The sequence below is a fragment of the Klebsiella sp. JN_Kp122 genome (assembly GCF_040062085.1).
GTDB lineage: Bacteria > Pseudomonadota > Gammaproteobacteria > Enterobacterales > Enterobacteriaceae > Klebsiella > Klebsiella aerogenes.
Window position 1 is genome coordinate 57,672 of sequence record NZ_JBEAHW010000019.1, and the last position, 114,326, is coordinate 171,997.

105 protein-coding genes and 1 riboswitch (1 of these 106 only partly in view) are annotated in these 114,326 nt (G+C 57.4%); of the genes, 51 read left to right on the forward strand and 54 right to left on the reverse strand.

What is annotated here, in order from left to right:
* The first annotated feature begins 79 nt into the window (after positions 1-79).
* Positions 80-568: an N-acetyltransferase gene (yhhY, locus tag ABLU78_RS07630; protein ID WP_048229966.1), complete on the forward strand. Its 489-nt coding sequence runs from the start codon at positions 80-82 to the stop codon at positions 566-568.
* 466 nt (positions 569-1,034) lie between these two features.
* On the opposite strand, the gene ggt is transcribed toward yhhY, so the two are convergent.
* Positions 1,035-2,780, reverse strand: coding sequence for a gamma-glutamyltransferase (gene ggt / locus ABLU78_RS07635; RefSeq protein WP_048229964.1), 1,746 nt, complete (start codon positions 2,778-2,780; stop codon positions 1,035-1,037).
* 124 nt (positions 2,781-2,904) lie between these two features.
* Between ggt and ABLU78_RS07640 the strand changes: the two genes are divergently transcribed.
* Positions 2,905-3,225, forward strand: a complete 321-nt coding sequence (locus ABLU78_RS07640) for a DUF2756 family protein (protein ID WP_015703699.1) — start codon at positions 2,905-2,907, stop codon at positions 3,223-3,225.
* A 23-nt stretch (positions 3,226-3,248) separates the two neighbouring features.
* On the opposite strand, the gene ugpQ is transcribed toward ABLU78_RS07640, so the two are convergent.
* The 10 genes from ugpQ to livK all read right to left on the reverse strand — a co-directional run bounded on the left by ugpQ (position 3,249) and on the right by livK (position 13,340).
* Positions 3,249-3,989, reverse strand: coding sequence for a glycerophosphodiester phosphodiesterase (ugpQ, locus tag ABLU78_RS07645; protein WP_015703700.1), 741 nt, complete (start codon positions 3,987-3,989; stop codon positions 3,249-3,251).
* Positions 3,986-5,056, reverse strand: coding sequence for a sn-glycerol-3-phosphate import ATP-binding protein UgpC (locus ABLU78_RS07650; RefSeq protein ID WP_015369330.1), 1,071 nt, complete (start codon positions 5,054-5,056; stop codon positions 3,986-3,988). Before ABLU78_RS07650 ends, ugpQ begins: the two co-directional genes overlap by 4 nt.
* A 1-nt stretch (position 5,057) precedes the next feature.
* Entirely contained in the window at positions 5,058-5,903 is an 846-nt protein-coding gene (gene ugpE, locus ABLU78_RS07655; protein ID WP_015369329.1) for a sn-glycerol-3-phosphate ABC transporter permease UgpE, read from the reverse strand.
* Positions 5,900-6,787, reverse strand: coding sequence for a sn-glycerol-3-phosphate ABC transporter permease UgpA (gene ugpA, locus ABLU78_RS07660; protein ID WP_015369328.1), 888 nt, complete (start codon positions 6,785-6,787; stop codon positions 5,900-5,902). The genes ugpE and ugpA overlap by 4 nt, the downstream gene beginning before the upstream one ends.
* A 106-nt stretch (positions 6,788-6,893) precedes the next feature.
* A complete protein-coding gene (gene ugpB, locus ABLU78_RS07665; RefSeq protein ID WP_015703703.1) occupies positions 6,894-8,210 on the reverse strand; it encodes a sn-glycerol-3-phosphate ABC transporter substrate-binding protein UgpB in 1,317 nt (438 codons plus the stop codon).
* A 271-nt stretch (positions 8,211-8,481) separates the two neighbouring features.
* On the reverse strand, positions 8,482-9,195 hold the full coding sequence (gene livF / locus ABLU78_RS07670) for a high-affinity branched-chain amino acid ABC transporter ATP-binding protein LivF (protein ID WP_086538103.1): 714 nt from the start codon (positions 9,193-9,195) through the stop codon (positions 8,482-8,484).
* Between the two features lie 17 nt (positions 9,196-9,212).
* Entirely contained in the window at positions 9,213-9,980 is a 768-nt protein-coding gene (livG, locus tag ABLU78_RS07675; protein WP_015369325.1) for a high-affinity branched-chain amino acid ABC transporter ATP-binding protein LivG, read from the reverse strand.
* Positions 9,977-11,254, reverse strand: a complete 1,278-nt coding sequence (gene livM, locus ABLU78_RS07680; RefSeq protein ID WP_015369324.1) for a branched chain amino acid ABC transporter permease LivM — start codon at positions 11,252-11,254, stop codon at positions 9,977-9,979. The genes livG and livM overlap by 4 nt, the downstream gene beginning before the upstream one ends.
* A complete protein-coding gene (gene livH / locus ABLU78_RS07685) occupies positions 11,251-12,177 on the reverse strand; it encodes a high-affinity branched-chain amino acid ABC transporter permease LivH (protein WP_015369323.1) in 927 nt (308 codons plus the stop codon). The genes livM and livH overlap by 4 nt, the downstream gene beginning before the upstream one ends.
* Positions 12,178-12,230: 53 nt before the next feature.
* Positions 12,231-13,340 (reverse strand): high-affinity branched-chain amino acid ABC transporter substrate-binding protein LivK, encoded by a 1,110-nt coding sequence (gene livK / locus ABLU78_RS07690; protein WP_015369322.1) that lies wholly within the window; start codon positions 13,338-13,340, stop codon positions 12,231-12,233.
* Between the two features lie 422 nt (positions 13,341-13,762).
* On the opposite strand from livK, the gene panM reads away from it, so the two are divergent.
* A complete protein-coding gene (gene panM, locus ABLU78_RS07695) occupies positions 13,763-14,146 on the forward strand; it encodes an aspartate 1-decarboxylase autocleavage activator PanM (protein ID WP_045375774.1) in 384 nt (127 codons plus the stop codon).
* A gap of 270 nt (positions 14,147-14,416) precedes the next feature.
* Here panM and livJ read toward each other — a convergent pair whose 3' ends face one another.
* From livJ to ftsY, 5 genes are all read right to left on the reverse strand, one after another.
* Positions 14,417-15,520, reverse strand: coding sequence for a branched chain amino acid ABC transporter substrate-binding protein LivJ (gene livJ / locus ABLU78_RS07700; protein WP_015369319.1), 1,104 nt, complete (start codon positions 15,518-15,520; stop codon positions 14,417-14,419).
* Between the two features lie 324 nt (positions 15,521-15,844).
* Positions 15,845-16,699 carry an RNA polymerase sigma factor RpoH gene (rpoH, locus tag ABLU78_RS07705; protein WP_002920815.1) on the reverse strand — a complete coding sequence of 285 codons (855 nt, stop codon included), beginning with the start codon at positions 16,697-16,699 and terminating at the stop codon, positions 15,845-15,847.
* A gap of 255 nt (positions 16,700-16,954) precedes the next feature.
* The gene (gene ftsX, locus ABLU78_RS07710) at positions 16,955-18,010 is read right to left on the reverse strand and encodes a permease-like cell division protein FtsX (RefSeq protein ID WP_032710034.1); all 1,056 of its coding nucleotides are present in this window, start codon (positions 18,008-18,010) and stop codon (positions 16,955-16,957) included.
* The gene (ftsE, locus tag ABLU78_RS07715) at positions 18,003-18,671 is read right to left on the reverse strand and encodes a cell division ATP-binding protein FtsE (RefSeq protein ID WP_015369317.1); all 669 of its coding nucleotides are present in this window, start codon (positions 18,669-18,671) and stop codon (positions 18,003-18,005) included. The genes ftsX and ftsE overlap by 8 nt, the downstream gene beginning before the upstream one ends.
* Positions 18,672-18,673: 2 nt before the next feature.
* Positions 18,674-20,167 carry a signal recognition particle-docking protein FtsY gene (ftsY, locus tag ABLU78_RS07720; protein ID WP_048229962.1) on the reverse strand — a complete coding sequence of 498 codons (1,494 nt, stop codon included), beginning with the start codon at positions 20,165-20,167 and terminating at the stop codon, positions 18,674-18,676.
* Between the two features lie 193 nt (positions 20,168-20,360).
* Here ftsY and rsmD point away from each other — a divergent pair, with 193 nt between their 5' ends.
* Both rsmD and ABLU78_RS07730 read left to right on the forward strand, forming a co-directional pair.
* Positions 20,361-20,957, forward strand: a complete 597-nt coding sequence (gene rsmD, locus ABLU78_RS07725; protein WP_032713201.1) for a 16S rRNA (guanine(966)-N(2))-methyltransferase — start codon at positions 20,361-20,363, stop codon at positions 20,955-20,957.
* Entirely contained in the window at positions 20,947-21,225 is a 279-nt protein-coding gene (locus ABLU78_RS07730; protein WP_015369314.1) for a DUF1145 family protein, read from the forward strand. The genes rsmD and ABLU78_RS07730 overlap by 11 nt, the downstream gene beginning before the upstream one ends.
* 15 nt (positions 21,226-21,240) lie before the next feature.
* On the opposite strand, the gene ABLU78_RS07735 is transcribed toward ABLU78_RS07730, so the two are convergent.
* Positions 21,241-21,600, reverse strand: coding sequence for a DUF2500 domain-containing protein (locus ABLU78_RS07735; RefSeq protein WP_020077761.1), 360 nt, complete (start codon positions 21,598-21,600; stop codon positions 21,241-21,243).
* Between the two features lie 141 nt (positions 21,601-21,741).
* Between ABLU78_RS07735 and ABLU78_RS07740 the strand changes: the two genes are divergently transcribed.
* Entirely contained in the window at positions 21,742-22,368 is a 627-nt protein-coding gene (locus ABLU78_RS07740) for a lysoplasmalogenase (RefSeq protein ID WP_015369312.1), read from the forward strand.
* Positions 22,369-22,446: 78 nt separating this feature from the next.
* Complete coding sequence (gene zntA / locus ABLU78_RS07745) at positions 22,447-24,654, forward strand: Zn(II)/Cd(II)/Pb(II) translocating P-type ATPase ZntA (RefSeq protein ID WP_048229960.1); 2,208 nt, start codon at positions 22,447-22,449, stop codon at positions 24,652-24,654.
* A 243-nt stretch (positions 24,655-24,897) separates the two neighbouring features.
* Here zntA and tusA read toward each other — a convergent pair whose 3' ends face one another.
* Positions 24,898-25,143 (reverse strand): sulfurtransferase TusA, encoded by a 246-nt coding sequence (gene tusA / locus ABLU78_RS07750; protein WP_015703711.1) that lies wholly within the window; start codon positions 25,141-25,143, stop codon positions 24,898-24,900.
* A 207-nt stretch (positions 25,144-25,350) separates the two neighbouring features.
* Between tusA and ABLU78_RS07755 the strand changes: the two genes are divergently transcribed.
* Positions 25,351-26,016, forward strand: a complete 666-nt coding sequence (locus ABLU78_RS07755; RefSeq protein WP_032709333.1) for a 7-cyano-7-deazaguanine/7-aminomethyl-7-deazaguanine transporter — start codon at positions 25,351-25,353, stop codon at positions 26,014-26,016.
* Between the two features lie 73 nt (positions 26,017-26,089).
* Entirely contained in the window at positions 26,090-26,647 is a 558-nt protein-coding gene (locus ABLU78_RS07760) for a DcrB family lipoprotein (protein ID WP_015369308.1), read from the forward strand.
* Between the two features lie 2 nt (positions 26,648-26,649).
* Here ABLU78_RS07760 and ABLU78_RS07765 read toward each other — a convergent pair whose 3' ends face one another.
* The gene (locus ABLU78_RS07765; protein WP_323806277.1) at positions 26,650-27,870 is read right to left on the reverse strand and encodes an MFS transporter; all 1,221 of its coding nucleotides are present in this window, start codon (positions 27,868-27,870) and stop codon (positions 26,650-26,652) included.
* A gap of 338 nt (positions 27,871-28,208) precedes the next feature.
* Between ABLU78_RS07765 and ABLU78_RS07770 the strand changes: the two genes are divergently transcribed.
* From ABLU78_RS07770 to acpT, 17 genes are read left to right on the forward strand one after another with little or no spacing between them, the layout of a single operon-like run.
* Positions 28,209-28,931, forward strand: coding sequence for a beta-ketoacyl synthase chain length factor (locus ABLU78_RS07770; protein WP_048229957.1), 723 nt, complete (start codon positions 28,209-28,211; stop codon positions 28,929-28,931).
* A complete protein-coding gene (locus ABLU78_RS07775) occupies positions 28,928-29,743 on the forward strand; it encodes a lysophospholipid acyltransferase family protein (RefSeq protein ID WP_048229955.1) in 816 nt (271 codons plus the stop codon). The genes ABLU78_RS07770 and ABLU78_RS07775 overlap by 4 nt, the downstream gene beginning before the upstream one ends.
* A complete protein-coding gene (locus tag ABLU78_RS07780) occupies positions 29,724-29,981 on the forward strand; it encodes a phosphopantetheine-binding protein (RefSeq protein ID WP_015369304.1) in 258 nt (85 codons plus the stop codon). The genes ABLU78_RS07775 and ABLU78_RS07780 overlap by 20 nt, the downstream gene beginning before the upstream one ends.
* Before the next feature lie 11 nt (positions 29,982-29,992).
* A complete protein-coding gene (locus ABLU78_RS07785) occupies positions 29,993-30,244 on the forward strand; it encodes an acyl carrier protein (RefSeq protein ID WP_015369303.1) in 252 nt (83 codons plus the stop codon).
* Between the two features lie 6 nt (positions 30,245-30,250).
* Complete coding sequence (locus ABLU78_RS07790) at positions 30,251-30,832, forward strand: hypothetical protein (protein ID WP_048229953.1); 582 nt, start codon at positions 30,251-30,253, stop codon at positions 30,830-30,832.
* Positions 30,829-32,178, forward strand: coding sequence for an AMP-binding protein (locus ABLU78_RS07795; protein ID WP_116328461.1), 1,350 nt, complete (start codon positions 30,829-30,831; stop codon positions 32,176-32,178). The genes ABLU78_RS07790 and ABLU78_RS07795 overlap by 4 nt, the downstream gene beginning before the upstream one ends.
* Entirely contained in the window at positions 32,165-32,518 is a 354-nt protein-coding gene (locus ABLU78_RS07800) for a beta-hydroxyacyl-ACP dehydratase (RefSeq protein WP_048229948.1), read from the forward strand. The genes ABLU78_RS07795 and ABLU78_RS07800 overlap by 14 nt, the downstream gene beginning before the upstream one ends.
* Positions 32,509-34,200 (forward strand): glycosyltransferase family 2 protein, encoded by a 1,692-nt coding sequence (locus ABLU78_RS07805; protein ID WP_048229946.1) that lies wholly within the window; start codon positions 32,509-32,511, stop codon positions 34,198-34,200. Before ABLU78_RS07800 ends, ABLU78_RS07805 begins: the two co-directional genes overlap by 10 nt.
* Before the next feature lie 3 nt (positions 34,201-34,203).
* The gene (locus ABLU78_RS07810) at positions 34,204-34,626 is read left to right on the forward strand and encodes a thioesterase family protein (RefSeq protein WP_015369298.1); all 423 of its coding nucleotides are present in this window, start codon (positions 34,204-34,206) and stop codon (positions 34,624-34,626) included.
* Positions 34,623-35,228 carry an outer membrane lipoprotein carrier protein LolA gene (locus ABLU78_RS07815; RefSeq protein WP_020077756.1) on the forward strand — a complete coding sequence of 202 codons (606 nt, stop codon included), beginning with the start codon at positions 34,623-34,625 and terminating at the stop codon, positions 35,226-35,228. Before ABLU78_RS07810 ends, ABLU78_RS07815 begins: the two co-directional genes overlap by 4 nt.
* Positions 35,197-37,515 (forward strand): MMPL family transporter, encoded by a 2,319-nt coding sequence (locus tag ABLU78_RS07820; RefSeq protein ID WP_048229944.1) that lies wholly within the window; start codon positions 35,197-35,199, stop codon positions 37,513-37,515. The genes ABLU78_RS07815 and ABLU78_RS07820 overlap by 32 nt, the downstream gene beginning before the upstream one ends.
* A complete protein-coding gene (locus ABLU78_RS07825; protein ID WP_015703722.1) occupies positions 37,512-38,096 on the forward strand; it encodes a DUF3261 domain-containing protein in 585 nt (194 codons plus the stop codon). The genes ABLU78_RS07820 and ABLU78_RS07825 overlap by 4 nt, the downstream gene beginning before the upstream one ends.
* A gap of 1 nt (position 38,097) precedes the next feature.
* Positions 38,098-39,267: a beta-ketoacyl-[acyl-carrier-protein] synthase family protein gene (locus ABLU78_RS07830; RefSeq protein WP_048229943.1), complete on the forward strand. Its 1,170-nt coding sequence runs from the start codon at positions 38,098-38,100 to the stop codon at positions 39,265-39,267.
* Complete coding sequence (locus tag ABLU78_RS07835; protein WP_015369293.1) at positions 39,264-39,740, forward strand: 3-hydroxy-fatty acyl-ACP dehydratase; 477 nt, start codon at positions 39,264-39,266, stop codon at positions 39,738-39,740. Before ABLU78_RS07830 ends, ABLU78_RS07835 begins: the two co-directional genes overlap by 4 nt.
* Positions 39,737-40,468, forward strand: a complete 732-nt coding sequence (locus ABLU78_RS07840) for a 3-ketoacyl-ACP reductase FabG2 (RefSeq protein WP_048229940.1) — start codon at positions 39,737-39,739, stop codon at positions 40,466-40,468. The genes ABLU78_RS07835 and ABLU78_RS07840 overlap by 4 nt, the downstream gene beginning before the upstream one ends.
* Positions 40,465-41,694 (forward strand): beta-ketoacyl-ACP synthase, encoded by a 1,230-nt coding sequence (locus tag ABLU78_RS07845; protein ID WP_015703725.1) that lies wholly within the window; start codon positions 40,465-40,467, stop codon positions 41,692-41,694. The genes ABLU78_RS07840 and ABLU78_RS07845 overlap by 4 nt, the downstream gene beginning before the upstream one ends.
* A 1-nt stretch (position 41,695) precedes the next feature.
* Complete coding sequence (gene acpT, locus ABLU78_RS07850; RefSeq protein ID WP_048229938.1) at positions 41,696-42,283, forward strand: 4'-phosphopantetheinyl transferase AcpT; 588 nt, start codon at positions 41,696-41,698, stop codon at positions 42,281-42,283.
* On the opposite strand, the gene arnF is transcribed toward acpT, so the two are convergent.
* The 8 genes from arnF to ABLU78_RS07890 all read right to left on the reverse strand — a co-directional run bounded on the left by arnF (position 42,267) and on the right by ABLU78_RS07890 (position 50,540).
* Positions 42,267-42,650, reverse strand: a complete 384-nt coding sequence (gene arnF, locus ABLU78_RS07855) for a 4-amino-4-deoxy-L-arabinose-phosphoundecaprenol flippase subunit ArnF (protein ID WP_032713142.1) — start codon at positions 42,648-42,650, stop codon at positions 42,267-42,269. The genes acpT and arnF overlap by 17 nt on opposite strands.
* Positions 42,650-42,988 carry a 4-amino-4-deoxy-L-arabinose-phosphoundecaprenol flippase subunit ArnE gene (gene arnE / locus ABLU78_RS07860; protein ID WP_048229937.1) on the reverse strand — a complete coding sequence of 113 codons (339 nt, stop codon included), beginning with the start codon at positions 42,986-42,988 and terminating at the stop codon, positions 42,650-42,652. The genes arnF and arnE overlap by 1 nt, the downstream gene beginning before the upstream one ends.
* The gene (gene arnT / locus ABLU78_RS07865) at positions 42,985-44,640 is read right to left on the reverse strand and encodes a lipid IV(A) 4-amino-4-deoxy-L-arabinosyltransferase (protein ID WP_048229935.1); all 1,656 of its coding nucleotides are present in this window, start codon (positions 44,638-44,640) and stop codon (positions 42,985-42,987) included. Before arnT ends, arnE begins: the two co-directional genes overlap by 4 nt.
* Positions 44,637-45,539 carry a 4-deoxy-4-formamido-L-arabinose-phosphoundecaprenol deformylase gene (gene arnD, locus ABLU78_RS07870; protein ID WP_047076083.1) on the reverse strand — a complete coding sequence of 301 codons (903 nt, stop codon included), beginning with the start codon at positions 45,537-45,539 and terminating at the stop codon, positions 44,637-44,639. The genes arnT and arnD overlap by 4 nt, the downstream gene beginning before the upstream one ends.
* The gene (gene arnA / locus ABLU78_RS07875; RefSeq protein WP_048229933.1) at positions 45,536-47,521 is read right to left on the reverse strand and encodes a bifunctional UDP-4-amino-4-deoxy-L-arabinose formyltransferase/UDP-glucuronic acid oxidase ArnA; all 1,986 of its coding nucleotides are present in this window, start codon (positions 47,519-47,521) and stop codon (positions 45,536-45,538) included. Before arnA ends, arnD begins: the two co-directional genes overlap by 4 nt.
* Entirely contained in the window at positions 47,518-48,501 is a 984-nt protein-coding gene (arnC, locus tag ABLU78_RS07880; protein WP_045397114.1) for an undecaprenyl-phosphate 4-deoxy-4-formamido-L-arabinose transferase, read from the reverse strand. The genes arnA and arnC overlap by 4 nt, the downstream gene beginning before the upstream one ends.
* A 1-nt stretch (position 48,502) precedes the next feature.
* Positions 48,503-49,642, reverse strand: coding sequence for a UDP-4-amino-4-deoxy-L-arabinose aminotransferase (arnB, locus tag ABLU78_RS07885; protein ID WP_048229931.1), 1,140 nt, complete (start codon positions 49,640-49,642; stop codon positions 48,503-48,505).
* Between the two features lie 391 nt (positions 49,643-50,033).
* Positions 50,034-50,540 (reverse strand): phenolic acid decarboxylase, encoded by a 507-nt coding sequence (locus ABLU78_RS07890; RefSeq protein ID WP_161799875.1) that lies wholly within the window; start codon positions 50,538-50,540, stop codon positions 50,034-50,036.
* Between the two features lie 97 nt (positions 50,541-50,637).
* On the opposite strand from ABLU78_RS07890, the gene ABLU78_RS07895 reads away from it, so the two are divergent.
* From ABLU78_RS07895 to ABLU78_RS07930, 8 genes are all read left to right on the forward strand, one after another.
* Positions 50,638-51,498 (forward strand): LysR family transcriptional regulator, encoded by an 861-nt coding sequence (locus tag ABLU78_RS07895; RefSeq protein WP_032713133.1) that lies wholly within the window; start codon positions 50,638-50,640, stop codon positions 51,496-51,498.
* 117 nt (positions 51,499-51,615) lie between these two features.
* Positions 51,616-53,184, forward strand: coding sequence for a nickel ABC transporter substrate-binding protein (gene nikA, locus ABLU78_RS07900; RefSeq protein WP_048229930.1), 1,569 nt, complete (start codon positions 51,616-51,618; stop codon positions 53,182-53,184).
* A complete protein-coding gene (gene nikB, locus ABLU78_RS07905) occupies positions 53,184-54,128 on the forward strand; it encodes a nickel ABC transporter permease subunit NikB (protein ID WP_048230039.1) in 945 nt (314 codons plus the stop codon). The genes nikA and nikB overlap by 1 nt, the downstream gene beginning before the upstream one ends.
* Entirely contained in the window at positions 54,125-54,958 is an 834-nt protein-coding gene (gene nikC / locus ABLU78_RS07910; protein WP_048229928.1) for a nickel ABC transporter permease subunit NikC, read from the forward strand. The genes nikB and nikC overlap by 4 nt, the downstream gene beginning before the upstream one ends.
* Complete coding sequence (locus ABLU78_RS07915) at positions 54,958-55,722, forward strand: nickel import ATP-binding protein NikD (protein ID WP_045365077.1); 765 nt, start codon at positions 54,958-54,960, stop codon at positions 55,720-55,722. The genes nikC and ABLU78_RS07915 overlap by 1 nt, the downstream gene beginning before the upstream one ends.
* On the forward strand, positions 55,719-56,510 hold the full coding sequence (nikE, locus tag ABLU78_RS07920; RefSeq protein WP_045365080.1) for a nickel import ATP-binding protein NikE: 792 nt from the start codon (positions 55,719-55,721) through the stop codon (positions 56,508-56,510). The genes ABLU78_RS07915 and nikE overlap by 4 nt, the downstream gene beginning before the upstream one ends.
* Positions 56,498-56,911: a nickel-responsive transcriptional regulator NikR gene (nikR, locus tag ABLU78_RS07925; RefSeq protein ID WP_348820375.1), complete on the forward strand. Its 414-nt coding sequence runs from the start codon at positions 56,498-56,500 to the stop codon at positions 56,909-56,911. Before nikE ends, nikR begins: the two co-directional genes overlap by 13 nt.
* A 115-nt stretch (positions 56,912-57,026) precedes the next feature.
* Positions 57,027-57,208, forward strand: a riboswitch (M-box (ykoK) riboswitch).
* Positions 57,209-57,264: 56 nt separating this feature from the next.
* Entirely contained in the window at positions 57,265-58,278 is a 1,014-nt protein-coding gene (locus ABLU78_RS07930) for a magnesium transporter (RefSeq protein WP_048229924.1), read from the forward strand.
* Positions 58,279-58,318: 40 nt separating this feature from the next.
* Here ABLU78_RS07930 and ABLU78_RS07935 read toward each other — a convergent pair whose 3' ends face one another.
* Complete coding sequence (locus tag ABLU78_RS07935) at positions 58,319-59,512, reverse strand: NAD(P)/FAD-dependent oxidoreductase (protein WP_048229922.1); 1,194 nt, start codon at positions 59,510-59,512, stop codon at positions 58,319-58,321.
* A gap of 230 nt (positions 59,513-59,742) precedes the next feature.
* Between ABLU78_RS07935 and pitA the strand changes: the two genes are divergently transcribed.
* Positions 59,743-61,239 carry an inorganic phosphate transporter PitA gene (gene pitA / locus ABLU78_RS07940; RefSeq protein ID WP_015369272.1) on the forward strand — a complete coding sequence of 499 codons (1,497 nt, stop codon included), beginning with the start codon at positions 59,743-59,745 and terminating at the stop codon, positions 61,237-61,239.
* Between the two features lie 65 nt (positions 61,240-61,304).
* Here pitA and uspB read toward each other — a convergent pair whose 3' ends face one another.
* Complete coding sequence (uspB, locus tag ABLU78_RS07945; protein ID WP_015703743.1) at positions 61,305-61,640, reverse strand: universal stress protein UspB; 336 nt, start codon at positions 61,638-61,640, stop codon at positions 61,305-61,307.
* 383 nt (positions 61,641-62,023) lie between these two features.
* On the opposite strand from uspB, the gene uspA reads away from it, so the two are divergent.
* On the forward strand, positions 62,024-62,461 hold the full coding sequence (uspA, locus tag ABLU78_RS07950; RefSeq protein WP_004145166.1) for a universal stress protein UspA: 438 nt from the start codon (positions 62,024-62,026) through the stop codon (positions 62,459-62,461).
* A 266-nt stretch (positions 62,462-62,727) separates the two neighbouring features.
* Positions 62,728-64,200, forward strand: a complete 1,473-nt coding sequence (gene dtpB / locus ABLU78_RS07955; RefSeq protein WP_048229920.1) for a dipeptide/tripeptide permease DtpB — start codon at positions 62,728-62,730, stop codon at positions 64,198-64,200.
* Positions 64,201-64,328: 128 nt separating this feature from the next.
* Here the strand turns inward: dtpB and rsmJ are convergent, their stop codons facing one another.
* Both rsmJ and prlC read right to left on the reverse strand, forming a co-directional pair.
* Complete coding sequence (gene rsmJ / locus ABLU78_RS07960; RefSeq protein ID WP_015369267.1) at positions 64,329-65,081, reverse strand: 16S rRNA (guanine(1516)-N(2))-methyltransferase RsmJ; 753 nt, start codon at positions 65,079-65,081, stop codon at positions 64,329-64,331.
* Between the two features lie 7 nt (positions 65,082-65,088).
* Complete coding sequence (gene prlC, locus ABLU78_RS07965) at positions 65,089-67,131, reverse strand: oligopeptidase A (protein ID WP_048229919.1); 2,043 nt, start codon at positions 67,129-67,131, stop codon at positions 65,089-65,091.
* 175 nt (positions 67,132-67,306) lie between these two features.
* Here prlC and ABLU78_RS07970 point away from each other — a divergent pair, with 175 nt between their 5' ends.
* Positions 67,307-68,149, forward strand: coding sequence for a 23S rRNA (adenine(2030)-N(6))-methyltransferase RlmJ (locus ABLU78_RS07970; protein ID WP_015703746.1), 843 nt, complete (start codon positions 67,307-67,309; stop codon positions 68,147-68,149).
* A gap of 72 nt (positions 68,150-68,221) precedes the next feature.
* Positions 68,222-69,574 carry a glutathione-disulfide reductase gene (gorA, locus tag ABLU78_RS07975; RefSeq protein WP_045359206.1) on the forward strand — a complete coding sequence of 451 codons (1,353 nt, stop codon included), beginning with the start codon at positions 68,222-68,224 and terminating at the stop codon, positions 69,572-69,574.
* A 29-nt stretch (positions 69,575-69,603) separates the two neighbouring features.
* On the opposite strand, the gene ABLU78_RS07980 is transcribed toward gorA, so the two are convergent.
* The 3 genes from ABLU78_RS07980 to hisD all read right to left on the reverse strand — a co-directional run bounded on the left by ABLU78_RS07980 (position 69,604) and on the right by hisD (position 73,711).
* Positions 69,604-70,701, reverse strand: a complete 1,098-nt coding sequence (locus tag ABLU78_RS07980) for a serine hydrolase domain-containing protein (RefSeq protein ID WP_047079927.1) — start codon at positions 70,699-70,701, stop codon at positions 69,604-69,606.
* Positions 70,702-70,911: 210 nt separating this feature from the next.
* The gene (locus ABLU78_RS07985) at positions 70,912-72,303 is read right to left on the reverse strand and encodes a GntP family permease (RefSeq protein WP_032713200.1); all 1,392 of its coding nucleotides are present in this window, start codon (positions 72,301-72,303) and stop codon (positions 70,912-70,914) included.
* Positions 72,304-72,403: 100 nt separating this feature from the next.
* Positions 72,404-73,711, reverse strand: coding sequence for a histidinol dehydrogenase (hisD, locus tag ABLU78_RS07990; RefSeq protein WP_032713122.1), 1,308 nt, complete (start codon positions 73,709-73,711; stop codon positions 72,404-72,406).
* Between the two features lie 179 nt (positions 73,712-73,890).
* Between hisD and ABLU78_RS07995 the strand changes: the two genes are divergently transcribed.
* Entirely contained in the window at positions 73,891-74,907 is a 1,017-nt protein-coding gene (locus tag ABLU78_RS07995) for a LacI family DNA-binding transcriptional regulator (protein WP_032713121.1), read from the forward strand.
* Positions 74,908-74,915: 8 nt separating this feature from the next.
* On the opposite strand, the gene ABLU78_RS08000 is transcribed toward ABLU78_RS07995, so the two are convergent.
* Complete coding sequence (locus tag ABLU78_RS08000; protein WP_032713119.1) at positions 74,916-75,539, reverse strand: glutathione S-transferase; 624 nt, start codon at positions 75,537-75,539, stop codon at positions 74,916-74,918.
* A 99-nt stretch (positions 75,540-75,638) separates the two neighbouring features.
* Between ABLU78_RS08000 and ABLU78_RS08005 the strand changes: the two genes are divergently transcribed.
* The 4 genes from ABLU78_RS08005 (at position 75,639) to ABLU78_RS08020 (ending at position 79,805) form a co-directional block, all read left to right on the forward strand.
* Positions 75,639-76,787: an iron-containing alcohol dehydrogenase gene (locus ABLU78_RS08005; protein WP_020077738.1), complete on the forward strand. Its 1,149-nt coding sequence runs from the start codon at positions 75,639-75,641 to the stop codon at positions 76,785-76,787.
* A gap of 270 nt (positions 76,788-77,057) precedes the next feature.
* Positions 77,058-78,716 (forward strand): alpha,alpha-trehalase, encoded by a 1,659-nt coding sequence (locus tag ABLU78_RS08010; RefSeq protein WP_015369256.1) that lies wholly within the window; start codon positions 77,058-77,060, stop codon positions 78,714-78,716.
* Positions 78,717-78,779: 63 nt separating this feature from the next.
* Positions 78,780-79,307, forward strand: coding sequence for a GNAT family protein (locus tag ABLU78_RS08015; protein WP_032713117.1), 528 nt, complete (start codon positions 78,780-78,782; stop codon positions 79,305-79,307).
* A gap of 75 nt (positions 79,308-79,382) precedes the next feature.
* Positions 79,383-79,805 (forward strand): muraminidase, encoded by a 423-nt coding sequence (locus tag ABLU78_RS08020; RefSeq protein ID WP_047057677.1) that lies wholly within the window; start codon positions 79,383-79,385, stop codon positions 79,803-79,805.
* On the opposite strand, the gene ABLU78_RS08025 is transcribed toward ABLU78_RS08020, so the two are convergent.
* Together ABLU78_RS08025 and ABLU78_RS08030 are read right to left on the reverse strand one after the other, a co-directional pair.
* The gene (locus ABLU78_RS08025) at positions 79,802-80,410 is read right to left on the reverse strand and encodes a response regulator transcription factor (protein WP_032713115.1); all 609 of its coding nucleotides are present in this window, start codon (positions 80,408-80,410) and stop codon (positions 79,802-79,804) included. The genes ABLU78_RS08020 and ABLU78_RS08025 overlap by 4 nt on opposite strands.
* 358 nt (positions 80,411-80,768) lie before the next feature.
* Positions 80,769-81,527, reverse strand: coding sequence for an SDR family oxidoreductase (locus ABLU78_RS08030; protein ID WP_045386498.1), 759 nt, complete (start codon positions 81,525-81,527; stop codon positions 80,769-80,771).
* Positions 81,528-81,645: 118 nt separating this feature from the next.
* On the opposite strand from ABLU78_RS08030, the gene ABLU78_RS08035 reads away from it, so the two are divergent.
* The 3 genes from ABLU78_RS08035 (at position 81,646) to ABLU78_RS08045 (ending at position 85,278) form a co-directional block, all read left to right on the forward strand.
* Positions 81,646-82,545, forward strand: coding sequence for a LysR family transcriptional regulator (locus tag ABLU78_RS08035; RefSeq protein WP_047065933.1), 900 nt, complete (start codon positions 81,646-81,648; stop codon positions 82,543-82,545).
* A gap of 107 nt (positions 82,546-82,652) precedes the next feature.
* Entirely contained in the window at positions 82,653-83,684 is a 1,032-nt protein-coding gene (gene yhjD, locus ABLU78_RS08040; protein ID WP_020077734.1) for an inner membrane protein YhjD, read from the forward strand.
* A gap of 271 nt (positions 83,685-83,955) precedes the next feature.
* Positions 83,956-85,278 (forward strand): MFS transporter, encoded by a 1,323-nt coding sequence (locus ABLU78_RS08045; protein WP_032713111.1) that lies wholly within the window; start codon positions 83,956-83,958, stop codon positions 85,276-85,278.
* Positions 85,279-85,327: 49 nt separating this feature from the next.
* On the opposite strand, the gene ABLU78_RS08050 is transcribed toward ABLU78_RS08045, so the two are convergent.
* Positions 85,328-87,379, reverse strand: coding sequence for an AsmA family protein (locus ABLU78_RS08050; protein WP_032713110.1), 2,052 nt, complete (start codon positions 87,377-87,379; stop codon positions 85,328-85,330).
* Positions 87,380-87,573: 194 nt separating this feature from the next.
* On the opposite strand from ABLU78_RS08050, the gene ABLU78_RS08055 reads away from it, so the two are divergent.
* Positions 87,574-88,503: a sugar kinase gene (locus tag ABLU78_RS08055; RefSeq protein WP_032713198.1), complete on the forward strand. Its 930-nt coding sequence runs from the start codon at positions 87,574-87,576 to the stop codon at positions 88,501-88,503.
* Between the two features lie 202 nt (positions 88,504-88,705).
* On the opposite strand, the gene ABLU78_RS08060 is transcribed toward ABLU78_RS08055, so the two are convergent.
* The 9 genes from ABLU78_RS08060 to bcsR all read right to left on the reverse strand — a co-directional run bounded on the left by ABLU78_RS08060 (position 88,706) and on the right by bcsR (position 104,561).
* On the reverse strand, positions 88,706-90,205 hold the full coding sequence (locus tag ABLU78_RS08060) for a pitrilysin family protein (protein WP_015369245.1): 1,500 nt from the start codon (positions 90,203-90,205) through the stop codon (positions 88,706-88,708).
* Positions 90,206-90,415: 210 nt separating this feature from the next.
* Positions 90,416-91,702, reverse strand: a complete 1,287-nt coding sequence (locus ABLU78_RS08065; protein WP_015369244.1) for a dicarboxylate/amino acid:cation symporter — start codon at positions 91,700-91,702, stop codon at positions 90,416-90,418.
* A 155-nt stretch (positions 91,703-91,857) separates the two neighbouring features.
* Positions 91,858-93,864 (reverse strand): biofilm formation regulator HmsP, encoded by a 2,007-nt coding sequence (hmsP, locus tag ABLU78_RS08070; protein ID WP_032713109.1) that lies wholly within the window; start codon positions 93,862-93,864, stop codon positions 91,858-91,860.
* Positions 93,865-94,060: 196 nt separating this feature from the next.
* Positions 94,061-97,546, reverse strand: a complete 3,486-nt coding sequence (bcsC, locus tag ABLU78_RS08075; RefSeq protein WP_048229913.1) for a cellulose synthase complex outer membrane protein BcsC — start codon at positions 97,544-97,546, stop codon at positions 94,061-94,063.
* A complete protein-coding gene (gene bcsZ, locus ABLU78_RS08080) occupies positions 97,528-98,634 on the reverse strand; it encodes a cellulose synthase complex periplasmic endoglucanase BcsZ (RefSeq protein ID WP_045386603.1) in 1,107 nt (368 codons plus the stop codon). The genes bcsC and bcsZ overlap by 19 nt, the downstream gene beginning before the upstream one ends.
* Before the next feature lie 6 nt (positions 98,635-98,640).
* Complete coding sequence (gene bcsB, locus ABLU78_RS08085) at positions 98,641-100,998, reverse strand: cellulose biosynthesis cyclic di-GMP-binding regulatory protein BcsB (protein WP_348820385.1); 2,358 nt, start codon at positions 100,996-100,998, stop codon at positions 98,641-98,643.
* A 10-nt stretch (positions 100,999-101,008) separates the two neighbouring features.
* Positions 101,009-103,627: a UDP-forming cellulose synthase catalytic subunit gene (gene bcsA / locus ABLU78_RS08090; RefSeq protein ID WP_042893589.1), complete on the reverse strand. Its 2,619-nt coding sequence runs from the start codon at positions 103,625-103,627 to the stop codon at positions 101,009-101,011.
* Positions 103,624-104,361: a cellulose biosynthesis protein BcsQ gene (bcsQ, locus tag ABLU78_RS08095; RefSeq protein ID WP_048229909.1), complete on the reverse strand. Its 738-nt coding sequence runs from the start codon at positions 104,359-104,361 to the stop codon at positions 103,624-103,626. The genes bcsA and bcsQ overlap by 4 nt, the downstream gene beginning before the upstream one ends.
* An 11-nt stretch (positions 104,362-104,372) precedes the next feature.
* Positions 104,373-104,561, reverse strand: a complete 189-nt coding sequence (bcsR, locus tag ABLU78_RS08100; RefSeq protein WP_015369237.1) for a cellulose biosynthesis protein BcsR — start codon at positions 104,559-104,561, stop codon at positions 104,373-104,375.
* A 168-nt stretch (positions 104,562-104,729) separates the two neighbouring features.
* Here bcsR and bcsE point away from each other — a divergent pair, with 168 nt between their 5' ends.
* The 3 genes from bcsE to bcsG are packed head-to-tail and all read left to right on the forward strand — an operon-like array spanning position 104,730 to position 108,156.
* On the forward strand, positions 104,730-106,286 hold the full coding sequence (gene bcsE, locus ABLU78_RS08105; protein WP_015703761.1) for a cellulose biosynthesis protein BcsE: 1,557 nt from the start codon (positions 104,730-104,732) through the stop codon (positions 106,284-106,286).
* Entirely contained in the window at positions 106,283-106,480 is a 198-nt protein-coding gene (gene bcsF, locus ABLU78_RS08110) for a cellulose biosynthesis protein BcsF (RefSeq protein ID WP_015369235.1), read from the forward strand. Before bcsE ends, bcsF begins: the two co-directional genes overlap by 4 nt.
* The gene (gene bcsG, locus ABLU78_RS08115) at positions 106,477-108,156 is read left to right on the forward strand and encodes a cellulose biosynthesis protein BcsG (protein ID WP_015369234.1); all 1,680 of its coding nucleotides are present in this window, start codon (positions 106,477-106,479) and stop codon (positions 108,154-108,156) included. The genes bcsF and bcsG overlap by 4 nt, the downstream gene beginning before the upstream one ends.
* 82 nt (positions 108,157-108,238) lie before the next feature.
* Here bcsG and ABLU78_RS08120 read toward each other — a convergent pair whose 3' ends face one another.
* The 7 genes from ABLU78_RS08120 to dppA form a co-directional block, all read right to left on the reverse strand.
* Positions 108,239-108,346 (reverse strand): type I toxin-antitoxin system toxin Ldr family protein, encoded by a 108-nt coding sequence (locus ABLU78_RS08120; protein ID WP_015703763.1) that lies wholly within the window; start codon positions 108,344-108,346, stop codon positions 108,239-108,241.
* 371 nt (positions 108,347-108,717) lie between these two features.
* The gene (locus tag ABLU78_RS08125) at positions 108,718-108,825 is read right to left on the reverse strand and encodes a type I toxin-antitoxin system toxin Ldr family protein (RefSeq protein ID WP_015703763.1); all 108 of its coding nucleotides are present in this window, start codon (positions 108,823-108,825) and stop codon (positions 108,718-108,720) included.
* Positions 108,826-109,124: 299 nt separating this feature from the next.
* Positions 109,125-110,138 (reverse strand): dipeptide ABC transporter ATP-binding subunit DppF, encoded by a 1,014-nt coding sequence (gene dppF / locus ABLU78_RS08130; RefSeq protein ID WP_015369233.1) that lies wholly within the window; start codon positions 110,136-110,138, stop codon positions 109,125-109,127.
* Positions 110,135-111,118, reverse strand: a complete 984-nt coding sequence (gene dppD, locus ABLU78_RS08135; protein ID WP_015703765.1) for a dipeptide ABC transporter ATP-binding protein — start codon at positions 111,116-111,118, stop codon at positions 110,135-110,137. Before dppD ends, dppF begins: the two co-directional genes overlap by 4 nt.
* A 10-nt stretch (positions 111,119-111,128) precedes the next feature.
* Positions 111,129-112,031, reverse strand: a complete 903-nt coding sequence (dppC, locus tag ABLU78_RS08140; protein WP_032713101.1) for a dipeptide ABC transporter permease DppC — start codon at positions 112,029-112,031, stop codon at positions 111,129-111,131.
* Positions 112,032-112,040: 9 nt separating this feature from the next.
* On the reverse strand, positions 112,041-113,060 hold the full coding sequence (dppB, locus tag ABLU78_RS08145) for a dipeptide ABC transporter permease DppB (protein WP_002921786.1): 1,020 nt from the start codon (positions 113,058-113,060) through the stop codon (positions 112,041-112,043).
* Between the two features lie 133 nt (positions 113,061-113,193).
* On the reverse strand, positions 113,194-114,326 hold the 3' portion of the coding sequence (gene dppA / locus ABLU78_RS08150; protein WP_015369230.1) for a dipeptide ABC transporter periplasmic-binding protein DppA. 475 nt of this gene lie beyond the right edge of the window; 1,133 of the gene's 1,608 nt are visible here — the last part of the coding sequence; its start codon lies beyond the right edge, outside the window; it ends in the stop codon at positions 113,194-113,196.

Below are 114,326 nucleotides of genomic sequence, written 5' to 3' on the forward strand. Positions count from 1 at the left end.
TTGCAATTAATGCGTGTTGACTCGAACGCCGGAGTCAGTGATGTTTAAAGGGTCTTTTCAACCAAATGAGGAACAAGGAATGAGTGACATCGTGATACGCCATGCTGAACCGAAAGATGTTGACGCGATTCGTCAAATTCACGCCCAGCCGGAGGTGTATCACAACACGCTACAGGTCCCTCATCCATCCGAGCATATGTGGCAGGAGCGGCTAACCGATACGCCCGGCGTGAAGCAGCTGGTGGCCTGTATCGATGGGCAAGTCGTGGGGCATTTATGCATTGCTGTCGCCCAACGTCCTCGCCGTAGCCACGTCGCCGATTTTGGTATCAGCGTGAATTCGCGCTGGCATAACCGCGGCGTCGCCAGCGCCCTGATGCGTACCATGATTGATATGTGCGACAACTGGCTGCGCGTCGAGCGCATTGAGCTGACGGTGTTCGCCGATAACGCCCCGGCGGTCGCGGTGTATAAGAAGTACGGCTTTGAGATCGAAGGCACCGCCAAGGGTTACGCATTGCGCAACGGCGAGTATGTGGATGCGTATTATATGGCGAGAATAAAGTAGCGTGTTGCCGGGTGGCGGCTTCGCCTTACCCGGCCTACCGTTCGTGCGGCCTGCCTTTAATTTATTCACCATGCTGGTGAAACTGCCGGTGTCGATGGGCCTCAAAATCGCTGAGACGTTCCCGGAAGGCCGGGGCAGCCCGCATGGATGCGGGCTGAGGGCCGTGATTTGCAGGGACGCTGCCTCGGCCCGACCCGAAGCCTGCCGGGATAAGTCGAAGGAACCACGAAGTGGCGATTTTGGCGGCCAGAGCCCGGGAGTACAGAGGGCGGCGGCGACTGGCCGCCCTCTGTGCGCTCCCTGCGCCACGGAAAACATATTGCAGCAAAATTAACCGGGAGCGCAATGTGTTCAGAATTAACACAAAGCACATGTTTTTCCCGGACCAAAACAGTTGTAAACCGATAACAGTATCTACTTTCATACAGTTGTCGGCCCGGTAAGCGCAGCGCCACCGGGCAACACATCAATACCCCGCGGTCAAATCACCGGGCGAACGCGGATCGGAAGCGCCATACAGTGTGCCGTCCGGCCCCACCATAATGCTCTGGGTACTGCCCATCGCCTCTTTCAGCGCGACTTTCTGCCCTTTCGCTTCCAGCAATTTCACGGTATCCGGGCTAAAACCTTTCTCCACCCGCAGTTCATCCGGCAGCCACTGGTGGTGGAAGCGCGGCGCGTTAGTGGCTTCCGCGACGTTCATCCCAAAATCAATGGTGTTGACCACCATTTGCAGCACGGTGGTGATAATTCGGCTACCGCCCGGGCTACCGGTCACCAGCCAGGTCTTCCCGTCTTTTACCACGATAGTTGGCGACATCGACGACAGCGGACGCTTTTTCGGCCCTACCGCGTTGGCGTCGCCGCCGACTAAACCATAAACGTTAGGCACACCGGGTTTCGCCGAGAAATCATCCATCTGGTTGTTGAGTATAATGCCGGAGTCGCCGGCCACGATGCCGGTGCCAAAGGTGGTATTCAACGTATAGGTGACCGCCACCGCATTGCCGTCTTTATCGACCACCGAGAAGTGGGTGGTTTGGTTGCTTTCATACGGCGCCAGCTTGCCCGGACGGATCTGGCTGGAAGGCTTCGCCTTATTCACATCAATCTCGGCGGCTATCGCTTTAGCGTAAGCTTTGCTGGTCAACGCCTGCCACGGCACTTTGACGAAGTCAGGGTCGCCGAGATATTCCGAACGGTCGGCATAGGCATGTTTCTCCGCCTCCGCCATCACCTGCATGGCGTCGGCGCTGCCAAAGCCATATTTCTGCATATCGAAGTTTTCGAGGATATTGAGGATCTGCACGATGTGGATCCCGCCAGAGGACGGCGGCGGCATGGAGTAAACCTCATAGCCGCGATATTCACCGCTAATCGGCGTACGCTCCACGGCCTTGTAGTTGGCGAGGTCGGCTTTGGTGATAAGCCCGCCGTGTTTTTTCATCTCACCGGCAATCTGGTCGGCGATAGCCCCTTTATAGAAGGCATCCGGGCCGTGCTCGGCAATCAGTTCCAGGCTTTTCCCCAGATTCTTTTGCACCAGCCGGTCGCCTTTTTTCAGCGGCTCGCCGTTCTTCCAGAAAATCGCTTTGCTGTTTTCATGCTGCGGGATCACTTCGCTGCCATAGGTTTTTAAATCGTCAGCCAGCGCATCGTTAACGATAAAGCCCTCTTCCGCCAGCTTAATCGCCGGGCGGATCACCTTATTCAGCGGCATGGTGCCGTATTTTTCCAGCGCGAGAGAGAAGCCCGCGACGCTGCCTGGCGTACCGGAAGCGAGATGTGAAGTCAGCGATTTTTTACTGTCCGGATTGCCATGTTCATCGAGGAACATATCGCGGGTGGCCTGTTCCGGGGCCATCTCGCGGAAATCGATCGCCGTGGTTTTACCGTCTTTAGTACGCAGCATCATAAACCCGCCGCCGCCGATATTACCGGCCTGCGGATGCGTGACCGCCAGCGCGTAGCCGACAGCCACCGCTGCATCGACGGCGTTGCCGCCCTGACGCAGAATATCTACGCCGACGCGGGTCGCCAGCGCATCCACCGAGGCCACCATCCCCTGCTGGGCGCGCACCGGGTGAAACACATCTTCCTCAACGCCATACGAGACCGGCGGCAGGGGCGGCGGATTGGCGGCGACGGTAAAGCTGCCCCCCGCCAGTAACGCTGCGATGACCACCTGACGCCATATTGTTGTTTTTATCATTGTCTTACTCCTGAAAGGTAGGTTTTATATCCCGGCTTAAGCCTGGTTGATAACTCCTAAAAAATCATTGTTATGGCGAATTCGAGGTACACTTAAGTGATCCCACGCACGGGAGGAGAAAACAATGAAAGCGATTTTATTCCTGGCGGCGCTGATGCCGCTCGGCGTTTTAGCACAGCCGATTAACATCGATAACAACCCTAACCAGCCGGGTTATGTGGTGCCCAGCCAGCAGCGAATGCAAAATGAGATGAAGGTGCAGCAACAGCAGCAGCAAAGCATGCTTAAGCAGAATCTGAATAATCAGACCCGTTCGCAGCAGCAGCATTTGCAGAGCCAGTTGCAAACCAATCAGCAGCGCGCGGCGCAGGGCGGCAATCTCAATTCGCAGCCGCAGGTACTGCCGAACAACAACGGCGGGATGCTGCGGCAGACTAACCCGTAAAGATCGTCCGCCGCAAATCAGTATTAAGGCTGGAAATTCGGCCCGATGACGTCAATAGCATCGGTGCAGATGCAATCTACGCCCCAGCGCAGCAGTTCGGCGGCGCGCTGGGGTTTATTGACCGTATACACCAGAATATGCAGGCCGGCCTGTTTCAGGCTCGCTACCCGAGCCGCATCCAGCAGCTTGTGGTTGAGATGAATGGATACGCAGCCCAGCCGGGCGGTCAATTCGCGCCAGTCATCGCGCCACTCATCCAGCAGCAGCCCGCGCGGCAGCTCGGGCGCGGCTTCCTGCGCCGCTTCCAGCGCGTCGATTTCAAAGGATGAGAGTAGCGGCGCGGTCATATCGGCCCACAGATCGCGCGCGGCCAGCGCCACCACTTTGCCGGTCTGCGGCCCCTGCCCGGTGGTCGGCTTAATTTCGATATTGGCCATCATGCCGTGACGGCGGCAGCGTTCCGCCACCTGGGAGAGCAGTGGCAGCGGTTCGCCCTTAAATTCACGGCTGTACCAGCTGCCGGCATCGACCTTCAGCAGATCGTCCCACGACAGCTCGCCCGCCACGCCCCAGCCGTTGCTGGTGCGTTCGAGATTATCGTCGTGCAGCAGAAAGATCTGCCCGTCCTTCGACAGCTTGGCGTCAAATTCAATCATCGTGTGCCCGTAGCGGGCGCCGACGTCGATAGCCGCCAGGGTGTTCTCCGGCGCCAGTTTACCGCCGCCGCGATGGGCGACGATGTGGGGATAAGGCCAGTTACTCATGCGCGTTGTCCTGTTTCACCATCAAAGAGGTGCAGATGTTCCAAAGGCAGATGCAGCCATAGCATGCTGCCGCCCGCCGGGCGCTGCTGATGCGGCAATCTGACCACCAGCTTCTGCTCGCCCCAGCGCCCGTGGGCGAGGTTATCGGCACCTAAAATTTCCAGCGTATCCATCAGCAGCGGAATGCCGCCTTGCGCCTGCGAGCTTAAAATAAAGTGCTCCGGGCGGATACCGAGAGTCATTTTACGCCCGGCGTAACGCCGATGCTCGTGATTCATCGGTAGCTGTATGCCGCCTTCCAGCTCAAAGCGGCCGCCATCATCGCTCACCCGCCCCTCCAGCAGGTTCATGGCCGGGCTGCCGATAAAGCTCGCCACAAAGCGGCTGGCGGGCTTTTCGTACACTTCGACCGGCGTGCCGATCTGCTCGGCAATCCCCTTATTCATTACCATCACCCGCTGGGCAAGGGTCATCGCTTCGACCTGATCGTGGGTGACATACAGCGAAGTCGTTTTCAAGCGCCGATGCAGCTGTTGCAGTTCCAGACGCATCTGCACGCGCAGCTTGGCGTCGAGGTTTGACAACGGTTCGTCGAACAGGAATACCGCCGGGTCACGCACGATAGCGCGGCCCATCGCCACGCGCTGGCGCTGACCGCCGGACAGTTCCCGCGGGCGGCGCTTGAGCAGGCCATCCAGCTCAAGAATACGCGCCGCCTCCTGTACGCGCTCGGCGATCAATCCCTTACCCATGCCGCGAATCTTCAGACCCCACGCCATGTTCTCTTCCACGCTCATATGTGGATAAAGCGCATAGTTCTGGAACACCATCGCGATACCGCGATCCTTCGGCTCCATCTCGGTCACCCGTTTACGATCAATCCAGATATCGCCGCTGGTCACCCGTTCAAGTCCGGCAACCATCCGCAGCAGCGTTGATTTCCCGCAGCCCGACGGGCCGACCATGACGATAAACTCCCCGTCCGCCACGTCCAGCGTTAGCGGTTGAATTACCTGGGTTTTGCCATCCCAGCTTTTGCTTACTGCTTGTAGTTTTAAACCAGCCATTTTATTTCTCACTATCGACCAGGCCGCGCACAAACGCGCGCTGCATGGCTAAAACGATGACGACCGGCGGGATCAGGGTCAACAGCATCGCCGCCATCACCTGATTCCACTGGGTAGTACCTTCACCGGTGGCGATCATGCCTTTAATACCGGCGACGGCGGTGCCAAGATTCACATCCTGAATAATCAGCAACGGCCATAGATACTGGTTCCAGCCGTAGATAAAGGTGATGACGAACAGCGCGGCGAGGTTGGTTTTCGACAGCGGCAACACGATGTCGCGGAAGAAGCGCATCGGCGAAGCGCCATCGATACGCGCCGCTTCAATCAGCTCGTCCGGCAGAGTCATAAAGAACTGGCGGAACAGGAAGGTGGCGGTAGCCGAAGCCATCAACGGCAGCGTTAACCCGGCATAACTGTCGAGCATTTTGAGGTTGGCGATCACTTCCACCGTCGGGAAAATACGCACCTCGACCGGCAGCATCAGAGTGATGAAGATCATCCAGAAGAACAGGTTACGCAGCGGAAAGCGGAACCAGACGATGGCGAAAGCCGAAAGCATCGACACCACGATTTTGCCTACCGTAATGGCGAACGCCATGATGAAGCTGTTGAGCATCATCAGCCAGAACGGCGCGCTGTTGACGCCGACGCCGTTCACCCAGATGGTCTTCATGTTCTCCAGCAGATGTCCGCCGGGGATCAGCGTCATCGGCGTTTCAAACACCGATTTGTTATCCAGCGTCGCCGCCACGAAGGCGACATACAGCGGGAATAAAATGACGGCAATACCCAGAATGAGCATGGTGTGGCTGAAAATCGTCAGCCCGCGACGGTTCTCAATCATTGGTAACGCACCTTACTTTCAACGTAACGGAACTGCACCACCGTCAGGATAATGACGAGGAACATCAGCACCACCGACTGCGCGGCGGAAGCGGAAAGATCGAGCCCGGCGAAACCTTCGCGATAAATTTTGTAGATTAGGGTGGTGGTCGCCTGCACCGGGCCGCCGGCGGTGGCGGCATCGATCACCGGGAAGGTATCGAAGAAGGCGTAAACCAGGTTGACCACCAGCAGGAAGAAACTCACCGGCGCAATCAGCGGCAGCGCCAGCTTGAAGAAGCGGCGAATCGGCCCGGCGCCGTCGATGGCGGCGGCCTCAACCAGCGAACGCGGGATCGACTGCAGCGCGGCGAAAAAGAACAGGAAGTTGTAGCTTATCTGCTTCCAGACCGAGGCGAAGACCACCAGGAACATCGCCTGGCCGCTGTTTTGCGCGTGGTTCCAGTCGTAACCCAATTCGCCGAGGAAATGAGTGATCAGCCCGCGTCCGGGATTGAAGAGGAAGATCCATAGCACCGCCGCGACAGCGGGAGCCACGGCATACGGCAGCAGCATCAGCGTTTGATAAAAGCGGCTGCCGCGCACCACATAGTCGACCAGCGCGGCAAAAAACAGCGAAATAAGCAGGCCGCTGACGGTTACCAGGGTGCTGAATTTTATGGTCGTCCAGAAAGAGTCCAGATAGTACGGGTCGTGGAACAGCGTGACGAAGTTATCCAGGCCGACAAACTGGCTGGAAAGGCCAAACGGATCGACGCTCTGCAGCGAGTACCACAGCGCTTCGCCCGCGGGCCAGATAAAGAAAATCAGTGTGATAATCAGCTGCGGCGCGACCAGCACATAGGGCAGCCAGCGCGAGCGGAATACCGGACGGGATGATGACATGAAGATTTTATTCCTGAACAATGCCGGGTGGCGGCTACGCCTTACCCGGCCTACATAGGGCACATCGTAGGCCCGGTAAGCACAGCGTCACCGGGCAAGTTACAGATTACGATTTGGTTGCTTGCTCGAAACGGCGCAGCAGTTGATTCCCGCGCTGAACGGCGGAATCCAGCGCCTGTTGCGGGGTTTTCTTGCCGGTCCACACGCTCTCCAGCTCTTCATCAACGATGGTGCGAATTTGCGGCATGTTGCCCAGGCGCAGGCCTTTGGTGAACGGCAACGGCGGCTTGTTCAGCATCTGGCGAGTGGCGATATCAGCGCCTGGGTTCTTATCATAGAAACCCTGCTGGCGCGTCAGATCGTAGGCCGCGGTGGTAATCGGCAGGTAACCGGTTTTCTGGTGCCACTCGGCGGCGTTTTCCGGTTTGGTCAGGAAGTCGAGGAACTTCGCCACGCCGGTGTAGGTCTCTTTGTCCTTGCCCTGCATCACCCACAGGCTGGCCCCGCCGATGATGGCGTTCTGCGGCGCGCCTTTCACATCAGCGTCGTAAGGCATCATGCCGACGCCGTAGTTGAATTTCGCGTACTGACGAATATCCGCCAGCGAACCGGATGAGGCGGTAGTCATCGCGCAGTCGCCGTTATAGAACTTCTCGGTAGATTCATCCTTACGCCCGAAATAGCTGAAATCGCCTTTCTTGTTCATCTCTTCGAGCAGCGCGATATGCTTCACCTGCTCCGGCTTGTTGAACTCAAGAACCGCGTCGGTACCGTCAAAGCCGTTATTTTTCGTGGCGACCGGCAGGCCGTTCCAGGCGCTGAAGTTCTCAATCTGGATCCAGCCCTGCCAACCGCTGGCGTAGCCGCACTTCATTCCGGCCGCTTTCAGTTTGGCGGTGTAAGCCGCCAGATCCTGCCAGGTTTTCGGCGGCTGCTCAGGGTCCAGACCCGCTTTCTTGAAGGCGTCTTTGTTGTAGTACAGCACCGGCGTGGAGCTGTTAAACGGCTGGGAGAGCAGATGGCCGGTTTTTGAATCGGTGTAATAACCGGACACCGTCGGTACGAACTGCGATTCATCGAACTTAATACCCGCATCGCTAAAGACCTGGTACACCGGCTTAATAGCTTTTGACGCCATCATAGTGGCGGTGCCGACTTCATACACCTGCAGAATCGCCGGCGCGTTGCCGGTACGGAAGGCGGCGATACCGGCGCTCAGGCTCTGCTCGTAGTTGCCTTTGTACATCGGAACAATTTTGTAATCAGGATTGGCCGCGTTGAAACGTTGCGCCAGAGAATCAACTTCTTTACCCAGTTCCCCTTCCATCGAGTGCCAGAAAGGGATGGTGGTTACTGCCAGTGCCTGGCCAGCAAATGCCAGGCTCAGCGCCAGTCCTAAAGCTGTATGTCGTAACGATATCATCGGTTATCTCTCTTGTTGTTCCGGATGCGCGATTTCACGCGTTTTATGTTCGCGGGGTAACATGACATGTTCGAATTACAGAAAAATAACTTTTTTATTACAAAAAAAAGATAGTAACGGGTCAGAGAGATGACAAGCCGATGAAAGGACGGGGGAAGTAAAGTGGGAGCTGAGACACGGATAATATTCGTGCGATCGGCTCCCGGGGTCGGCGCAAGCGCCTCGCCCGGGCTACAAACCGGCGAAATGAATGACGCCGGGTTACAATGTATTAACCGCCGAGATAGGCGCTGCGCACCGCCTCGTTGGCCAACAGCGCGTCGCCGGTATCCTCCAGCACCACGTGACCGTTTTCCAGTACGTAGCCGCGATCGGCCAGCTTCAGCGCCTGGTTGGCGTTCTGCTCAACCAGGAAGATCGTCATCCCCTGCTCACGCAGCTGTTCGATGGTATCGAAAATCTGCTGAATGATAATCGGCGCCAGCCCCAATGAGGGCTCATCAAGCAGCAGCAGGCGCGGCTGGCTCATCAGAGCGCGACCGATCGCCAGCATCTGCTGCTCGCCGCCGGACATGGTGCCGGCGCGCTGAATACGGCGTTCATGCAGACGCGGGAACAGCTCATACACCCATTTGATGCGGGTATGAAACTGGTCGCGGTCGGCAAAAAAACCGCCCATCGCCAGGTTCTCTTCCACCGTCATGCGCGAAAAGACGCGTCGCCCTTCCGGCACGATCGCCACCGCTTCACGCATGATTTTCGCCGTCTGCCAGTCGGTAATATCCTTACCGTCAAAGACAATGCGCCCGCTGGAAGCCCGCGGATCGCCGCACAGCGTACCAAGTAGGGTGGTTTTCCCTGCGCCGTTGGCGCCGATAAGCGTGACGATCTCACCCTGTTTGATATGCAGGCTGACGTTGTGCAGCGCCTGAATCTTGCCGTAGTGGGCGCTGACATTGTCAAAAGTTAACATCGCTTTTTCCATCTTATGCGTCACCACCATTATGCTTCACCTAAATAGGCGCGGATCACGTCCGGGTTATTACGAATCTCTTCCGGCGTCCCGTTGGCCAGCGGCGTCCCCTGGTTCACGACGTAGATGCGATCGGAAATGCCCATCACCAGCTTCATATCATGTTCGATAAGCAGGATGGTGGTGTTGTGATGGCTACGCAGCTCGGCGATAAGCTCATCCAGCTCTTTGGTCTCTTTCGGGTTAAGCCCCGCCGCCGGTTCATCAAGCATCAGGATCTCCGGCTGCGTCACCATACAGCGAGCAATCTCCAGCCGGCGCTGGTCGCCGTAGGCCAGGTTGCTGGCCTGACGGTTGGCATGCTCCAGCAGGCCGATACGCTCAAGCCAGGTGGCGGCCCGATCCAGCGCTTCGCTCTGTGCGCGACGGAAGGCCGGCGTTTTCAGCAGACCGGAGAAGACGCCGGTTTTCAGCTGTTGATGCTGCGCCACCAGCAGATTTTCAATCACCGTCATTTCGCGGAACAGACGCACGTGCTGGAAGGTTCGTACCACCCCCATCCGCGCAATCTGCTGCCCCGGCAGCCCTTCCAGATGCTGGTCGCGCAGCATAATGGTGCCGCCGGTAGGTTTATAGAAACCGGTCAGGCAGTTAAAAACGGTGGTTTTTCCCGCGCCGTTTGGGCCAATTAAGGAAACGATCTCCTGCGGGCGCAGCTCAAGGGAGACGTTATTGACCGCCAGCAGGCCGCCAAAACGCATCATCAGGCCGTTCACGGATAATATTGGCTGACTCATGCCTGCTCTCCTTTCGCCTGACCGTTTTTCAGCTTCAGCTGCGGGCGCGTCATCGGCAGCAGCCCCTGCGGACGCCAGATCATCATCAGCACCATCAACCCACCGAGCATTAACATGCTGTATTCGTTGAAATCACGCATCAGCTCGCGCGATACCACCAGCAGAATAGCCGCCAGGATCACTGCAAACTGCGAGCCCATACCACCCAGCACCACGATCGCCAGCACAAAGGCCGACTCGGCGAAGGTAAAGGACTCCGGGCTCACGAAGCCCTGGCGCGCGGCGAACAGCGTGCCGGCAAATCCGGCAAACGCGGCGCTGATAGTAAAGGCGGTCAGCTTGATGCGCGTCGGGCTCAGGCCCAGCGAACGACAGGCGATTTCATCTTCACGCAGCGCTTCCCACGCCCGCCCGAGCGGCATCCGCAGCAGACGGTTAATAACGAACAGGCTGAGCACCACCAGCAGCAACGCTACCAGATAGAGGAAAATCACCCTATCGCTGGGATCGTACTTCAGACCGAAGAAGTTGCTGAAGGTATCCCAGCCGCCTTCACGGGCGGTACGGCTAAATTCAAGACCAAAGAAAGTCGGTTTCGGGATCTGGCTGATACCGTTCGGTCCGCCGGTGATCTCGGTATTGTTGAGCAGCAGAATACGCACGATCTCGCCGAAGCCTAAGGTCACAATCGCCAGATAATCGCCGCGCAGACGCAGCACCGGGAAGCCCAGCAGGAAGCCGGCCGCCGCGGAAACCAGGCCGGCCAGCGGCAGGCAGGTCCAGAAGCCGAGACCGTAATAGTGGTTAAGCAGCGCAAAGGTATAGGCGCCGATGGCGTAAAACCCGCCGTAGCCCAATACCAGCAGGCCGGAAAGCCCAACCACCACGTTCAGTCCGAGACCAAGGATGATATAAATCATCGTCAAGGTGGCGATATCCACCGTACCGCGCGACACCATAAACGGCCAGGCCACGGCAATCACCAGCAGGGCTATCAGAAACAGCTTCTGCTTGACCGTCGACCCGTCAATCGCCGGCATAATAAATTTCGGCCCGGAAACGTTCTTAACCGCTTTCTGGAACAGCGGGCGCAGCAGTTGGAAGAAAAAGACCACCGCGGTGCCGATGAAAATCCACTGCCAACGAATATCGGCGGCGGTATCGACCACCAGTTTGGTGCCATTCAGCTCCAGCTGCACGCCCATAAAGACGCCCGCCAGAACAAAGAACATCGCGGCGGAAAGCAGCGCCATCGCAATTTGCATCGGTTTCATACTTTTTCTACCTCCGGGCGGCCCAGAATTCCGGTCGGCATTACTAACAGCACCAGAATCAGCAGCGCGAAGGAGACGACGTCCTTATATTCGGTGCTGAGATAGGCAGAAGAGAGCGCCTCGGCGATACCCAGAATCAGGCCGCCGATCATCGCGCCAGGGATACTGCCGATACCGCCGAGCACAGCTGCGGTAAAGGCCTTCATCCCGGCCATAAAGCCGATGTAGGGGTTAATTACGCCGTAGAACTGCCCCAGCAGGACGCCCGCGACCGCCGCCATCGCTGCGCCAATGACGAAGGTCAGCGCAATAACGCGGTCGGTATTGATGCCCAGCAGGCTCGCCATTTTCAGATCTTCCGCACAGGCGCGGCAGGCGCGGCCCATTCGCGAATAGCGAATAAACAGCGTCAGCGCCAGCATGGCGATAAAGGTAACGACCCAGATGACCAGCTGCATGGTAGTGATAGTGGCGGAGAAATTATCGCTGTGGCCGACAATCCACTGGCCGTTAAAGAGACTCGGCAGCGCGACATCGCGCGAGCCTTCGGTCAGGCTGACAAAGTTCTGCAGGAATATCGACATCCCGATGGCGGAAATCAGCGCGATCAGACGTTTGGAGCTGCGCACTGGCCGATAGGCCACGCGCTCGATACTCCAGCCGTAGGCGCTGGCGATAATGATGGCGCCAATAAAGCCTGCGGCGACCAGCAGCCAGCCGGTATCGATCCCCAGCATCATCAGGGCGGCGATAATCATGAACGAGACGTAGCTGCCGATCATGTAGACCTCGCCGTGGGCGAAGTTAATCATGCCGATAATGCCGTACACCATCGTATAGCCGATAGCGATCAGCGCATAGGTACTGCCCAGCGTGACGCCGTTAAACATCTGCTGCAGAAAATAGAGAAACTGCTCGGACATAAGGTAACCTTTTTCATGCCGCCCGCGCGGTGCGGGCGGTGGGATAACGCGTCTTACTTAGCGACGGTGGATGAACCATCCGCGTGCCACTGGAAGACACCAAATTCAAATCCCTTCAGATCGCCTTTTTCATCCCAATTCAGCGGCCCAATCACGGTCTTCGCGCCGTGAGCTTTCAAATCTTTAATTAAATCCAGCGGCTGCTGGCTGCCGGTTCTGTCCATCGCTTGCGCCAGCGACTGAACGGCGGCATAGGTGATCCAGACGTATGGACCACTCGGATCTTTTTTATCCGCTTTCAGCGCATCAACAATAGCGCTGTTGGACGGATCCTGGTCATAGCGTTTTGGCATCGTCACCAGCATACCTTCCGCCGCCGCGCCGGCGATGTTGGACAGCGAGGCGTTACCGACGCCTTCCGGCCCCATAAACTGCGTTTTCAGGCCGACGGAGCGCGCCTGGCGCAGCATCTGCCCCATTTCCGGGTAGTAGCCGCCGTAGTAGACGAAGTCGATATTCTCTTTCTTCAGGCGCGCCAGCAGCGCGGAGAAGTCTTTCTCGCCGGCGGTGATGCCATCAAAGAAGACGATATTGGCGCCGGCTTTCTTCAGGTTGTCCTGCACGGAACGCGCCAGCCCTTCGCCGTACTGCTGCTTGTCATGAATAATCGCAATACGCTGCGGCTTCACCTGTTCGAGGATATATTTCGCGGCGGTCGGCCCCTGGGAAGAGTCAAGACCTGCGGTACGCATAATGTACTGGTAGCCACGCTGGGTGAGTTCCGGGTTGGTCGCCCCGGGGGAGATCATCAGGATGCCTTCATCTTCATAGATGTCAGACGCCGGCTGGGTGGAGGAGGAACAGAGGTGGCCAATAACGTACTGAATGCCATCATTGACGATTTTGTTGGCGACCGCGACCGCTTGTTTCGGATCGCAGGCGTCGTCATATTCGACGCCAACCAGTTTGTCGCCTTTAATGCCGCCGCTGGCGTTAATGTCTTTAATCGCCTGGCGCGCGCCGTTGAATTCCATATCGCCCCACTGGGCAACCGGGCCAGACATCGCGCCGACGACGGCGACTTTAATATCCTTTGCCAACGCCGCGTGGGAAATCGCTAATGCAACGACTCCCGCGATGATCGTTTTCGCGTTCCTTTTCATGCTTCAGAACCCCGTTCGTGATGTGATGTAAATGTTTTGTATTTTTATGGTTAAAAAGCATTCTGTGCTTTTATTAAACAACGCCATTTTTACCATGAACTTTAATGGTTTAGCGCAGTTTTTTACCTGAATTATGATTAAAATCTCTATTTTTCAGGTGATTAAGAAAAGATAATATTCTGGTTTAAGGCGAAGATAAACAAAAAAAAGTCCAGTTCACAGCATAAAATAACGGCATATAAGGCGGAATAAAACGCTACATATCAGGTTAAAACTCTGCTTATTTTTCGATCCATGATGTATTGCGCTACCCCCGCGCAACTAGGAAAACGAATCCCCTGATGAATGAGTTGAAAACAGCGCCCCGCCGAACGAGAAATTTGAGTACACTGGCGCATCTGTTTTGACTGGAATTGCCGCGTATGAAGCTCACCATTATCCGTTTACAGCACTTCAGCGATCAGGATCGCATTGATTTAGGCAAAATCTGGCCGTCGCAGGATCCTGCGGCGCTGACGCTGGATGAAAACCATCGTATTTACGCCGCCCGCTTTAACGAACGCCTGCTCGGCGCCGTACGCGTTACCCTGCGCGGCGTTGAAGGCGAGCTCAGCGATCTGTGCGTGCGTGAAGTCACCCGCCGCCGCGGCGTTGGGCAATATTTAGTGGAAGAGACGTTAAGCGATAACCCGAATATCAATAGCTGGCGCGTTGCCGATAGCGGGGTGGAAGACCGCGGCGTGATGGCGGCATTTATGCAGGCGCTCGGTTTCAGCGCCCAGCAGAATGGTTGGGAAAAGCATTAGGCCGTAGCCCTAATAAACGCAGCGTGACCAGGGAAGAACCCGGCGGCGCTTCGCTTAGCCGGGCTACCTGGAAATTGTAGCCCCGGTAAGCGCAGCGCAACCGGGGTCAGACAACGCATCTGCGGCGTGAAAGGCGCCCTCACATTTAACCCAGCATTTCGCGTTGCAGGAAGGCGTCAAGACCCGAAATCCCCGGGAGCTTACATCAGTAAGTGACCGGGGTTGAGGGCCGCAGACAACGCATCTGCGGCGTGAAAGGCGCCGGTTAAATTATTTGGCGTCGGTTGCCGTACCGTTAGCATGCCAGGTAAACACGCCGAACTCGAACCCTTTCAGGTCGCCTTTCTCATCCCACGACAGCGGCCCCATGACGGTATCCACCTTCGCCCCTTTCAGGTATTTCGCGATTTCCGCCGGATCTTCAGACTGATTTAACCCCGCCTGCAGCGACTGCAGTGCCGCATAGGTGGTCCACACGAAGGCGCCGCTCGGATCCTGTTTCTTCGCTTTGATAGCATCCACAATTGGTTTGTTCGCCGGAACCTGATCGTAGTTCTTCGGTTTGGTGACCAGCAGGCCTTCTGCCGACTCGCCGGCGATATTAGACAGGGAAACGTTAGCCACGCCTTCCGGGCCCATAAACTGGGTTTTCAGACCGGCTGCGCGCGCCTGGCGCAGGATCTGCCCCATTTCCGGGTGATAACCGCCGTAGTAGACGAAGTCGATATTTTCTTTCTTCAGGCGCGCCACGAGGGTAGAGAAATCTTTCTCACCGGCGGTGATCCCGTCAAAGAACACCACGTTGGCGCCGCCTTTCTTCAGGTTTTCCTGAACTGAGCGCGCCAGCCCTTCGCCATATTGCTGTTTGTCATGAACCACAGCGATGCGCTGCGGCTTCACCGTGCCGAGAATATATTTCGCCGCCGTCGGGCCCTGATCGGAGTCGAGACCGGTGGTGCGCAGAATCAGCTTATAGCCGCGCGCCGTCAGCTCCGGCGCGGTTGCCGCCGGGGTAATCATCAGGATGCCTTCGTCTTCATAGATGTCAGACGCCGGCTGGGTGGATGAGGAACACAGGTGACCGATAACGTATTTAATGCCGTCATTCACCACTTTGTTCGCGACCGCCACCGCTTGTTTCGGGTCACAGGCATCGTCATATTTCACGATCTGCAGTTTGTTGCCCTTGATACCGCCCTTGGCGTTGATATCCGCTACCGCCTGCTCCGCGCCGGTAAATTCCTGGTCGCCATACTGGGCAACCGGGCCGGACATCGCTCCCACGACGGCAATTTTAATGTCTTCCGCCAGCGCGGAACCGCTCATAATTAAAGCAATACATCCTGCCAGTAACGCTTTACCCTTCATATTCATCCTGAGGCTCCCCATTATTATGGTTTTTGCATTTGTTGTGATGTTGTTTGTCAGCGCATTATTCTGATTTTTTAGTCATAATAAGTGTAGTATGACTGCATTTGGGTCTGCCGCCTGCGCTTTTGCAGCACACTATGCCAAAACATACCCCATTTTTCAGAATTTGAAACAACAATTTGCAAGAGATGTAAAAGTTATGTGACTGAAGCTAAAGGTCGCGGCAAATCGCGCGGAGAGGGGAAACGGGTATGACGGGGATATAAAACAAAAAGCCCCCGCTGAAACAGCAGAGGCTTAATTCATTACGGCGCAGAAAGTCGAAGATTAAGCTTCGATAGCGGCGCGCAGTTTTTTCATCGCGTTCTTTTCCAGCTGACGAACACGTTCAGCTGAGACGCCATAACGATCCGCCAGCTCCTGCAGCGTGGACTTGTTGTCCTCGTCCAGCCAGCGAGCGCGGATGATGTCCTGGCTACGCTCGTCCAGGCCCTGCATCGCATCAGTCAGTTTATTAGCAGCCTGCTCTTCCCAGTTATCGTCTTCGATGCCGTCGGCAAAGTTAGACGTTTTGTCCTGCAGATAGAGCACCGGCGCCATCGGCTGGCTATCGGATTCGTCATCGGACGACATATCAAAGGTCATGTCCTGCGCTGCCATACGTGATTCCATCTCACGTACGTCTTTGCTCGACACACCCAGCTCGCGGGCAACCATCTCTACTTCGTCCTGGTTAAACCAGCCCAGACGCTGCTTGGTTTTACGCAGGTTGAAGAACAGCTTACGCTGCGCTTTGGTGGTTGCGACTTTAACGATACGCCAGTTACGCAGCACGTATTCGTGGATTTCCGCTTTAATCCAGTGCACGGCGAAGGAAACCAGTCGCACACCCACTTCCGGGTTGAAACGACGTACGGCTTTCATCAGACCGATGTTACCTTCCTGAATCAGGTCCGCCTGCGGCAGGCCATAGCCCGAGTAGTTACGAGCAATATGAACAACAAAGCGCAGGTGAGACAGAATCAGCTTTTTCGCTGCTTCCAGATCGCCCTGGTAATGCAGCTTTTCAGCAAGCTCCCGCTCTTCATCAGCCGATAACATCGGCCAAGTGTTAGCAGCCCGGATGTACGATTCCAGGTTACCAACGGGGGCTAAAGCTAAAGTTTGCATTTCTTTGGTCATTCAAATCCTCTCAATCGATAGTGTCTGACATGATCTTGTCCCCATCAGGCAACAAACATGCCAGCATTTATGAGCAACGAGAATATCACCCACAGTAGTATCAGACAGTGATTTTATCCACAAGTTCCATGCAACGTTGTGAGTAAATTACGCACAAAATGTGACATGGAGATGAAAGATTAGGGAAGAGGCGAACAGGGACTCTTTCCCTGCAGAGAGATATTCAGTGCAGGGAAAGATTATACCAGAAAATTTTTAGTCGGGGGTAAAGTGACGTAAATGTTGCACCGTCGCCAGCCATGCCGCGACCCAGCCAATCATCGAGCAGACGATTAGCATCAGCAGGCATTCATCGAAGCCTAAGCCGCTGAGTTCAAATTTAGTACCAAACACTTTCGCCACTTCGGTCACCGCCGAGGAGAGGCGCATCACCAGAATCTCCGACAGAATCAGCGACAAAAACGCCCCGGCGAAGCCCAGCAGCGCGCCGCCGTAGAGGAACGGGCGCAGGATGAAACCGTCGGTAGCGCCGATCAGCTTCTGGACGTTAATGGTGTCGCGGCGGGCGAAGATGCTCAGGCGCACGCTGTTACCAATCACCAGGAACACCGCGGCAATCATCAGCACGCCGATCATCGCCGACACTCGGCCGACCAGCCCGGTCAGCGACGCCAGGCGCGCAAACCAGCTATCGTCCATGCGCACTTCGTCTACCCCCTGAATACGGGAGACGCGATCGCGCAGGGTGTTAAGCGAATCGGTATTCTGGAAATCGAGCTTCGGCACCACAATCGCTACCGCCGGCAACGGGTTCTCTTCCAGCATATCCAGCGCGCCGCCAAACCCGGACCAGTTGCGGAACTCGCCCAGCGCCTCATCGCGCGACAGATAATTTACCTTCTCAACGCCCTGCTCCGCCTGCAGTTGGCCAACCACCCGCGCCGCCGCATCGTCATCCAGCGTTTTTTCCAGATAGACGGTGATCTGCGGCGACGGATAATACTGCGACGCCGCGCTGTTGACGTTTTTGTAGACCATATAGCAGACGCTCGGCAGCGTCAGCGAAATAGCGATCACCATGATGGTGAGGAAGGTCGCCAGCGGCGTGCTTTTTAAATCCTGTAACGCGCCGTGCCAGGCGTAGCGCACCTGCTCGTTAAAGACGTTACTCTTCCGCGATGCCGGGTTCGGCGCCGCTTTTGACCGTTTTGGCGCATTGCGCCCGCCGTTGCCGCCGCCGGTGGCGTTACGGAGACGATCGAACTTGCTGCCGAACTGGCGAATCTGGTTCACTGCGTCGCGCTTATTCACCCCGATGGCCTCCATGCATATGACCGTCGCTTAGCGTCAGGACACGGTACGGACGGCTGGAAATAAGCCCCAGGTCGTGGGTCGCCATCAGTACCGTTACACCTACGCGGTTAAACTCTTCAAACAGACGTAAAATCCCTTCCGAGAGCGCCTCATCGAGGTTACCGGTCGGTTCATCCGCCAGCAGCACCGCCGGCTTGTTGACCACCGCGCGGGCAATGCCCACACGCTGTTGCTCACCGCCGGAGAGTTGGATGGGGAAATTTTTCGCTTTGTCCAGCAGCCCGACTTTATCCAGCGCTGCGGATACGCGGCGGCGAATATCATCGCCGCTGGCGCCGGCGATAATCAGCGGGATCGCCACATTATCGAACACGGTGCGATCCATCAGCAGGTGGTGGTCCTGGAAAATCATGCCGATTTGGCGGCGCAGGAACGGCACCTCGCGGCTCTTCAGGCGGCTGATATCATGGCCGCTGAACAGAATTTTCCCGGCGCTCGGCCGTTCGATACCACAGATAAGCTTCAGCAGGGTACTTTTCCCCGCGCCGGAATGGCCGGTCAGGAACGCCATCTCGCCCTGCTGCAGGTGGAACGTAACCCCCTGCAGCGCTTGTCTCCCACCGAGATAGGCTTTGCTGACTTGTTCAAAGCGAATCATTCTTAATCCTCTCGGGCAAAAAGTGCCTCAATAAAGTCGCCCGCATTAAACGGACGCAGATCTTCAATACGTTCGCCGACGCCAATATAGCGAATCGGAATACTGAACTGGTCAGCCACTGAGAAGATAACCCCGCCCTTCGCGGTTCCGTCAAGCTTAGTCAACGTAATGCCGGTCAGTCCCACCGCTTCGTGGAACAGTTTGGCCTGGCTAATCGCGTTCTGCCCGGTGCTGGCGTCGATGGTTAGCATGACTTCATGCGGCGCGTCGACATCCAGTTTCTTCATTACGCGGACAATCTTCTTCAGTTCTTCCATCAGATGCGATTTATTCTGCAGACGACCCGCGGTATCGGCAATCAGCACATCAATATTGCGCGCTTTCGCCGCCTGAATGGCGTCAAAAATAACCGAGGCTGAATCAGCGCCGGTATGCTGGGCAATCACCGGGATCTCGTTACGCTGGCCCCAGACCTGTAACTGTTCCACCGCCGCCGCGCGGAAGGTATCCCCCGCCGCCAGCATCACGGATTTACCCTGCTGCTCAAACTGACGCGCCAGCTTACCGATGGTGGTGGTTTTACCCACGCCGTTAACGCCGACCATCAGAATAACAAATGGCGTTTTCCCTTCAACATTCAGCGGTTCCTCAACTTTCGTCAGGATCTCGCTCATCTCTTCTTTCAGCAGACCGTATAACGCCTCGGCATCACGCAGCTGCTTACGGCTGGCCCCCTCGGTAAGATTGGTAATAATCTTACGCGTGGTTTCCACCCCAACGTCGGCAATCAGCAGCTGTTCTTCCAGCTCTTCAAACAGATCGTCGTCGATTTTTTTACCGCGGAACAGGCTGATAAATCCGGAACCCAGATTCTGTTTGGTTTTCACCAGGCTGCGTTTTAAGCGGGCGAAGAAACCTTCTTTGGTCGGTTTTTCCTGCTCCTGCGGCGCCGCTTCCTGAGTTTCCGCTTCTTCTTCTGGCGTCTCTTCAACGTCTTGCGCCGCCAGAGCTTGTGCTTCGAGCTCTTCATCGCTTAGTTCGGCTTCGGGCTCTTCCGGGAGGATCTCATCTTCGATGACCTCAGGCTCCGCGACGATAACCTCTTCCGGCGTCTGTTCAGCGACCGCTTCGGCGATAACCGGCTCGGCTATCACCTCTTCAACCAGCGGTTCAGCGACTTTTTCTTCTACCGCAGGAACAACCGGCGCTTCTTCAACTACGATTTCCGACGCCGCGGTCTCTTCCACCACCGGATGCGGCAGTTCACTCTCAACAACCTGTTCGGTAACTTCTACGACCTCGGCGGCAAAGGCCTCGGGGTCTTCTTTTACCGTTTCCGCCGCGGGTACGGCTTCCGCAGGCGTTTCCGCCGCCGGAGCCTTTTCCGCAACCTCTTGTTTTTCTTCTACTTTTTGTTCTGTTTCGCTTTCCTGAGCCTGCTCTTTTTGCCCAAAGCCCAGCCAGGAAAAGAAGCCACGTTTTTTCTCTTTTGCCATTTGCGACCACACTCCTCGCTGTTTATTCATGGCGCAGCTTCGACACAACCGCTTCAGAAGCTGAAAAAATGATGAAATTAGTTGGATAGTCTATCACTTAACTTAACTCGCATCACCGCCCCCGGATTAAGGTTTCGTCAATGGTCTTCGATCGTTAGAATAGCAGGCTGGAAGTTGAGACTTGAGCAAAGAGATGAAGAAACCAAATCACGCAGGCAGCGGCCAGATCCGCATTATCGGCGGACAGTGGCGGGGCCGTAAATTACCGGTGCCGGAGAGCCCGGGTCTGCGCCCGACCACCGACCGGGTTCGGGAAACGCTATTTAACTGGCTGGCGCCGTCGATGGTCGACGCCCACTGCCTTGACTGCTTCGCCGGCAGCGGCGCGCTGGGGCTGGAAGCGCTGTCACGCTATGCCGCCAGCACCACGCTACTGGAGATGGAGCGCAGCGTCGCGCAGCAGCTACAAAAAAATCTCGCGACGCTGAAAGCCAACAACGGCAAGGTGGTCAACACCAACACGCTGGCGTTTCTCAGCCAGCCGGGTACGCCGCACCACATTGTTTTCGTCGATCCTCCCTTCCGCAAAGGGCTACTGGAAGAAACGCTCAGCCTGCTGGAAAAAAACCACTGGCTCGCTGATGAAGCGCTGATTTATGTCGAGAGCGAAGTAGAAAACGGACTACCGCCGGTTCCGGCAAACTGGCAGCTGTATCGCGAAAAAGTCGCCGGACAGGTCGCCTACCGCCTGTATCAACGCGAGGCACAAGGAGAAAACCATGCTGATTAATTTAGGCCGCCTGCTGATGCTATGCGTTTGGGCGTTTTTGCTGTTGAACCTGTTTCAACCTTTCCCAAAACCGCTGAATATCTTCGTTAACGTGGCGCTGATTTTTATGATTCTGATGCATGGCCTGCAGCTGACGCTGTTGAAAGCGACGCAAACGAAAGATGCGCCGCCGCTGAGCCGTTTTGAGCAGATTCGTATTTTCATCTTCGGCGTATTTGAACTGGTGGCCTGGCAGAAAAAGCTGAAGGCCACGCTGAAGAAGAAGTAACGATTAATCCAGGGCTCAGTTATCGGCAACAAAGTCGACGAATTTTGAGCCCTTATAGCTCAGCATTCCCCGGTCGCCGACGCTCAGCGCGTGGTATTGCGGCGCATCAAGGCGGAACACCACTTCCAGACCGCCATTTTCCGGGCGGAAGCTCGCTTCATAACGCATCTCGCTGCCGGCTGGCGTCACCGTCTGCTGGCGCGAGCGGCGATCGTTAATCACCTTTTCCCGCTTATTGCTGACCACCACCCGCTTCTGCAGCAGCGGCGCGGCATCGTTATCCATTTTCTCCCGGCGCTGCTGCACGTAGCGAAACGAGGCCGCCACCACAATCACCGCGACCACCAGCACAAAAAATAGCGGAACTTTACTCATTTGCGTACCCATAAGAATTATCAGGAATAAGGATAACGCGCATTGAATAACGTTGTCATCTTCTGGCCCAAACCACTACACTGAGATCCGGTACCGTAAGCGTAATCGCTTATTTAATGATAACAGATACAGGGACTTACTATGCTTTGGTCGTTTATTGCTGTCTGTTTCTCCGCATGGCTTTACGTCGATGCGTCCTATCGTGGGCCGGCCTGGCAGCGCTGGGTCTTTAAACCGGTCACCCTGCTTCTGTTGCTGCTGTTAGCCTGGCAGGCGCCGATGTTCAACGCCATTAGCTACCTGGTGCTGGCGGGCCTGTGCGCTTCGCTGCTCGGCGATGCGTTAACCCTGCTGCCGCGCCAGCGGGTGATGTACGCGGTTGGCGCATTCTTCCTCTCTCATCTGCTGTATACGATCTGGTTCGCCAGCCAGATGACGCTTTCGTTCTTCTGGCCGCTGCCGCTGGTACTGCTGGTGCTCGGCGCGCTGCTGCTGGCGATTATCTGGACCCGGCTGGAAGAGATGCGCATGCCGGTGCTGACCTTTATCGGTATGACTCTGGTGATGGTGTGGCTGGCGGGCGAACTGTGGTTCGTGCGGCCGACCGATACCGCGCTCTCCGGCTTCCTTGGCGCCGCTTCGCTGCTGTTGGGTAACGCCGTCTGGCTGATTAGCCACTATCGCCGTCGCTTCCGCGCCGATAACGCCATTTCCGCGGCCTTCTACTTTGCCGGGCACTTCCTGATCGTTCGCGCACTGTATCTGTAATTTACTGCTTGACTCTGGAGTCGACTCCAGAGTGTATCCTGCGGGTAATGAGAAAATTATCATTACCCGGAGGGTGCCATGTCGACACCAGAATCTCAGGACAAAAAAGTCCCCCAGTTCTCGTCATTCAAATTTACCCCGGCGACAGCGCCCGCGGAAAGCTGCTGTACCGATCATAACTGCGCCGGAGAAACCGCCTCCGCTGAGCAGCCGCTCAATGGCGCCCGCTATAGCTGGCAGGTGGAAGGGATGGACTGCGCGGCCTGCGCCCGTAAGGTGGAGACCGCCGTGCGCCAAATCGACGGGGTCAGCCAGGTACAGGTGCTATTCGCCACCGAGAAACTGCTGGTCAATGCCGACAGCGATATCCGTTCGCAGGTTGAAAACGCGGTACGCGCCGCGGGTTATACCCTGCGCGATGCTGACGCGCCGCAGGAAGAGAAACCGCAAGGTTCATGGCTGCAGGAAAACCTGGCGTTATTGAGTCTGGTAGTGATGATGGCGCTCAGCTGGGGGCTGGAGCAGTTTAACCACCCATTCGGCAAACTGGCGTTTGTCGCCACTACCCTCGTCGGCCTGTGGCCGGTTGCCCGTCAGGCGCTGCGGTTAATTAAAAGCGGCAGCTGGTTTGCCATCGAAACGCTGATGAGCGTCGCCGCCATTGGCGCGCTGTTTATCGGCGCCACCGCCGAAGCGGCGATGGTGCTGCTGCTGTTCCTGATCGGCGAACGACTTGAAGGCTGGGCCGCCAGCCGCGCGCGTCAGGGCGTGAGCGCCCTGATGGCGCTCAAACCTGATACCGCTGTTCGCCTGCGCAACGGCGAGCGTGAGACCGTCTCCCAGCGCGACCTGCGTCCTGGCGACGTGATTGAAGTCGCCGCCGGCGGGCGCCTGCCGGCCGATGGCGAGCTGCTATCGCCGTTTGCCAGCTTTGACGAAAGCGCGCTGACCGGCGAATCGGTACCGGTGGAGCGTAAAGCCGGCGAGCGCGTAGCCGCCGGCGCCACCAGCGTCGATCGGCTGGTGCAATTGAGCGTTATCTCCGAACCGGGAGACAGCGCCATTGACCGGATCCTCAAACTAATTGAAGAAGCCGAGGAGCGCCGGGCGCCGATTGAGCGCTTCATCGATCGCTTCAGCCGAATCTACACTCCGGCCATTATGGTAGTTGCCCTGCTGGTTGCCATCGTACCGCCGCTATTCTTCGCCAGCGCCTGGCTGCCGTGGATCTATAAAGGCTTAACGCTGCTGCTGATCGGCTGCCCGTGCGCGCTGGTCATCTCTACCCCGGCGGCGATTACCTCCGGTCTGGCTGTCGCCGCACGGCGCGGAGCGCTGATTAAAGGCGGCGCGGCGCTGGAACAATTGGGCCAGGTGCGCCAGGTGGCGTTCGATAAAACCGGTACTCTGACCATCGGCCAACCGCAGGTCACCCACGTTATCACCACCGCCGACGTTGATGAAAACGGCCTGCTGGCGCTGGCGGCAGCGGTTGAACAAGGCTCCAGCCACCCGCTGGCGCAGGCTATCATCCGCGAAGCGCAGCAGCGTAAGCTGACTCTTCCCGTTGCGCGCAACCAGCGGGCGCTGGCCGGTTCCGGGATAGAAGCCGAGGTCAACGGCAGCCGCATCTTAATCTGCGCGGCCAGTAAGGCCGCCCCCGCTGAACATGAGGCGCAGATCCAGCAACTGGAGAGCGCCGGACAGACGGTGGTGCTGGTGATGCGCGATGATACCTTGCTCGGCATTCTGGCGCTGCGCGATACCCTGCGCGACGATGCGCGTCAGGCGGTGGAAGAGCTGCATCAATTGGGCGTACAAGGGGTGATCCTCACCGGGGATAACCCGCGCGCTGCGGCGGCTATCGCCAATGAACTGGGTCTGCAGTTCCGCGCCGGATTGCTGCCGGCGGACAAAGTGAACGCGGTGATGGCGCTTAACGCCAACGCGCCGCTGGCAATGGTCGGCGACGGTATCAACGATGCCCCGGCGATGAAAGCGGCGACCATCGGTATTGCGATGGGCAGCGGCACCGATGTAGCGCTGGAGACCGCCGACGCGGCGCTGACCCATAACCGCCTCACCGGCCTGGCGCAGATGATTTCGCTGGCGCGCGCCACCCATGCCAATATTCGCCAGAATATCGCCATCGCTTTAGGGTTGAAGGGGATTTTCCTCGTCACGACCCTTCTCGGCCTGACCGGGTTGTGGCTGGCGGTGCTGGCGGATACCGGCGCGACGGTACTGGTAACGGCTAACGCCCTGCGGTTATTGCGTAAAAAGTAAGGTTGAACAGATATTCCCTGCTCGCGCAGCACGGTTCCAGATCGTTAGGTAGCCCGGATAAGGCGCAACGCGCCGCCATCCGGGGGTATTCCCTGCCCGCGCTGCGCTTAGCAGGGCTACGGTTCTGAGCGTTAGGTAGCCCGGATAAGGCGCAACGCGCCGCCATCCGGGGGTATTCCCTGCTCGCGCTGCGCTTAGCAGGGCTGCGGTTCCGGGCCGTTAGATAGCCCGGATAACGCGGATTCAGTGGCTTTTGCGGATCAGGTAGCGGTACGGCAGGGCTTCGGTTTCCTGCGCCACCAGTTCATGCTCCATAAAGAGGCAAAAACCGGGAATATCGCGGGTGGTGGCCGGATCGTCGGCAATAATCAGCAGGGTCTCGCCCACCGGCATGGTACGCACGGTTTTACGCACCATCATCACCGGCTCCGGGCAGCGGAGCCCAAGGGCGTCCAGCGTATGGTCAGGACTGGAAAAAAGTTCGCTCATTTTTATCTCACTTCAACAAAACGGCCCTAGTTTACCCCCACTTCGCCAGTACGCAAGCCAGGTTAACGTTTGCGCGAAAAACAACCATTGCATTACGCTCGCAACGCAGTATCATGCAGCCGTTTTTAATTGGGTTCCCTCACCCCAACGTTCCGCTCCCGATTCCTTCATTGGTATGAAGCATGACGGACATAAAAAGGTCACAATATGAATCCCTTTACTACCGTACAGCGTAAGAAAGCGCTCGTCTGGCTTTCGCTATTTCATCTGCTGGTGATCACCTCCAGCAACTATCTGGTCCAGCTGCCGATCTCCATTTTTGGTTTCCATACCACCTGGGGGGCGTTCAGTTTTCCCTTTATTTTCCTCGCCACCGATCTGACGGTACGCATTTTCGGCGCCCCGCTGGCGCGACGCATCATCTTCGCGGTGATGATCCCGGCGCTGATTATTTCCTATGGCATTTCGGCGCTGTTTTATATGGGCGAATGGCAGGGCTTTGCCGCGCTGGGCACCTTTAATCTGTTCGTCGCCCGTATCGCCGCCGCCAGCTTTATGGCTTATGCGCTGGGGCAAATTCTCGACGTCCACGTTTTCAACCGCCTGCGTCAGAATCGTCGCTGGTGGCTGGCGCCGACGGCGTCGACCCTGTTCGGTAACGTCAGCGATACCCTGGCCTTCTTCTTCATCGCCTTCTGGCGCAGCCCGGATCCGTTTATGGCCGCCCACTGGGGAGAAATCGCCATGGTCGACTACTGCTTCAAAGTGCTTATCAGCATTGTCTTCTTCTTGCCGATGTACGGCGTGCTGTTAAATATGCTGTTGAAAAAACTGGCGGATAAATCTGATTTGTCGGCATTGCAGCCAGGTTAAAGGTACTCGCTAACGGTTGTGATAAGATAACCGGATGAGCCGTTAATGGCCGTTTATCGAAAGGAAGATGTCAATGCGCAATTTGGTTAAATATGTCGGTATTGGCCTGCTGGTTATGGGGCTTGCGGCCTGTGATAACAGCGATTCAAAAGCGCCGACCGTCGGGGCGGCAGCAGAGAGCAATACCAGCGGCCAGGCGATTAGCCTGCTGGATGGTAAACTGAGCTTCACTCTGCCCGCGGGCATGGCCGACCAGAGCGGTAAGCTCGGTACCCAGGCCAACAATATGCATGTCTATTCTGACGCCACCGGCCAGAAAGCGGTGATTGTGATTGTCGGCGACAACACTAATGAAGATCTGGCGGTGCTGTCCAAACGTCTGGAAGATCAGCAGCGCAGCCGCGACCCGCAGCTGCAGGTTGTGTCTAACAAATCGATTGAGATTAAAGGCCACACCTTACAGCAACTGGACAGCATCATCTCCGCCAAAGGTCAGACCGCATGGTCTTCCGTGCTGCTCGGTAAGATCGATGACAAATTGCTGACCCTGCAGGTCACTCTGCCAGCGGACAACCAGCAGCAGGCGCAGACCGAAGCGGAAAGCATCGTCAACACGCTGGTCATTAACTAATTTTATTGCCCTGATGCAGCGGCCTCCGGTTCAACCACCGGGGGCCGTTTTTTTAACCGCCAGCCCAGCAGTAGCGCGGCCATCACCAACCCTGCAGCCGCCAGATAAATCGTCGGTATCCCGGTCCACGCCATCAAAAGCCCGGCCAGCGGCCCGGTTATCCCCAACGACAAATCCATAAATACGGTATAGGTCGCCAGCGCCGAGCCCTGATTGTGCTGCGGCACGGCTTTTACCGCCACCACGCCCAGCGCCGGGAAGACCAGCGAGAAACCCGCGCCGGTGAGGAAAGTCCCGACTTTCGCCATCAGCGGCGTCTGTGCAAAGCCCACCAGCAGCAGGCCAATAACCTCCACGCTAAAACAGAGCATCGCCACGTTCAGGCCGCCGAGGCGGTTAATACCGTTGGGAAAAAGCAGCCGCGTGCCGACAAACGCGCAGCTGAACAGCGTTAACGCAAAGGCCGCGCCGTCCCAGCCTTTCGCGTCATAAAACAGGGTAATAAAGGTCGCGATAACCCCAAAGCCGGCAGAAGCCAACGCCAGCGCCATGCCGTAAGGCCAAACCCGGCCCAGCACCGCGCGAAATGACATCGCTTTCCCTTTCGTTGCCTTCACCGCCGTTCGCGGTAGCGCGCAAATGATAGCCACCAGAGCAACCGCCATAATGACCATCGCCAGGCCGCTGAGGCCAATGTATGAATAGCACAGCACGCCCAGCGGCGCGCCCATCGCCATCGCGCCGTAGGTCACAATGCCGTTCCACGAAATCACCCGCCCGATATGCAGCGAGCCGACAACGCCTACGCCCCATAGCGTCGACCCCGTGCCGGCAAAGCTCTGGCCAATGCCGAGGATCGCTCGTCCAAGGCATAACAGCAGCAGACTCAGCAGTGGCCAACTGCTGCTCCAGGCTGCAAGCAGGTAGCTCAAACCACTCAGGAAACAGCCGCACAGGCCGAAAACGACAATCTTTTTCGGCCCGAACAGATCGGCGTAGCGCCCGGCGTGCGGTCGGCTCAGCAGCGTGGCGAAATACTGCAGACTAATCGCCAGCCCGGCCCAGAAGGCGCTAAAACCCATCACATCGTGAACGTAGCCCGGCAGAACCGCCAACGGCAGGCCGATAGTGAGATAGCTGGCAAAGTTGAAAATAACGACGGAGACAATCCGCAGATTAAGGCGCAGTCCATTGAGTGCCGGTTCGGCGACGGGTTCGGGCATCAGGTTCCACCAGATATTGGCAACAGATATCTACTATTTACCATGTCCGGTCGGTAATTGCAGTTCCCGCTATTGGCGCCATCTATTCAGCGGAATTATCATCCTTTATGGGGAGATTAACGCAATAAATTGCACTAAGCGGTGAAAATACCGAAAATACAGCATTATCTCATCGCAAAGTTTTGCGCTGCGGATATGCTTGGCGTCACCCTTAGCTGGCGAGGCTGATTTTCGGTTGCAAAGCCCCCAATTAACGGCTTCGTGATGGTTATCGCCGGGTTTCGGGTTCTATAAACGTCGCGATCATAGAACTACAGGCTTACCGCGGACGCGCGTAGATGAATTTTACCCTGAACATAATCGACTGGCAGGCGAGAGCGCCTGGGCTTTGCGAAGCCGAACAGTGGCAGCAATGGTCACGGTATTCGCACACCATCGATCCGGCGGCCCCGGCGGCCAAACTCAACGAACTGCCAATGATGACCGCTCGCCGACTTAGCTCCGGCAGCAAGCTGGCGGTTGAATGCGGGCTGGCGATGCTGCGCCGCCATGAGATCGACGCCGTTCTCTATACCAGCCGTCACGGCGAACTAGAGCGCAACTATCGGATCCTCCACGCCCTGGCGATGGAGCAAGCAGTTTCGCCTACCGATTTCGCCTTATCGGTACATAATTCCGCCGTTGGTAATCTGACGATTGCGGCGAAAAAACCCATTGTATCATCATCGCTTTCTGCCGGGCGCGACACTTTCCAGCAGGGATTATATGAAGTCATAGGGCTTCTGCAGGCAGGTCATCAACGCGTGTTGATGGTTGATTTTGATGGTTTTCTGCCGGAGTTTTACCATTCGCAGCTGCCGACGGCTATGCCGACCTGGCCCTATGCGACGGCCTGGGTTATTGAGTCCGGCGGCGAATGGCAGTGCCAGGCTGAGCGCTATGATGCCGTTCCTGAAAGCCCCCTACCGCAAAGCCTGCTGTTTTTACGGCACTATCTGCAGAATTCCCATACGTTCACCCTGCCCGGCGAGCGCGTGCAGTGGCGCTGGAGCCGAGCATGACGCCGCTTTTCCAACGGTTAAATCGCCTGTGGCGCGCGGCGATGACCGGTTTTTGTTTCGCGCTGTTTGGCGTCGGTGGGCTGCTGCTCTCGCTGATCTGGTTCAATCTGCTGCTGATCGTAGTGCGCGATAGCACCCGCCGTCGTCGTCTCGCACGGCGCAGCATTTCCGCCAGCTTTCGCGTTTTTCTTAACGTCGTGAAAGCCGTCGGCGTACTGGACTACCAGATTAAAGGGCGCGAGATTTTACGTCAGGAGCGCGGTTGCCTGGTGGTCGCTAATCATCCCAGCCTCATCGACTACGTGATGCTGGCCTCGGTGATGCCGGAAACCGACTGCCTGGTGAAAAGCGCGTTGCTGAAAAACCCATTTGTCAGCGGCGTGATCCGCGCGGCGGATTATTTGACTAACGATCGCGCCGATACCCTGCTTCCGGCCAGTCGGCAGCGTTTACAGCAGGGCGATACTATTTTGATTTTCCCGGAAGGAACCCGAACGGTGCCGGGAGAAAAAATGCAGCTGCAGCGCGGCGCGGCCAATATCGCCGTGCGCTGCGGCAGCGATTTACGCGTCGTCGTTATCCGCTGTACCGAGCATATGCTGGGCAAACAGAGCAAATGGTACGACCCGCCGCGAACGAAGCCGTTATTTACCGTTGAAGTCGGAGAACGGCTACGAATAGACCAATTTTACGATGCCAACACACAAGAACCGGCGCTGGCCGCACGGCAGTTAAACCGGCATATTTTGCTTAAATTAGAATCAGGCGTTGCGCCTGAAACAGGAATTAATGATGGAAGCGCTCTATCTTGAAATTAAAAATCTGATTATCAGTACATTGAACCTGGACGAGTTGTCCGCTGATGATATCGACACCGATGCCGCGCTGTTTGGCGATGGTCTGGGTCTGGACTCCATCGATGCGCTGGAGTTGGGTCTGGCGGTGAAAAAACAGTACGGCGTGGTGCTGTCGGCAGAAAGCGAAGAGATGCGCCAGCACTTCTTTTCCGTCGCCACGCTGGCATCCTTTATTCAAGCGCAGCGTGCCTGAGGAGAACCGTTATGACCGAACAAAAAGCTATTTACGAAGAAGTCTCCGCGCTGCTGGTGAAGGTGTTTGAAATCGATCCGCAGGATATTAAACCTGAGGCCCGCCTGTACGAAGACCTCGAACTGGACAGCATCGACGCCATCGACATGATCGTCCATCTACAAAAGAAAATCGGCAAGAAAATCAAGCCAGAAGACTTTAAAACCGTACGCACCGTGCAGGACGTGGTCGATGCGGCGGATCGCCTGCTGAAAGAAGCGTAATTCACCGTGTCGGGCATCCGCTCGCTGCCGGTCGTTTCAATTATGACGGGGTTATTACTGCTGACTTGGCCATTTTTGATCTGGTTTGGCCTCGCGCATAACAGCCTGCCATGGCTGTTGCCGCTAATGGCGCTACTGCTGTTTTTACGCTTTCGCCAGACCCGGCGGCAGTCAGGGCCGTTGAGCGTGGTCACTCAGATCGTTGCGGTAGCCGGCATGACGCTGTGCATTGCCAGCTACCTGCTAAAGACCCATCAGCTACTGCTATTTTACCCGGTGGTGGTAAGCGGCGTAATGCTGGCGGTGTTTGGCGGTTCGCTGTGGTCAAGTATGCCTGTAGTCGAGCGCCTGGCGCGGTTGCGGGACCCGGTTCTTCCTGAGCGAGCCGTGCGCTACACCCGCCGGGTCACCCAAATCTGGTGCGCCTTTTTCATCGGCAACGGCGGTATAGCGCTGGTTACCGCGTTATACGGCGATATGTCGCTATGGACGGCGTGGAACGGCATGATTTCCTATCTGCTGATGGGCATGTTGATGGCCGGAGAGTGGCTGGTGCGCCAGCGGGTGAGTAAACGAGATAAACCATGATGCAGCCCCTCACGCTGGCCCAGTGGCTCAGCGCCCCGCGTCCGCCGCAAACGCTGATTGCGTGGCAGGAAGCGCACAGCTGGACGCTGGCGCATCTGCGCTATGATGTCGCTCACCTGCTTAACAACCTGCAACAACAGCCAGGCGAGCGTTGGGCGCTCTGTTTTAACAACAGCTATCTGTTTTTGGTCGCGCTGTTGGCCACGCTGCATGCGGGGAAAACGCCAGTGCTCCCTGGCCATAGCCGAGCGGCGCTATTACACGAACAGCGAGCGCTTTTCGACGGCATCCTGAGCGATAAGCCGCTGCCATGGCGCGGGCCGCTGCGGGTTATCCAGTCCGCCATGGCGACCGCATCCCACGAATACGCGTTCCCGGCGATCGGCGATAACGCCTGCATTGAGCTTTTTACCTCCGGTTCTACCGGTGAACCAAAGCGAATTAGTAAGCCCGTTAAGAGTCTCGACCGCGAGGCGGCGCTGATAGCCGCGCACTATGCCGGGCGCCTGGCAGGCAGTCGAGTAGTGGCATCAGTGGCGCCACAGCACTTGTACGGCCTGACGTTCCGTCTGTTCCTGCCAATGGCGCTGGGGTTGCCGCTGCACGCGGCGATGATTGAGTACGCCGAGCAGCTGGCGGCATTAAGCCATGATCATCATTATTTGTTTATCAGTAGCCCGGCTTTTCTCAAACGTCTCGACTATCGGCTTACCCCGCCACCGGTCGCGATGATTTTGTCCGCCGGCGGCAAGCTGCCCTGGCAGGATGCCGTGCACACCGCTAACTGGTTCAATACCTGGCCGGATGAAATCTACGGCAGCACGGAAAGCGGGGTTATCGCCTGCCGCCAGCGCCTGCAAGATAATGCACCGTGGCAGCCGTTCCCCGGCATCCGCTTTCAGCCGCAGGGCAACACAATTCGTCTATTTTCGCCGCTTATCGCCGACGATAACGGCCTGGTTATCGATGATATTTTGCATTTCAATGAAAGCGGTCAATTCCAGCTGGCAGGTCGTCGCGACCGGGTAGTGAAAATTGAAGAGAAGCGCATTTCGCTAAGCGAAGTGGAATACCGGTTACTGCAACTGGATGGCATTCTTGAGGCCGCCGTCCTGCCGATTACCCGCGGCAGCCGCCAGAGCGTTGGCGCGTTGTTAGTGCTCGATCATGACGCCCGTCGCCGCTGGGGGAAAAGCCAGGAATTACAATGGCGGAAAGCGCTGCGCGCCTCTCTGGAACCTGTGGCCATCCCTCGCTACTGGCGGGTGGTTGACGAGATCCCCGTTAATAGCATGAATAAGCGTGTCTACGCGCAATTACAGGAGTTATTTCATGAAGCCCCATGAAATTGAGCGCCGTCAGCCGCAAGCCGATCGGGTTGAAATCGTGCTCTCTCTCGACCCGGCGCTATTCTGGTTTCGCGGCCATTTTGCCGTGCAGCCGCTGCTACCCGGCGTCGCACAGATCGATTGGGCGATGCATTACGCCACCCGCCTGCTCGCGCCCGGCTGGCGCTTTCATGACATTCAGAACGTGAAATTTCAGTCGCCGCTGCTGCCGGGCGCGATCGTCACGCTCACCCTGACATGGCAAGAGGCGCGCCAGACCCTGACCTTTAACTATCAGCTCCATGACGGTGAAACCCGGCACACCGCCAGCAGCGGGAAAATTCGCTTATGCCGCTAGCTTTCTCTCCCTGCGTGCTGATCCCCTGCTATAACCACGGCGCCATGATGCCACGGGTGCTGGCGCGCCTGCAGCCCTTTGGCCTGCCTTGCATCGTGGTGGACGACGGCAGCGATAGCAGTACGCGGCAGCAGTTGGAGCGGCTGGCGGCGGAAACCGCTAATCTGACCTTAATCCGCTTACCACAGAACGCCGGCAAAGGCGCAGCGGTGATCCGTGGGCTACAGGCCGCAGCTCAAGCCGGGTTCAGCCACGCGGTGCAGGTCGATGCCGATGGTCAGCACGCCATCGAAGATATTCCGCAACTGTTGGCGCTGGCGCAGGCCCATCCCGAAGCGCTGATTTCCGGCCAACCGATTTACGACGACTCCATCCCGCGTTCCCGCCTCTACGGGCGCTGGATAACCCACGTCTGGGTATGGATTGAAACGCTGTCGCTGCAGTTGAAAGACAGCATGTGCGGTTTTCGCGTCTACCCGGTGACGCCAACGCTACAGCTGGCGCAGCGCGTGTCACTCGGCCAGCGAATGGATTTTGATACCGAAGTGATGGTGCGCCTCTACTGGCAGGGAAATACCAGCTATTTTGCGCCAACCCGCGTGACCTACCCGCCGGACGGTTTGTCGCATTTTGATGCCATCAAAGATAACTGCCGCATCTCGCTGATGCACACGCGTCTGTTCCTCGGCATGCTGCCGCGGATCCCCTCGCTGTTGTTTCGCCGCGCCTCGCCGCACTGGGCGCGTCAGCAGGAGGTAAAAGGATTATGGGGAATGCGCCTGATGCTACTGGTGTGGCGGCTGCTGGGGCGCAAGGCGTTCTCGCTGCTGCTTTATCCGGTGGTCGGCGTGTACTGGCTGATGGCCGCGACGGCCCGCCGTGCTTCGCAACAATGGATAACCCGCGTGCGCGAACAGCTCGCCGCGCGCCAGATGCCGATACCGCCAACGCTAACCAGCTATCGGCACTTCCAGCGCTTCGGCGAGGCGATGCTGGATAAAATCGCCAGCTGGCGCGGCGAATTGCAGTTCGGCCGCGACGTGGTTTTTACCGCAGGCGCCGAGGAGACGCTAAATATCAGCGATCCGCGGGGGAAGCTGCTGTTGGTTTCGCATCTCGGCGATGTCGAAGCCTGCCGCGCGCTGGCGCAACTACAGGGCGGCAAAACCATCAACGCTCTGGTATTCAGCGAAAATGCGCAACGTTTTAAACAGATTATGACGGAAATGGCCCCTCAGGCCGGGCTCAACCTGATGCCGGTGAACGATATCGGCCCGGATACCGCCATCCTGTTGCAAGAAAAGCTGGATCGCGGCGAGTGGATCGCGATTGTCGGCGACCGTATTGCGGTTAACCCGCAGCGTGGCGGCGAATGGCGTGTCTGCTGGAGCCGTTTTATGGGGCAAGCCGCCCCCTTCCCGCAGGGGCCATTTATCCTCGCCGCCATTTTGCGCTGCCCGGTTAATTTGCTTTTCGCTCTCCGCCAGCAGGGCAAACTGCGCATTTACTGCGAGCCGTTCGCCGACCCGCTGCTATTACCGCGCGCCGATCGCCAACAGGCATTGCAACACATCATCGACCGCTACGCCGAACGGCTGGAACACTACGCGCTGCAGTCGCCGCTCGACTGGTTTAACTTTTTCGATTTCTGGCGTTTGCCGGATCCCAAAGACAAGGAGTAAAGGGTGCTTAACGATCCCCGTTTTACTGCTGAAGTAGAGCTGACTATTCCGTTTCATGACATCGATATGATGGGCGTCGTGTGGCATGGCAACTATTTCCGCTACTTCGAAATTGCCCGTGAGGCGCTGCTTAACCAGTTCAACTACGGCTACCGGCAGATGAAAGCCTCAGGCTATTTGTGGCCGGTGGTCGATACCCGCGTAAAATACCGCGACGTTATCACCTTCGAGCAGCGCATTCGCGTGCGCGCGCGGATAGAAGAGTTTGAGAACCGCCTACGCATTGGCTACGAAATTTTTGATGTCGATAGCGGCAAGCGCACCACCACCGGCTACACCATCCAGGTTGCGGTGGATGAAAACAGCCGCGAGATGTGTTTCGTCAGCCCGGATATCCTGTTTGAACGCATGGGGGTTACGCCATGAGATTACTGCTGCTGTTAGGGCTGTTTATCAGCCCGCTGGTCAGCGCCCTCACGCTTGATGACCTGCAAAAACAATTTAGCGAACAGCCGGTGGTGCGCGCCCACTTCGATCAAGTTCGCACGATTAAGGATCTGCCGCAGCCGCTGCGATCCCAGGGGCAGATGTTGATCGCCCGCGATAAGGGGTTGCTGTGGGATCAAACCTCGCCGTTCCCGATGCAGCTGTTGCTGGATGACAAACGGATGGTGCAGGCGATCAACGGCCAGCCGCCGCAAACCATTACTGCCGAAAACAATCCGCAAATGTTCCAGTTCAACCATTTGCTGCGCGCGCTGTTCCAGGCGGATCGAAAAGTCCTGGAAGATAACTTCCGCGTGGAATTTGCCGATAAAGGCGAAGGCCAGTGGACGCTGCGCCTGACGCCCATAACTACGCCGCTGGATAAGATTTTTGCCCGCATCGATTTGGCCGGGAAAGACTATCTGGAACATATTCAGCTCAACGACAAGCAAGGCGATCGCACCGAGATCACCCTTTCCCAACACCAATTGACGCCTGCGCAACTGACCGATGACGAACGCCAACGCTTTGCCGCCCAGTAAACGCCCCGCGTTGTTATGGGCCGTCGCCTGCCTGCTCCTGGCGGGCGCGCTGCTGGCACTGCTGCCGCAGGCCCGGCTCAACAGCAGCGTACTGGCGATGCTGCCGAAGCAGACGCTTGGCGCAATCCCGCCCAGCCTGAACGACGGTTTTATGCAGCGCCTTGACCGCCAGCTGGTCTGGCTGGTCAGCCCCGGTAAACAGGCCGATCCGCAGGTGGCCGGCGACTGGCTGCGTCTGCTGCAAACCTCGAAAGCGCTGGCAGACGTCAAAGGCCCAATGAATGCCGATAATCAGCAGGCCTGGGGGACCTTTTTCTGGCAGCATCGTAACGGTTTAATTGACCCCGCTACCCGCGCGCGCCTGCAAAACGGCGGCGAAGCGCAGGCGCAATGGATCCTCTCACAGCTCTATTCGGCATTTTCCGGCGTCAGCGGCAAAGAACTGCAAAACGATCCGCTGATGTTGATGCGCGGCTCGCAGCTGGCGATGGCGAAAGGCGGCCAGCGGATGCAACTGCAGGATGGCTGGCTGGTGACCAAAGATGCCCAGGGCAACCTCTGGTATCTGTTGCATGGCGAACTGGCGGGTTCCTCATTCGATATGCAGAAGACGCACCGGCTGGTCACTACGCTCGGCGAGCTGGAGAAGCAGTGGAAAACGCAGCATCCGCAGGCGCAGCTGCTGTCGCGCGGCACCGTGTTCTATAGCGATTACGCCAGTCAGCAGGCGAAGCACGATATTTCTACACTCGGCGCGGCGACGCTGTTCGGCGTGATCCTGCTTATCGTCGCGACGTTTCGTTCGCTGCGCCCGCTGCTGCTGTGCCTGATTTCCATCGCCATCGGCGCGCTGGCCGGCACCGTCGTCACGCTGCTGCTATTTGGCGAGCTGCATCTGATGACCCTGGTGATGAGCATGAGCATCATCGGCATCTCCGCCGACTATACGCTCTATTATCTGACCGAACGGATGGTGCATGGCGCGGAATCAACCCCGTGGCAAAGCCTCGCCAAAGTGCGTCATGCGTTGCTGCTGGCGCTACTTACTACCGTGGCGGCTTATCTGATTATGATGCTGGCCCCCTTTCCGGCGATTCGCCAGATGGCGCTCTTCGCGGCGGTCGGCCTGAGCGCCTCGTGTCTAACGGTAATTTTCTGGCATCCATGGTTGTGCCGTGGACTTCCCGTGCGCCCGGTTCCGGCGATGGCATTGTTGTTACGCTGGCTTGCCGCCTGGCGACGCCATAAAAAGCTGTCCATCGGCCTCCCCGTCGCGCTGGCCCTGTTCTCATTGGCGGGTCTCGCGACGCTGCGGGTGGATGATGATATTTCGCAGCTCCAGGCGTTGCCGCAGGATATCCTGGCCCAGGAAAAAGCCATCACCGCGCTCACCGGGCAAAGCGTCGATCAAAAGTGGTTTGTGATTTACGGCAAAACGGCCCAGCAGACGCTGCAGCGCCTGGAGGCATTTATGCCCGCGCTGACGCAGGCGCAAAGCGACGGCCTGCTCGGCGGATATCGCGCTATCCCCCTGAATTCACTCGCTCGCCAACAGCAGGATCTTGCCCTGCTGCAACGCGCCGCGCCCACCGTCAGTAACGTACTGAACCACGCCGGACTGGCAACGATCAATCCCGATCTCAACCCGATGCCAGTGACCGTCGACGTCTGGCTTGCCAGCCCGGCCAGCGAAGGCTGGCGACTGCTGTGGCTGACGCTGCCGGATGGCGAAAGCGGCGTACTGGTCCCGGTGAGCGGCGTGAAAGACAGCGCGGCGCTAAAAACGCTTAGTACACAACAGGCTGGCGTTGCGTGGGTCGATCGCAAAAGCGATTTCGACCAGTTGTTCGCGCTCTACCGCCACATTCTAACCGGCCTGCTGGGCGTTGCGCTGGCGGTGATTGCCTGCGGCGCTATGCTCCGCCTTGGCTGGCGCAAAGGGCTGGTTAGCCTGGTGCCGTCGGTATTGTCGCTGGGATGCGGGCTGGCGGTGCTGGCATTTAGCGGCCACGCGGTTAACCTGTTCTCCTTGCTGGCGCTGGTGCTGGTACTGGGCATCGGCATTAACTACACGCTGTTTTTCAGCAACCCGCGCGGTACGCCGCTGACATCGCTGCTGGCGGTCACCCTGGCGATGATGACCACCTTATTGACGCTCGGCATGTTGGTGTTTAGCACCACGCAGGCCATTAGCAGTTTTGGTATTGTTTTGGTAAGCGGCATTTTCGCCGCCTTCCTGCTTTCGCCGTTAGCGATGCCGACCAAAAAAGAGAAAAAAAGACGATGAGAAGACCATCATTCTGGCGCGCCTTCGCGCTACTCGCCGCCTTATTGCTGGCCGGCTGCAGCCGTTCGCAGCCGGAGCCGCAAGGCCGCCCGCAGGCGTGGCTGGAACCGGGTACGCGCGTCACGTTGCCGCCGCCTGGTATCTCGCCGGACATCAGCTCGCAGCAGTTGCTCACCGGCAGCTTCAACGGCCAAACCCAGTCGCTGCTGGTCATGCTCAATGCCGATGATAAAAAGCTCACGCTGGCGGGTCTGTCGTCCGTCGGTATCCGCCTGTTCCTGGTGACCTATGATGAAAGAGGGCTGCGCGCTGAACAGTCGATGGTGGTTCCGCAACTGCCGCCAGCCAGCCAGGTGCTGGCCGATGTGATGCTCAGCCACTGGCCGGTTAGCGCATGGCTGCCGCAGTTGCCAAAAGGGTGGACGTTGACCGAGCGCGGCGACAAACGCGAACTACGTAACGCGCGCGGGAAGCTGGTCACCGAAATCACCTATATCAACCGCAAAGGCCAGCGCGTGCCGATCAGCATCGAACAGCACGTCTTTAAATACCACATCACCATTCAATACCTGGGTGACTGAGATGATCTACATTTCCGCCGTCGGCATGATTAACGCGCTGGGCCGCGATAACGATGAAATCGCCGCCAATCTGGCTCGCGGTATCGCGCCCGGCATGCGTCCGCGCGAGGGGTGGCTACAGGGGCATCCGCAGGCGGTTTTCGCGGGCGTGGACGGCGAATTGCCCGCCATTCCCGATACCTTTAGCGCCCATCGTTCGCGCAATAATCAGCTGCTGCTGGCGGTGCTGGCGCAAATTCAGCCGCAGGTGGATCGCGCCATCGCCCAATACGGACGAGAGCGCGTGGCCGTGGTGCTCGGCACCAGCACCTCGGGGCTGGATGAGGGTGACGCGCATGTCACCCTGACGCTTGGCGGCAAGGAAAGCGCGGCCTGGCAATATCCGCAACAGGAGCTGGGCGACCCATCGCGTTTTCTCAGCCACTGGCTGGCGCTGGATGGCCCGGCATTTACGCTGTCAACCGCCTGCTCCTCCAGCGCCAGAGCGATTATCAGCGGACGCCGACTAATTGAAGCCGGTCTGGCGGATGTGGCGATCGTCGGCGGCGCGGACACCCTCAGCCGAATGCCGATCAACGGCTTTCACAGTCTGGAATCGCTCTCCACGACGCAGTGCCAGCCGTTTGCCCGCGACCGTAACGGTATCACTATCGGCGAAGGGGCGGCGCTGATGCTGTTGACCCGCGAACCGCAGCCAGTCGCGCTACTGGGTATCGGCGAGTCCAGCGACGCCTGGCATATTTCCGCCCCGCATCCTGAAGGAGAGGGGGCGATCCGCGCCATCCAGCAGGCGCTGGGGGATGCGGGCATCGCCCCTGAACAAGTGGGTTATATCAACCTGCACGGCACCGCCACGCTGCTTAACGATAGAATAGAGTCTCACGTCATCAACGCGCTATTTGGCGTTCGGGTACCCTGTAGTTCAACGAAACACCTGACCGGACACACGCTGGGCGCCGCGGGGATCACCGAAGCCGCCATCGGCATGCTGATTCTGCAGCGAAACCTGCCGCTGCCAGCGCAGGATTTCAGCCAGTCGCCGCGCGATGAAACACTACCGCCATGCGGGATCATCGAACATCCCCAGCCGCTGCCGCGACCGATTATCCTGTCGAACTCTTTTGCTTTTGGCGGTAACAACGCCAGTATCCTGCTCGGGAGCATTCAATGAACCACTATTTATCGCCCGGCGACTATCTACCGCACGATGCACCGATGCTGCTGCTGGAAGAGGTCGTCAATGTGACCGACGAAACCGCGACCTGCCGGGTCACGGTCTCGCCCCATAGCGTCCTGGCGCCATTTCTCGATGCCGAGGGCAATCTCCCCGGTTGGTTCGCCCTTGAATTAATGGCGCAAACCGTCGGCGTCTGGTCCGGCTGGCACCGCCTGCAAAAAGGGCAAGCGTCCATCTCATTAGGTATGGTGCTTGGCGCGCGAGAATTAGTCTGCGCGGCCGGCTCCCTGCCGCGCGGCAAAGCACTGTCCATTACCGTTAAACTGCTCATGCAGGACGAGCGTTTCGCTAGCTTCGAAGGCGCCGTGATGGCGGACGATGACCTGCTGGCCAGCGGAAGGGTTAATACCTTCCAGCCAACGCCAACAGAACTTAACACCCTATTTCAACAAGGAGCGTCAGAATGAGTCGTTCAGTTTTGGTTACCGGCGCCAGCAAAGGTATCGGTCGCGCCATTGCCTGCCAGCTGGCGGCGGACGGTTTTATGGTAGGCGTCCACTATCATCGCGACACGTCAGGCGCGCAGCAGACGCTGGAGGCGATTACCGCCGCCGGCGGCGCGGGGCGTCTGCTGAGCTTTGACGTCGCCAATCGCACGCAGTGCCGCGAAGTCCTTGAGCAGGATATGGCCGAACACGGCGCGTGGTACGGCATTATCAGCAACGCCGGCATCGCCCGCGACGGCGCCTTCCCGGCGCTCGGCGAAAACGACTGGGACGCGGTGATCCATACCAACCTCGACAGCTTCTACAACGTCATTCACCCATGCATCATGCCGATGATTAGCGCACGCCAGGGCGGGCGCATCATCACGCTCTCTTCCGTTTCCGGCGTGATGGGCAACCGCGGTCAGGTCAACTATAGCGCCGCCAAGGCGGGGATCATCGGCGCCACCAAAGCGCTGGCGATTGAACTGGCGAAGCGCAAAATCACCGTGAACTGCATCGCCCCCGGGCTTATCGACACCGGGATGATCGAAATGGAAGAGGCCGCGTTGAAAGAGGCGATGTCGATGATCCCGATGAAACGCATGGGACAGGCGGAAGAAGTGGCGGGGCTGGCGAGTTATTTAATGTCGGATGTGGCGGGTTATGTCACCCGGCAGGTCATTTCTATCAATGGGGGGATGTTATGACACGCCGTGTGGTCATTACCGGGATGGGCGGCGTCACCGCATTTGGCGAAAAATGGCAGGATGTCTCGGCGGGGCTGAAGAGATATAAAAACGCCGTACGCGCCATGCCGGAGTGGCGTATTTACGACGGGCTGCATACGCTGCTGGGCGCGCCGATCGATGATTTCACTCTGCCCGACCACTATACCCGCAAGCGCATTCGCGCGATGGGGCGCGTATCGTTACTTTCCACCCGCGCCACTGAACTGGCGCTGGAGCAAGCCGGGCTTATCGACGATGCCATACTGAGTAACGGCGAAACCGGCATCGCCTACGGTTCATCAACCGGCAGTACCGCCCCGATGAGCGAATTCGCCACCATGTTGACGGAAAAGCATACCAATAATATTACTGCTACCACCTACGTGCAGATGATGCCGCATACCACCGCCGTCAATACGGGCCTGTTTTTTGGCCTGCGCGGCCGCGTGATCCCGACGTCCAGCGCCTGTACCTCCGGAAGCCAGGCGATTGGTTACGCCTGGGAAGCGATTCGCCACGGCTATCAAACGGTGATGGTCGCCGGCGGCGCGGAAGAGCTTTGCCCGTCGGAGGCCGCGGTATTCGATACTCTGTTTGCCACCAGCCAGCGCAATGAGCAGCCCGACATTACCCCCTCCCCCTTTGATGTGCTGCGTGATGGGCTGGTGATTGGCGAAGGGGCCGGTACTCTCATTCTGGAAGAACTGGAGCACGCCAAAGCACGCGGGGCGACCATTTACGGCGAAATCATCGGCTTCGCCACCAACTGCGATGCTGCGCATATCACTCAACCGCAGCGTGAAACCATGCAGATCTGCATGGAACAATCATTAAAAATAGCAGGCCTGAGCGCCCGGGATATCGGCTACATTTCGGCCCACGGCACCGCGACCGACCGCGGCGATATCGCCGAAAGCCAGGCGACGGCGGCGATTTACGGCGATAGCGTGCCGATCTCCTCGCTGAAAAGCTATTTCGGCCATACCCTTGGCGCCTGCGGGGCGCTGGAAGCGTGGATGAGTCTGCAGATGATGCGCGAGGGCTGGTTCGCGCCAACGCTGAATTTGCATAATCCGGACGCCAATTGCGGAGAACTGGATTACATCATGGGCGAAGCGCGCCAGATTGATTGTGAATTCCTGCAGAGTAACAACTTCGCCTTCGGCGGTATTAACACCTCAATGATTATTCAGCGCTGGTCCTGAAATGTATCAGCTTATCCTTGGCCAAATCTCAACGCTTAGCGCCCTGCCGTTACCGACTGGGTTAGCGGCCCAGGCCCCTGATGGCCCGCGGCGGGCAAGCTGGCTTGCCGGGCGCGCGCTGCTGGCGCATGCGGTGGCCCCGCTGGTGGATATTGCGTATGGCGAGCAGGGCAAACCGGCCTTCCCGCCCGGCTGCGGGCGGTGGTTTAACCTTAGCCACAGCGGCGACCAAATTGCCCTGCTGCTGAGCGATGAAGGCGAGGTTGGCTGCGATATCGAAGTCATTCGCCCGCGCAACGGCTGGCAGCGGTTGGCCAACGCCCTGTTTAGCGAGGGCGAGCATCAGGAACTGGAGCGCGAACCGCCGGAGGGGCAGCTAGCCGCCTTTTGGCGAATCTGGACGCGCAAAGAAGCGCTGGTAAAGCAACGCGGCGGCAGCGCCTGGCAGATGGCCTCTGTTGACAGCGCCTTTCGCGACGCGCTGTCATTAAGCCAGATTCAGTATCAAGGGTTAAGTATTGCGGTCTGTACGCCAACGCCGTTCTCGCTGACGGCGGCGCACATTCAATGTTTCAACGGCGCGGCTTGACCGGCCAGAAGATAGTCAGCACGCCGGCGATAATAATCAGCACGCCCAGCAGCGATTGCCAGTAAAACGGCTCGTGCCAGCCGGGCAGCCAGATGGCGGCGGCCCACACCAGAATGTAGCTCAGGCTGAGCAGCGCGTAAGCTTTGGCCAGCGGTAAGCGGTGTAGCGCGAAATACCAGCAGACCATCGACAGCAGATAGCCAACCAGGCCGAAACCCAGGCTGAAGGTACCGGTGCGCAAATGCAGTAGATGATTGAGAAAGGTCAGGATATCGGTCAATGGCGGCAGCTCGACCATCGCGCTGCGCAGTAACAGCTGCGCGCCGCTGACCAGCCCGACGCTCAATAACGCCCAGATTAACCCCATCAGACGCTACTCCCCAGAACGGCGATGCCGACGACGATCAGCCCGACGCCAAGCCAGTGGCGGCGCGCCACCGGCTCGCGCCAGATACCCCATGCCGCCAGCGTTACCCAGACAAAATTGAGGCTCAGCATCGGATAAGCGATACCGACCGGGATCGCCTGCAGCACCCCCAGCCACAGCAGCATACCGCCGCCGAGCGCCAGCAGGGCTAAGCCCAGCCACAGCAAAATATGCCGCCCGCGCCGCCCGCTACGGGACGGCCGGGTCGCCTGCTTCTGGCACAGCTGGCCGGCGCAGCTAAGCAGGCTGGCGAGTACCAGACAGAACCAGACACTCATTGCGGCAGATACTGAATAAATACCACGCGCCCCAGCACGTAGGAGTTATCAGGTTTCGGTAACGCCAGTTCGTTCATCGTTTCACCTTTATCCATCAGCAGCACCAGTGAGATCGGTCCCTGCTGGCGGTGCGCCGCCAGCCAATCAGCAAAAGCTTGAGTCGACACGAATTTGCTCTGCGCATCCGGCCAGCCGAGGCCATATTTTAGCTCCCCCTGCCTTTCATACAGGATGATGTCGTCACGCTTGAGCTCCCACGCCAGCCCCGCGCCGATACCGACGCTGTTGGTCAGTACATAGCGGCTTGGCGCCAGCGATTCGCTAACAATATCCACCAGAAACTGCGGCTGTTTACTGTCGATAACCCGATCCGGGATAGCGAAGCCCACCAGCAGCGCCAGTCCCAGCGGACAGATGGCGGCCAGAGTCCAGCGACGACCGTTGTCTTTTATCGCCAGCCAGCCCATCAGCGCCCATACAGCAAAGGCAATCGCCGCCAGCAGACATTTATACAACTCGATCTTCGTCCAGACCGGTTTATGCATGACGCCCCACGGCGAGACCACCAGCACGGCGACCAGGCCGATCAGACCAAAACCGAGGTTGATCATGCCGTTGATGCGCAGCGCTTTCGCCCCCGCCTTCGCGGCATCCAGCGCGTAGCGGGCCATCAAAATCGACAGCGGCATAAAGCACGGCAGAATGTAGGTCGGCAGTTTTCCCTTGGCGATGCTGAAGAACAGGAACGGCATCGCTATCCAGCCTAACAGATACAGCGCGCCTCGGGCATCATCGCGCTCGCTCCAGCCGCGCTTCAGCGCGCCCGGTAACAGCGCCAACCACGGCAGGCTGCCGGCAATCAGGAACGGAATGTAGTACCAGAACGGCGCTTTATGCTGCGCGTCTTTCTCAGCGAAACGCTGAATATGCTCGACCCAGAAGAAATAGCGCCAGAAATCGGGTTCGCGATTGGCAATAGCCAATCCCCACGGCAGCACCACCAACGTACAGACCGCCACCGCCAGCCAGCCGTAGGTCAGCACTTCGCGCCAGCGTTTACGCGCCATCACCCACGGCAGCACGCCAACCACCGGTACCGCCAGCGCCAGGAAGCCCTTGGTCATCACCCCCATACCGCAGGCGACTCCCAGCAGGACATAACCCAACATCTTCCCGCTGCGGCTCTGCGCCTGGGAGGCTCCCCAGAAGCTGCACATCGCCAGCGCCAGCCACATGGTGATCATCGGATCCAGCACCGCATAGGTTCCGATACCGTATACCAGCATCGCGGTCAGGAAGATAACCGGCGACAGGATCGCCACGCGTTTATCGCGGAAAATACGCCACGCCAGCCACGCCACCAGCAACGCGCTGACGGTAATGGCGAAGACCGAACCGAAACGCACGCCAAAGTTATTATGGCCGAATAGCCACTGGCCAATACTGTTAATCCAGTAACCGGCAATCGGCTTTTCAAAGTAACGCAGGCCCAGCAGATGCGGCACCACCCAGTCGCCGGAGGCCAGCATTTCACGACTGATCTCGGCATAGCGGGTTTCATCAGGCTGCCACAGCAAACGGAAATTTAACGGCAATAAGTAATACAGCGCAAAGAGTACAACCAGAGAGATGCCATAACGAATGCTTTTCATACACCCGAGCCCAGTAATTGTTCACGTCCAAGCCAACCTTCCCGGCCAGCCAGCTCACCACGGACCACTTTGCCTGACGGCAGCTCGCTAAAGTCAGCGGGCAGCAGCTGGCTCAGTGGGCAAAATTGTATTTCTTCTTCCTCCGCCATGGTCAGCAGCGCATCGAACTGATCGGCGTAGGCAATGCCTTCCACTTCGGCGTGGATGGTATAGACCGGCGTTCCCTTGTCACGATGAATGCAGTCCAGCAGATAGCGGTTGAAGCCAGCGGTATCGACGGCGCTACCGACGACTTCATCCCAGGTGGGAAGCGTCACCGGAATTTGTACGGTGCCGGAGGCCCCGCCGCCAATCTGCGGCAGGAATGGCCGCGTGCCGCGACAATCGCTGTTGTAGAGGAAATCGAAGGATTCTTTCGCTTTTACCACCCGCTGGTCGGCACGCCAGCCGGCGACGGCGGAGCAGGTCACCGGGCGGCCGATAATGCGTTCCAGTTCGAGCAGACCGCGTTCAATTTCCAGCGTCAGACGTTCCTGCGGCCAGACGCCGCTCCACGCTTGCCAGCTGTAGTGGTCCCAGGCGTGCAGGCCCACTTCATGGATCTGCGCGGCGGCGCGAATAACCTCTTCGTTACCCGCGCCAATCCTGCGCCCCGGCCACGCGGTGCCGGCCAGCAGAATATCCCAGCCATACAGCGAGGCCGCGTTGGAGCGCAGCATTTTCCACAGAAACTTCGGTTTTACCAGGCGCCATAAATGGCGCCCCATATTGTCCGGCCCGACGCTGAAAAAGAAGCTTGCCTGAATCCCGTGCTTGCCCAGCAGGGCCAGCAGCCGCGGTACGCCATCACGCGTCCCGCGAAAGGTATCGACATCTATGCGTAAGCCGACTTGTTTCATGAGTTTTTATCGTCCGTGAGCTCAACGGTGCGCAGGAAGAAGTCCAGAGTGTGTTCAACGGTCTCTTCCATCTCGACGGTCGGTTCCCAGTTCAGGCAGCGTTTCGCGTTGCGAATGCTCGGTTTACGATGCTCAACATCCTGGTAGCCTTTACCGTAGTAATCGCTGCTTTCCACTTCGCGGAAGCCGGCGAACGGCGGGAAGCGATCGCGCAGCGGATGGCGCTCGAAGCAGGCGAGCAGCATTTCCGCCAGCTCTTTGATGCTCGCTTCGTTTTCCGGGTTACCGATGTTGATGATCTGACCATCGCAGCGACCATCTTTGTTCTCAATGATGCGGAACAACGCTTCGATACCGTCGCTGATATCGGTGAAGCAGCGCTTCTGTTTGCCGCCTTCGATAAGCTTAATCGGCGAACCTTCCACCAGGTTGAGGATCAGCTGAGTGATGGCGCGGGAGCTACCGATACGTGCGGCATTAAGGTTATCCAGACGCGGCCCCATCCAGTTGAACGGACGGAACAGGGTGAACTTGAGGCCGTTCTTATCGCCATAGGCCCAGATCACGCGGTCCAGCAGCTGTTTAGAAACCGAGTAGATCCAACGCTGTTTGTTGATCGGCCCGACCACCAGATTGGAATTATCTTCGTCGAAGTTTTTGTCGGTGCACATGCCGTACACTTCCGAGGTCGACGGGAAGATAATGCGCTTATTATATTTCACGCAGTCACGGATGATCTTCAGGTTCTCTTCGAAATCCAGTTCGAACACGCGCAGCGGGTTACGGGTGTATTCGATAGGCGTCGCGATCGCGACCAGCGGCAGTACCACGTCGCATTTCTTAATATGGTATTCGATCCACTCGGAGTGAATGCTGATATCGCCTTCAACGAAGTGGAAACGCGGGCAGTCGAGGAAACGGCTGATGGCGTCGGAGCCGATATCCAGGCCGTAAATCTCATAGTTGTCGTCCTGCAACAGGCGCTCGGTCAGGTGGTTACCGATAAAGCCGTTAACGCCGAGGATCAGCACGCGGGTACGGCGCTTCACCGCCACCACCGGTTTGCTGCTCAGCACCGCGCTGGTCACCAGCCCCAGCGTCTGCGCCAGCTGGGCGCCCTGCATGTAAACGCCACGTTCGGTCTGGCCGGTGACGATTTCCAGCGCCCCCTGCTGACAGGCAACCACTAGCGGCGCGACGGAGATAACGGTGCCGGGCTTCGCCGCCGGCAGATCGGCGCGCACGCGGGATTTCCAGACGATAAATTTGTTCGCGCCGGCATAGGCGAAGGCGCCCGGCCACGGATCGGATACCGCGCGCACCAGGTTGTGCAGAGTCTGCGCCGGTTTGTCCCAATCGAGACGCCCGTCTTCCGGGGTACGACGGCCAACGTAGGTCGCCTGGCTGTGGTCCTGCGCCCGCTCCTCAGTCTTACTATCACGAATAGCCGGCAGCGCCTGGCCCAGCAGATCGGAGGCGGCGGCACACAGCTTACGGTGCAGCGCCAGCGCCGCGTCATCCGGGCCGATAGCCACAGCTTGTTGAGCGACGATATCGCCTGCGTCGGCGCGGTTAACCATCCGGTGCAGGGTCACACCGGTTTCGCTTTCGCCGTTGACCAGTACCCAATTCAGCGGCGCGCGACCGCGGTATTTCGGCAGCAGAGAACCATGCAGGTTGAAAGCCCCCTTCGGCGCGATATTGAGGATCTCATCGCACAGCAGGTTGCGGTAGTAGAAGGAGAACAGCACATCCGGCTTCATCTCGCGAATACGTTCAATCCACAGCGGATGGTTAACATCTTCCGGCGCCCATACCGGGATACCTTGCTCGGCGGCAATGCGGGCAACGGAACCAAAGAATTGGTTTTCGCCAGGGTTATCCGGATGGGTAAAAATAGCGGCGATGTCATACCCGGCATCCAGCAGTGACTGAATACCTGCGCAACCCATATCGTGATAAGCGAAGACTACTGCTTTCATGAACGATCTTCCTCTTGAGACGCCGTTTCCGGCTGGCGAACAACACGTTGAATAAAGTAACGGGGACGGGCGCGAACATCGTTATAGATGCGGCCGATATACTCCCCGAGCAGGCCCATACCGACAAACTGGGCGCCGATGAACATGAACAGCACGGCGAAGAGCATGAACACCCCTTCCGCCGCCCATTGCGGACCGAAAGCCAGACGCAGCACCACCAGCAGCAGGCCGAAGGCGAAGCCCAACAGGGCTATCACGCTGCCGAAAATACTCAGTAAACGCAGCGGGGTGGTGGTCAGACAGGTCACCAGGTCATACATCAGGTTAATCAGACGCATGAAGCTATATTTGGAGTCGCCGAATTCGCGCTCGGCGTGCATCACCGGGATTTCGACCGCCCGGCGGGCGAAGGTATTCGCCAGAATCGGGATAAAGGTGCTGCGCTCATGGCAGTTGAGCATGGCGTCGATGATATGGCGGCGATAGGCACGCAACATGCAGCCGTAATCGCCCATGGCTTTACCGGTGGTTCGCTGAATCAGGCGGTTAATCATCTTCGAGGCAGATTTACGGAAGATGCTGTCCTGCCGGTTCTGGCGCACGGTACCGACCACGTCATAGCCTTCATCGGCTTTTTCCACCAGCCGCGGGATCTCTTCCGGCGGGTTTTGCAAGTCGGCATCGAGGGTGATGATTAGATCGCCGGTGACATGGCTGAAACCGGCCATAATCGCCGAGTGCTGGCCGTAGTTGCGGTTCAACAGCACCGCCACCACGTGGCTGCCTTCGGCTTCGGCGGCCTCGGTCAGCATGCGCGCGGAATCGTCGCTGCTGCCGTCGTCGATCAGCAGAATTTCATATTGGCGCCCCAGCGTCGCACAGGCGGCGTCGGTGCGACGTAGCAGCTCCGGCAGACTATCCTGTTCGTTATAAACCGGGATAACCACCGAGACTTTTTTTACGGGAGGATAAGTAAGCATATCAACGTCCTGACAACTGATGCAGCGCGGTAATGACGCGGGTGACATCGTCGTCGGTCATATCCGGGAACAGCGGGATGGAACAAATGCGCGCGCTGTTCCATTCGGTATTCGGTAACGAAACTTCAGGAAAACGCTCGCGGTAATACTTTTGCGTATGGGCCGCGCGGAAGTGCAGACCGGTGCCTATACCCATGGCTTTGAGTTTTTCCATCAGGGCATCGCGGCTGATGCCGCAGGCCGCTTCATCAACGCGGATAATAAACAGGTGCCAGGCGTGCTGGTGATCCCATGCCGGAATGGTCAGCGGCTTAAAGGGGGTATCCGCCAGCTCGCGCAGGTAGCGTTGGGCGATTGCAGCGCGACGTTGATTCGCCTGCGCCAGCTTATCCAGCTGCACCAGCGCCAGCGCGGCGTTGATATCGGCCAGATTGTATTTGAAGCCGGGAGTAATCACTTCCGCCTGCGGCGCGCGGCCGTGGGTCTGACGGTCGTAGGCGTCTACGCCCAGGCCGTGGAATTTGAGGCTGCGGATGCGGGAAGCCAGCTCGTCATCATCGGTGACGATAAGCCCCCCTTCGGCGCAGGTCATATTTTTGATCGCGTGGAACGAGAAAATCGCGGTGCCGCGCCAGCCGACGTGGCGGCCTTTATAGTGCGTCCCCGCGGCATGCGCGGCATCTTCGATAACCGGAATACCGTGGCGCTCGCCAACGGCGCGGATCGCGTCGATATCCGCAGGCGCGCCCGCGTAGTGGACGGGTATAATCGCTTTCGTCCGCGAAGTGATCGCCGCTTCCACCGCCTCAGGGGTAATCATCAAATTGTCGTGGTCGACATCGATCATCACCGGCGTAGCGCCCAGCAGACTGATCATATTCAGCGTCGAGACCCAGGTTTGCGAAGGGGTGATCACTTCGTCGCCAGGGCCAATGCCCATCGCCATTAGCGTAACGTGCATACCGCCGGTAGCGGAGCTGACGGCGATGGCGTGGCGGTTGCCGGTCAGTTGGCAAAACGCCTCTTCCAGCGCCTGGTTTTTAGGACCGGTAGTGATCCATCCTGATTGCAAAACTTCACGCAGCGCAGCCAGCTCTGCGTCGCCCATCGACGGGCGCGAAAACGGCAGAAATTCGCTCATCTTTTTCCTGTTCTATTAATAGCCCACTAAAAAAGGGGGCCGGTAGAAAGAAATATCCTGCGCCAGCAGACTTAAACAAAATGAAAATGAAGTCGGTTCACCGCCACATTTCATTCCAGGGTATTTCGACGGTTTTAAATCTAGTCGCTGTTGCTTAGGATAATATTAAGAAATTAATATTTTTCGTGAGAATAGTAATATATCCATGAAAATCATATAGATATAATTCATTATAGCAGGAGATAACAGCAAGAAGCCCCAGTTTCATAGAGAAAACTGGGGCTTAACGGATGAAAGTAAACGAATCGTCAACCATCCCGTAATAAATATTTTTTTACGTTTTAATCTAGCGGAAAAATTAGCGTTAGATCACAGAATTATTTCTGCTGTATTACAAGTTTGCAGGAAAATCTGCGGGTAATTCATTAGCCGGGCAATTAATAACATCGTTATTATCCGGGCCACAATCACGAACAAAAGTGATAGTCGCGAATTCATCAATCACTTCGGTCGGGTAGGCCGGGCCGGCGTCACGATAAGCGTTCATTAACGGAATATGATCGTTCTGGAAGCAGACGGTTTTTTCCGGGTTATTCATGATCCAGCGGGGGAAGAAAATGGTGCCGTGGAACAGTTTGTCGCCCAGGTTGACGATCAGGCTGACGTCGGTACCGGTTGGTTCAGTCCAGGAAATTTTATAAATGCTTTCGCCTACCCGCACGATGTACGCATGCTGGTCTTTCACCCAACGATTAGCAACGATACCGCTGTGAATACGATAGTCCAGAGTGGTGCCATTTTTAACGTAAATTTCGTAGTTCCAGCCGTTGTCGTAGGTATAAACCAGATGTTTACCGATAAAGCCGCTGAGGTCATGTTTGTCAAAAGTGCTCATTATTTATTCTCCTCTGTTTCGTTGAGGTAAGAATACGGCTTTAAAAATTGAATGAATAACGCTATGTTTGGATGAAAATAATCTAATTTTTAGATGAATCATGCACAAGACCACGCTGGAACAATGGGCGCTATTGGAAAAGGTGATTGAGCTGGGCAGCTTTGCCAAAGCCGCGGAAGAGACCAACCGCAGCCAGTCTTCGGTGAGCTATAACCTGGCGCTGCTGCAGGAACGTTTAGGGGTGGCGCTGCTGGCGCCGTCTGGACGACGGGCGGTGCTGACGCCCGCTGGCGAACTGCTGCTTAATCAGGTGAAACCACTACTGAAGGCCTTTTCGTGGGTTGAGACCCACGCCGCGACGCTGCGCAACGGCGCGCGCACCCGCCTGGATCTGGTCGTCGACAGCATTTTTCCCCGCCAGCGGCTCTTCGCCATTCTGCGTCAGTTTCAGCAACGCTACCCGCAAACTCAGGTTCGGCTGACCGAAGTGCTGGAAAACGTCGATGAGGCAAGCGCCGCCCGCAGCGAGGCCGATGTGATGGTCTTAACGCGTCGCCAGGATATTACCGGACGCGGCGAATGGCTGATGAATATCGATTTTATTGCGGTCGCCCATCGCGACCATCCGCTGTCGCAATCGGAAGAACCGCTGGACGACAACGCGCTGGCCCCCTGGCCGCTGATCCGCATTGCCGACCGTAGCGGCGACGCCTCATCCACCCGCGATGCCTGGACCTTTTCTACCATTGATGCCGCCATTGATGCGGTACTGTATCAGGTGGGATTCGGCTGGTTGCCGGAAGAGCGGATACGCGCACACCTGGAACAGGGCGTTCTGAAAGCGCTGCCGCTGAGCCATGGCGCCCGCCGCGCCACGCCGCTGCATTTGATAGTGAAGCGGGACCTGGCGCCGCTCGATGAACAGGTCACCACCCTGCTGGATTTGTTAAGACAATCGTAATCTTACGCTACATATGATTTTGTTATGGTTTTCTCCCATCATATTGATCCAGGTTACTCCTTAAGTATGACAAATTATTAAAATCGTCATACTTTTCGTTCCTTCTGGATGTAAACCTTGTCTATTTTCCGCACCACCTTGCTGGCGCTCTGCGCCTGCATTCCTCTGCTCGCGCCCGCCGCCATGCATGAAATCGCCATCGCCTGGCCGGTTAACGTCGGTCCTCTCAATCCACATCTGTATACGCCGAACCAAATGTTCGCCCAAAGTATGGTGTATGAGCCGTTAGTCAAATATCAGGCCGATGGCCGGGTTACACCCTGGCTGGCTACCCGCTGGCTTCACTCAGCCGATGGTAAAATCTGGCGTTTCACCCTGCGCGATGATGTCTACTTCTCCAACGGCGAACCGTTTAACGCCCAGGCCGCAGTGGCCAATTTCCAGGCGGTGCTGGCCAACCGCCAGCGGCACGCCTGGCTGGAGTTGACCAATCAGATAACCGACGTTCAAGCGCTCAGCGATAACGAACTACAAATCACCCTGAAAAGCGCCTACTACCCGTTCCTGCAGGAACTCGCCCTTCCCCGCCCGTTTCGTTTTATCGCCCCCTCGCAGTTTGTTGACGGTAGTACGCAGCGAGGCATCAAAGCGCCCATCGGCACCGGTCCGTGGATGCTGTCCAGTTCGCAGCTTAATCAGCAGGATGTGCTGGTACGCAACCCGCGCTACTGGGGCAAAAAACCGGCGCTTGAGAAAGTCACCGTGAAAGTGATCCCCGACGCCACCAGCCGGGCGGTCGCCTTTGAAACCGGTGAAGTTGATCTGCTGTACGGTGATGAAGGGCTACTACCGCTGGATACGTTCGCCCGTTTTCGCCAGCAGGACGAGTATCGCACGCGTCTTTCCGCCCCGACGCAAACCGTGATGCTGGCGCTCAATACGCTGCAAGCGCCCACGAATGATTTAGCGGTACGCGAGGCGCTTAACTATGCCGTCAATAAACAGGCGCTTATTGACGGCGTGCTGTACGGCACCCAACAGGTTGCCGACACGCTTTTCGCGCCCTCGGTACCTTACGCGCCGGATGACCTGCCGCCGCGCCGCTTCAATCCGGATAAGGCCCGTACGCTGCTGGAAAATGCCGGCTGGACGCTAACGCCCGGTAAGGATATTCGTGAAAAAGACGGGCACCCGTTGCATCTTGAACTGGCGTTTATCGGCACCGATGCGCTGGCCAAATCGATGGCGGAAATCATCCAGGCCGATCTGCGCCAGGTAGGTATCGATGTTGGGCTGGTCGGCGAAGAGGAGAGCAGTATCTATGCCCGCCAGCACGATGGCCGCTTCACGATGATCTTCAACCATACCTGGGGCGCGCCGTTCGACCCGCACGCGTTTATGAGCTCAATGCGCGTCGCTTCGCACGCCGATTATCAGGCGCAGCGCGGACTGCCGGATAAAGCAGAGATTGATAACGAGATCGGCGAGGTCCTGACTACCACCGACGAGGGCCGCCGTCGCGAACTGTATCGCGATATCCTCACCCGTCTGCACAACGAAGCGGTCTATCTGCCGATAAGCTACGTCTCGCTGATGTCCGTCGCCCGCAAAACGCTGGGCGAAGTGCCCTTCGCGCCGGTGACCACCGATCTGCCGTTAGATCTCATTACGCCGGTGGCGCCATGATGTTGAAATATCTTCTTCGCCGCCTGCTACCGCTACCGCTGATGCTGCTTGCCGCCTCGGCGATCATCTTCCTGTTGTTACGTCTTGGCGCCGGCGACCCGGCACTGGACTATCTGCGCCTCTCTAACGTGCCGCCTACCAGCGAAATGATTGCCGCTACCCGCGAGCAGCTCGGGCTCAATCAGCCGCTGGCGCTGCAGTATCTACACTGGCTGTGGCGCGCGCTGCATCTCGATTTTGGCGTCTCCTACGCCAGCCAGCGCCCGGTGCTGGACGACCTGCTGCATTTTCTGCCCGCGACGCTGCAGCTCACCGGCGCGGCGCTGGTGATTATTCTGCTGACCTCGCTACCGCTGGGGATCTGGGCGGCGCGGCATCGCGACCGCTTGCCTGATTTCGCCGTACGATTGATTGCCTTCCTCGGCGTCTCAATGCCCAACTTCTGGCTGGCATTTTTGCTGGTAATGCTCTTTTCCGTCCATCTGCGCTGGCTACCGGCGATGGGCTACGGCGGCTGGCGACATCTGCTGCTACCGGCGTTTTCCATCGCCCTGATGTCGCTGGCGATCAATGCCCGTCTGCTGCGCGCCAGCATGCTGGAAGTGTCCAGCCAGCGCCACGTGGTCTGGGCGCGTCTGCGCGGGCTGAGCGAGGGTCAGGTGGAGCGGCGACACGTGCTGCGTAACGCGACGTTGCCGGTAGTGACGGCGCTGGGTATGCACATCGGCGAGCTGATCGGCGGGACGATGATCATCGAAAATATCTTCGCCTGGCCCGGCGTCGGTCGCTATGCGGTTTCCGCGATATTCAATCGCGACTACCCAGTGATCCAGTGCTTTACCCTGATGATGGTGGCGGTGTTCGTGCTGGCCAATCTGGCGGTCGACCTGCTTAACGCCGCACTCGATCCGCGCCTACGCCGCCATGAGGAGACCACCGTATGACGCTGTTCGCGACCTTCCGCTGGCCGGTAAAACTGGCGCTACTCACTATTGCGCTGCTGGCGGCAATCGCCATGAGCAGCGGCTGGTGGCTGCCCTATGACCCGGCGGCCATCGATCTCCATCAACGTCTGCTCTCTCCGGGCGACGCCCACTGGCTCGGCACCGATCATCTCGGGCGGGATATTTTCTCGCGCCTTCTCGCCGCCACCCGCGTCTCACTGGGCGCGGTGATGGCCTGCCTGCTGCTGGTGCTGCTGATCGGCCTTACGGTGGGCGGCGCCGCCGGGATGGTGGGCGGACGTGTCGATCGCGGCCTGATGCGCCAGGCCGAGCTGTTTATGACCTTCCCGACTTCAATACTGTCATTCTTTATGGTCGGTGTACTCGGTACCGGTCTTAGCAACGTGATTATCGCCATTGCGCTGTCGCACTGGGCCTGGTACGCAAGGATGGTGCGCAATCTGGTGGTCTCTCTGCGCCAGCGCGAGTTTATTCTCGCCGCGCGCCTGAGCGGCGCGGGACATTGGCCATTGTTTCGTGACCATCTGGCCGGCGCGGTGATCCCTTCGCTGCTGGTGCTCGCCTCGCTGGATATCGGTCATATGATGCTCCACGTAGCCGGGATGTCATTCCTCGGCCTCGGCGTCAGCGCGCCGACGGCGGAATGGGGAGTGATGATCAACGACGCCCGCCAGTACATCTGGACGCAGCCGCTGCAAATGGTCTGGCCCGGACTGGCGCTGTTTATCAGCGTGATGGCTTTTAATCTGGTGGGCGACGCGCTGCGCGATCGTCTCGATCCTCAGCTGATCGCGGAGCATAACCACTGATGCCGCAAAAGATCCAACTGGAACAACTTTCGCTCGTCGCCGACCGTCCGCTGGTCAGCGACGTTTCCCTAACCCTGCGTCGCGGTCAGGTGCTGGCGCTGCTCGGCAGTAGCGGCAGCGGTAAATCGCTGACCTGCGCCGCCACGCTCGGCATTTTACCGCCCGGCGTCAGACAAACCGCGGGCCGGGTGCTGCTCGACGGTATCCCGGTATACGGTGAACAGCTGCGCGGCGCGACCATCGCCACCATTATGCAAAACCCGCGCAGCGCCTTTAATCCGCTGCACACCATGGCGGCGCATGCGCGGGAAACCTGCCGGGCAGCGGGCCACGAGGCCAATAACGTCGCGCTGCTGGCGGCGATGGAAGAGGTGGGGCTGGAAAATCCGCTCTCGCTGCTCAAGCGCTATCCCTTCGAGATGAGCGGGGGCATGCTGCAAAGGATGATGGTGGCCCTGGCCCTGCTCAGCCGCGCGCCGTTTATCATCGCCGACGAACCGACCACCGACCTTGATGCCGTCGCCCAGGCGCGCATTCTCGACCTGCTGGCGGATATCGTCGCCAACCGCGGGCAGGGGCTGCTGCTGGTGACCCATGATATGAGCGTTGTCGCCCGGCTGGCGCATGACGTGGCGGTGATGGAAAACGGCCGTCTTGTTGAACGCTGCGACGTTAACACGCTATTTAGCGCCCCACAGCACCCGCTCAGCCAGCGCCTGCTGGCCGCCCATCTGGCGCTATATGGCCTGGAGAAAACACCATGAATTTACTCAGCGTGAACGCAGTGAGCCACGATTATCCCCACCACGGTGCGGTATTGCGCGATATCCAGTTCGACATCGCCCTCGGTGAAACTGTGGCGCTGCTCGGGCGCAGCGGCTGCGGCAAAAGTACCCTGGCGCGGATGCTGGTCGGTCTCGAAACGCCGCGGTATGGCGAGGTCGCCTGGCGCGGCGCATCGCTGACCTCCCTGAAGGGGGAGGCGATCGGCGCCTTTCGCCGCGATATTCAGCTGGTGTTTCAGGATGCCATTAGCGCGGTGAATCCGCGCAAAACGGTGCGCGAGATTATCAGCGAACCGCTGCGGCACCTGTTTAGTTTATCGCGGGAAGAGCGTATGCAGCGGGTGGAGGAGATGCTGCTGGCGGTTGACCTCGCCCCGGCACTGCTCGACAAGCGTCCGGCGCAGCTCAGCGGCGGACAGCTGCAGCGCGTGTGCCTGGCGCGGGCGCTGGTGGTCGGGCCGCAGCTATTAATTCTCGACGAAGCGGTATCGAATCTCGATCTGATGCTTCAGGCGGATATTATCGCCCTGCTCAAACGCCTGCAGGCGCAGTTCGCCACCGCCTGCCTGTTTATTACCCACGACCTGCGGCTGGTGGAGCGTTTTTGCCAGCGGGTACTGGTGATGGATAGCGGACGCATCGTCGAAACGGCCGCGGTTAGTCTGCCCCTGCGCCTTACATCCGCTGCCGGACAGGCGCTACAGCGTGCGGTACTCCCACCCTTTCCCCGCACTCTGCTTAACGAGGCCATGCCATGCAGCGCGTAACCCTGACTCTGGATGATGATCTGCTGGCCGCGCTCGACGCGCACAGCGCCCACCGCGGGTACCACAACCGCTCGGAAGCGGTGCGCGATATTCTGCGTGACGCGCTCCACCATAATCCGCTACAGCAGCCGGCGCAGCACGGCTATGCGGTCCTGTCGTACGTGTATGAGCATGAAAAACGCGAACTGGCGAGCCGGCTGGTCGCCTCTTCGCATCAGCATCACGATCTCTCGGTCGCCACGTTACATGTCCACATCAATCATGATGACTGTCTGGAGATCGCGGTGCTGAAAGGCAACATGGACGAAGTACAGCATTTTGCCGACGAGGTGATTGCCCAGCGCGGCGTGCGGCATGGGCATTTGCGGTGTTTAGGGGGTGATAAAAACCTTAAAAATTAAGCTGCTAAATCCATAAAAAATTGAGAATGATTTATGTGGTTTATCAACAGTTGATAAACCACATAAACTATACGCTTTGTTAATTATCCCTGTTCGCCAATAATGGCGCCTCATTTAACGATCTCGTTATGGCGAGGCTCCTGCATAAATACAAGTTACCGCCCTGTTGGTATCGAGAGAGACCACTCAGGGAAATACAGGCTTCCATCGAATCAAGGTGTTGCCAAGGTAACTTCTGGCGGTATTAACCGTTCAGATACGTTATGCAGTGCTAAAACCAGGACGTAGGGATCTGCCTGCGCTAACCCTGTCTTGTTCGCCCCTATGAGTGATTTTTTATAGGGATTTTAATCATGTCTTCCATTCAACTCTGCGCCGTGCATCAGGCGACCTCTGGCTTCGACGGCGATGCGATCGCCCAGTACATGCGTACCGACTTTATTACGCTGCAGGAACATTTCAGCGTCCATGAGGCGCGTGAACACTTTATCTCGCAGCTCGCCAGCGACGATATTCCCGGCCAGGTATTTGTCGTCGCCGGTAACAAGCTGCGCGGCAGCTTATCAGTCAAAAAACTTTTGCAGGAGGCAGAGGCAGGCCAGTCTATTCGCTACCTGATGGACAGCTGTCTGTTTCGCGTCAAACCCGACGATGAGCGCCCTCAGGTTATTGCCGAACTCACCGAGCGCGGCCTCGATCTGGTGCCGGTTGTCGATAAAGGCGAGCTGGTCGGCTGCCTGATGGAAAAAGAAATTGCCCATCTGCTGGAGGATGACGTCACCGAAGACGCCCAGCTGCAGGGGGCGACGCTACCGCTGGAAAAACCGTATCTGGAAATCAGTCCGTGGACGCTGTGGAAGAAACGCTCGGTCTGGCTGCTACTGTTATTTGTTGCCGAAGCCTACACCAGCAGCGTGCTGCAGCATTTTGAAGAGGCGCTGGAATCGGCCATCGCACTGGCCTTCTTCATCCCGTTACTGATCGGCACCGGCGGCAACAGCGGAACTCAGATCACCTCAACGCTGGTGCGTTCGATGGCGCTGGGTGAAGTCCGTTTACGTGACATGGGACGGGTTATCCGCAAAGAGGTGTCGACCTCGTTTCTGATTGCCCTGACCCTGGGTCTGGCGGGCTGCCTGCGCGCCTGGATGATGGGGATTGGCATGGAAATCACGCTGATCGTCAGCCTGACGCTGGTCTGCATTACTTTGTGGAGCGCGGTGGTGTCTTCGGTTATTCCGATGCTGCTTAAGCGGATCGGTATCGACCCGGCGGTGGTTTCCGCGCCGTTTATCGCCACGCTGATAGATGGCACCGGGCTGATTATCTATTTCAAAATCGCCCAGTATTTTCTTGGGTTGAACTGATCGAAACAGCCCGGGCGCCAGGGTGCCCCGGGCTCTCTGATTAAGCTTCCGCCAGCGCCTGCGCGCAGGCCCAGGCGCTTGACCACGCCCACTGGAAGTTATAGCCGCCAAGCCAGCCGGTGACGTCCATCACTTCACCGATAAAGTAAAGCCCCGGCGCTTTGCGCGCCTCCATGGTGCGTGACGAAAGCTCATTGGTATCCACGCCGCCGAGGGTCACTTCCGCGGTACGATAACCTTCAGTTCCGTTCGGCTGCACGCGCCACGCGGTTAGCGTCTCCACCAGCGCCTGCTGATCGCGAACGTTCAGTTGCTTCAGTGTCACATCAGGTATCTGCCCAAGCTGCTGTAAACATTCGACCAGCCGCTTCGGCAGCTGCATCGCGAGGGTGTTTTTCAGGCTTTGGTTGGGATGAGCGCCCCGCTGCTCGTTGAGGAACGCCTCAAGATCGCAGTCCGGCAGCAGGTTGACGGTGACAAACTCGCCGGGCTGCCAGTAGCTGGAAATCTGCAGCACCGCCGGGCCGGAAAGGCCACGATGGGTAAACAGCAGGTTTTCGCGAAACAGCGTACCGTTCTCGGCGGTAATCGTAGAGGGCACCGAAACGCCGGAAAGCACCTGCAGCTGCTCAAGCAGCGGTTTATGCAGGGTAAACGGCACCAGCCCGGCGCGGGTCGGCAGCACCTTCAGACCGAACTGTTCGGCCACCTTGTAACCAAACGGCGACGCGCCCAGTCCCGGCATCGACAGGCCGCCGGAAGCGATCACCAGCTTCTTCGCCGTCAGCATTTCGCCGTTCACCTGTAGCCGGTAGCCTTGTTCATCGCGTTCGACGCTGAGAATTTCGCTGCGCAGACGGATCTGTACGCCGCCTTTTTCACATTCCGACAGCAGCAGATTGACGATTTGCTCCGCGGAATCATCGCAAAACAGCTGACCTAAGGTCTTCTCATGCCAGGCAATACCATATTTGCCAACCAGTTCGATAAAGTCCCACTGGGTATAGCGCGCCAGCGCAGATTTGCAAAAATGCGGGTTTTGGCTGAGATATGCCGCGGGTTCGACATACATGTTAGTAAAGTTGCAGCGGCCGCCGCCGGACATCAGGATTTTGCGCCCCGGCTTTTTGCCATTATCGAGCAGCAGCACCCGGCAGCCCAACTGCCCCGCCTGCGCCGCACAAAACATTCCCGCCGCACCGGCGCCGATCACAATGGCATCAAACCTTTCCACTCAACTTTCCTCATTCCCCAATTGTCGGGAATTGTAAATATTTCACTCTGGTCACACCAGCACGAAAAAAACAACATTCAGTTACGTCTTTGAAAGATATAGGATTACTCCCAACCGGGTAGAAACCAAACAGGAAGAAAATCAAAAAAAGTCTATATTTCACTTTGCCCGCGCCGCTAAAGTCACTGATAATGCGCCGCGTTCATGTCCTCAAAATGGCGTAACGTCCTATGCTACATTTATTTGCCGGTCTGGATTTACATACCGGACTATTATTATTGCTTGCTTTAGCTTTTGTACTGTTTTACGAAGCGATTAACGGTTTTCATGATACCGCAAACGCAGTTGCAACGGTGATTTACACTCGCGCAATGCGGTCGCAGCTTGCTGTTGCGATGGCGGCACTCTTCAACTTTTTCGGCGTTCTGCTGGGCGGTCTCAGCGTAGCCTATGCCATCGTGCATATGCTGCCAACGGACCTGCTGCTTAACATGGGTTCCGCACATGGCCTCGCCATGGTGTTCTCTATGCTGCTGGCGGCAATCATCTGGAACCTCGGAACCTGGTATTTCGGCCTACCGGCCTCCAGTTCTCACACCCTGATTGGCGCTATCATCGGTATTGGTTTAACCAATGCGCTGATGACCGGTACTTCAGTGGTGGATGCGCTGAATATCCCGAAAGTCATCGGCATTTTTGCCTCACTTATCGTCTCGCCGATTGTTGGCCTGGTGGTAGCGGGCGGCCTGATTTTCATTCTGCGTCGTTACTGGAGCGGTACCAAAAAACGCGCTCGTATCCACCTGACCCCAGCGGAACGCGAAAAGAAAGACGGTAAGAAAAAACCGCCGTTCTGGACCCGTATCGCGCTGATCCTGTCCGCTATCGGCGTGTCGTTCTCGCACGGCGCCAACGATGGGCAGAAAGGCATTGGTCTGGTCATGCTGGTACTGATTGGCGTCGCGCCGGCGGGCTTCGTGGTCAACATGAACGCGTCTGGTTACGAAATCACTCGTACCCGCGATGCGGTCAACAACGTGGAAACCTTCTTCCAACAGCGCCCTGAGCTGCTGAAGAAAGCCACCGGCGTTGATCAACTGGTTCCTTCACCGGAAACCAATACCGCGGCCAACGGCGAGTTTCACTGCCATCCGGCGAACACCATCAACGCGCTTGACCGCGTGAAGACAATGCTCACCGGTACGGAAAGCTACGATACACTGTCAGTGGATCAGCGCGGCCAGCTGCGTCGCATTATGCTCTGCATCTCCGACACCACCGACAAAGTGGCCAAACTGCCGGATGTGAGCACTGACGACCAGCGCCTGCTGAAGAAACTGAAAACCGATATGCTAAGCACCATCGAGTACGCGCCAATCTGGATCATTATGGCGGTCGCGCTGGCGCTGGGTATTGGCACCATGATCGGCTGGCGCCGCGTGGCGACCACCATCGGCGAGAAGATTGGTAAGAAGGGTATGACCTACGCGCAAGGTATGTCCGCCCAGATGACCGCCGCGGTTTCTATCGGCCTTGCCAGCTACACCGGCATGCCGGTTTCCACCACCCACGTGCTCTCTTCCTCGGTTGCGGGGACGATGCTCGTTGATGGCGGTGGTCTGCAGAAGAAAACCGTCACCAGCATCCTGATGGCATGGGTACTCACCCTGCCGGCAGCCATTTTGCTGTCAGGCGTGCTGTACTGGCTGGCTCTGAAGCTTATCTAAGCAATAGCCATGCGAAAAATGGGTCAGGAAACTGGCCCATTTTTTTTGCACTCAATTCAGGCAGCTCAATGCCAGATAAGCAGTGCAATCATACTCACCAGCACCAGACCACACAGCGCGCTGGTCAGGATGAACTGCCGGCGAACACGCTCACAGCGACGAATAAACTCGTCATCATGATGATCGCGATATCGTTGGGCATAGATATACCAAACCAGCCGCATTTGTTTACTGGGCTGCCCATGCGAGGTGAAAAAACCTCCGCCATCAACATATTGATAGAGCAAGGGATCGCAACCACGTAGCACAACCAATAATGCACGCAACGATGAGAAGTAACGTGCCATATTCACCACACAAACGATACACAGGGCCCAAAACAGCGCAACAGTGCTGATCATACTTCCTCCCCGGCGACCCATCCACGGAGATCCCTCCGGGACTACCGCTCCCCAATATCATCCAACCCACCGTACAGTAAAAGAGTGCGATTCCGGTCACGTTTATTTATCCGACCGGCTCATTAAATAGTGTAGGAGATCAGTTAATTTTTTTACCACAAGGTTAATCGTTATCAATACGTAAGACGGAATAATTTGTTTAACTAACGGTGAACCAGGTGCATTGACGGAGTGCGAGGGGCGCTATATTGTAGAAATTATCTTCTACAATTAAGTCCTTAAAGGCTTACCCCCCGCGAATCTAGCTTGCAGGACGCGGGCGAATCGACAGCACAGGCTGTCTGGTCCAACGGTCATCGACAACTTATGGAAGGAGTAACACTATGGCTTACAAACACATTCTTATTGCAGTAGACCTATCACCGGAAAGCAAAGTGCTGGTAGAGAAAGCGGTTTCTATGGCGCGTCCCTACAATGCGAAAGTTTCCCTGATTCACGTGGATGTGAATTACTCCGACCTCTACACCGGTCTTATCGATGTCAATCTGGGCGACATGCAGAAACGCATCTCTGAAGAGACGCACCACGCGCTGACCGAGCTTTCCACCAACGCTGGCTACCCGATTACCGAAACCCTGAGCGGCAGCGGCGATCTTGGCCAGGTGCTGGTCGACGCGATTAAAAAATATGATATGGATCTGGTGGTCTGCGGTCACCATCAGGACTTCTGGAGCAAGCTGATGTCCTCCGCGCGTCAGCTGATCAACACCGTTCACGTTGATATGCTGATCGTACCGCTGCGCGACGAAGAAGACGAATAATCGCTTTTCCTCGCCAGCCAACGCCCGCGCCTGCGGGCGTTTTTGTTTTTATGCTACATCCCACCTGAATCCCATTGACCCCATCAGGATATCAATCCAGATAGTTAATATCGGTTAGTGTGATCAACCATTTATTAGAATTAATATCTATATAATAATCTATACATTCAGCCAATGGCCGCATCATCATGGGTCATCAGACTTTTTCGGCGCGTTTTGGCAGACGCGTTCATACTTTTTGGGATAGCACTAAAAGGCGAAGGAATATGAAAACAACTGCACCTACGGGTTTGCTACAGCAACCCCGTCCGTTCTTCATGATTTTTTTTGTAGAGTTATGGGAGCGTTTTGGCTATTACGGCGTCCAGGGCATCCTGGCGGTGTTCTTTGTTAAACAGCTTGGTTTCTCTCAGGAACAGGCATTTATCACCTTTGGCGCCTTTGCGGCGCTGGTCTACGGCCTCATTTCCATCGGCGGCTATGTCGGTGACCATCTGCTTGGAACCAAACGCACGCTGGTGCTCGGCGCCATCGTGCTGGCTATCGGCTACTTTATGACCGGTCTGTCGCTGCTCAAACCCGACCTTATCTTTATCGCGCTTGGCACTATCGCCGTCGGCAACGGGCTGTTTAAAGCCAATCCCGCGAGCCTGCTATCAAAATGCTATCCGCCTAAAGATGCCCGTCTCGACGGCGCCTTCACCCTGTTTTATATGTCGATTAACATCGGTTCGCTGCTGTCGCTGTCGCTGGCGCCGGTTATTGCCGATAAGTTCGGCTATGCGGTGACCTACAATCTGTGCGGCGCCGGGCTTATCGTCGCGCTGCTGGTCTACTTCGCCTGCCGCGGAATGGTGAAAGATATCGGTTCAACCCCGGATCATCAGCCGCTGAGTTTCCGTAATCTGCTGTATGTGCTGGTCGGCACCGTAGTGATGATTTTCCTCTGCGCCTGGCTGATGCATAACGTTAAAATCGCCAACCTGGTGCTGATTGTGCTGTCCATCGTGGTGACGATTTTCTTCTTCCGCGAAGCTTTCCGCCTCGATAAAACCGGCCGCAACAAGATGTTCGTCGCCTTCATCCTGATGCTCGAAGCGGTGGTGTTTTATATCCTGTACGCCCAGATGCCAACCTCGCTCAACTTCTTCGCCATCAATAACGTGCATCACAACATTCTCGGCATCGCGATTAACCCGGTGAGTTTCCAGGCGTTGAACCCGTTCTGGGTGGTGGTCGCCAGCCCGGTACTGGCGGCTATCTACACCCGTCTTGGCAACAAAGGTAAAGACCTGACCATGCCGATGAAATTCACTCTCGGCATGTTCCTCTGCGCGCTGGGCTTCCTGACCGCCGCGGCGGCCGGGATGTGGTTTGCTGACCCGCAGGGGCTCACTTCGCCATGGTTTATCGTGCTGGTTTATCTGTTCCAGAGTCTCGGCGAACTGCTGATTAGCGCCCTGGGCCTGGCGATGGTTGCCGCGCTGGTTCCGCAGCGGCTGATGGGCTTTATTCTGGGGATGTGGTTCCTGACTCAGGCCGCCGCGTTCCTGATGGGCGGCTATGTCGCGACCTTCACCGCGGTACCAGAAAATATAACCGACCCGCTGCAGACGCTGCCGATCTACACCAACGTGTTTAGTAAAATTGGCCTCGTGACCCTGGCGGTGACGGTGGTGATGGCCTTTATGGTGCCATGGCTGAACCGGATGATTAATACCCCGGCCAGCGCCGAGTAACCGTTTGAGATGGCCGATCCGCTGGCGCCGTTTGTTTAAATATTGCCGTTCCCGGCTCGCGCTACAATTTGGTAGCCCGGATAAGGCGCTTTGCGCCGCTATCCGGGTGATATCACAACGGCGAAAAATTACGCCGGCGTACCGGCGTAAATATCAAACCGATGTCCTTTGGTCACCACCGCGTTAGGCGTGGCGACATCCGCCAGCGGCGGCGCATAGTCCGGACGCTTCACCACCACTCGTTTGGTCGCCAGCTGTCGAGCCGGCGCCAACAGACCATCGGCGTCTAAATCCGGCCCCACCAGCGACTGAAATACCCGCATCTCTTTTTTGACCAGCGCGCTTTTCTGCTTATGGGGAAACATCGGATCCAGATACACCACCTGTGGGCGCGGGGTGATATCGGTCAACGCATTGAGGCTGGATGCATGAATCAACTGTAAGCGCTCCTGCAGCCAGCCGCCGATCTCCGCATCGGCATAGCCACGTTTCAAACCATCGTCGAGCAGCGCGGCGACCACCGGGTTACGCTCAAGCATCCGCACGCGGCAGCCGACCGACGCCAGCACGAAGGCATCGCGCCCCAGGCCGGCGGTGGCGTCAACCACATCCGGCAGATAATCGCCTTTAATACCTACCGCTTTGGCTACCGCTTCACCGCGGCCGCCGCCAAACTTGCGGCGATGAGCCATCGCGCCGCCGACGAAATCGACAAAGATGCCGCCAAGCTTTGGCTCATCGCGCTTACGCAGCTCCAGATGCTCGTCCGTCAGCACCAGCGCCATCGGATTCTCTGCATCATGCTCCAGCCCCCAACGGGCGGCCAAAACAGATAAGGCGCCGTCACCGGCGCCTGTTTCATCAATTAAGCAGATTTTCACGTAGCAATCAGCCTTTGATCCCGTAATGCTCAAGCATCGCGTCCAGCTGCGGCTCGCGCCCGCGGAAGCGTTTGAACAGCTCCATGGGCTCTTCGGAACCGCCGCGGCTCAGGATATTGTCGAGGAATGATTGACCGGTTTCACGGTTGAAAATTCCCTCTTCTTCGAAGCGCGAGAAGGCATCCGCCGCCAACACATCGGCCCACAGGTAGCTGTAGTAGCCCGCCGCGTAGCCACCCGCAAAGATGTGGCTGAACGCATGCGGGAAGCGGCCCCAGGTTGGGCCCGGCACCACGGCGACCTGCTTTTTAATCTCGGCCAGGGTCTCGAGGATTTTCGCCCCCTGCTCCGGCGAGTATTCCGCGTGTAGACGGAAATCGAACAGACCGAACTCCAGCTGGCGGAGAATAAACATCGCCGCCTGGTAGTTTTTCGCCGCCAGCATTTTCTCCAGCAGTTCCTGCGGCAGCGGTTCACCGGTTTCGTAATGCCCGGAGATAAACGCCAGCGCTTCCGGCTCCCAGCACCAGTTTTCCATAAACTGGCTCGGCAGCTCGACCGCATCCCACGGCACCCCGCTGATGCCGGAAACACCAGCAGTATCAATGCGGGTCAGCATGTGGTGCAGACCATGGCCAAACTCGTGGAACAGGGTAATCACTTCATCGTGCGTGAACAGCGCCGGTTTGCCGTTTACCGGGCGGTTGAAGTTACAGGTCAGATAAGCGACCGGTTTTTGCAGGGAACCATCCAGCTTACGCATCTGGCCGACGCAGTCGTCCATCCACGCCCCGCCGCGTTTATGTTCGCGGGCATACAGGTCAAGATAGAAGCTGCCGCGCAGCTCGCTATTTTCGTCATACAGCTCGAAGAAACGCACTTCCGGATGCCACACATCGACATCGGTACGCTCTTTGGCGGTAATGCCATAAATACGCTTAACCACTTCAAACAGGCCGTTAACGGCTTTGTTTTCCGGGAAATACGGGCGCAGTTGCTCATCGCTAATGCTGTAGAGATGCTGTTTCTGTTTTTCGCTGTAGTAAGCGATATCCCACGGCTGCAGTTCATCGACGCCAAACTCGGCTTTGGCGAAAGCACGCAGCTGAGCCAGCTCTTTTTCGCCCTGCGGACGCGCGCGTTTTGCCAGGTCGGTCAGGAAATCGAGAACCTGCTGCGGATTTTCAGCCATTTTGGTGGCCAGAGATTTAAAGGCGTAGCTGTCAAAGCCCAGCAGTTGCGCCAGCTCGTGACGCAGCGCGAGGATCTCCGCCATCACCGGGCTGTTATCCCATTTCCCGGCGTTCGGGCCCTGATCGGAGGCGCGGGTGGAATAAGCGCGATACATCTCTTCGCGCAGCGCCTGATTGTCGCAGTAGGTCATCACCGGCAGATAGCTCGGAATATCCAGCGTCAGCAGATATCCTTCCTGCTCTTTCGCCTGCGCCTGGGCCTGAGCGGCGGCCAGCGCGCTTTCCGGCATGCCTGCGAGATCGGCGACGTCGGTCACCAGCTTGTTCCAGCCCATGGTGGCATCAAGCACGTTGTTGCTGTACAGATTGCCAAGCTCAGAGAGGCGCGCGGCGATTTCACCGTAGCGTTTCTGCGCTTCTGCCGGCAGGCCAATCCCGGATAATTCAAAATCGCGCAGCGCGTTATCGACCGCCTTTTTCTGCGCGGTGTTCAACGTGGCGTAGTTATCGCCGTCGCGCAGGTCGCGGTAGGCTTTATACAGGCCTTCATGCTGGCCGACCCAGGTGCTGTACTCGGAGAGCAGCGGCAGCGTCTGTTCGTAGGCTTCACGCAGCTCCGGGCTGTTTTTTACCGAATTCAAATGGCTGATTGGCGAGAAGATGCGTCCCAGCACATCGTCCACTTCCGCCAGCGGCTGGCAAAGATTTTCCCAGCTATACGGCGCGCCGTGCGCCACCGCGCTTTCCACCGCGGCCCGGCAATCATCCAGCGCTTTGGTGACCGCAGGGACCACGTGCTCCGGTTTAATTGCAGAAAATGGCGGCAATGAAAAAGGCGTCAGTAATGGATTGGTCATATGCGCTGTCCTGTTGAAGAGGGTGAATGAAGCGCGCGTTCCGGCGCTTTTGCATGAGATCTAGAATGGGGGATAGTTGCGGGAATTTCAATGACAGGCGGTGCGACAGCGGCAATCCTGGGCGAACTGCGGTAAACTGTCGGTTAACTTGTTTATTTCCGGAATCTCTGCATCCATGCTCAGTTATCGCCACAGCTTTCACGCAGGCAACCACGCCGACGTCCTTAAACACACCGTTCAGAGTTTGATCATTGAATCGCTGAAAGAGAAAGAAAAACCGTTTCTCTACCTGGACACCCACGCCGGCGCGGGCCGCTATCAGCTGAGCGGCGAGCACGCCGAACGTACGGGCGAATACCTTGAAGGCATCGCCCGTATCTGGCAGCAGGACGATCTACCGACCGAACTGGAGCCGTATATTTCGGTCGTCGAGCACTTCAACCGCAGCGGTCAACTGCGCTACTACCCTGGTTCGCCGCTTATCGCGCGCCAGCTGCTGCGCGAGCAGGACAGCCTGCAGATGACAGAACTGCACCCGAGCGATTTCCCGCTGCTGCGCGCCGAGTTCCAGAAAGACAGCCGCGCGCGCGTCGATAAAGCCGATGGCTATCAGCAGCTGAAGGCCAAGCTGCCGCCGGTTTCCCGTCGCGGTCTGATTCTTATCGACCCGCCGTACGAAATTAAAACCGATTATCAGGCGGTGGTCACCGGGATCAACGAAGGTTATAAACGCTTCGCCACCGGCACCTACGCGCTGTGGTATCCGGTGGTGCTGCGCGCGCAAATCAAACGCATGATCAAAGATTTAGAAGCCACAGGTATCCGCAAAATTCTGCAAATCGAGCTGGCGGTGCGTCCGGACAGCGACCAGCGCGGCATGACCGCCTCCGGGATGATCGTCATCAACCCGCCGTGGAAGCTGGAACAGCAGATGAATAACGTGCTGCCGTGGCTGCACAGCAAACTGGTTCCAGCCGGTACCGGTCATGCGACCGTGAGTTGGATCGTACCGGAGTAATCGCAACCATCGGTGGAACCTTTTAAGCCTCGCGCTACAATCGCGGCAATTAACGATTAAGGACATATGGGCATGAGCAAACATTATGATTACCTCGCCATCGGCGGCGGCAGCGGCGGTATCGCCTCGATTAACCGTGCGGCGATGTACGGCCAGAAGTGCGCGCTGATTGAAGCCAAAGAGCTGGGCGGCACCTGCGTTAACGTCGGCTGCGTGCCGAAAAAAGTGATGTGGCATGCGGCGCAGATCCGCGAAGCAATCCACCTGTATGGCCCGGATTACGGTTTCGATACCACCATCAACCATTTCGACTGGGATAAGCTGGTTGCCAGCCGCAGCGCCTATATCGACCGTATTCATACCTCTTACGACAACGTGCTGGGTAAGAATAAAGTTGATGTTATCAAAGGTTTCGCGCGCTTTGTCGATGCCCATACCGTGGAAGTCAACGGCGAGACCATTACCGCCGATCATATCCTGATCGCCACCGGCGGCCGCCCGAGCCACCCGAACATTCCAGGTGTGGAATACGGTATTGATTCCGACGGTTTCTTCGAACTGCCGGCGCTGCCGAAGCGCGTAGCGGTAGTCGGCGCGGGCTATATTGCCGTTGAACTGGCCGGCGTGATTAACGGCCTGGGCGCCGAAACCCACCTGTTCGTGCGTAAACACGCGCCGCTGCGTAGCTTCGATCCGCTGATCGTTGAGACTCTGGTGGAAGTGATGAACGCCGAAGGCCCGCAGCTGCACACGAACGCTATTCCGAAAGCGGTAGTCAAGAATGCCGACGGCAGCCTGACTCTGGAGCTGGAAGATGGCCGCAGCCAGACCGTAGATTGCCTGATTTGGGCGATTGGCCGCGAACCGGCGACCGATAACTTCAACCTGGCGGCAACGGGCGTTAAAACCAACGATAAAGGCTACATCATCGTTGATAAGTTCCAGAACACCAATGTGCCGGGCATCTACGCGGTGGGCGATAATACCGGCGCCGTTGAGCTGACGCCGGTCGCCGTGGCCGCAGGCCGTCGTCTGTCCGAACGCCTGTTTAACAACAAGCCGGAAGAGCACCTCGACTACAGCAATATCCCGACCGTGGTCTTCAGCCATCCGCCAATCGGCACCGTTGGCTTAACCGAGCCGCAGGCGCGCGAGCAGTACGGCGACGACGCCGTGAAGGTGTACAAATCGTCCTTCACCGCAATGTATACCGCCGTGACCTCTCACCGCCAGCCGTGCCGCATGAAGCTGGTCTGCGTCGGTCCGGAAGAGAAGATTGTCGGTATTCACGGTATCGGCTTCGGAATGGATGAGATGCTGCAGGGCTTTGCGGTGGCGCTGAAAATGGGCGCCACCAAAAAAGACTTCGACAATACCGTCGCCATTCACCCGACGGCGGCGGAAGAGTTTGTCACCATGCGTTAATCCGCGCAGCCCCGTCTCAGGACGGGGCTTCATTTTGACTCCGTCACCAGATTACGTAGGATCTGATGGCCGATGTAGTTACTCCAGTTAAAGCTGTTTTGCAGCACCACCACCGCATTCTGATTCGCTTTATCGAAGCCGATATAGCTTGAATAGCCGCCGATGTAACCCACCTGATAAGTTAATCGCTGCCGACCAAATGTGTCGGTCACCCAGGCAATGTTCGCCGCTTCGACCCGCCGCGGATAATAATCGACGCTAACGTCTTTGAACGCCTGATCCAGTGCTGCCTGCCCCGTGGGGGCGAAATGAGCGCGGGCATAGTTAATCAGATCGCCGGCGTCGCTGTACAGACTCGCCGCGCCAACCATGTTATTCGTGAACTGCCAGTCCGGCGTCAGCGCGCCGCGCGGTTTAAACTTCGGCTGATCGCCTGCGTGTCCCAGCGCCCGCCACGGATATTCATGCAGCGTTTGCGGCAGGAAGCTGGTATTCCCCATCGCCAATGGCCGGAAGATCATCCGTGACGCCAGCGTATCAATCGATTCGCCGGTTTGGTATTTGAGAAGATACCCAAGTATCGCAAAACCCAGGTTGGAGTAACTCGGCTCGCGCTCCAGCGGCGCATTGAAGTTGCTCAGATAGCTCAGCACCCCGTCGGCATCGAGTTCGTGATAAAAATTTTCACCGTTGTTGAGATAGGCCAACAGATGCTCAAGCGACAGCATGTTCATCGGCTGACGCGGCAGCCCGGAGGTATGAGTGACCAGCTGCAGTAAGGTTATCTTGCGGGCATCTTCACTGAGCACGGTCCCCGGCGGCAGCAGGGTTTGCAGCGTATCGTTCCAGTGTAAACGCCCCTCGTTGACCAGCATCGTCACCACTTCAGCGGTAACACCTTTACTTAACGAACCGAGGGCAAAAAGCGTTTGCGGAGTTATCGGGTAGCGCTGCTTATCATCCGTCACGCCGAAGCAGTGAAACTCCGCCGGGCCGTTGTGATGAATAATCGCCACCACCACGCCGCTGACCTGCTTCTCGCGCATGTATTGGCTGACGAAAGTATCGACGGAAAGCCGCTGCCCGTTATGCCCCACCAGGCTGGTTTCATTGCTGGGAGGGCTCATTTGCGACAGCGTGCCGGCGCAGCCTGAAACCAACAGTAATGCCAATAGCACAAGGCCTAACCGCCTGTTCAAACTCCACCTACCTGCCGCGCGTTTTTGGGATGAGATAAAAAATAGACGCGGATCGTAGCGGCATTACTCCGCCGGCGCAAAGCGAATACGCTGAAAAATAAATAAGGCCGTCGGCACAGATAGCCGACGGCCCGGGCTTTATACCAGTCCGGTGGCGTAGTAAACGCCGATAATGAAAAAGGCACCGAGGATTTTAAACAACGTGATGCCGAGAATCGGTTTATAGGCCTGGCGATGCGTCAGTCCGGTCACCGCCAGCAAAGTGATGATCGCCCCATTGTGCGGCAATGTATCCATGCCGCCCGCCGCCATCGACGCCACACGGTGCATCACTTCCAGCGGGATCCCCGCAGCATGGGCCGACTCCACAAAGCGATCCGCCATCGCCGCCAGGGCAATACTCATTCCACCGGAGGATGAACCGGTGATCCCGGACAAAATATTGATCGTAATCGCCTGATTGAGTAAAGGATTTGGGATCGCTTTCAGCGCATCGGCCACCTGAACAAAGCCCGGTAGCGCGGCAATCACCCCGCCAAAACCATACTCTGATGCAGTATTCAACGCCGCCAGCATAGCGCCGCCAACGGCGACTTTGCTACCGTCGGCCAGCTTACCCTTCAGGCTACGCCCGGCAAACAGGAAGATAGTGATAATTCCGCACAACAAGGCCGCCATCACCGCCCAAATCGCCACCATCTTCTTCACGTCGCTTTCCATCGGCGCTTTCAGTCCCGGCAGGTCAATCAGGAAATGGCTACCGTACGCCTGAGGGATAAGCCAGGTAAACAGCAGGTTGGCGACGCCGACGATAATCAACGGCAGCAGCGCGATCACCGGGTGCGGCAAGTTAAGGTCTGCCGGGGTTTCTGGTTCATTTATCAACTCGCTTCCATAACCTTCTCCCCTGCGCTGCGCTTTACGCCGCATCGCCTCCAGATATAACCAGCCGCCAATAGCCACAAATGCGGAACCCAGCACCCCAAGCCAGGGCGCTGCCCAGGAGGTCGTACCGTAAAAAGTAGTCGGAATAATATTCTGAATCTGTGGCGAACCCGGTAGCGCATCCATCGTAAAAGTGAAGGCGCCCAGCGCGATAGTCGCAGGCATTAGCCGTTTCGGAATTTGGCTCTGGCGGAACATCTCAGCGGCGAAGGGATAGACCGCAAATACCACCACGAATAGCGAAACCCCGCCATAGGTTAACAACGCGCAGACCAGAATAATCACCGGCATCGCCTTGTTTTGCCCCATCAGCCGGGTAACAGCACTCACGATTGACCGGGAGAATCCGGAAAACTCAATTAATTTCCCGAAGACCGCGCCCAGTAAAAATACCGGGAAATAGAGTTTTACGAACCCGACCAGCTTATCCATGAAAATATCGCTGAATACCGGGGCAACGGCGGCTGGCTGGGTGAGTAATACGGCGCCGAGCGCAACCAAAGGGGCAAAAAGGATCACGCTATAGCCGCGATAGGCGGCGAGCATCAGCAATCCTAACGCCAGTAAGGCAATCAATACGTCCATAGGGTTATCCGTCAGCATGGCCGCCGCTTATTTCCTTGTTATCGGGCGGCCGATGTTAAGTTGGGGAGCGTATCCCGCTTCCCGTTTCAGACCTTACGGGTTATTCAGGAATCCCAGCGTAAGGAACGTCTTTATTGCCGTAGCGGCGCACGCGGACGTTGGCCTGTTCACCATGGCCGGAGAAACCTTCGAGGGCGCACAGACGCGAACAGTACTCGCCGATCTGCGCGGAGGCGCTATCGGTAAGAACCTTTTGATAGGTGCAGGTTTTGATGAACTTCCCAACCCACAGCCCCCCGGTATAACGCGCAGCTTTACGCGTCGGCAGGGTATGGTTGGTGCCGATGACTTTATCGCCGTAGGCCACGTTAGTACGAGGTCCCAGGAACAATGCGCCAAAGTTCTGCATATTTTCGAGGAACCAGTCCGGGTCGCGGGTCATTACCTGCACATGTTCGAACGCCAGATCATTGGCGATTTTCAGCATTTCTTCCCGGTCTTCAGCCACAATGATTTCGCCAAACTTCGCCCACGACTGGCGCGCGATTTCCGCGGTGGGCAGCACCGCCAGCAGACGATCGATTTCCGCCAGCGTTTCGCGCGCCAGCGTTTCCGAGGTCGTCAACAAAATCGCCGGGGAATCAGGACCATGCTCAGCCTGACCTAACAGGTCAGTGGCGCAGATTTCACCATCCACGCTTTCATCGGCAATGACCAGGGTCTCCGTCGGCCCGGCGAACAGATCGATACCGACGCGGCCAAACAGCTGACGTTTGGCTTCAGCGACAAAGGCGTTGCCCGGCCCCACCAGCATATCCACCGGTGCGATGCTCTCGGTACCGACGGCCATCGCCGCCACGGCCTGAATACCCCCCAGGCAGTAGATTTCGTCGGCCCCCGCCATATGCTGCGCCACCACAATCGCCGGCGCCGGTTTACCGTTAAACGGCGGCGCACAGGTGACAATGCGCGGCACACCTGCGACTTTCGCGGTGATAATCGACATATGCGCCGACGCCAGCAGCGGGTATTTCCCGCCCGGCACGTAGCAGCCCGCCGCGCTGACCGGAATATTTTTGTGTCCCAGAATGACGCCCGGCAGCGTTTCAACCTCGATATCTTTCAGGCTGTCGCGCTGGTGCTGAGCGAAGTTACGCACCTGCTCCTGCGCAAAGCGGATATCAGCAATATCGCGATCCGACAGCTGCGCATAGCAGTCATCGATTTCCTGCTGCGACAGGCGGAAGTTTGCGCGATCGAGCTTATCGAACTTAATCGACAGCTCGCGCACTGCTGCGTCACCGCGCGCTTCAATATCCGCCAGGATTTTCTCTACCGCTTCACGAACCGTACGGTCGTGAGATTTCACTGCTTCAGATTCCGCACCGCGCTTGAGCCAGATAGCCATAACTTGCCTCACTATGATGTTAATGAAATGCTAATGCATTCGAATTCACTTGCATCCTGGCGTGAATAAAATGTTATGTGAAGCAGCAATGCATTCGAATGCAACGGAGATCGCAAAATTAGTGACAGGGGGGAAGATTCACGCATAATGGCGGGGCATGGGTCAGGAGAGGCAACGGAATGGCAGGTCAAAACAAACGAGCAGTCACCAGTTACGATGTCGCGAAAGCGGCTGGCGTCTCGCAATCTGCGGTTTCCCGCGCCTTTACCGAAGGAGCGAAAATTTCGCCAGCCACCAAAGAAAAGGTGCGTAAGATCGCCGCCGAGCTGGGCTATCGTCCGAGCTTTATCGCCCAGTCGCTGATCACCCGCCGCTCAACGCTTATTGGTGTTGTCGTTCCGGGGTTGGTGAATCCCTTCTACGCCGCGGTTCTGGATGAACTGTCACAGGCGTTGAACCTGATGGGATACCGGGTACTGTTGTTTTCGATGTACCGCGATGATGACACTACCCCCATCATGGAAGAGATTCTGCGTCATCGTGTTGAAGCGCTAGTGCTGGTGTCCAGCAGCCTTTCTTCACACTTTGCTCATGAATGCCAGCAGCTCGGCCTGCCGGTGCTGCTGCTCAACCGCAAAAACGACAGCCGGTCGGTTTCCAGCGTCACCAGCGATAACCTGGCTGGCGGCGCCGCGATTGCCGATTTCCTGCTGGATCTTGGCCATCAGCAGCTGGCATTTGTTGCCGGTAGAGATACCTCCTCTACCAGCCGCGACCGTGAGACAGGCTTTCGACAGCGTCTGGAGGCCCGCGGCGCCCGCCCGATGCTGCGCGATAGCGGAATGTGGTCGATAGAAGAAGCGATGAACGCCACCCGCAGGCTGATGGCGCTACCAACGCCGCCGGACGCGCTATTTTGCGCCAACGATATGATGGCCATCGCCGCCCTCAATGTGGTTGTCGGCGAAATGGGCATGAAGGCGGGCGAAGATATCTCCATCGTCGGGTTCGATGATATCGCCATGGCCAGCTGGCCGCTGATAAATTTAACCACCTGGGTCCAGCCGCTATCGGAAATGGTGGATACCGCCATCGCCGTGCTGAAAACGCAGCTAGGCGCGGCTGAAACCAGCGCCGTTCAGCATGTCCTGCAAGGGAAGCTTATCGTCAGGGGCAGTACCCGCCCGCAACGCTAAATCAGCGGCTACGCTACGCCGTTATTGCCGTGGCGCATAAATGCCGGGCGCTGGTTAAGGGCCATATACCAGCGTTCGACGTTTGCCATCTCCGGATGGGCGAACGGCGTCATTTTCCAGCGATGAACCGAAAGCCCCAGCACGATATCCGCCAGCGTAAACGTCTCGCCGGTCAGCCACGCGCCGGTGCGCTGTAGCTGATTGTCGACAATCTGTACGCAGCGCGTCCACGCGGCAATACTCTCTTTAATTGCCGCCGGATCCTGAAAACGCGGATCTTTACGCACCAGCCCCGTGAACGCGTAGCGCCACGCGCTGTTAAACTCCGTCGCCTGCCAGTCCATCCAGTGTTCTACCTGCGCCGCGGCCCGCAACGCCGAGGGCAGTAAATCGTCACGTCCGACCTTACGCGCCAGATAGCGGCAGATGCTGTTCGACTCCCAAAGGACAAAATCGTCATCCACCAGCACCGGCACTAACGCATTTGGATTCAGCGCCAAAAATTCCGGCGTATCAAGCGGGCTATAGCCGCTGCCATAATCTTCCTGCTGATACTCGATACCCGCCTCTTCGCAGGTCCAGAGGACTTTACGCACGTTAATAGACGAGCGTTTACCCAAGATTCTTATCATCGTCAGCAACCCTTTTTCGTAATATGGCAGACATGAAGCTTGCCGGATAATGTGTATAGTGGATTGCAGAATAATTATCCACTACAGGTACCCTTACACATGGTCACGCCCTTCAACATTTTAACGCCCGGCAATATCCGCTTTGGCCGCGGGCAAGCCCGCAGCGCCGCGCCGTGGCTGGCGCAATATGATGCCCCGGTGCTGCTGGTTCACGGCGCGACCAAAAATCGCGCCCAATTTTTACTGAACGAACTGACCGCATTACATCTTCAGGTCAGCACTTTTGCTATCGCCAATGAACCCACGCTGGACGATATTGAACGCGGCGTACGGCTGGCGCGCGAGCGCGGCGTCGGCGCGGTGGTCAGCCTTGGCGGCGGCGCGGTCATTGATGCCGGTAAAGCCATTGCCGCGCTGGTCCCGGCAAGCGGGCCTGCCATCGACTATCTGGAAGTCGTCGGAACGGGGAGAATACTGGAAGCCAGCCCGCTACCGTTTGTCGCTATTCCCACAACGTCCGGCACCGGCGCGGAGGTCACTAAAAACGCGGTCATCAACGTCCCGCAGCAGCAGCGCAAAGTCAGCCTGCGCGACGATCGCATGCTGCCGCAGCTGGCGATTGTCGATCCAGCGTTAACGGATAACGCCCCCCGCGCCGTCACCCTCGGCTCCGGCCTTGATGCCTTAACCCAGGTTATCGAACCCTGGCTGTGCACCCGGGCGACGCCCTTCACCGATGCCCTGTGCAGGGAGGCGATCCCCCGCGGCATCGCCGCGTTAAAAACGCTGATGGAAAAAGAGTGTGCCGACAGCCGCGACGAACTGGCATGGGTCAGCCTGTGCGGCGGGCTGGCGCTCGCCAATGCCGGGCTGGGTGTGGTTCACGGTCTTGCGGGGCCGCTTGGCGGGCTAAGCGATGCCTCCCACGGCGCGCTCTGCGGCTGCCTGCTGCCCTTTGGGCTGGAACTCAATGAGTCGCAGGTAACCAATCCGGCGCTGCGCCAGCGTTTCCTCGACGTGCGCCAGTGGATCGCCGCCGGACTCGGCGTCTCGCCGGATGACGCCTGGCAAAGCCTGCGCGAATGGAGCCAGCGCTCAGGGCTCGGCAATTTACGCGACCTCGGCGTGCCGCGTGAAGCGCTGGAACCCGCCGCGCTGGCGGCCAGTAGTTCATCGTCGATGAAAGCCAATCCGGTCACGCTGGAGTCAGAGCAACTGCTGGAGATGCTGGAAGCCGCCTGGGAGTAAACGAGCCAACCGCCTGCGTTTACCCGGGGCGGTTCAAATTTTGTTGCATAATGAATGCTCCGAATTTCGTTTTCGCGCATCCACGACAACGGTAAATATTCACCCTTTAATTTCAAAGACCTGCTCGTCTTACCTGCCATTTTTATGCACTGAAAAGCGTGACCTGACGCACAGTTTATCTTCCGCAGACCGAAGCGAGTGTCTACGCTTATTAGAGAGCCCGGGCATGCCCGGCCCCTAAACTCACGCTATCCGGAGGCCTGTATCGCTATGTTCAGCCAGAAACTACGCAACGTTGATGACGACGAGTTGAGGATCGAAAACGATCCGTGCTACGAAGCCGATCCGTATGAGTTAAAACTGGATGAAATGTTCGACGCCGAACCGGAGCCGGAGATCATCGAAGGGCTACCGGCGTCTGACGCCCTGACCCCCGCCGACCGCTATCTCGAGTTGTTTACTAACGTACAAAAGTCGCGCATTTTTCTTGATAGCAAAACCTTTCCTGACTGCGCGCCAAAACACGATCCGCTGGATATCCTGATGCACTACCGGCGGGTTAAGCGTACGCCGGAGTTCGATTTGCGTCAGTTTGTGGAAGACAACTTCTGGCTACCGGATAGCCACGCCGATGATTACACCTCTGACCCGAAACTGACGCTAAAAGAGCATATTGATAAGCTGTGGCCGGTGCTCACCCGTGAACCGCAGGATCATATTCCGTGGTCATCGCTGCTGGCGCTACCGCAGTCGTACATCGTCCCCGGCGGGCGTTTTAGTGAGACCTACTACTGGGATTCCTACTTCACCATGCTGGGGCTGGCGGAAAGCGGCCGTGAAGATTTGCTCAAATGTATGGCCGACAACTTCGCCTGGATGATTGAAACCTACGGCCACATTCCCAACGGCAACCGCACCTATTATCTCAGCCGCTCCCAGCCGCCGGTATTCGCCCTGATGGTGGAGCTGTTTGAGGAAGATGGCGTTCGCGGCGCGCGACGCTATCTCGACCATCTCAAATTAGAGCACGCCTTCTGGATGGACGGCGCGGAATCGCTGATCCCTAACCAGGCCTACCGTCACGTGGTGCGTATGCCTGATGGTTCACTGCTTAACCGCTACTGGGACGACCGTGATACGCCGCGCGATGAATCCTGGCGAGAAGATGTCGAAACGGCGAAGCATTCCGGCCGGCCGCCAAACGAGGTCTATCGTGACCTGCGCGCCGGCGCGGCTTCCGGCTGGGACTACTCCAGCCGCTGGCTGCGCGATATCACCAGGCTGGCGAGTATCCGCACCACCCAGTTTATTCCCATCGACCTCAACGCTTTTCTGTTTAAGCTGGAAAATACTATCGCCAATCTTTCCGGCCTGAAGGGCGATCGCGAGGCTGAAGCCGAATTTCGCCGTAAAGCCAACGCGCGCCGGGAGGCGGTTACCCGCTACCTGTGGGATGAAGAGTGCGGCTGTTTTCGCGATTACGATTGGCGCCGTGAGCAGTTGGCCTTGTTCTCCGCCGCCAGCATCGTCACGCTTTATGTCGGGATGGCGACCCACGCCCAGGCCGAACGGCTGGCGGATGCCGTACGCGCGCGTCTGCTCACCCCTGGCGGCATCATGGCGACGGAATATGAAAGCGGCGAACAGTGGGATAAACCCAACGGCTGGGCGCCGCTGCAGTGGATGGCGGTACAGGGATTCAAAATGTACGGCCACGACCCGCTTGGCGATGAAATCGCCCAGAGCTGGCTGCAGACGGTGAATCAATTTTATCTCAAACACCACAAGCTGATTGAGAAATATCATATCGCCAGCGGCGTACCACATGAGGGCGGCGGCGGGGAATATCCGCTGCAGGATGGCTTCGGCTGGACCAACGGCGTGGTGCGGCGGCTTATCAGCCTGTACGGCGAGCCGAGGTCTTCGTAAGGCACTTTCCGTCGGCAGGCTGTGCTGCTAAGGTTTTATTTTCCCTTTGCCAGAGCCGACAACATGCCCGAACTGCTTACGCCGCGGCTGCGCTGCTCGCCGCTGCAGCTTGACGACTGGTCTTTTTTTCTCAGCCTGCAACAGGATCCGCAGGTGATGCTCTATGTCGCGGATAACCGGCCCATCGCCGATATCCGCGCCGCGTTTGATGCACGCCTGCCGCTCTGGTCGCCTAAGTCCTCGCACTGGCTATGCCTGGTGGTTCGCGATCGGCAAAGCCATACGCCCCTTGGCCTGACCGGCTATTGCCATCACGATGATGATATCGCCGAAGTGGGCTTTCTCTTCGCCCCACAGGCGCAGGGGCTAGGCTATGGATATGAATCACTGTGTGCGCTATGTGATTACGCATTTTCTACAGGCGGCATTCGTCGTCTTACCGCCAGCGTCACCGCCGGAAACCAGGCCTCAAAACAGCTGCTGCTAAAAACAGGATTTATACAGGAAGGAGAGCTACGCGAGAGCTACTGGCTACATGGCCGTTGGCACAATGACTGGCTGTTTGGCCTGATGCGCCACGATTACCAATAAGGCCCTGGGCCATCCGGCGAATGGGGGCGACCCCGCTTTTCCTCTACAATGCCGCCAACAATAGAGGAAAAGACCATGACTATCACCACGTTAAGCCTGGCGGGACTGCGAATTATTCAGCAAACGCAAGGGCTGGCGCTACTGCCATATCAGGACCAGTTTGGCCAATGGCGGGTCGGCTATGGCCACGCTATTGATGAAGATGAGAAAGAGACGCCCATCACCGCTGAACTGGCGATGATGCTATTGACGGTAGACCTGCTGCAGTGCCAACAGATTCTACAGCGCAGGTTGGTCGTGGAACTGACTCAGCCGCAGTACGATGCCCTGCTGGCGCTGGTATTCAGTTTAGATGGCAGCGCCCAGCCGCAGCTGGACGCTATTTTGCATTATCTTAACGGCCACAAGATGACGCAGGCGCTGACGATATGGCGGAAAATTGACCGCGATAACGCCTTCCGCCTGCAGGAGTGCGAGTGGTTTTGTCAGGCCAGTTAGTTTTCACCGACGTTGTTAAACGCCATCGCCGCCTGGGTCCTGTTTTTCACATCCAGCCGCCGATATAACGACTCAAGATGCGCTTTCACGGTCCCGGCGCTGATATTTAACGTACGGCTAATTTCCTTATTAGAGCTGCCTTCCGCCAGCAGTTTTAAAATTTCCTGCTGGCGACGACTTAAATGTACAGCGTGCTTTCCGCGCTCCGCCGAAGTCATTAACCAGGTGCCAGGCAGACACATCATGCCCAACATGATGCTATTAATGATCTGGGCAAACATATCGGCGCTATCCTCACGTTGGGCAATGGCGCGCACGTTCCACGCCAGCGCCCGTTGCAGCCAGCTTTTATTATCATCCGAAACCACTAATAATACTTTGGCATGCGGAAAACGCTGCTGCTTCTCCTGGAGCAACCAGCAACAAAATTCACTGTTCAGATCGCCATCAAGCATGAGGAGCGCTTGTGGATGAGCCGTGAGCAGTTGCCACAGCTGTTCTGCCTGACAGGTGCTATGAATATTAATTTCAGGAATACGTTGTTGTAAGCCGACCTTCATTCCATGAATAAATATTGACTGCCTGTCAAACATGATTACTTGCATGGACTGCTCTCCATCGAAAATACCCCTTTTAAAAGTGGGTGAAGGGTAATATCAGCCGACAAAAATAAGAACTCGCCGTATGACCTAAGCCATTTTACCGATGGAGGAGATGATATAAACATCATGATGATGAATAGTTACACGCCAGCGCGGAACGATTACTCATTCATAATATTTATTACATTTGATATGAGGAATTCCTTAATTAAGTGGATAGATAACAGGATAATAATATTATTTCTTCCAGTGTAATCGAGTCGCTGGAAATCAGCGATACGCATGATGCAAAAGAGTGTTACGGAATAATAAAAAGCACAATATGAAGGCGCCCTACGCTATTATGCGCAGGGCGTGATCATTATAAAAACATGCCGCCGGAAACCTCAACGCGCTGGGCGTTCATCCAGCCGAGCTCGTCACTCAGCAACGCGGCGATAGCATCGCCGATATCATCCGGCAGGCCGACGCGGCCTAGCGCCGTCTGGGCGGCAATATGCTGGTTAAGCGGGGCATTATCGCGCACCGCGCCGCCGCCAAAGTCGGTCTCAATCGCGCCGGGGGCAATGATATTAACCGATATTCCGCGAGCGCCGAGCTCCTTCGCCTGATAACGGGTTAACACTTCCATCGCCCCTTTCATCGCCGCATAAGCGGAATAGCCCGGTAGTGCAAAGCGTGCCAGCCCGCTGGAGACGTTCAGAATGCGCCCACCGTCTTTAAGCAAAGGCAGCAGCTGCTGAGTAAGGAAGAACGGTCCCTTAAAGTGGATGTTCATCAACTCGTCAAACTGCGCTTCGCTGGTCTCGCTAAACGGCGCGGTCAACCCGATGCCGGCATTGTTCAATAAATAATCGAAGCTGTCGCGCTGCCACTTCTCCTTCAGACATTGCGTCAGCTGTTGTACAAAGCCTGCAAAACTGGCGGTATCGCCGACGTTCAGCGGCAATGCTGCCGCTTTCGCTCCTGTTTGCTCAATTTCGCGCACCACTTCCCGCGCCGCCTGCTGGTTGCTGTGGTAAGTCAGAATAATATCGGTTCCCTTCGCCGCCAGCTTCAGCGCCGCGTTTTTTCCCAGACCGCGGCTGCCGCCGGTTACTAAAGCGATACGTTGTGTCATCAGAAACCCCTTCGTCATTACGTGTGTGTGAATAACGAGCTTATTAGCAGACGCAGTAACAATAAATGGGCTAAATTACGTTTTACTGTTTCAGTATTAACAACAATAGGCAGTAAGCATGGATAAAATTCACGCAATGCAACTCTTTATTCGTGTCGCGGAACTGGAGAGTTTCTCTCGCGCCGCCGATACCCTTGGGTTGCCCAAAGGTAGCGTATCGCGACAGATCCAGGCGCTGGAGAGCCATCTCGGCGCTCGCCTGCTGCACCGCACCACCCGCCGGGTGCAGCTGACTCAGGACGGCATGGTCTATTACGAACGCGCCAAAGACCTGTTAAGCAATCTCGAAGAGCTGGATGGTATGTTTCAGGGCGATCCGTCGAGCATCAGTGGCCGCCTGCGTGTCGATATGCCGATCAGCGTCGCCAAAAAACTGGTCATCCCGAAACTTCCCGCGTTTTTACAACAGTATCCCGGTATTGAAGTCGAACTGAGCAGTAGTGACCGGCTGGTCGATGTGGTGCGCGAAGGTTTCGACTGCGTGATCCGGGTGGGTACGCTTAAAGACTCGGGACTCATCGCCCGCCCGCTCGGCAAGCTCACGCAAATTAACTGCGCCAGTCCGCATTATCTGGCGCGCTTCGGCTACCCGGAAAGCCTCGACGATCTGGCGGATCATGCCCTGATCCACTATGCCAGCAACTTCGGCGCGCGGCAGTCAGGTTTTGAGGTCGTCAGCGACGGCGTCGTGCGCTGGGTCAAAATCGGCGGCGTGTTGACCGTCAATAGCACCGAAACCTACCAGGCCGCCTGTCAGGCCGGGCTCGGCATTATTCAGGTTCCGCGCATTGCGGTACGCGAACCGCTGCGTACCGGCGAGCTGGTTGAGATCCTGCCGCAGTACCGCGCCGAACCGATGCCGGTGTCGATTATCTATCCACATCGGCGTAATCTCTCCCGCCGCGTACATCTCTTTATGGAGTGGCTGGGCGGATTGATGAAAGGTTATGTCGATTAATCGGCGCGGGTCGTCAACACCCGTCGGGCCGATGGGCGCCTGCAAGATGCGTCGTTTAAGGTATACTTTTGGCTGAATATCGCTGTAAAGAAAGGAAGAAATCACTTATGACGCCGGAAAACGACGATCGCCAACCGCCACAGGAAACGGGCCAGCAGCCGGAGAAAAACAAAAGTACGCTCGCCGCCATCAACGATTCCGCCGTTGGGCAGAAAGCTAACCAGGCGCTGAAAACGGTCACCGGAACGGCGGCCAAAGTTCAGCGCAATCCGGTAATAGCCCACCTGCTGCGCGCCGCCGAGCGGTTCAATGACAGGCTTGGCAATCAGTTTGGCGCAGCCATCACCTACTTCTCATTTTTGTCGATGATCCCCATTCTGATGGTCTCATTTGCCGCCGCTGGTTTCGTACTGGCCTGGCATCCGACGCTGCTGCAGGACATCTTCGATAAAATTCTGCAAAACGTCAGCGACCCGACGCTGGCGGCAACGCTTAAAAACACCATCAACACCGCCGTACAGCAGCGTACCGCCGTCGGGCTGGTCGGCCTGTTGGTCGCGCTCTACTCCGGTATTAACTGGATGGGCAACCTGCGTGAAGCGATTCGCGCCCAGTCGCGCGACGTGTGGGAACGTACGCCGCAGGATCAGGAAAAAATCTGGGTAAAATACTTCCGCGATCTGATCTCGCTGATTGGCCTGCTGGTCGCGCTGGTTATCACGCTGTCGATTACCTCCGTTGCCGGATCCGCACAGCAGATGATCATCTCCGCGCTGTATCTCGATTATATAGAATGGCTGAAACCCGCATGGCGCCTGATTGGCCTGGCGATTTCCATCTTCGCGAACTATCTACTGTTTTTCTGGATCTTCTGGCGACTGCCGCGCCACCGTCCACGCCGCAAAGCGCTGTTCCGCGGTACGCTAATTGCGGCGATTGGCTTCGAGATTATTAAAATCGTGATGACCTGGACGCTGCCGGCGCTGGTGAAATCTCCATCCGGCGCCGCCTTTGGTTCCGTACTCGGGCTAATGGCCTTCTTCTACTTCTTCGCCCGTCTGACCCTCTTCTGCGCCGCATGGATTGCGACCGCGGAGTACAAAGACGATAAGCGGATGCCGGGCAAAGCCCACGATTAAAGTCATTATCGGGCTGAATAAAGACGCAAAATTCAGCCCGACCTATCATTTCAGCAGATAAATCCAGTGCGTAACTTTTATTTAACCTAAAACTGGTTTTATTCTCTAATATTTTAATTATGTGAAGCATTTCATAGAAGATATTTTCTCAGGGCGAAAATTATCCGCTTTTTGCCTGTTTTTTGCGCGATAGCGAGTTTTGTTACAGATTGAAATGTCTCTTTTGCTGTGGCTATATGGCTTTTCGTTCGCTCAAAAATAAGAAAGATCTATGCAAGCCACAGCCACTACTATCGACAACGCGCAAGACGCCACGCCGGTTAACTCACGTAATAAAGTCGTCGTCGCCTCACTCATCGGCACCGCCATTGAGTTCTTCGACTTCTATATTTACGCCACCGCCGCGGTTATCGTCTTCCCCCATATCTTTTTCCCACAGGGTGATGCCGCCGCCGCGACGCTCCAGTCGCTGGCGACGTTCGCCATCGCCTTTGTCGCGCGCCCGATTGGCTCAGCGCTATTCGGCCACTTTGGCGACCGCGTAGGCCGTAAAGTCACACTCGTCGCCTCGCTGCTGACTATGGGCATCTCCACCGTGGTCATCGGCCTGCTGCCGGGCTATGAAAGCATTGGCATCCTGGCACCGATGCTGCTGGCGCTGGCGCGCTTTGGTCAGGGTCTCGGCCTTGGTGGCGAATGGGGCGGGGCGGCGCTGCTGGCGACGGAAAACGCTCCGCCGCGCAAACGCGCGCTATATGGCTCCTTCCCGCAACTGGGGGCGCCAATCGGCTTCTTCTTCGCCAACGGCACCTTCCTGTTGCTGTCGTGGCTGTTGAGCGACCAGCAGTTCATGGAATGGGGCTGGCGCGTGCCGTTCATCTTCTCTGCGATACTGGTCATTATCGGTCTGTATGTTCGCGTGTCGCTGCATGAAACCCCGGTGTTCGCTAAGGTGGCGGCGGCGAAAAAACAGGTCAAAATCCCGCTTGGCACGCTGCTGACTAAGCACGTGCGCGTGACCGTGCTCGGCACCTTCATCATGCTGGCGACCTATACCCTGTTCTATATCATGACCGTTTACTCCATGACCTTCAGTACCGCTGCCGCGCCGATTGGCTTAGGTTTGCCGCGTAACGAAGTGCTGTGGATGCTGATGATGGCGGTCATTGGTTTTGGCGTGATGGTGCCGGTAGCGGGCCTGCTGGCGGATGCCTTTGGCCGTCGTAAAAGCATGATTATCATCACCACGATGATTATTCTGTTCGCGCTGTTCGCCTTTAAACCGCTGCTCGGTTCCGGCAACCCACTGCTGGTATTCGCCTTCCTGCTGCTTGGCCTTAGCCTGATGGGGCTGACCTTTGGCCCGATGGGCGCACTGCTGCCGGAGCTGTTCCCGACGGAAGTTCGTTATACCGGCGCCTCTTTCTCCTATAACGTGTCGTCGATCCTCGGCGCGTCGGTCGCACCATATATTGCCGCCTGGCTGCAGAGCAATTACGGCCTGCCGGCTGTCGGTATCTACCTGGCGGCGATGGCGGCGCTGACGCTGATCGCCCTGCTGTTGACCCACGAAACCCGCCATCAATCGCTGTAAGTTGCAGGCCCTGACGCTGTTGCCGTCAGGGCCATCGCTCATCTCATCCTTACTTTTTCATCTGCGACAAAATCGTCCGGCACTGATTCGCCTCGCCTTCCGCCGGCGAGATCAGCGCCAGTAAAGCGGCCGCCGGCGTGACCAGCGTCGCTAACGCTGCCGCCACCGCGCCGCGGGCAATCAGCGGCCCGGCTTTCACCCCGGCATCCGGCGATTTAAAGGTACCGCGCACGTACAGCGGAGAACGCAGAGTAATCACCCGCAGGCCCTTACTTTCCGGGTCAACGGTCAGATCCAGCTGTTCAGAGGCAAAGCTGGCGGTGCCGGTAATGTTAATCAGCGCGTTCTCGGTATCGAAGGCGAAAATTTGCGGTCGCGCCACGCCGTTGACCACATCAATATTGGCCGCCGCGCAGTTCACCCGAACCTCCTCATCGCCAAAAATCTGCCCGATGATAAAGTTACCGACGTTTAAGCCGAGGATTTCCATCAGGTTGCGGCTAATCAGACCATCATTCATCAGCAGCTTAAGGTTGCCGTTGCTGTTGCCGAGCAGCGCCGCCACCGAATTACCGCTGCCGCGCAGTTGTACATCGCCGCTCATCTCACCGAGCGTTTTCTGCATCATTTCAACGTTCGGCATCAGCGCCTTAAGCTTGAGCCGCCGCGCCTGCAAATTGGCTTCGCCCTGTAGCGGTTTTTTATCGCCCTGCAGATGCACGCTGCCGGCAATCGAACCGTTGGCCAGGCCAAAGCGCACCGGTTGCAGACGCAGGTCGCCGCGTTTAAGAATAATGTGGGTCGTCAGGTCGCTGATGGGCAGAGTACCTCCGTGTTCGATTCGCCGCCCCTTGAAGCGCACATCGGCGTCCATCACCTGCCATTTATCCGTCTCAAAGCGATCGGCCGGCAGGACTTTTCCCGCTGGCTGTACGGCATCTCCCGCTTTACGTGATGAGGATTTCTTCGCCCCGCCGCCGGAATCAACGCCAATCAGCGGGCCGAGGTCCGCCAGCCGCAGCTGTTTAGACTCCAGATCGCCGGTAAGCTTCGGTCGCGGTTTGCCGGTGGTATAGGTCAACGAACCGTGGATATCGCTGTCGCCAATCCGGCCGTTAAAATCGCGATAGTCAAAACGCATGCCGTTTTTATGTTTAAAGTCGGCGCGCAGGCGGCCATCGGTGGAAAAGGACGGCGTTTCCGGCAGCAGAACGCCGGTCAGGTCGTAGAGGTCGCGCAACGAGTCGCCGGCGAATTTCAGCCGCAGATCGAGCCCGCCGACATTAAGCGGATCGCTGACCGTGCCGCTAAACGCTATCCGGGTATTACCAGAGTGAAAATCGCCTTGTAGCGGGAACGGGGTGCTATCGCTACGTAGCGCCAGCATGCCGCCAATTTTGCCGCTGCCGCTCAGCGGCTGGCCTTTGTAGCGCCCCTTCACCGACAGGCCAAAGATATAATCGCCGGCTTTTGTCGCCTGCGCTTTGTTGCCCGCGCCGGTGACTTCGCTAAACGGCAGCGCTTTGCCAAGCGGATCGACCACGATCGCGATGTCGCTGCGGGTTACCTTATCGTCAATGCCGATGTTGCCGCGATCGAAGAGAATATTATCAAGGCGGAAAGACCAGGCCGAGGGCGGGTTGGCTTTTTCGGATGCCGGGTCAGAAGCTAATTTAAAGGTCCAGTTATTGCTGTTTTCCGTCAGCCTTATCAGCCGGACGTCGGGCTGTTCGAGCTTAATCCACGGCAAGTAGACCGTTTTGCTCAGCAACGCCAGCGGAGCCAGCGTCGCTTCCACGCGCGGCAGATGTACCATCGTCACTTGCGGAATCTCGGGCGGGTTGCCCAACACGATATCTTCGGCATGCACATGCGGCCACGGGATCCAGCTGCGCCAGCCGCGCTCCTCAGGCTGTCGCTCCCACACTACGCCCAGGTCGCCGCGAATGGCGAATGGCCGATTGAGCTCGGCGGAAACTTTCTGATTGATCGTCGGCTTGAGCCGGTTCCAGTCAAAGGTCGCCAACACGATGAAAAAAAGAACGATTAACAGCACAATCGTTCCCGAGATAATAGCAATCGTTTTACGGGTTCTGGTCATCCCCTCTCCGCTCCTTTTGCGTCTCGTCACTCCTCACTATAGTTGAAGAGCGCGGATTCATCCGCCAAATGCGCTTTTCGTCACATTTTGCGCGTCAGGTCAAAAAATAATGGAACGATGTTTTAATATGGTTGACCCTGCCGGGTGCCCAGCGCAAACTACCGTTAATTTCGATTCAATTTCAGGTCAGCACTATGTCTAAGAAAATTGCCGTGATTGGCGAATGCATGATTGAACTGTCAGAGAAAAACGCGGCGGTGAATCGCGGTTTCGGCGGCGATACCTTAAACACATCCGTCTACATCGCGCGCCAGACCAGCGCGGATGCCCTAAGCGTACACTACGTGACCGCGCTGGGCACCGACACCTTCAGCCAGCAGATGCTGGAGTCCTGGCGGGGCGAACAGGTAAAAACCGATCTGATTCAGCGCATGGCTGACCGGCTGCCTGGCCTTTACTACATTGAAACGGACGAGACCGGCGAGCGAACCTTCTACTATTGGCGCAACGAAGCGGCGGCCAAATTCTGGCTCGAAAGCGAGCGCGCAGGCGCCATCTGCGAAGAGCTGGCTACCTTTGATTACCTCTATCTGAGCGGCATCAGCCTCGCCATCCTCAGCCCGGCCAGCCGGGAAAAGTTGCTCACCCTGCTACGCGAATGCCGCGCCAACGGCGGGAAAGTGATTTTCGATAACAACTACCGTCCGCGCCTGTGGGCCAGCCAGCAAGAGACTCGCCAGGTGTACCAGCAAATGTTGGAATGTACCGATATCGCTTTTCTGACGCTGGATGATGAAGATGCGCTGTGGGGAGCGGTACCGGTTGCCGAGGTTATCGCCCGCACCCACGCCGCTGGCGTTGAAGAGGTGGTGGTGAAGCGCGGCGCCGACTCCTGCCTGGTGGCGATCGCCGGCCAGCCGCTGCTGGAGGTGCCCGCGGTGAAGCTGCCGAAAGAGAAAGTAGTGGATACCACGGCGGCGGGCGATTCGTTCAGCGCCGGCTATCTGGCGGTGCGCCTGACCGGCGGCGACGCGGAATCAGCGGCGAAACGCGGACATCTCACCGCCAGCACGGTTATCCAATATCGCGGGGCGATTATCCCGCGCGAAGCGATGCCGGACTAAGACCCTATTTCCCCCTGCTTGCGCTGCGCTTAGCAGGGCTACCAAATCGTACAGTGCTGTAGCCCCGGTAAGCGGTAGCGCCACCGGGGATTTTGAGGCCACCAACACCGGCTATAAATTAAAGGCAAGTCGTACGAACCGTAGGCCGGATAAGGCGTAGCCGCCATCCGGCGCAAAAACGGCTCCGCGCCCGCTGCCTGTGTTACTGCCCAGGGGGAATATCCGTCGCCTCGTTATGCGCATCAACCGTATCCGGCGTAGCGCTCACCGCCGCAGCGGGTGCTGGCGCCATCAGCTTTTCCCATGTCGCTTTCAGATCTTTCATGTTGTACTCCGGCTCGCCTTTCGGCTGCTGCAACACCAGCGCCATATCCTGCGACAGCTGCTGGCGCAGATATTGGTTCAACATGTCGACCGTCAGTGAGTTCAGGAACTCCTGGCGCAGTTTCTGATACTGCTCCGGCGCGATATCCACCACCTGATTTTGCAGCGAACGCATACGTTGGCTAATCAGGATATCGGTATCCGTGCGGGCATAGGTGGCGAACAGTTTTTGCAGTTCGAGATTCTTTTGCGCAATCAGTGCATCGAACTCTTCCTGCGGCAGACCATTGTCGCGTACCTTCGCCAGTTCGCGCGATACCGCGCTCAGGTTGGCGTTCAGGCGTTCGCCCGGCGAGTCGATATTGATCGCGCACTGAGCGCGCTGGTACAGCACGCGGCAATCAAAACCGAGACCGATGTCTTTTACGTTGCTTTTGCTCAGGTTCTGCTGCACGTGCCAGAACAGCGCTTCCCGAGCCAGGTCATCGCGCCAGTAGCGCTGCAGCGCGGCGGAATCGCGGATTGGCTGCCATGGAGAGTCCCACATGATCGACAGCTTATCCTGACGCACGGCATCGGTCATGATACTCACCGGTACAGCCGGCAGAGGTGATAGCGTTGGTACCGCCGCCGGGGTCTCGCGTTTACCTTTCAGTTCGCCGAAGATTTTGTTGATCTGCTCAGCGACGCTGCGGCTATCGACGTTACCGACAACAATCAACGTCATCGCATCCGGGGTGTACCATTTCTGATAAAATTCTTTCAGCTGTTTAATATCAATCGGTTGCTTCAACGGCGCCGCCGGATCGTGACCGAGCATCGTTGAGCCCTTCAGGCGATAGCGCCACCAGCCTTCCTGGGTATCCAGCGGCCAGGTCGCCACCATATCGCTGCCCTGCAGCGCATGATTGACGGCTTGTTGGGTAATACTCAACTTACCGTTAGCGTCCGCCAGCCAGTTCAACGCCTCTTTAAGCAGGTCGTTGCGGTTGTTCGGCAAACTCAGATTAAACAAGGTGAAATCGTACGAAACGATCGCCGGCGGCAGAGGACGCTTCGGGTCAATACTCTGCTGCCACAGCGAACGCGCCTGCATCGTCGGGAGGCTGCCGCTTTGGGTCAGCGCCAGGCGCGGAATGAAATGACTGAAGCCGCTCTGCTGAGTGCTTTCGCTCAGCGAGCCAATATTCACAGCCAGGCGGACTTCGACGCGATCGCTAGGGCGCTGCGGCGTGGAAAGTACCTGCCACGAAAAACCGTTCGCCAACGTCCCCTGTTGCCAGGCCGGGTCCGGCTGGAGCGCTTCTGCCTGCACAGAACCGGCCGTCGCTATCATCAGCAAACCACCGGTTAAGAGTCGAATTTTTGTGCCCTGCATGTGAACCCCTGATGAACATTCCTGGTTACATAGGCAACCCATCGCCGGGTTACCGAAAAAGGTGGTGAATCAAATACGTCGGTTAGACCACGCGTAGGCGAAAATGTCACATGAAGACGTAAAATAATCATGAGGTATCATTCCCCCCAGAAGGGGAATGATACCTAATTTTGCGCAGGAGCCCATAGTCCATGGGCATAACATGAGGAATTACGAGGATAATTCTTGCGATTTGTCCGCGGGAACGCGGTTATTCAACACATCATCGAGCTGTTTGGCATCGAGTTCTTTCACCCATTTCGCGACAACCACGGTCGCCACGCCGTTACCCACCAGGTTGGTCAACGCGCGCGCTTCGGACATAAAGCGGTCGATACCGAGAATCAGCGCCAGGCCCGCCACCGGCAGATGCCCTACCGCAGAGATGGTCGCCGCCAGTACGATAAATCCGCTCCCGGTGACGCCCGCGGCCCCTTTCGAAGAGAGCAGCAGTACCACCAGCAGGGTGATCTGATGGAAGATATCCATATGGCTATTGGTGGCCTGGGCGATGAACACCGCCGCCATCGTCAGGTAGATGGAGGTGCCATCGAGGTTAAAGGAGTAGCCGGTCGGTATCACCAGCCCCACCACTGATTTACGGCAACCCAACTTCTCCATCTTATCCAGCATTCGCGGCAGCGCGGATTCGGACGAAGAGGTCCCCAGTACAATCAGCAGCTCTTCGCGGATATAGCGAATGAACTTGAAGATGCTAAATCCAGTGGCCCGCGCGATAGAACCCAGTACCAGCACCACGAACAGGATACAGGTGATGTAGAAGCAGATGATCAGTTGGCCCAGCTGTACCAGGGTACCGACGCCGTATTTACCGATGGTGAAGGCCATGGCCCCGAAAGCGCCGATCGGCGCCAGGCGCATAATCATGTTAATGATGCCGAAAATGACCTGCGAGAAGCTCTCAATGACGTTGAAAATCAGCTGGCCTTTGCTGCCTAAACGATGCAGCGCAAAGCCAAACAGGACGGCAAACATCAGCACCTGCAGAATATTACCGCTGGCGAAAGCGCCAATCACGCTGCCCGGAATAATATCGAGTAAGAAGGCGACAACACCCTGATCTTTAGCCTGCTCGGCGTAGACTGCCACCGCGTGCGCGTCCAGCGTCGCGGGATCGACGTTCATGCCCGCGCCGGGTTGCACTACGTTGACGATGATAAGACCGATAATCAACGCAATGGTACTCACCACTTCAAAGTAGAGTAGCGCCACCGCACCGGTACGACCGACGGCCTTCATGCTTTCCATCCCGGCAATCCCTGTTACAACGGTACAGAAGATAACCGGAGCAATGACCATTTTAATCAGTTTTACGAAGGCGTCGCCGAACGGTTTCATCTGCGCGCCAAGTTCCGGGTAGAAATGGCCCAGCAAAATACCGATAGCTATGGCCGATAAAACCTGGACATAGAGGCTTTTGAAGAGAGAGAGTTTCATAGGGTGTCCTTTGGGAATAACCACAGACAATGAAAGGTTATCTGTGTCTGTGGCTTAAAAATAACACCCTGGAAACATTTCAGAAATAAGTAAGCGCGAAGTTGCAACGGAATTGTTAAAATATTTGAGCTGACTCGCACAAACAAATAAAAATGTTACAAACTTGCATCGTCCTTATCGGCCTGCAGGAAGCGCTGCATAAAGCTTTCCAGCGGCAAGGCGCAACCAAACAGGTAACCCTGAGCGACATCCACGCCAGCCGCTTGCAACCATGTCAGCTGTTCTTCTTTTTCAACGCCCTCAGCAACGATCCGCAGCTTGAGCCCGCGTGCGAGCTGAATTATCGCCGGGACCATACTGGTATCATCCGGCAACATATCAATAAACGCCTTGTCGATTTTCAGGATATCAACCGGCAGCGATTTCATATGTTGCAACTGGCGCAACCCGGCATAACCCATGCCGAAATCATCCAGCGCAATACGCGTGCCGGCGTCGCGCAGCGGGCGCAGCAGGTCAATCACCGCCTGCGGATCGTCGAGACGGCAGCTTTCCGTCACCTCCAGCACCAGGGTGCCCGGGGCGATACGATAGCGTTCAATGAGTGCCTGCAGCTCAACGCCGCGGTCAGGATGCAGCAACTGCAGTAACGAGACATTCACCGACAACGGCAGCATGATCCCCTGCTGCTGCCAGGCTGCCAGCTGGCGGCAGGCTTCTTCCATCACCCAATAGCCTACCGGCACCATCAGCCCGCAGTTTTCAATACGCTCAATCAGATCGCACGGCAGCGACCAACCGCCATCGGCCTGTCGCTGGCGCAGCAGAACTTCCGCACCGCAAATATCACCGCTGGCAATATCCACCTGCGGTTGAAACCAGATGGCGAACTGCTGATTCTCGAGCGCGGTGAGGATGTCGTGCTCTTCCATTAACCGACGCTGGGCTTTTTCCATCTGCTCGGGGTCAAAGAACTCGATCTGATTTTTGCCCTTGCGCCGCGCCGTCACCGCGGCGGAAACCGCCCGACGATAAAACTGTTCGGCGCTCAGTTCGCTATTAAACATCGCGATACCGACACTGGCGCAGGGCCGCAGCTGGACACCGTGCAGCGGCAATCGCTCGCTAATGGAAGTAAGCACTTGCTTACTTAACGACACCGCTTCCCACGGCTTGCTGAGTCCGGGGGCAAAAATAGCGAAATCGTAACCGCTCACCTGCGTCAGCACCATATTGGGTGGGATAACCGCTTTCAGCTTCTCAACCAGCGTCAGGAGCAGCATCTCGCGCTGGCTCTCTTTCAGGACGCCTGCGGCATCTTGCAAGGTCTCACAGGCTACCACCAGCAGCGCCGAGGGTTGCGGACGGGTTGTGGTCTGCTCCAGCATCGCCATCAAAAAGGCTTTGTTGGGGAGCTCAGACACCGGGAAACGGGTCGATTGCAACGATAGCTCATCATGCTGACGCAGCAAAGACTGCTGGTTGCGATTGTAGCAACGCACCAGCATGCCGATTTCATCATCCTGGTGCAGTCGCGGCAGGCTCAGCTGATGTCCGAGCCGTTCCTGCGGCGGAATATCGTTAAGCTCGCGGGCGATGGCGCGCAGCGGGCGAACAATCAGCCGGTTAATGCACCAGGTTAGCGCCACCGTCAAAATAAGCACCAAAAGTAAGTAAGTAGTCACTAACGTCGCAAGCGCGCTCATGACGAATTTATACATGCGATAGGAATCCGCCTGCAACACCAGATAGGCCAGCGGCTGCGGGTTAGCCGGACGCTCGAGTGAGTAAATCGGCAGGGATATCTGTACCGGCAGTTCAAACAGGCGAGTGATCATCACCGGCACCGGTCGTTCGGGAATAAAGCGCATTCGCAGCGCCTGAAATTGATTCGGTAGTACCACATCCGCCCGGCTGACGATGCCAGCAGGCTGAATGCGGCCCAGAATAGCTTCCGCTTCGGGAATGTCGGCTTTCAAAATTGCCGCCGACAGGGGCTCGCGAACGGAACGGGCGATACTTTCTAATTGCGTGGCCGTGGTATAGCGACTCTGTTGCACAAAGTGAAACAGCAAAATGGAACAAAAGACCAGGACAAACGCCATGGACACGCTCGCGACCATCGCCATCTGTTTAATTGTAAGTGAGCGGCTGACGCGCAACTGTGTTCTCCACTGAAACTGAACAACTATCCGGCGAGATCCATCAATACCGGTCGTTTTCAGGCTGATTATATACGCAAATTGTTCGCTCTCGCCCGCAAGACAGGTTCTTCCCGAAAGCGGCGGGCGAGGTACGGCGAGTATACGCGAACAGCGAGGTGGATTGGCGATTAGCCGTAGAAATCAGGCTAATCTGCTACCAATCCGCATAAGGCACCAACGGCTGCGGCGGCATATCCATGTCGCCCTGCCAACCGGCAGCTGAATAGCGCACGTACAGCAGCGCGTGGCTCGGGGTGTAATCTTTCGCCTGCTGAATATCCACAGCCGCGCCGACAAACCAGTTGCCGGTGACTCGCCGTTCCACCAGCGCCCGTGCGGTATAACCGAAGCCCTGGCTGCTGCCGCCCTCTTCTTTTAGCTGGCTGGCTTCGTAGCGATACTGCGACGGAATCAAATTCAGCAACGGATAGCGCGCCTGAGTTTGCGTGCGCGAATGGGACCACGACACCGACCCGCCGAGTTCCCACGACCAGTTTTCGGTACGCTGACGCCAGATGACCGGCACCGAGAAGGAGAGATACTCCTGCGGGCTGTAGTAACCGCCCTGGCCCAGCGTGTAACCGCTGAGGTCTTTGTCGTAGTGCCAGATCATATTGGTCAGGCCGACGGTCACCCGGCGATTATTTTCATTGATCGCTTTATAGTAGTAACCGGTCATCCAGCGTACGCGCCAGTTGTCCTCGACATTTTTGCCGGTGAGTTGATCGGCACCCAGCGATGACCAGATGCCGTTAGCCTCGCCTTTATCGTAGCTCAGGCTGATGCCGCCGCCGGCAGCGCGGACGCCGCCCCAGGTAGTACCGGTATGGCCGTCGTTAGGATTATCTTTTTGCCCGCCGAAGGAGAGCAGCGAGCTGGAAATGGGTCGCCGGTGGACGTTGACGGTATAGCCGACCGGGCCGGCATCGCCGCTGTAACTCAGTCCGCCCACGACATCCACCACATTAAAGCCCATCGGCGTGGTGCCGATATCGCCGCTCCAGGTGTCGTTCTTCCAGCCAACCGCTACGCTGGCGCCGCCATCGCTCTGATTTTTACTGCCGCCATAGCAGCTAATTTCACCACAGGTCCCCCAACTCGGCGAGTAACCGCCATCGCTATTAGTGGAAAACGACCCGGCGTTCATATTCACCACATCGGTACGGAAGAACATCCGCCCGTCATACAACGGCGCGTCCACCTGCAACATGGTAGTGTGCGCTTTGAGGTCTGAATAACCGCCGGTGCCGCTCGATCCCCAATAGTCGTGCTCAAGGGTAACGTTAAGATCCTGCTGGCGATAAAGATCGGCGGCGTCGCTGCGGATCCCGCGCTTCAGCCAGTCATCCTGGCTATCGTTGCGGGTCAGGCGGGTAAAGGTGTCATTATCCTGCGGGCGAACGCGGGTCACGCCAGCGGCCACCATCGCGTCTTTATAGCTTTCCAGGGCCTGCTGTGGTTGCTCGCTTTGCGTCTGGAAACGCGCGGCATCACGCAGCACCAGCGCGCTTTCCATCGACGGCGGCTGGCTTTTCGCCTGCGGAACGATGCGGTCAAATATTTGTTGCGCGCCCGCGGTATCGTCAAATCCGGCGCGGGCCAGCGCTACCCGGCGCTGCATGTTGATCGATTCAGTATCCGCATCCTTCAACTGCGCGACCTGCGCGCGGGCGGCGTTTTTATCGCCCTCGGCGAGATAGACTTCCGCCAGGCCAAGACGCGCATCGCCATTATCAGCCTGCTGGCTCAGCACCCGATGGTACTGGGCTATCGCCTCTGCGCTATCGCCGCGCTGCTGCGCCCAATCCGCCAACGCCAGATCGTAGCGGATCGATTCCGGCTGCTGTTTAATCAAGGCAATGGCCTGCGCTTCCTGCCCGCTATCGCGAAGTTGGTTGGCCTCGCGCATCACTTTGTCGCTTTGCAGACGCCCTTCCAGTTCACGAATATTATCGGTCCACTGTCCGCGCGGTAGCGCGTTAATTTGCGCCAGCGCCCTATCATCCTGATTATTACCGGACAAATAGAGGCCGTAGGCGTAAACCCGTTCGGCATCGCCCGGCTTGCGGTTGGCCATGTTACGCATCAGCGCGTCCGCTTCCGGCCGCTGGCCGGCGCTGACCAGATCTTTCGCCAACCGATAGGTTATCCACACGCTTTCAGGATCCAGAGCCAGACGCCGCCGCTGCACCTCCACGGCCTGCGCCCAGCTGCCCTGGCTTTCCAGCGCTTCGGCCTGTTTTTCCAGCCGATCGTTGGTAAGACTGCGTTCGATATCATCAATACTGCGCCGCTGGCTGGCGGGGAGGCTGGCAATATAGGCGCTGGCTTTTTCCGGCGATTCACGACGATAAACATTCGCCAGACCGCGTACGGCGAGATTATTGTCGCGATCCATGCGTAACGCCTGGCGATAGTAGCGTTCGGCGGCGGCGTCATCTTTGCGCGCCGCGGCGACATCGCCTAACCCCAGAACCGCGTAGCTGTCGGTGTTATCCACCCGCTGCGCCTGGGCGTACGCATTTTGCGCCTGCGCCAGTTGGCCTGCTTTCAGCGCGTTATCGCCCTGTTTAATCAACAACCAATAGCGGTTGGTCTTCAGCAAACTGTCCCACTTATCGCGATTCGGGCTTTTCGGATCCATCGCGATCGCTTTATTAAGCTGCGCCACCGCCCGCGCCCGGTCGCCGCGCTGTGAGTAGGCGGCGCCCAGCGCGCCGACGGCATCGCTATCGCGGGCATCGGCGCGTACCGCCTGCTGCAGATCGGCCACCGCCTGCGCCGCATTCCCGGATTTCACCGCCGCCAGCCCTTCGCTTTTGGCGAGGAAGGCTGGGTCTTGCAGTTGAGTTTGCTGCTGCGCCAGCAACACCCGGGCGTTAGCGGCGGCGGAACCGGCGGGGAACTGGAGCAGGAATCGCTGTAGTGCCTGAACGCTGCCTCTGCTGACCGGCATACTTTTAATTTCGCCGAGCCACATATCAGCCGCAATTCCGCGGCCTGAGGCCGAACGCGCCATCTGTTCCAGATAGGCGAAGCCTTCCTGCGGCTTGTTATCTGAAAACATCAGCTTCGCCAGCGAGGTCAATAACGTGACGTTATCCGGGGTTGTGGCATTAAGTTTTTTCAGCTGGCTGACGCCTTCGCTATGGCGAGCGGGCAATCGCGCCACCAGCGTCCAGTATTCGATAGCGGCTTCGGTATCCGTTGGGACGCCGCCGAAGAGCTTTTCATAGGCGGCGACGGCTTCATCGACTTTCCCGGCAACGCCGAGCAATCGCGCCTGCTGCAACGCCTGGCGACCGCTACCGGTACTGATCTTCATCTCGTTGCGCGTCACTTGTAGCGCCGACGATTCCGGAGCCAGCTTTGCCAGCAGATCGAGTTGCTTTTGCGCGCCGGCGGTGTCGCCCTGGCGCAGAAGATAGCGCGTCCGCGCGGCAAGATAATCGGGGTTATTCGGGTCGATCAGTTCCAGCCGATAGAGTGACTGACGCACCAGGTCCTCACGACTGCTGGCCTCGCCAAGACGCACTTGTTCCAGCAGATGCTGCTGCGCAGGGGTATTCTCCGCCTGCGCCAGCGGCAACAGGCCAAGGCCGACAGACAGCGTGATGAAGCTTAGTGAGAACTTGCGCATGCCTGGTTCCAGTCAGGTTGTAATTCGCCACCCGCGGCGAAACGAAAACGATGTTGATCCCACCCCTGGCCGAACAGCGTCAGCACCGCGCTGTAGTAGGCGTCCGCGTCGGGATAATGATCGGCGACCCGTTGGCGTTGTAGCGCGCGGGCGTCGTCATCTTGTAAAAACGGCAGCATGGCGGCGGAGAAGCCAACCGGCCCCTCGCCAGTCGTTTTCCCGCTGGCGATATTGGTTTTTTCCGGCGGTAATCCCTGTTTGATCGTCTGAACCGCCATCGGTTTGAAACGCGCCAATAGCGGCGCTTTTTGTTGATCGGCGTTATTGAGCATGCCGACCCACAGATAGACGCGGATAGCGTCATAGCTGCCAATAATCGGTTTATCGGTTTTCAACTGCCAGCCGCTACCTTTCTCATAGCGCACCCAGTCCGGCGAGAAGCCTTTTGGCGCCGTTTCCAGCAGCAGTCGCAGATTGCTGTCGCGGATCTTCGGCCACGGCGCGCCAAAGCGGGTAAAGTAGGTGGCGAGCTGCGGCGGCAGATAACTTGGATTAAAGCGCCAGCCCTTGTCGTCCGCGAAACCAACTTTCCCCGGCAGTACCGACGGCCCGAGCCCCGGAACATCAGCGACTTCTTCATCGGCAATCCGCGCCAGCAGCGCTTTTCCTACCTCAGTATAGTTATCAACCTTCCACAGGCGTCCGGCTTCCAGCAGCGCCCAGGCAATCCACAAATCAGAATCCGCAGCTGAATTGCTGTCCAGCACCGTCCATTCATCCTCGCTCTTTTTCCCCCATAGCCATCCCGGCAGATGGGCGCGCAGATCGCCCTGCGCCAGGTTGTTCTGCGTCCACTGGAACAGCTTATCGAAGCCCTGGCGATCGTTGGCCGCGAGAGCGAAGAACAGCGCGTAGCTTTGCCCTTCGGAGGTGGTGATTTTGCGCGCATCGCTGGGGTCGATGACCCGCCCTTCGGCACTGACATACGCTTTTTTAAACTGCTCCCAGGCGGGCCACTGGCAGGCGGCGCTAACCTGCCCCGCCGCCAGCATCAATACCGAGAGAAGTACCCCACGAAATGCGTTCATCAGCAATTACTCATCATCAGGATCAAGACGGCGACGGCTGAGAATACGCAGCATGCGCCACAGCACCCACGCCAGCAGCACAATGCTGACGGCCGCCAGAATCGCCAACAGTATCGGATGGCTGGAGAGCGCAAACCAGATGCGCTCGAACCACGGCAGATGGCCGACATAATAGATATCGCCAACCCGCAGACTATTGACGCCGGATTCGCGAATCACCGCCACCGAACCGAACATCGCCGCCCGTTTGCCGCTGTCATTTAAGGCGTTTGTAAGCAGCTTGTTGCCGCGTGGGCTATCGGCCATCAGGGCGATCACGCTGCGCTGGTCGTTGTATGGCGACTGGAAGCCGATAATCGCCGCCATTGGCCCGGAAGAGGTGATGTCGGTTCGCGTATGCGGCGTGCGGGCGTCATCGTCCGGGTAGATGCTGGCCAGGTCATAGTGACGCATCGGCGTTTTCACCCAGGTTTTGGTCGCCTCAACCAGCAGATTGATTTTGCTGTCGTCTTTCAGCGATGGCGGAATAGCGCCAATCAGCATCAGGTCGGCATCTTTGCCCTTAATCTGGTTACCGTCATCGGTCATCTGCAAGTTGATAGCCGCCAGCCCGCTCTGCGCGCCGATGCCGCCTACCGCCTGCAGTAGCGTCTCCACCTGGCCCGCATCAGGCGTTTTCGGCACCACGATCAGCGTCTGAGAGAGATCGGCCATGCGGGTATACGGGAAACCGGCGTTGGCGAAGACGCGCAGATCCGGCATCGCCAGGAAGTGGTAATACTTCGAAAAATCGATGGTGGAGTCATCGCCGATGACCACGTGATTCTGCACCGGCTGGAAGGTAATGCAGTTATCGATGTTGCCGCCGGGCATCGGGTTCATGTACTGGAAATCGAAGCGCAGCTGGTTCATCGCGCCCAGGCGCAGCGCGGGTATGGTCACCTGGTTCTGGCCGTCCAGTAACCCCTGCAGCACCGGTAGGCGTAAAATCAGCTTATTCACATCCTGCGAGCTATTGAGGCTGAACGACTGCAGGAACTGATCGTTTAGGCTGATATCCATTCGCGAGCTATCTTTGATCGGCGGCATGGTATAGCGATACTTCAGGTCCATATCGATGCCGTTAGCGCGCAGCAGATACAGATCCGGCGGCAGATTCAGCGCCACGTTAATCGAATCTGGCACCAGGCCGCTTGATTGCAGTTGCTGTTCATAGGTTTTCAGCTCGCCGAAAGTCACCGGCCTGTCGGTACGAACCCAGTTCGGCGCGTCATAGGGCTGGCGGGCTTTCAACTCTTTCACGCCATCCACGACAACACTATCGCCGCGGAACAAAATATTCCCCTGGGCAATGCCCTTGGCCGCCAACAGCAGGTCTTGATCGTTGCGACCGAAGATCACCAGCAGCTTGACGTACGGGTTGCTCGGATGGTTGACCATTTCGATAGTCGGCGCTTTCACCGGCGGATGGTCGCGCAGGAAGTCCGGACGCTTATCGTTGGTCGCGAAGATGATAGCGTTACGTTCCGGTATCTCATTGAAGTGGACCGGGAACTGCTGGCCGCGCCAGCCAGCCTTGCTGCCAAACCAGGAGGCGACAATCGCCGCCGCCTGCTGTTGTATGACGTCAGGCGCAGCAGCAAAAACCATCGGCAACGTCAGCGGACGGTTGTCGCGCGAGTCGTAGAACGGCACCGGGAAGTGGGAGAGATCGTTACGGACCTGCAGCGACTGATAGGTTAAATCCAGCGAGCTCTCACGACCGATATCAAGCCACAACGTACTGCTCGCCGGGTTTTCGCAAACGTCGCGATAGTGGCCGACGAACTCCAGCCGCACGCGGTTAAAATCGGTGATATACAGCGGATCGACGGGGATCTGGGCGCTCACTTTTTTACCCAGTTGCTCTTTGGTGACCGGCAGTACGCCCATCAGCTCGTCGTTAAGATAAACCTTCAGTTGAGACTGCACCGGCAGCAGCGATGGCGACGGCGTGTAGTCAAGATTGAGCAGCGCTTTGGCGACCACCTCATCGCTGCGCATACCGAACTCTACGGCGCCCTCAGGATGAGAACCGCGCAGCACCATGCTCCCCGGCGGCGGCGCGATTTGCGCAAAAGTCAGCTTCACATCGCGAGAGGGAATGTTGTCCGCCACCACCACCGGCGCGGCGGCAGAATCGATAACCGTCGCCGTTGGCTGGCCATCGTTAACGACCGGCGCTGGCTGAACAGCTCCCGCTGTCGCTGGAGCTCCGGCAACCACGGCCTCCGGCGACGTCGCCGGAGCCGAAAATGTTGCGAAGGGGTACCAACTGCTCATTCCCACCGCCACTGCACAAATCAAGGAAAGTTTTCTTTTCATCGCATTATCATCATTGTTGAGCCATTGCCGGTTCTGCCGAAAGCACCGCCGCGGCGCGTTCGGGACGGCGCGGTAAAAACGATACAATCCAGGCCACCAGCGAGGTGAGCGAGCGGAAAATAACCTTCACCGACGGCGGCGAGAACTCCGCCAGGTGACGATATCCACGGAACCCCAGCTTGAGGATATCCAGCAGGCTTTCCATCGGCTTATCTTCCGGGAAGCTATCCTGCCAAAGCGCCCACGTATCAGCGCGGGCAAACGTACACTGCACAAAATCAATATGTTGCTGGTTTGTCAGCGGCAGCAATTGCAGACCGACTTCGCCGCCGTTCACCCGCGCGACGCGTACCGGGAAGTCATATTCTTGCTGTCCGCGTTTGAGCAGCAGATTCACGTGTTGCCCTTCCAGTACCCGCGCTTCACCGTGAATTTTTATCCCCAGGCCGCCGTCCGAGTAGTCATGAACGGTACAGGAGAACAGGTGGCCATCCGGGCGGGCAATCGCCGCCGGCATCGACATCTCTACGCGGTGCGAACGCCGCACCTGTTTGCTCTCCACCGACACCGCCACGGCGCCGCCGAGGATGATTAAGTTATAAAACACCCAGATGATACTGACCCAGACGGTTAAAATTTCGTTTTCGGGCCCGTACATAAAGCGCCAGATGCCGACCGCCACGCCCACCAGATTGAGCAACACCAGATAAATATAGGGGCGGGAAATAACCCAATCGACATACTCATCCTTCACCAGTCCGCCTTTGGCGGTGACGTTAAACTTGCCTTTATGCGGGTTAATCAGCGCGACGAAGGTCGGCGGCGCGATATACCAGGCCAACACCGTTTCGTAGATTTCACTCCAGAAGGAGTGGCGGTACTTGCCCTGGATCTTCGAGTTGGTCAGGCTGGCATGAATCATATGCGGCAGCACGAACAAGGCGATCATCAGCGCCGGCGCATAGATGATATAGGCGTGTAGCAGCAGGAAGGCCAGCGGCGCGGTGAGGAAGATAAGCCGCGGTATACCGGACAAAAAGTGCAGCATCGCGTTGACGTAGCAGATACGCTGCGCCAGCTTCAACCCTTTACCGAATAAGGGGTTGTCGAGACGGAAAATCTGCACCATCCCGCGCGCCCAGCGAATACGCTGGCCGATATGCGCCGACAAGCTTTCCGTCGCCAGCCCCGCCGCCTGCGGGATGCGCATATAGGCGGAGGTGTGGCCACGACGATGCAGGCGCAGTGAAGTGTGAGCATCCTCGGTGACCGTCTCAACGGCGATACCGCCGATTTCATCCAGCGGGCCGCGGCGAATTACCGCGCAGGAGCCGCAGAAAAAGGTCGCATCCCACATGTCGTTGCCGTCCTGCACCAGGCCGTAAAACAGCGTCCCTTCATTTGGAGTTTTACGAAAACGGCCCAGGTTGCGTTCGAACGGATCCGGCGAGAAGAAGTGGTGCGGCGTCTGCATCATCGCCAGCTTTTTATCCTTCAGGAACCACCCCATAGTCATCTGCAGAAACGAGCGGGTGGGCACGTGGTCACAGTCGAAAATAGAGACGAACTCGCCTTTCGCATACTTCAGCGCATTGTTGATATTACCGGCCTTGGCATGTTCGTGGCTGGTACGCGCGATGTAATGTACGCCGACATCTTTCGCGAACTGGCGAAACTCTTCGCGACCACCGTCATCAAGGATCCAGATATTGAGCTTATCCTTCGGCCAGTCGATACCCTGCGAAGCGTAGATGGTATTTTTCACCACGCTGAGGTCTTCGTTGTAGGTCGGGACGAAGATATCCACCGTCGGCCATACGTTCATATCTTCCGGTAGCGGCACCGGCTGGCGATTCAGCGGCCACACCACCTGGAAATAGCCCAGTACCAGCACAATCCAGGCGTAGGTTTCGGCAAACAGCAAAATCAGCCCGCACACCAGACTGACCGGATCATTCCAGTTCAGCGTGGAGGTATAGCGCCACCAGATATAGCGACAAGAAACGGTCAATGACAACACGATCAACATCAGGGCAGAGAAACGCCCCGGAATACGCCGCACCAGCAGCGCAACGCCCCACAGTAACAGCAGGAAGATAAACTGCGACAGCGGGTTAAACGGCTGGGTGATACACAACAGCGCCAGAATCAGCGAGAAGAAGGTAATGGTGCCAAGCACCAGCCGCCGCAGCTGCGGATGCAGATGTTCAAGCTCTTTTTGCTTATCGAGGTGGCCGGTACGGGTGTTGACCTTCTCCGGTAATTTTTCCAGCCACTGCGCGTAGCGCCCGTGAACCCCTTCCAGTGCCGCCAGCGAGCGCCAGTTTATTTTTTTATCCGCTTCCGGCACCCGGGTCGCCAGCAGCCAGAGCGACTGCAGCAAATAGCGCAGCGGATCTAACGGGCGTGGGCGATGCGGATTAATATGCGGAAAATAGTCGCCATGGTGTTCGCGAATAGCTTGCCAGCGCGGCGTCTCAAGCGGCATGAATGCCCACGCCAGCGACGCCCACAGGCAACCGAGAAAAGCCGAAAGCACCGACGCGCCATGCTGACGATAGTCATCATAACGTTCACTCAAGCGCTCGCCCACCGGCGGCGCCAGCAGCAACGTACTCAGGCGGATCATGCCGCCCCCTCCCTGGCATAGTGCAGCAGGCACCAGTTGGCCAGCGTCAACACCTCTTCCGCCGCCAGCGAATCCTGGCGGTATTCGCCAAGAGGCTGTTTCGCCGCCAGACACTCCGCCATCGCTTCATCGCGGTGAATCGTGACCGGCAAAATACGCCGCTGGCTTTCCAGCCACAGTTGATAGAGATCTTCCTGCAGCTGGCTGCCGACGCGCATGTCGTTAATCAAAATATCCGCGTTGGCAGGCAGCGCCTGCTGATGCAGACGTATATGACTGTTACCGTCGGGGTGCACAACCTGCAGCGCACGATCGCAGACGCTCAGCAGTTCGCGGGTAAGCGGAGAGTAGCCTTCCGGAATATCAAGCAGCAGCCAGCGGTGGCTCCCCTGCTGATCGAACAATTTGATTTGCGCTGCGATGGGTTCCAGGGTCGGACTCAGTTTATCAACGTGCTCGCGTTCGCCGGGGGTCAGGCGGCCAAACGGCAGAAGATCGATATGCGCGGTGTAGCGCAGTCCGGCGTCGCGCCAGTCGCGACCGTCAATCAACGAGCGCGCCCAGCCGTTGTGATGGTCGAAATCAACGTTGAAAAAAAAGCGCAGCATATTGTCCGGGCTGGCATCGACCACCAGCACCGTTTCGCCGAGCAGCTGTAGCGCCCAGGCCAGTGCGGCGGTAATGGAGGTGGTGCCTACGCCGCCGCGTATGCCTTGTAATCCCAGAATCGCCATCGACGGCTTCCTTACTTTTTCTCTGCTAATTCGGCCAACAGCGGCCAGCGTTGCAACGCCGCGGCGAGCTGTTCGCGTCGGGAAATATCGTGGTAATCAATATCCGGCAGGGAAAATGCCCGGCTTAATGCCAGGAAATCATTTTGGAAGGTATATCCCAGCGTCGCATCGCCAGGTACCGCAGGGTCTTTTTCCGGCATTTCTCTGTCCATTCGAAAAACACATTATAAAACCAGGAAGTGTAAACCGCTCATCCCTAAAATTACGTGTACATGCTAAAACTGATGTCCTTTAATTTCAATGTTAGGTTTACTCTCACGCTTTCGCTAGTAAACTAATCATTGTAAATAGGGCGCGCGAGGGACATCGTGGATATTGTATATACGTTGGGTATTTCATCGTTATGGGACGAAGTATGCCATATGCCCGTTGGCGGGGTGTGGTGGCTTAATGTCGACCGCTATGCCGACGCCGTCAGCCTGATGAATCAAACGCTGGAAAGCCAGGCGCAGGACAGCAAAGTCGCCGCCGTAGTGATGGGCAAAAACCCTAAAGAAGTCATGTCATTAAAAAAAGATCGCGGCCCTAATAAAATCGCATTATTCACGATGCCCGATCGCCCGGAAGGCCTGAGGGAGTTGCACCGCGACCTACTTTGTTCGATGGAACCTGGCAATTATTTATTTATTCTGCTATGTACAGAAAATTCCTGGCAAAATATAAAAACAGAAGAATTACTCCGTTGGGTAGAAAAATCGAATCGATGGGCCAAATACCATAACTGCTCTCTTATGATACTTAATTCTGCTAACGATACCGACAAACAACTTTCCCCGTTATTACGCCAGTATCGAGCCCTTTCCGGGCTGGCGAGCATTCGTTATCAGGGCGATAGCCATCTATTTGATATCGCATGGTGGGGCAGTGAGAAAGGTATTAGCGCGCAGCAACAGTTGGTTATTTTACACGATGATGAGGGCTGGCGACTGGCGCAAAACGAAGAAGCGGTGGTACAGCCGCGCAGCGACGAAAAAATCGTCCTCAGTAATTTGCGCGTGCTGGAAGGGGCCCCCGCGCTTTCCGAATACTGGACGCTGTTCGAAACCAATGATGCCGTCTTTGAAGCCGGTCGTACCGCGCAAGCGGCCACCCTGCTATTTTCCATCACCCAGAACGAACAAATAGAGCAGCTCGGCCGCTATATCCATACCCTGCGTCGCCAGCGCGGCAGCGCCCTAAAAATCGTGGTACGTGAACAAACGCCGAGCCTGCGCGCCACCGATGAACGCTTGCTGCTAAGCAGCGGCGCCAACATGGTGATCCCCTGCAGCGCCGGGCTTTCACGCTGCCTGACGCTCATTGAAAGCGTGCAAAAGCAGAAATTTACTCGCCACGTTCCGGAAGACTTCAACACGCTGTTGACCTGGAGCCGGCCGCTTAAACTTCGCGGCTATCAAAAGTGGGACGCCTTCTGTGAAGCGGTCGGCAATATCATGGCAAACACGCTGCTGCCGCCGGATAGCAAAGGGGTGATGGTGGCGTTACGCCCTGCGCCGGGGCTACGCGTTGAACAGGCATTAACCCTGTGTAAACCTAACCGCATGGGCGATATCGTGACGATCGGTAATAATCGATTAGTGCTGTTCTTATCGTTTTGCCGGGTAAATGACCTCGACACCGCATTAAACCATATCTTCCCATTACCGACCGGAGACATTTTCTCTAACCGTATGATTTGGTTTGAAGACAAGCAAATTTCAGCGGAAATCCTGTTGATGCGGGGCCTCTCCCCGGACAACTGGAACACGCCGCTGCCAATTACCATAGGCAAAAACGAAGCCCTTAACGTTAAGCACGATGGGCGCCAGTGGCGGCGAATCCCGGAACCCTGGCGGCTCTCCACCGACGGAGAACCGCGGTCATGATGTCTATCGCCGATATCATTCAGCTGATCGTATTGTGCGCCCTGCTGTTTTTCCCACTGGGATATCTAACGCGCCATTATCAGCGCCGTATTCGCACGACTTTGCGTTTGATGTTCTTTAAACCCCGTTATGTGAAACCAGCCGGCGTGCTGCGCCGGGATAATGCGACCAGGCAGGGCAAACTGAAAAAATGACCAAAGCAAAAACTACCGCTACGCCGCTTCCGCTATGGCAGTACTGGCGCGGCCTGTCTGGCTGGAACTTCTATTTTCTGGTGAAGTTTGCCCTGCTGTGGGCGGGGTACCTGAACTTCCATCCGATGCTTAACCTGGTGTTCCTCGCCTTTCTGCTGGTGCCGATCCCCCGAGAAAAACTGCACCGGGTACGCCACTGGATAGCGATTCCGCTCGGCTTTGCCCTGTTCTGGCATGATACCTGGTTACCGGGTCCGGAAAGCATCATGAGCCAGGGTTCGCAAATTGCCGGTTTCAGCGCCGATTACATCTGGGATCTGATCACCCGCTTTATTAACTGGAATATGGTCGGCGCCTTCTTTGTGCTGCTGGTGCTGTGGCTATTCATCAGCCAGTGGCTACGCGTTACCGTATTTGTTTCGGCTATCATGGTCTGGCTGGTTATCAGCCCGCTGCTGCCCTCCTTCACCTTATGGCCTGCCGGTCAGCCGACCACGGCAGCGGCCACGCCGGCGGCAACAACCGGTGGAACCACAACAGCCGCGGCATCCACCAGCGCTGCCGCCAGCGGCGATATCCCGCCGCAGACCGAACCGCCAACCTCGGCTAACCTCAGCAACTGGCTGAAAACTTTCTATGCTTCTGAACAGAAAAGAAAAACGTCATTCCCCGCTCAGCTTCCTGAGGATGCGCAGCCGTTTGATCTGCTGGTGATCAACATCTGTTCCCTGTCATGGTCGGACATCGAGGCTGCCGGGCTGATGGATCACCCGCTGTGGAAACATTTCGATATTGTCTTCAAAAACTTCAACTCCGCGACCTCCTACAGCGGCCCGGCAGCGGTTCGCCTGCTGCGCGCCAGCTGCGGCCAGCTATCTCATAGCAACCTGTATCAGCCATCGGGCAGCGAGTGCTATCTGTTCGAAAATCTGGCGAAACTGGGCTTTACCCAACAGCTGATGCTGGGGCATAACGGCGTATTCGGCGACTTCCTCAAAGAGGTTCGCTCACTCGGCGGCATGCAAAGTCCATTGATGGATCAGAGCGGTTTGCCGGTTATCCTGCAAGGCTTCGACGGATCGCCTGTTTACGACGACCAGGCGACGCTCGATCGCTGGCTACAGTCTACCGAGAAGCTCAACACGCCGCGTACCGCGACCTTCTACAACACGCTGCCGCTGCACGATGGCAACCATTATCCCGGCCAAAGCAAAACAGCCGACTATAAAGCTCGCGCGCAGAAATTCTTTGATGAGCTGGACGCCTTCTTCACCGAACTGGAAAAATCGGGGCGTAAAGTGATGGTGGTGGTGGTGCCGGAACACGGCGCCGCGCTGAAGGGGGATAAGATGCAGGTTTCCGGGCTGCGCGATATCCCAAGCCCATCGATTACCAACGTCCCTGCGGCGGTGAAATTCTTCGGCATGAAGGCGCCGCACCAGGGCGCTGCGGTGGAAATCACTCAGCCTTCCAGCTACCTCGCGGTTTCTGAACTGGTGGTGCGCGCCCTGGACGGCAAGATGTTTACCGAAGATAACGTCAACTGGCAGCAGTACACCGCTAACCTGCCGCAGACCGCGGCGGTATCGGAAAACTCCAACGCTATCGTCATTCAGTATCAAGGCAAACCCTACGTGCAGCTCAACGGCGGCAGTTGGGTGCCATATCCGCAGTAAAGACGAAAAAGGCCGCAGGAGGATTCCTGCGGCCTGTTCGGGCGCAAATTGCCAACGCAGCAGACTCACGCCCGCCGGTCCGTCACTTCTGGTTATGCATCCAGCTGACGATAATGCTGACCACGATGCCAGCAATTATCGGCGCCGCCAGATCGTCCCATAAGATCAGACCCAACTGTGTGAGCGTCATAGAGCCGCCTGTATTGCAATGGCAACCGTTCGCGGCTATCTTTAACTTGTCTGGAGTTAGTGATAGCCCTCGTTCAGTTGCCTGGTTAACACCAGCAACGTGCGAGGGTTTTCTCTTTCCAGCAACTTATCTATGCCGCCGGGGTTCAAGCCCCCGCAACATTGCGCCTCACCGGGCGAACCCAGCTTGGCGTCGATTCTACTGCTCCGTGTTATCGCCTTCACCACGCCCTTTAGCAATCTGCGAGGCGCATTCCAGCAACCAACCACATTCTGCGTGCCGCCAGGAAAAACGAAAAAGGCCGCAGGAGAATTCCTGCGGCCTGTTCGGGCGCAAATTGCCAACGCAGCAGACTCACGCCCGCCGGTCCGTCACTTCTGGTTATGCATCCAGCTGACGATAATACTGACCACAATGCCAGCGATTATCGGCGCCGCCAGATCGTCCCATAAGATCAGACCCAACTGTGTGAGCGTCATAGAGCCGCCTGTATTGCAATGGCAACCGTTCGCGGCTATCTTTAACTTGTCTGGAGTTGTCGATAGCCCTCGTTCAGTTGCCTGGTTAACACCAGCAACGTGCGAGGGTTTTCTCTTTCCAGCAACTTATCTATGCCGCCGGGGTTCAAGCCCCCGCAACATTGCGCCTCACCGGGCGAACCCGGCTTGGCGTCGATTCTACTGCTCCATGTTATCGCCTTCACCACGCCCTTTGGCAATCTGCGAGGCGCATTCCAGCTCTCCCCCGCATAAATCATCACGCGACAACCCGCCTACCATCACGCTCGCGCTTTCTCCGGATTCTCATCCTGATCAACGGCAAAGCAGGCCACTAGTTGGCCGCCGTAATCCTTAAGCTGCGGCTGAAGCTGGGTGCATGGGCCAAAGCGTCGGCGGCAGCGCGCATTAAAGGCGCAACCCGGCGGCGGATTCAGCGGGCTCGGCAGTTCGCCGGTCAGCTTGATGCGCTCGCGCCGATCGTCCGGGTTCAGTCGCGGCGTCGCCGACAGCAGCGCCTGAGTATACGGATGACGCGGGTTATTAAAGATCTGATCCTTGGTCCCCTTCTCTACGCAACGGCCAAGATACATCACCATGACTTCATCAGCGATGTGCTCGACGACCGAGAGGTCGTGGGAGATAAATACGTAGGACAGTCCTAAATCCTGCTGCAAATCCATCATCAGGTTCAGCACCTGGGCGCGTACCGAAACATCCAACGCGGAGACCGGCTCATCGGCAATCACCACATCCGGATCCAGCATCAGCCCGCGGGCAATGGCGATACGCTGGCGCTGACCGCCGGAGAACATATGCGGATAGCGATCGTAATGCTCCGTTTTCAGGCCCACCTTCGCCATCATCGCCAGCGCCTTTTCACGCCGCTGCTCTTTGCTCAGGCTGCTGTTAATCAACAGCGGCTCTTCCAGAATCTGCCCCACTTTTTTACGCGGGTTCAGCGAACCATACGGGTTCTGGAACACAATCTGGATTTTTTGCCGCCGCAGCTTTTGCGCCTGCGGGTCGTGCTTGAGCAGATCCTGCCCCTGATAATACAACTCGCCGCCAGTGGGGATTTCAATCATCGTCAGTAAACGGCCCAGCGTCGATTTGCCGCAGCCCGACTCCCCCACTACCGCCAGCGTTTTACCGCGCTCAAGAGTAAAGGAGACGCCGTCCAGCGCTTTCACCAGCCGTTCCGGAGCGAACAGCCCCTTCTTCACCGGATAGTGTTTTTTCAGATCAATGGCCTGCAACAACGGTTGTTGCGTGGCGGCCTTTTGCGTACTCATAATCCAGGCCTCCCGGCATCATCGAGTGGGTAGTGGCATTTAGACTGACGGCCGCCGTCGAGATCCGCAAGCGCGGGCTCTTCGCTCCGGCATTTATCCGTTGCGTAGGGGCAGCGCGGGTTCAGCAGGCAGCCGTTAGGACGATCGTATTTCCCCGGCACCACACCCGGGAGCGAGGCCAGACGCGCCTTATCCTGGGCAAACTCCGGCAGCGCGCGCAGCAACGCCTGGGTGTAAGGATGACGCGGCGCGCGGAAGATATCTTTCGCATCACCGGTCTCCACCACCTGACCCGCGTACATGACGATAATTTTATGCGCGGCTTCCGCCACCAGCGCCAGATCGTGGGTAATCAGCACCAGCGCCATATTCTCTTGCTGCTGCAACTCCAGCAGCAGTTCGATAATCTGCGCCTGAATAGTCACATCCAGCGCGGTAGTCGGTTCATCGGCAATCAGCAGTTTTGGCCGGCAGGCGATAGCCATCGCGATCATCACGCGCTGGCTCATCCCGCCGGAAAGCTGGTGCGGATAAACGTCCAGCCGCGAGGCCGGGTCAGGAATACCCACCAGGTTCAGCAGGTCGATCGCCCGCTGGCGGCGGGTTTGCTTATTGCCGCCCTGATGGACCTTAATCGCTTCCATAATCTGGTAGCCGACGGTAAAGCACGGGTTGAGGCTGGTCATCGGATCCTGGAAGATCATCGCCACTTCCGCCCCCACCAGCTGGCGCCGCTCTTTTTCCGAAATTCGCTGCAAATCGCGGCCGTTAAATTCCAGTTTGTCCGCCATCACCCGGCCGGGGTAATCAATCAGCCCCATAATCGCCAGCGAGCTCACCGACTTACCGGAACCCGATTCCCCCACGATGCCGACCACTTCGCCCTGCTTCACGCTATAGCTGATGCGGTCTACGGCGCGGAACGGCGCATTCTCATCGCCGAAATGCACCGATAACTTATCTACATTTAATAACGCCATCTCGAACCTCTTACTGCTTCAGTTTGGGATCGAGCGCGTCACGCAGACCGTCACCCATCAGGTTAAATGCCAGCACCGTCAGCAGGATCGCCACACCCGGGAAGGTCACTACCCACCAGGCGCTTTGCGCGAACTGCAATACGTCGGAAAGCATGGTGCCCCACTCAGGCGTCGGCGGCTGCGCGCCCATACCGAGGAACCCCAGCGCTGCCATGTCGAGAATGGCGTTAGAGAAGCCCAGCGACGCCTGAACAATCAGCGGCGCAAGACAGTTAGGGAGAATATTAACGAACATCTGGCGCATCGCGCCGGCGCCCGCCACGCGGGAAGCGGTAACGTAATCGCGGTGCACTTCCACCAGCACCGCCGCGCGCGTCAGACGCACATAGTGCGGTAGGGCAACGAAGGTGAGCGCCAGCGAAGCATTAACGATTGACGGCCCGAAGATAGCCACCAGCACCAACGCCAGCAGCAGGCTCGGCAGCGCCAGCATGATATCGACCACGCGCATGATGACGGAGTCCACCACCCCGCCGAAATAGCCAGCAATCAGCCCCAGCACCACGCCGAGGATCAGCGACAGTACTACCACCAGACAGCCTACCAGCAGCGACAGGCGCGCGCCGTACATCAGGCGTGAGAGAATATCGCGACCCACGTCATCGGTGCCAAGCAGATGCGCCAGGCTGCCGCCATCCTGCCAGAACGGCGGCGCCAGCAGCGAATCACGGAACTGATCCGCCGGGTTATAAGGGGCGAGAAAGTTGGCAAATACCGCGATGATAATCATCACCGCCACATACACCAACCCGACGACGGCACCCTTATTGCGTTTGAAATAGTGCCAGAACTCCTGCAGCGGGGTCATTGGCACCGGTGCGGCGACAACTTTATTTTCTGTAATTTGTGACATGATGGCCCCTTACTTCTTATGCCGGATACGCGGGTTCACCACGCCATACAGCAGGTCGACCAGCAGGTTGACGAGAATAATCATCGTCGCCACCAGCAGAACCCCGCCCTGCACAACTGGATAATCGCGGCGCTGTAGCGCATCGATAAGCCAGCGGCCTAAACCTGGCCACGAAAAGATGGTTTCGGTCAGAATGGCGCCCGCCAGCAGCGTGCCCACCTGCAGACCAATCACCGTCACCACCGGCAGCATCGCGTTGCGTAGCGCATGGATGACAATCACCCGCATGCGGGTCAACCCCTTAGCGCGTGCGGTACGGATGTAATCCTCGCCAAGCACTTCCAGCATCGATGAGCGGGTCATACGCACGATCACCGCCAGCGGAATCGTACCCAGCACGATGGCGGGAAGGATCATATGCATTAAGGCATCAATAAAGTCGCCCTGCTCGCCCCAGATGGCGGTGTCAATCAGCATAAAACCGGTCAGCGGCAGGGTATCGTCAAGGAATACCGTATCGCTGATACGCCCGGAGACCGGCGTCAGATTCAGCTGCACCGAAACCAGCATAATCAGCATCATGCCCCACCAGAAGATAGGCATCGAGTAGCCGGTCAGCGCCAGCCCCACGGCAGTGTGGTCAAAGATGGAGCCGCGTTTTACCGCAGCCAGCACGCCCACCGGAATACCGACGGCGACGGCGAAAATCATCGCGCAGACGCCCAGTTCGAGGGTGGCCTTGAAGCGAGGCACAAACTCTTGCCACACGGGAATTCGGCTTTTCAGCGAGATCCCTAAATCACCGTGCAGTACGCCCCAAATGTAATGGGCATATTGCTGCCACAGCGGCTTATCAAGGCCCATTTCGGCCAGCAGCTGCGCGTGACGTTCAGGGGAAATACCACGTTCGCCCGCCATAATCATCACCGGATCACCGGGGATCATATGAACGAAAGCAAAGGTGAGAAGGGTAATACCGATAAATGTCGGGATGACGAGTCCCAAACGTCGGAGAATAAACTGCAACATAACCCGGATTCTCTATAGTGACGCCAGGCCTGGTGACAAGGCGTCTGTATTGCTCACAAAAGTACTCCCCGAATAGCGGGAATACGCCCCCCGCCTCTCCCGCGCGGGGAGAGGGGGTCAGGCATCGTGCTTATTATTCGACAGAGACGTTATCGAAGTGGTGTTTGCCAAGCGGATCAACCACATAGCCTTTGACTTCTTTACGCACTGGCTCGTAAACGGTGGAGTGAGCAATGATCAGCGCCGGAGCCTGGTCATGCATCACTACCTGAGCCTGTTTGTACAGTTCAATACGCTTGTTGTGGTCGTCGGTGGCGCGTGCCGGTTGAATGAGGTCTTCAAACGGCTTATAGCACCAGCGAGAGTAGTTAGAGCCGTCTTTCGCCGCGGCGCAGCTGAACAGGGTCGCGAAGAAGTTATCTGGATCCCCGTTGTCGCCGGTCCAGCCCATCATCACGGTCTGATGCTCGCCCGCTTTCGCGCGTTTCAGATACTCGCCCCACTCGTAGGTGACTATCTTGGCCTGTACGCCGACTTTCGCCCAGTCGGCCTGGATCATTTCAGCCATACGGCGCGCGTTCGGGTTATACGGACGCTGTACCGGCATTGCCCACAGGTCGATGGTGAAGCCTTTTTCCATGCCCGCTTCTTTCAGCAGCTGCTTCGCCTTCTCAGGATCGTAGGTGTAGTCTTTAACGTCATCGTTATAGCCCCACATGGTCGGCGGGATCAGGTTCTTCGCCGACTGGCCGGCGCCCTGATAAACGGCTTTGATGATCGCTTCTTTGTTCACCGCGTAGGTCAGCGCCTGGCGAACTTTGACGTTATCCAGCGGTTTTTTCTCGGTATTGAAGGAGAGATAACCCACGTTCAGACCCGGCTGTTCCAGCAGGTTGATGTTTTTATCTTCCTTCATGCGCGCGATGTCAGCCGGGTTCGGATACGGCATCACCTGGCACTCGTTTTTCTGCAGCTTGGCGTAGCGTACGGAAGCGTCCGGAGTGATGGAGAAGACCAGACGATCGATCTGCGGCTTGGTGCCCCAGTAGCCCGGGAAGGCTTTATACAGAATGCGCGAGTCTTTCTGATACTGCAGCAGCTGGAATGGGCCGGTGCCGATTGGGTTAAGGTCTACTTTTTCCGGCGTGCCGGCTTTCAGCATGTTGTCGGCATACTCTTTCGACAGAATAGAAGCAAAGTCCATCGCCAGGTCAGCGAGGAACGGCGCTTCCGGGCGAGTCAGCACGAACTGGACGGTATTATCGT

What these genes read in the sequence shown, in the direction of transcription:
- yhhY (WP_048229966.1), top strand. Translation starts at nt 80, where the DNA reads ATGAGTGACATCGTGATACGCCATGCTGAACCGAAAGATGTTGACGCG.
- ggt (WP_048229964.1), bottom strand. Translation starts at nt 2,780, where the DNA reads ATGATAAAAACAACAATATGGCGTCAGGTGGTCATCGCAGCGTTACTG.
- ABLU78_RS07640 (WP_015703699.1), top strand. Translation starts at nt 2,905, where the DNA reads ATGAAAGCGATTTTATTCCTGGCGGCGCTGATGCCGCTCGGCGTTTTA.
- ugpQ (WP_015703700.1), bottom strand. Translation starts at nt 3,989, where the DNA reads ATGAGTAACTGGCCTTATCCCCACATCGTCGCCCATCGCGGCGGCGGT.
- ABLU78_RS07650 (WP_015369330.1), bottom strand. Translation starts at nt 5,056, where the DNA reads ATGGCTGGTTTAAAACTACAAGCAGTAAGCAAAAGCTGGGATGGCAAA.
- ugpE (WP_015369329.1), bottom strand. Translation starts at nt 5,903, where the DNA reads ATGATTGAGAACCGTCGCGGGCTGACGATTTTCAGCCACACCATGCTC.
- ugpA (WP_015369328.1), bottom strand. Translation starts at nt 6,787, where the DNA reads ATGTCATCATCCCGTCCGGTATTCCGCTCGCGCTGGCTGCCCTATGTG.
- ugpB (WP_015703703.1), bottom strand. Translation starts at nt 8,210, where the DNA reads ATGATATCGTTACGACATACAGCTTTAGGACTGGCGCTGAGCCTGGCA.
- livF (WP_086538103.1), bottom strand. Translation starts at nt 9,195, where the DNA reads ATGGAAAAAGCGATGTTAACTTTTGACAATGTCAGCGCCCACTACGGC.
- livG (WP_015369325.1), bottom strand. Translation starts at nt 9,980, where the DNA reads ATGAGTCAGCCAATATTATCCGTGAACGGCCTGATGATGCGTTTTGGC.
- livM (WP_015369324.1), bottom strand. Translation starts at nt 11,254, where the DNA reads ATGAAACCGATGCAAATTGCGATGGCGCTGCTTTCCGCCGCGATGTTC.
- livH (WP_015369323.1), bottom strand. Translation starts at nt 12,177, where the DNA reads ATGTCCGAGCAGTTTCTCTATTTTCTGCAGCAGATGTTTAACGGCGTC.
- livK (WP_015369322.1), bottom strand. Translation starts at nt 13,340, where the DNA reads ATGAAAAGGAACGCGAAAACGATCATCGCGGGAGTCGTTGCATTAGCG.
- panM (WP_045375774.1), top strand. Translation starts at nt 13,763, where the DNA reads ATGAAGCTCACCATTATCCGTTTACAGCACTTCAGCGATCAGGATCGC.
- livJ (WP_015369319.1), bottom strand. Translation starts at nt 15,520, where the DNA reads ATGAATATGAAGGGTAAAGCGTTACTGGCAGGATGTATTGCTTTAATT.
- rpoH (WP_002920815.1), bottom strand. Translation starts at nt 16,699, where the DNA reads ATGACCAAAGAAATGCAAACTTTAGCTTTAGCCCCCGTTGGTAACCTG.
- ftsE (WP_015369317.1), bottom strand. Translation starts at nt 18,671, where the DNA reads ATGATTCGCTTTGAACAAGTCAGCAAAGCCTATCTCGGTGGGAGACAA.
- ftsY (WP_048229962.1), bottom strand. Translation starts at nt 20,167, where the DNA reads ATGGCAAAAGAGAAAAAACGTGGCTTCTTTTCCTGGCTGGGCTTTGGG.
- rsmD (WP_032713201.1), top strand. Translation starts at nt 20,361, where the DNA reads ATGAAGAAACCAAATCACGCAGGCAGCGGCCAGATCCGCATTATCGGC.
- ABLU78_RS07730 (WP_015369314.1), top strand. Translation starts at nt 20,947, where the DNA reads ATGCTGATTAATTTAGGCCGCCTGCTGATGCTATGCGTTTGGGCGTTT.
- ABLU78_RS07735 (WP_020077761.1), bottom strand. Translation starts at nt 21,600, where the DNA reads ATGAGTAAAGTTCCGCTATTTTTTGTGCTGGTGGTCGCGGTGATTGTG.
- ABLU78_RS07740 (WP_015369312.1), top strand. Translation starts at nt 21,742, where the DNA reads ATGCTTTGGTCGTTTATTGCTGTCTGTTTCTCCGCATGGCTTTACGTC.
- zntA (WP_048229960.1), top strand. Translation starts at nt 22,447, where the DNA reads ATGTCGACACCAGAATCTCAGGACAAAAAAGTCCCCCAGTTCTCGTCA.
- tusA (WP_015703711.1), bottom strand. Translation starts at nt 25,143, where the DNA reads ATGAGCGAACTTTTTTCCAGTCCTGACCATACGCTGGACGCCCTTGGG.
- ABLU78_RS07755 (WP_032709333.1), top strand. Translation starts at nt 25,351, where the DNA reads ATGAATCCCTTTACTACCGTACAGCGTAAGAAAGCGCTCGTCTGGCTT.
- ABLU78_RS07760 (WP_015369308.1), top strand. Translation starts at nt 26,090, where the DNA reads ATGCGCAATTTGGTTAAATATGTCGGTATTGGCCTGCTGGTTATGGGG.
- ABLU78_RS07765 (WP_323806277.1), bottom strand. Translation starts at nt 27,870, where the DNA reads ATGCCCGAACCCGTCGCCGAACCGGCACTCAATGGACTGCGCCTTAAT.
- ABLU78_RS07770 (WP_048229957.1), top strand. Translation starts at nt 28,209, where the DNA reads ATGAATTTTACCCTGAACATAATCGACTGGCAGGCGAGAGCGCCTGGG.
- ABLU78_RS07775 (WP_048229955.1), top strand. Translation starts at nt 28,928, where the DNA reads ATGACGCCGCTTTTCCAACGGTTAAATCGCCTGTGGCGCGCGGCGATG.
- ABLU78_RS07780 (WP_015369304.1), top strand. Translation starts at nt 29,724, where the DNA reads ATGGAAGCGCTCTATCTTGAAATTAAAAATCTGATTATCAGTACATTG.
- ABLU78_RS07785 (WP_015369303.1), top strand. Translation starts at nt 29,993, where the DNA reads ATGACCGAACAAAAAGCTATTTACGAAGAAGTCTCCGCGCTGCTGGTG.
- ABLU78_RS07795 (WP_116328461.1), top strand. Translation starts at nt 30,829, where the DNA reads ATGATGCAGCCCCTCACGCTGGCCCAGTGGCTCAGCGCCCCGCGTCCG.
- ABLU78_RS07800 (WP_048229948.1), top strand. Translation starts at nt 32,165, where the DNA reads ATGAAGCCCCATGAAATTGAGCGCCGTCAGCCGCAAGCCGATCGGGTT.
- ABLU78_RS07805 (WP_048229946.1), top strand. Translation starts at nt 32,509, where the DNA reads ATGCCGCTAGCTTTCTCTCCCTGCGTGCTGATCCCCTGCTATAACCAC.
- ABLU78_RS07815 (WP_020077756.1), top strand. Translation starts at nt 34,623, where the DNA reads ATGAGATTACTGCTGCTGTTAGGGCTGTTTATCAGCCCGCTGGTCAGC.
- ABLU78_RS07820 (WP_048229944.1), top strand. Translation starts at nt 35,197, where the DNA reads ATGACGAACGCCAACGCTTTGCCGCCCAGTAAACGCCCCGCGTTGTTA.
- ABLU78_RS07825 (WP_015703722.1), top strand. Translation starts at nt 37,512, where the DNA reads ATGAGAAGACCATCATTCTGGCGCGCCTTCGCGCTACTCGCCGCCTTA.
- ABLU78_RS07830 (WP_048229943.1), top strand. Translation starts at nt 38,098, where the DNA reads ATGATCTACATTTCCGCCGTCGGCATGATTAACGCGCTGGGCCGCGAT.
- ABLU78_RS07835 (WP_015369293.1), top strand. Translation starts at nt 39,264, where the DNA reads ATGAACCACTATTTATCGCCCGGCGACTATCTACCGCACGATGCACCG.
- ABLU78_RS07840 (WP_048229940.1), top strand. Translation starts at nt 39,737, where the DNA reads ATGAGTCGTTCAGTTTTGGTTACCGGCGCCAGCAAAGGTATCGGTCGC.
- ABLU78_RS07845 (WP_015703725.1), top strand. Translation starts at nt 40,465, where the DNA reads ATGACACGCCGTGTGGTCATTACCGGGATGGGCGGCGTCACCGCATTT.
- acpT (WP_048229938.1), top strand. Translation starts at nt 41,696, where the DNA reads ATGTATCAGCTTATCCTTGGCCAAATCTCAACGCTTAGCGCCCTGCCG.
- arnF (WP_032713142.1), bottom strand. Translation starts at nt 42,650, where the DNA reads ATGGGGTTAATCTGGGCGTTATTGAGCGTCGGGCTGGTCAGCGGCGCG.
- arnE (WP_048229937.1), bottom strand. Translation starts at nt 42,988, where the DNA reads ATGAGTGTCTGGTTCTGTCTGGTACTCGCCAGCCTGCTTAGCTGCGCC.
- arnT (WP_048229935.1), bottom strand. Translation starts at nt 44,640, where the DNA reads ATGAAAAGCATTCGTTATGGCATCTCTCTGGTTGTACTCTTTGCGCTG.
- arnD (WP_047076083.1), bottom strand. Translation starts at nt 45,539, where the DNA reads ATGAAACAAGTCGGCTTACGCATAGATGTCGATACCTTTCGCGGGACG.
- arnA (WP_048229933.1), bottom strand. Translation starts at nt 47,521, where the DNA reads ATGAAAGCAGTAGTCTTCGCTTATCACGATATGGGTTGCGCAGGTATT.
- arnC (WP_045397114.1), bottom strand. Translation starts at nt 48,501, where the DNA reads ATGCTTACTTATCCTCCCGTAAAAAAAGTCTCGGTGGTTATCCCGGTT.
- arnB (WP_048229931.1), bottom strand. Translation starts at nt 49,642, where the DNA reads ATGAGCGAATTTCTGCCGTTTTCGCGCCCGTCGATGGGCGACGCAGAG.
- ABLU78_RS07895 (WP_032713133.1), top strand. Translation starts at nt 50,638, where the DNA reads ATGCACAAGACCACGCTGGAACAATGGGCGCTATTGGAAAAGGTGATT.
- nikB (WP_048230039.1), top strand. Translation starts at nt 53,184, where the DNA reads ATGTTGAAATATCTTCTTCGCCGCCTGCTACCGCTACCGCTGATGCTG.
- nikC (WP_048229928.1), top strand. Translation starts at nt 54,125, where the DNA reads ATGACGCTGTTCGCGACCTTCCGCTGGCCGGTAAAACTGGCGCTACTC.
- ABLU78_RS07915 (WP_045365077.1), top strand. Translation starts at nt 54,958, where the DNA reads ATGCCGCAAAAGATCCAACTGGAACAACTTTCGCTCGTCGCCGACCGT.
- nikE (WP_045365080.1), top strand. Translation starts at nt 55,719, where the DNA reads ATGAATTTACTCAGCGTGAACGCAGTGAGCCACGATTATCCCCACCAC.
- nikR (WP_348820375.1), top strand. Translation starts at nt 56,498, where the DNA reads ATGCAGCGCGTAACCCTGACTCTGGATGATGATCTGCTGGCCGCGCTC.
- ABLU78_RS07930 (WP_048229924.1), top strand. Translation starts at nt 57,265, where the DNA reads ATGTCTTCCATTCAACTCTGCGCCGTGCATCAGGCGACCTCTGGCTTC.
- pitA (WP_015369272.1), top strand. Translation starts at nt 59,743, where the DNA reads ATGCTACATTTATTTGCCGGTCTGGATTTACATACCGGACTATTATTA.
- uspB (WP_015703743.1), bottom strand. Translation starts at nt 61,640, where the DNA reads ATGATCAGCACTGTTGCGCTGTTTTGGGCCCTGTGTATCGTTTGTGTG.
- uspA (WP_004145166.1), top strand. Translation starts at nt 62,024, where the DNA reads ATGGCTTACAAACACATTCTTATTGCAGTAGACCTATCACCGGAAAGC.
- dtpB (WP_048229920.1), top strand. Translation starts at nt 62,728, where the DNA reads ATGAAAACAACTGCACCTACGGGTTTGCTACAGCAACCCCGTCCGTTC.
- prlC (WP_048229919.1), bottom strand. Translation starts at nt 67,131, where the DNA reads ATGACCAATCCATTACTGACGCCTTTTTCATTGCCGCCATTTTCTGCA.
- ABLU78_RS07970 (WP_015703746.1), top strand. Translation starts at nt 67,307, where the DNA reads ATGCTCAGTTATCGCCACAGCTTTCACGCAGGCAACCACGCCGACGTC.
- gorA (WP_045359206.1), top strand. Translation starts at nt 68,222, where the DNA reads ATGAGCAAACATTATGATTACCTCGCCATCGGCGGCGGCAGCGGCGGT.
- ABLU78_RS07980 (WP_047079927.1), bottom strand. Translation starts at nt 70,701, where the DNA reads ATGAGCCCTCCCAGCAATGAAACCAGCCTGGTGGGGCATAACGGGCAG.
- ABLU78_RS07985 (WP_032713200.1), bottom strand. Translation starts at nt 72,303, where the DNA reads ATGGACGTATTGATTGCCTTACTGGCGTTAGGATTGCTGATGCTCGCC.
- hisD (WP_032713122.1), bottom strand. Translation starts at nt 73,711, where the DNA reads ATGGCTATCTGGCTCAAGCGCGGTGCGGAATCTGAAGCAGTGAAATCT.
- ABLU78_RS07995 (WP_032713121.1), top strand. Translation starts at nt 73,891, where the DNA reads ATGGCAGGTCAAAACAAACGAGCAGTCACCAGTTACGATGTCGCGAAA.
- ABLU78_RS08000 (WP_032713119.1), bottom strand. Translation starts at nt 75,539, where the DNA reads ATGATAAGAATCTTGGGTAAACGCTCGTCTATTAACGTGCGTAAAGTC.
- ABLU78_RS08005 (WP_020077738.1), top strand. Translation starts at nt 75,639, where the DNA reads ATGGTCACGCCCTTCAACATTTTAACGCCCGGCAATATCCGCTTTGGC.
- ABLU78_RS08010 (WP_015369256.1), top strand. Translation starts at nt 77,058, where the DNA reads ATGTTCAGCCAGAAACTACGCAACGTTGATGACGACGAGTTGAGGATC.
- ABLU78_RS08015 (WP_032713117.1), top strand. Translation starts at nt 78,780, where the DNA reads ATGCCCGAACTGCTTACGCCGCGGCTGCGCTGCTCGCCGCTGCAGCTT.
- ABLU78_RS08020 (WP_047057677.1), top strand. Translation starts at nt 79,383, where the DNA reads ATGACTATCACCACGTTAAGCCTGGCGGGACTGCGAATTATTCAGCAA.
- ABLU78_RS08025 (WP_032713115.1), bottom strand. Translation starts at nt 80,410, where the DNA reads ATGCAAGTAATCATGTTTGACAGGCAGTCAATATTTATTCATGGAATG.
- ABLU78_RS08030 (WP_045386498.1), bottom strand. Translation starts at nt 81,527, where the DNA reads ATGACACAACGTATCGCTTTAGTAACCGGCGGCAGCCGCGGTCTGGGA.
- ABLU78_RS08035 (WP_047065933.1), top strand. Translation starts at nt 81,646, where the DNA reads ATGGATAAAATTCACGCAATGCAACTCTTTATTCGTGTCGCGGAACTG.
- yhjD (WP_020077734.1), top strand. Translation starts at nt 82,653, where the DNA reads ATGACGCCGGAAAACGACGATCGCCAACCGCCACAGGAAACGGGCCAG.
- ABLU78_RS08045 (WP_032713111.1), top strand. Translation starts at nt 83,956, where the DNA reads ATGCAAGCCACAGCCACTACTATCGACAACGCGCAAGACGCCACGCCG.
- ABLU78_RS08050 (WP_032713110.1), bottom strand. Translation starts at nt 87,379, where the DNA reads ATGACCAGAACCCGTAAAACGATTGCTATTATCTCGGGAACGATTGTG.
- ABLU78_RS08055 (WP_032713198.1), top strand. Translation starts at nt 87,574, where the DNA reads ATGTCTAAGAAAATTGCCGTGATTGGCGAATGCATGATTGAACTGTCA.
- ABLU78_RS08060 (WP_015369245.1), bottom strand. Translation starts at nt 90,205, where the DNA reads ATGCAGGGCACAAAAATTCGACTCTTAACCGGTGGTTTGCTGATGATA.
- ABLU78_RS08065 (WP_015369244.1), bottom strand. Translation starts at nt 91,702, where the DNA reads ATGAAACTCTCTCTCTTCAAAAGCCTCTATGTCCAGGTTTTATCGGCC.
- bcsC (WP_048229913.1), bottom strand. Translation starts at nt 97,546, where the DNA reads ATGCGCAAGTTCTCACTAAGCTTCATCACGCTGTCTGTCGGCCTTGGC.
- bcsZ (WP_045386603.1), bottom strand. Translation starts at nt 98,634, where the DNA reads ATGAACGCATTTCGTGGGGTACTTCTCTCGGTATTGATGCTGGCGGCG.
- bcsB (WP_348820385.1), bottom strand. Translation starts at nt 100,998, where the DNA reads ATGAAAAGAAAACTTTCCTTGATTTGTGCAGTGGCGGTGGGAATGAGC.
- bcsA (WP_042893589.1), bottom strand. Translation starts at nt 103,627, where the DNA reads ATGATCCGCCTGAGTACGTTGCTGCTGGCGCCGCCGGTGGGCGAGCGC.
- bcsQ (WP_048229909.1), bottom strand. Translation starts at nt 104,361, where the DNA reads ATGGCGATTCTGGGATTACAAGGCATACGCGGCGGCGTAGGCACCACC.
- bcsR (WP_015369237.1), bottom strand. Translation starts at nt 104,561, where the DNA reads ATGCCGGAAAAAGACCCTGCGGTACCTGGCGATGCGACGCTGGGATAT.
- bcsF (WP_015369235.1), top strand. Translation starts at nt 106,283, where the DNA reads ATGATGTCTATCGCCGATATCATTCAGCTGATCGTATTGTGCGCCCTG.
- bcsG (WP_015369234.1), top strand. Translation starts at nt 106,477, where the DNA reads ATGACCAAAGCAAAAACTACCGCTACGCCGCTTCCGCTATGGCAGTAC.
- ABLU78_RS08120 (WP_015703763.1), bottom strand. Translation starts at nt 108,346, where the DNA reads ATGACGCTCACACAGTTGGGTCTGATCTTATGGGACGATCTGGCGGCG.
- ABLU78_RS08125 (WP_015703763.1), bottom strand. Translation starts at nt 108,825, where the DNA reads ATGACGCTCACACAGTTGGGTCTGATCTTATGGGACGATCTGGCGGCG.
- dppF (WP_015369233.1), bottom strand. Translation starts at nt 110,138, where the DNA reads ATGAGTACGCAAAAGGCCGCCACGCAACAACCGTTGTTGCAGGCCATT.
- dppD (WP_015703765.1), bottom strand. Translation starts at nt 111,118, where the DNA reads ATGGCGTTATTAAATGTAGATAAGTTATCGGTGCATTTCGGCGATGAG.
- dppC (WP_032713101.1), bottom strand. Translation starts at nt 112,031, where the DNA reads ATGTCACAAATTACAGAAAATAAAGTTGTCGCCGCACCGGTGCCAATG.
- dppB (WP_002921786.1), bottom strand. Translation starts at nt 113,060, where the DNA reads ATGTTGCAGTTTATTCTCCGACGTTTGGGACTCGTCATCCCGACATTT.